The following is a 115,343-nucleotide window of genomic DNA, read 5'->3' as shown; positions in this document are numbered from 1 at the left end:
AACACAAAGATGGATGGATCTATATTGGAAATGAAATGGAGGGTGCCAGACCCGCTACAGATGAAGAGATAAATATTCATCAGCGTACCGTGTATTTACCTGATGTTGTATCACATGCGGTAAGTTCATAAATGTAAAGTGGTTGCATCTCATAGCGAAATGCAACCACATATTTTAAGCAAAAGACATTCTCTTTATTTTTGATATGAATTTCTCTTCAATGAGATAGTAGGAAATTGTCGCCATCATAAGGTTGAACACACCTACAACTATCCAAACTTGGTAGTTTTCCATTCCAAAAAAAACACTCGGATATTTTACAAAAAACAATATTATTGGTATTTGCATAAGATAAAAAGAGTAACTTATCTTACCTAGCCAAACAAACGGCCGCGCAAATAGACTTAATTCAATCTTTGAACAAGCAAAAACAAAAACCAAAGAAGCGGTTGCTAGTACTGTAGCGAAATTCCTTTTCATGAATCCGTAATTGCCTATTGGAGATACAAAAAAAAGAATCAACAAAGAAAAACAAATTAACAATATTTTGTGTTTTTTTAATGTTAATTTAAAGCCATTTATATACATAACACCAAGAGCCATTCCGATAACAAACTCAGGAAGTCTATGTATTGGGCTTATGTAAAAATATGGCATATTATCTGAGCCACTAAACACCATGACAAAGGGAATGATTAGCGATGTTGTAACATATGCTATCAATAAAGATAGTTTAGGGTTCTTTTTAACTAATGGAAGTATTAATGGAAATACCATATAGAAAAAAAGCTCTGTGGAGACCGACCAAGACCCCCCGAAGTGCCAAGAAGAAAATGAATCCGGTATCCATGATTGCATCCCTGTAAAGTACAATACAAGAGATGGTATTAATTTTTCGTTTTCAATATCAAATAAAAAAGGCAGCGACACTATCCCCATAAAAACATATGCTGGATATATTCTTGATATTCTTGCTTTTATATAATCACTTCGTATGCCATTTCTGGCAGACCAAGCCATAACGAAACCCGACAAAACGAAAAAAAATGACATACCAACTGCACCATTATTAATTATTCTTGTAATAAAATGAGGTACATCAAGAGGGTACCTAATTTGGCAGTGAAAAATAAAAACATAAAAGGCTGCAATAAATCTAAAAATAGTCAATCCGTGTAATTGATTATCATTCATGCAATTTTTTTTTGAAAAATTATCCAAATTTATCACCGTGTATGTTTTTTCAAGGAGTGTGCTATTGTCGCAAGGAGCGTGATTTTATTTAAGATTTATCTAGATTACTAGCCTGATGCTAAATTTATTGATAATCACAGTTAAAAGCGCCTGTGTTATCCGGATAGCCCGATATCCATATCACCCAGCATTTCTCGCAAATCCTCGCTAACCCGTTCCAGATTCAGCGTAAATGAGATATGCCGCGCCTTACCGTCGTTAAAAAACTCGGAACGGGTTTTGTTGATGTTGGTAATCACGTACATACCGTAGATGTTGCCCGTCCCTTCGATCAGCGGCCAGGCTTTTCCTGTGTAGGCCATCGTTTGCAGCATGTTCAACGAGACATCGCCGCCGGTTATTTCTGGGTACAGTTCACCGGCCAGCGTGATTTTATCTTCCCCTGCGCCGATGTACTGATAACGCGGGGATTTGCCGACGCGGTCATTTTTAGCATGTCGCCAACTGCTGTCATGGCTTAGGGTTTGGTACGGCGCAGTCTGCCGCATGAAAACGAACATACCCAGAATCATCATCATGATAAAAGCCCTATACGTGATCGGTTAGTTGTGAGCGCTGGCGACGCTGCTTACGGCGTTCAATGTCGTCTATTTCCCGCCGCAGTCTGGCGACGAGTTTGTCTTCATCAAGGCTGCGTGCATCCTGAATCGTGATATTGATTTCATATTTGTCTGTGTTGGCCATACCGGCAGACATCGCCGTTTTCATCTGTGCTGCAGGTGAATTGATAGCTGGGACGTCTGCCCCAGCAGGTTGCACGGTGAACGGCAGGACAGACGCGGCCAGCACGCCGGCGGTTTGCTTCACCCGCTCCAGTAGGGGGATTTTTGGCTGTGCAGGCATAACCTGTGATTCACGGTAGCCGTTCGCCAGCATGACGGTAGGCGGTACGTTTTTAAAAACGATATCACCCAGCTTGTTCGGGTCTTTCTTGTCTTCGGTCTTTGCTGTGCTGCCTGTTTTTTCTGTTTTGGGATTGCTCCCCGTCAAGTCCTGCAACGCCCCAGTTTGTTTAGGCTTATTGCCTTCGCCTGCCGGTGGTTTTGCTGCCTCGCCGGTTTTAATCACCGCATCGGCTTCTTTGGGGGGCTGCGGTTTCCATTCCTGCGCCACCATTTTCTTTTGTTTCTTATCCCATACGTACATAACCGGCTTTTTAGGTTCATAGCCTTTTTCCGGCATTGCGCCGTTCATGGCGTTCGATGCTGAGATGGCGGCATTTGCCGCTTTAGGGATAACGCCCAGCTTTTCAAGTATCCAGCCAATCCCTTCGGCAACTTTCAGGATAACTGTCACTACGCCACCAATCGCCATTCCAACGACTTCACCAAACACTTTCCCAGCTTCCGTGCATTGTTTCAGTGATTCAGATGAGGCGTTGACCGGTTCAAACAGTTTTTTGAACCAGTCCCATACGCCACTAATAGCCTGTCCGATCCCGTCAAAAATCGGTGATAACGCTGAGAAAGATTGTTTAACCGGCTCAAGACCCGCCGTCAGGCCACTGAAAAAACCGCTGAAAAACGCTTTGATCGGCTCCCAGTATTTGTAAATCAATACACCGGCCGCAACGATTGCCGCGCCGATAATGCCGATAGGACTGAGCAACAGCATGAAGCCCGTACGCAGGATGTTAAATACCGCCATACCTGAACCGCTCAGTGCAGAAAATCCAGATGTCGCCAGCATCCGCACGCCATTACCTAACGCCGATAGCGCTGCGCCTGGCTGAGTGAATACCATCAACAACGCACGACCAGCGCCTTGGGCGATGTTGCCGATTCCACCGATGCCGCTGCGTATACTGGTAAGGATACCCCCCCACGCGCGAGTGCTGGACAGGCTACCCGTCATAACGCCGCTAAGCCTGCTGAACATACTTGTAACAGTGCCAATACCCTTACCACCGCTTAACAGGGATAGGCCAAGTTGCAGTTTGGAAAATGGCCCCATCAATATGCCTGCGGCCAGAGAAACGGTGCCGATGGCGGCGGTGAGCGCCAATGCGCCGCCCACAACCACAAGCAGTGTTTGAGCCAGTTCAGGGTTAGCTGTTACCCACTCACGGACGCTATTCACTAACGCCGTCGCACTCTGAGCCAGCGAGCGCAAAACGCCGGAGTCATTTTCAAAGATGGCAAAACGTAGCCCACTCAGTGCGCCACCCAGCTTGTCGATATCCCCCGACAGGTTATCGCGTAACGTGCTGCCCATGCGTTCGGCCGTTCCGCTGACATCGCTGAACTGGTCTTGGGTATTGGCAAGCGCTGACAGGAAGTTAGGGATCTGATCGATAGAAAGGTCTTCTATCGGGGTACCGAATAATGCAATGGCTGCATTCGCCCGCGCGGCTGGGTCTTTAATCTTCAATAGCCCCTGTGCAGTTTGCTGCATCGCGTTACGCGCCTGTGCTCCGCCGCTGGCAATGGCAGATGACGCGCGCTGTGCATTCAGTCCGATGGCGTCATACGCCTCTACACTGGCTTTGGACATGTCAGAGCCGCGAATTGAAAATTCTTTGATGGCGTCGCCGGTCTTATCCAGCGCAAACTTTCCTTGTTGCGCCATGCTGACCAGCAGCGTCATGGCTTCAGAACCGCTGTAGCCCATGTTCCTGAAATGCGTTGAATACTCATGCAATATCTCAGGCAGCTCACCACGCATCTGGGTAGACACACGTTGCATTCCTGCCGCCATCAAATCGAATGCTTCATCGCTACTGCGAGCCAGGCCATTTTTCATCATGATGGCGGCAATCTGGATATGTTCCGCCGTATCGCCGCCGAGCACGGATTGCATATCTAACGCTTTGCGCGAGATCCGGTCTAACTCAGCTTCACCGACCTCACCTAATGCGCCTAGCGAGCTACGCACCGCAGATACAGTGTCAGCGATCTGAGCGAGGTCATTGCTCACGCCGGCGCTATTAATCCCTTTAATGATTTTCGAATACTGTGCCCCCATTGCAGGGGTTTCGGCATTTTGTGCAGCAATCACCGCCCCGCTTTTATCTGATTGCAGATTAGGGGCCATCATTCTGGCGCCGACATACGCACCGGCTGCACTGGCACCGATTGCCATTGCCCCTGTGCTACGCAGGTTACTCGCCGTCTGCTGCATCCGATCATAGCGTGCGCGTGCCTGCGTCACTGCCGCTAACCGCCGTTGCTGTTCCGCTAACATACGGTTATAGCGTGCGGTTTGATCGCTAATCTGGTCTGTTGCCCTGCGGCTGCGGTCGAGTATCACGCCGTGCCGTGCCAGCTCTGCGCGCAGTTGTTTTAACTGTTCGGTTTCGTTGGTCTGAGCCGTTGATAATTGCCTGATCAGCTCACGTTGCCGTTTTAGTGCCGCGTTTTGTTCGTCCGTTCGCGCACTGGCGGCACCGAATTCGGCACGCATCGCGGCGGCTTTGGCTTTAGCTTGTTCCAGTTCACGGGTTGTTTTAGCGGATGCAGCACTCAGACGGTCAAAGCTGCTGGCCTGCCGTCCTAATCCGTTGAGGGTGTTTTGTGTTGCTCTGATTTGGTCAGCCAGCGCCGCCGTGCCGCTGCGTGCAGCACTGACGGGCCGAGCCATATTATTGATCGCGCTGAACGCCACGCGAATATTGAGATTGCGATCTGTCATTCCGAGTTTCCGCTTCTAACGGCCGCTCGGCTGCGCCATGCCAGCAGTTCATCTACTGGCATGGCATCCATCGCCGACGGCAACCAATGGAAAATTGCTGCGATGTCGGCCATCACCTCTTCAACACGGTTAAACGGGCAATGAATTACGCCGTTACCGCGCCCGTCTCGTTCGCTGGGGAAGAGGGTTGCAAAAAAGTGGCCACCGCATTGGATAGCTGGCAAAAGTCCCAAGTATCCATCACAGTCAGTTCTTCTTTCGTTAGCGCCGGACTGGTGACGCGCGGGAGCAACGTCAGCAGGCTATCAACATCGGACGTCATCACATCGTAGACCTTCAGCCCACGCAGCGATCCGGCCTGCTTCAATGCGCCAGTGATCGTGACTTCTTTCACATCACCGCCTTTACGTGTGATCGGGTTTTGCAGAATGACGACGTTATTTTGTTTCTCAGTCATGGTAGGAGTTTCCTGTTATAGCCCAACGTTAGCGCGGTGTTTTTCCAGCATATCGACACCGGCCACTTTATAAATCATGTTCAGCACATCCACTTCCATGACCTCTTCACCGCTGATCGTCAGCTTGAAGTAGGTATTTTTCAGTGTGTATTTATGCGCCGTATCTTCACCCACTTTGGCAGAGCCTGGGTCAAGCTCGGTAAACCGGCCGCGCGTCTGGATTTCACACGGCACCGCTTCGCCCGTCGCTTCATCCTGATAAGAACCCGCAAAGCGCGTTTGCATACCGTCCGCAGTGGAGACGCCCCACTTTTTCAACAAGCCAGCGTCCAGCCCGCCGAGGGTGATTTCCATATCCAGCGCGCCCGCATCAAAACCGAAGTCAATCGCGACAAAGCCAGGCATGCCACCCGCCTGATAGTCTTCTGTCTTGCGCGTGAGCTTAGGCGGTGTCACTTCCGGCACCTGACCGAAATAGTTGTCACCGTCGATAAACAGATTGAAGTATTTAAGTTTCTTTGGCAGAGACATGATTTACCCCTTACCCGCTGAACGTATTGGCGAACGTCGCGAAGTATTCGTCAGTAAACTCCTGCACCAGATCCAAATGCTCCAATGGCGGAACGGGTGTGTAGTTGTACTTGATGGTTAATTTTCCGGTGCGTAGCGTTTCGCCGGTGTTGGTTTCTTTGTCATACCAACAATTCGCACCCAGTAGACGGCCAGCAGTGACCAGCGCCGTTAACTTGCGGTTGATACCGTCAACAATATCCTTTGCCAGTGAGGGCGTAAGCGGCTTATCAATGTAGAAGAAATGCGCTTCTGCGATGGTGTCTGCGAGGATTTGCGCCGTACGGGTGTAGCTTTCAAACAGGTAGGTTTCACGGTCACAGGTGCGTGATCCCCAAAAGCGAAAGCCGTTCTGCTTAATCAGCGTGGTGATGCCGTTGCTGTTCAGTTCGTCGGCGTCGGTATCGGTTCCCTGTAGCGTGAAATACACATCTTTGCTCAGTCCCAGCACACCGTTTACGGCAACGTTGGATAACACCTTGTGCCAGCCCGTCTCCGCATCAATTTTGGCACGCAGGCCAACCGCGAACGCTGGCGCAGGGACGGTCACATTTTCCCCTTTTGCGGTGTCGTAGGCGATAAAGTCAGGCCAGATCACCATAAGTTCACGTTGGGAGAAGTTTTCACGGTACGTTTTCGCGTCCGCGATAGTTGCGCAGTCATGCGCACTGACATAGGCGAACGCGTTTAGCTTTTCAGCCATTACGGCCAACTGTGCGGCAACGGCTTGAGTGTCCAGCTCAGGCACTGCCAGTACACGCGGACGAACACCAATACGCGCCTCTGCCGACAGCAGCGCATACAGCCCCGTATAGCGCCCGCTGGCATCGGAACCGCCGATCACTAACTGATCTTGCGTCGGTTTAGGTTCATTGCCTTCTGCGAGCGCGTTCGCCGCATCTGCCACACGGATCACTACCGTTTGAGGACTGGCCTGATCGGAAATGCATTTCAGCGTGGTGTGTAGCGTGCCTGTTTTACCCGCTTTGCCCAATACGCTAGCAACGCGGGTTAAAGCGGCAAGCCGTTACCGGTCATCACCATTACGCGCAGTAGCGGGGACAGTCACAGCTTCCGCGTTGCTGACCGCGATGCATACACCGGTGTTACGGCGTACTGGCTGGATCTGAATTTTGGCAAAACCAAAACGACAAAGGTAAAAAATAAACGTAAAACCAGTACGCCAGCTAAAAAGAAAGAACCCGCATCCAGCAGTAAAGAGGGGAATTATCTGAAGGGAACGGAAGGTAATGTTTATGTTATGCGTTCGACGTTTAAAACCGAGCAAGCTGCAAAACGCGCGGCGGCGGCAAAATGGTCGAAATTACAGCGTGGTGCAGCGGAATTCAGTATGACGTTAGCGCGAGGCCGTGCCGACTTATATCCGGAATTACACGCCCGCATGTTTGGGTTTAAAACAGTTATCGATAATGCAGACTGGATAATTACGCGCTGCGTACATGAAATTAGCCAATCAGGATTTACTACATCGCTGGAATTTGAAGTGAAAATAACGGATTGGGCGGCAGACGATAATGATGATTAATGCAACGCCTGTGTATAATGACAGTAACACCAGCCGTTTGAGGGGTTGTCATGGCGATCAAATGTCCAAAGTGCCGCGCAACTGCAAAAACACGTACCAGCGTAGAGCTCAGCCCATTGGTTCGACGTAGCTATCACCAGTGTCAAAATATGATGTGCGGTTACTGCTTTACCAGCATGACACACATTGATGAATCACTGAACGAAACGAAACCCGCACCTGGCGCATATGTCCCCACCAATATCTTTCCCCGCAGCCACAAAGGGGAAAACCAATTGGATTTAGCGTTGTAGATTATTCAATCCTACTTAACAAAAGCGGTTAAATTCTTGGCCGCTTTTTTCATGCCTAAAATCAGTGCTGCCACTCTGCTGCCATTTTGCTGCCACTTGCCTTTTTTCAGGCATAAAAAAACCACCTTTCGGTGGTTGAATTTTATTATGTAACTTCTTGTTTTTATTGAAGTTAAATCAATGGTGCCCGGGGCGGGACTTGAACCCGCACAGCGCGAACGCCGAGGGATTTTAAATCCCTTGTGTCTACCGATTTCACCACCCGGGCTTAAATATTGGAGGCGCGTTCCGGAGTCGAACCGGACTAGACGGATTTGCAATCCGCTACATAACCGCTTTGTTAACGCGCCAAAATATTCAGGTCTTAGTGACCAACATCCGCTATTGCCGATGTTTTAAATTGGAGCGGGAAACGAGACTCGAACTCGCGACCCCGACCTTGGCAAGGTCGTGCTCTACCAACTGAGCTATTCCCGCAACACAGAACTCGCTGATTATCTTAACTTCTTACAAACCAGCGTTGCTGTTGATGCGGTGCATTCTACTGACATGACGCAGTGAGTCAATAAAATTATCAAGCGACCACGTTCGTTTGCTGGTTTTTACGGCGCTTCGATCAAGGTTCAAGCAGATCGTGGCGTGCAGCGTTCAAATATTGAAACATGGACCAGAAAGTCAGTACCGCCGCGATATACAACGCCACCACGCCAACACCTTCGACAATGTGTTCTGGTCGCCATAGCAGAGCAAAAAGCGCCATCATCTGAGCCGTGGTTTTCACCTTTCCTATCCACGACACGGCAACGCTGCTTCTCTTGCCAATTTCAGCCATCCACTCGCGCAAGGCTGAAATGATGATTTCCCGTGCGATCATTGTCGCTGCCGGCAGCGTAATCCACCAGGAATGATAGTATTCCGCAACCAACACCAGTGCGACAGCCACCATCACTTTATCCGCAACAGGATCGAGGAAGGCACCAAAACGCGTGGTCTGTTTCCAGCGGCGGGCAAGGAAACCATCAAACCAATCCGTCACGGCAGCAAACACGAAAATCAACGCGCAGAGCAGCGGTGCCCAGACGAATGGAAGATAAAACGCCAGCACGAAAAACGGAATAAGAGCAACACGAAACAGGGTAAGCAACGTCGGTATATTAAATTGCATAGCGCTTAGGTAACTATCTGGCTGGAGTGGATACTAAGAGTATGTTGCAACATTGTCCCTAGTGTTTCAATGCATGGAAGATTTTTTCTGCCAATGCATTCGAAATTCCAGGAACATTTGCAATCTCCTCAATACTGGCATTCATCAAAGGTTGCAGCCCTCCCATGTATTTCAGCAGGGTTTGACGACGTTTAGGGCCGACACCTTCGATAAGCTCCAGCGTACTGGTATTTCTTACTTTTGCTCTCTTCTTACGATGTCCGCCAATTGCATGATCATGCGAATCATCGCGAATATGCTGGATAACGTGCAATGCGGGAGAATCAGGCGGTAGTGCCATACCCTCGCCCGTCGACTCAAAAAACAGCGTTTCCAGTCCGGCTTTACGATCGCTGCCTTTCGCGACACCAAGTAACAGCGGCTTGTTTTTATCCCATGATACTTGCAACGAGTCAAACACGGCCTGAGCCTGACCGAGCTGCCCTTTCCCGCCATCGATAACAATGACATCCGGTATTTTGCTGTCATCCAGCGCTTTACCATACCGACGTCGGAGGACTTGCGCCATGGCGGCATAATCATCGCCTGGCGTAATGCCACTGATATTATAGCGGCGATATTCCGAACGTAACGGACCGTTGGTATCAAATACTACACAGGATGCCACCGTCTGTTCCCCCATAGTATGACTGATGTCAAAACACTCCATTCGACGGATTTCTGGCAACTGCAAGACTTTGGCTAACGCAGCCAAGCGCTGGTGAATGGTGGACTGTTGAGACAGTTTTGTGACCAGCGCCGTGGCAGCATTTGTCCGCGCCAGTTTTAAATAACGAGCACGATCGCCACGGGGTTTCGTCTGAATCTGTACTTTTCTTCCCGCGACTGCCGTTAGAGACTCCGTCAGCAAATCTTTATCGGGCAGAGTGAAGTCGAGCAAAATTTCTGTAGGAAGCGTTCGGCCTAGGCTCCCTTGCAAATAGAATTGCCCGACAAACGTCTGCACGACTTCCCCCAATTCCGTACCGCCAGGTACTTTGGGGAAATAGCTGCGGCTGCCAAGCACTTTTCCCTGTCGGATGAACAGGACATAAACACAGGCCATGCCAGCATCAAAAGCAACACTGATAACATCCAGATCGTCACCGTCACCAGAAACAAATTGTTTTTCCGTCACCCGCCGGACCGCCTGGATCTGATCGCGAATCCGGGCTGCATCTTCAAAATGCAGATCGCGACTGGCCGCTTCCATCCGGGAAATGAGTTGATTCAATACTTGCTGATCTTTGCCAGACAAAAACAGGCGAACATAGTCAACCTGCTGTTGATAATCCTCTTCGCTCACCAAACCGCTAACGCAAGGCCCGAGGCAGCGGCCAATTTGATATTGCAGGCAGGGGCGAGATCGATTGCGATAGACGCTATTTTCACACTGGCGCACCGGAAACAGTTTTTGCAGCAATATTAGCGTTTCACGTACGGCATTGCCGTTAGGAAACGGGCCAAAATATTCGCCTTTTGCATGCTTAGCGCCGCGGTGAACAGCCAGACGTGGATGAGCATCACCGCTCAGGAAAATCATGGGATAGGATTTATCGTCGCGCAACAAGACGTTATAACGCGGCTGATAAAGCTTGATGTAGTTGTGTTCCAGCAGTAAGGCTTCAGTTTCTGTGTGCGTGATCGTGACATCAATATGCTTGATGCTTTTGACTAATGCCTCGGTTTTACGGCTGGCGACATGACTGCGGAAATAACTGGCAAGTCGTTTTTTTAAGTCTTTTGCCTTACCGACGTAGATGACCGTATTACTGGCGTCATACATCCGGTAGACACCGGGCTGGCTCGTTACCGTTTTTAAAAATGCCGACGCATCGAAACTCTCACTCACTACTTAACAATGTCTCCGCGGTAAAAAGCCCATGCTTGATAGCCAGATGGGTCAGCTCTACGTCGCCGTTGATATTCAGCTTGCTGAACATACGGTAGCGATAGCTGTTCACTGTTTTAGGGCTAAGATTGAGCTGATCTGAAATTTCAGTCACTTTCTGTCCCTTCGTTATCATTAGCATAATCTGTAATTCGCGTTCAGACAAACACTCAAGCGGCGCATCCGTCTGCGGCTCCAACTGACTTAATGCCATCTGTTGAGCAATATCAGAAGCAATATACCGTTTACCTGCATGTACTGCGCGAATGGCGGAGATCACTTCCTGAGGGGCAGCAGCTTTACTCACATATCCCGCGGCACCGGCCTGCATCACTTTAGCGGGCAACGGATTCTCAGTATAAATAGTGAGCATGATGACTTTTATATCTGGCGTAAAACGCAGGATCTTGCGCGTTGCTTCAAGCCCACCGATGCCCGGCATGCTCATGTCCATCAGGACAACGTCCACATCATTGCTTCGGCACCACTTAACTGCATCTTCACCGCAGCATGCCTCACCAACCACTTTCAGACCTTTGATATCGTCAAGAATGCGTCGTATCCCTGCCCGCACCAGTTCATGGTCATCAACAAGAAAAACGCTAATCAAAGAATAATTCTCCAAAAAAGGGAGTAACACTTACATAAAAAATTGCTTGCAGGTGATACTACGTTGGTTTCAAAAAATAATGAACACAGATTTATATGAATATCTATTTTAAAATATGCCGAGAAGGAATAAAGCGCATTCCCGATCATAACAATATATCGTTAACCTGATGGTGAATGTTGATCACACTCTTAACATTTCAAATACGCCACGCAGTATAAACACTCCGCTGGCACAAAATGTATAAAAAACAATGCAAATCAAATGGCATGCAATTGGCTTTACATCTTGAATGTCAATAAAAAGTCACTATTGTAATCAGGATAGTGATTGGAAATTTTATCATCGTCAGCCACTGTATTATACAAATAATATATTCAGTGAAAAACGTCCATAGTGAACATCATATGTATTAAACGAAACACATCTATAGCCTTTACCACAAAAAAACATCTAAAATATAGACGCTATTTTAATAAGTTAAATGCATAAAAAACAGTCACTAAAATGGCTTTATCCGCGAATAATATCAATCCACAATATGCTTTATGTTATACTCCCGTCCATCTGGTTCTGTCTGTAGCGTCAGCGGTAACGCCCGCAGCAGGCGAAGGAAAACATCTTTTTCTTGTTGAGGAGAAAACATGAGCAACGCAGATTTTTCTACTGCCGCATCCGTTGAAACACTAGCCCATGAGGTTACCTGCCTAAAAGCTATGGTTACGCTGTTATTAAAAGCAATCGGCCAGGCGGATGCTGGTAAAGTTATCATCAATATGGAAAGATATATTGCACAATTGGAAGATACTGAGCAAGCGGCTATTTTTGATAATACGATTAAACAGATCAAAACCAGCTACCGTAAATAGCACGATTTGCCACACCGTCATCTCAATAATTTTAGCTGACGGTGTGGTAATATTAGTATTTCCGTTTTCGATTAAAAATAGAGACTCCAGTCTATTTACTTCCGACGCTGATGAGTTTCAAAAGTAGCGCCTCTTCTTTATTTTTATATTGTGTTAATTCCATCACCAACGTTTTATCCAATAACTGTTTTCTGGCAAGTGCTTTTCTCTCATCAACCAGTTCCCTCAGTTCGGTGAAGCATTCATTTATCTTGTACTCTTTCGAGCTTTCAGTACAAATTATCTCATGGATTGCCTGGCTCAGTTCAGATAACGAGATAACCGATTTCGGATCCTGGTGACTTTTTTCTATGACAGCCAGTAATTTTTCGAACCCCATATGAACCTCCGGAATCAAGCAGAAACTTGCTGATGGCTAACCTGGAAACTCCAGCTCTCCTGGCAGATGTAGACACAATCATGCGCATGCTCGTTGTTATATAACGTCAAAGTGGAGTGCTCCACTCCGGTAAGCGTTTCTATCCTCACAGTGAGTTTATCCCGTAGCATCATCTTATTGATATACATCGGCTCTGAAACAGAGGCTACATGTGCCTGAAAGACTCGCCTTGCCAGATATTTGTCCCATTGTACACCTTACAATTTTGTCGATACTTACAGCATGCCTCACTGACGCCGATTAAGATGAGGTGTTCTTTTTATTATTGCACAATAGTAGATCATATATGGGCGTCCCGTGGTGTACAAGTACTGACGTGATAAGGTTTGCTGTCATATATCCGGCGTCTTTTAGGGAAAATTTGTCCGCGCCATGATGTCATCCGCACCCTGTTTCCTTATTACTTGGCCGGTATTTTCTACCTAGATCTACTTCAGGTTATTATAGGGTTGGTTTACCGTTTTCTCATCAGTGCCTGCAAACTCAGGAAATCTTTTACTTTGTGCCGAACTAAATCATTACTTCATCACAAATGCCTTGTCCATATTGAAATCAACCGGTTCAGACAGCAACCGCCAGACAATACGTGTTAACTTATTTGCCAGCGCCACAGTGGCTTTCATTTTTCCCCGTCGCTCAGTGACATGATTAAGCCATCTTCCAAGACGGTCATCCCGCTTTTGGGCACAGCGCATGATCGCTCTGGTGCCATGAATGATCCCGCCAAATCATCTACTTTAGCGATCTTTCGACATACTGATTACATTCCTCTGAGGAGATCGCTATACGGAAAGCATCATTCGCTAAGGCCTGCGCTCATCAGCACTGAATAAGCTGTTGCGAACCACTTTATTAACCCCTAACGTGAGCATTATTCTTCACTCTTTGGGTATTCATTGTTTTGATTGACGAGGGAAAATGGAACGCTTGTTTGTCTACGGGACGCTGCGCCCAGGCCACGAAAATGCCTATATTCTGGAAAACATCGGTGGAGACTGGCTGCCGGGTTACGTGACAGGCACGTTTTATGAGCGTGGCTGGGGCGCTGCCGCAGATTTTCCGGGGATCGTGCTGGATGATCACGGGTCGCGCATCAACGGTTATCTATTTTTATCTGATAATCTCGAAGCGCACTGGCCAATGTTGGATGAATTTGAAGACGGCTACGATCGCGTTGAGGTTGTGGTTACTACAGCGGAAGACCAGCAGGTTACGGCATGGGTTTATCAGTTACAGCCACAGACAGGCCAGTAGCGTTTAGGGTATATAAATCAAATACGCCCATCGCCCTGCCACAGCCAAATTGAAAAATCCCGCTTATGGCAACCTAAGCGGGACGCGAACATCACAACCTCAATGTTGCTTGTTTCCAAACGCCCTAAACAACCGTTATTCATTGCCCCATTGATTCAGGAATGTCGCGATTTCATCAATACGAAACTCGTCAATACCGGCTTCACTGGCCATCTCTTTCTGCGCCTCTTCACTGATTTCTTCATTATTCATTAAGCGGGTAATCAGCAGTTGGAAATAGCGCGCCAGAGCGTCACGTTCTGACTCGCTCACCGGCTTTTCAGATTCCGTCGCATACTCATCCGTGATGTCATAAAATTTAAGTGGTATTTCATTGCTCATACGTCGTCCCCAAGGGTTAAGGTCTATATCTATTGATATTAGCACCTTACCATAAATCATGCAGTTAATGACATCTAACCACATGAATCTAAAACATAAAACAGGTTATTTAATACCGACTACAACCACACCGACTCGAACCATACACCAGGTCATGAAGATGGCTCATGTCTATTGAAATTAAATCACTTTTACTCACTCGATGAGTCTGGCATAAATTGTGCAATACTATAAACAAGATGAAACCTGCAAAATTATAAAACCTGAAAACCTTGGCAAAGCAAGCAATAATTTCAGGTTTTATATCAAGAATTAGGATGCGAGATCGCAATGAATAAGAATTTTACCTTTACGATTAAGAACACGTGTTTCGATGAAAATTATAACCCCTCCGAAAACACGCGTATTACGACCAACTTTGCGAATTTGGCGAGAGGAAAAAATCGCCAGGAGAACTTGCGCAACGCCTTAACGATGATTGACAATCGCTTCAATTCCCTAGCAAGTTGGGATAACCCCAAAGGGGATCGCTATTCTGTCGAACTTGATATCATTTCCGTTGAGGTTGATATAGAAGGCAATGGCGATAGCTTCCCCGTCATTGAAATACTGAAAACCAATATTGTCGATAAAAAAACTAACGAGCGCATTGAAGGTATTGTAGGAAATAACTTCTCCTCCTACGTGCGAGATTATGATTTTAGCGTATTGCTGGCAGATCATAATAAGAATCACCCCGGATTTAGCACCCCAAATAGCTTTGGCGAGTTGCATGGGAATCTATTTAAATGTTTCGTTAATTCAAAGAGTTATAAAGAGGTTTTTAGTAAAGCACCGGTTATATGCCTAAGTGTTTCAAGTAAAAACACCTACCATCGGACTGGAAATCAGCATCCCGTATTAGGTGTCGAATATCAGCAAGATGAATATTCATTGACCGATCAATACTTCCATAAAATGGGGTTGCAGGCTCGTTATTTTATGCCGCCAAATAGTGTCGCGCCTTTGGCTTTCTATTTTTCTGGTGATTTATTGAGTGATTATACGAATCTTGAGCTGATCAGTACCATCAGCACGATGGAGACTTTTCAAAAGATTTACCGACCTGAGATTTACAATGCGAATTCTGCAGCAGGTCTGTGCTATCAGCCAAGCCTGAATCATCAGGATCATTCATTCACTCAAATTGTTTATGATCGAGAAGAACGTAGCCTGTTGGCTATCGAGCAGGGAAAGTTTACTGAGAAAAACTTCATCAAACCATACCAAGCTATTCTTGAGCAATGGTCTGCTAATTACGTTCTTTGATTCACCAAACAAAAGGTCACCGATTATTATGAAAATATTGTTACCCACTTCAACTGCTGGCAGCTTACCGAAACCCTCTTGGCTCGCGCAGCCTGAAACACTTTGGTCACCCTGGAAATTGCAAGGTGAGGAACTGGTTGAGGGCAAACAAGACGCTCTACGTTTGAGCCTGGCAGATCAACAACAGGCAGGTATTGATATTGTCAGTGATGGCGAGCAAACGCGTCAACATTTTGTCACGACGTTTATTGAACACCTCAGCGGTGTTGATTTCGAGAAACGTGAGATCGTTAAAATTCGTAATCGCTATGACGCGAGTGTACCAACAGTCATTGGTGCGGTGGTGCGCCAGAAGCCCGTTTTTGTTGAAGACGCCAAGTTCTTACGTCAGCAAACCACGCAACCAATTAAATGGGCTCTGCCGGGTCCAATGACGATGATCGATACGCTCTATGATAGCCACTATAAAAGTCGCGAAAAACTCGCCTGGGAATTCGCCAAAATTCTTAATCAAGAAGCCAAAGAGTTAGAAGCTGCGGGTGTCGATATTATCCAGTTTGATGAGCCCGCATTTAATGTTTTCTTTGATGAGGTGAATGATTGGGGAATTGCCGCTTTAGAAAGAGCCGTTGAAGGGCTTAAGTGTGAAACTGCGGTGCATATTTGCTATGGCTATGGCATCAAAGCTAATACCGATTGGAAAAAGACGCTGGGATCCGAGTGGCGGCAATATGAAGAAATTTTTCCTAAACTGCAAAAATCGGCTATCGATATCATTTCACTGGAATGTCAGAACTCCCGTGTTCCAATGGATCTTATTGAACTCATTCGCGGTAAAAAAGTGATGGTAGGCGCCATTGACGTGGCAACCAATATCATTGAGACACCAGAGGAAGTCGCCGATACGTTACGAAAAGCGCTTCAATTTGTGGATGCCGACAAACTCTATCCGTCTACCAACTGTGGTATGGCCCCCTTATCTCGTCACGTCGCAAAAGGCAAACTCAATGCGTTAAGTGCGGGTGCGAAAATCGTCCGAAAAGAACTCTTGGCTAAATAACGTCGCCAAGTAGTAAATCACTTGAAGCGAGTTCAGTCCGAATTGAGCGATACATAAGCCTTAATGAAAAGCCCGTAAGGGCTTTTCATCATATACGCATCGGCAAAAACGTTAATTACCACATTAAATCATCAGGCACTTTAAAATCAGCATATGGATCGTCTTCATCCTGCTCTTCCTGACTCAGCGCACTATTTAATACAATACTGTTCGCATCTCGCTGCGCAATTTTATCGGCTACGCTCGCAGGGATAATAACGTATTGATTCTCACCGCTGCTATCAACCACCAAACGAGCGATGGCGAGACGACCGCTAATTAGCTGAGCTTGAGTCAGCTTATCCACCGTTATTTTCTTAATTAAATTATTATCGGTGAAGTTAAAATCAATATCGCCTTTTGAAATATTGATTCTATTCATTTCAATAAGTTGCTTCACCTGAGCTTTATACTCTTTAGATAAAACCGCTTGTTTTTGTTGTTCGCTTAGCTGTTTATCACGCTCAAGCTGTGCTTTTTTATTTTCTTCCACAGCCTCTCTTGCCTCACGAGCCTGAACCCGTGATTTTTTCGCCGTTCTTTGAACTTTGGCCATTCTTTTGCTGGTCACTAATCCAGCTTTTAGCATCTGCTCTTGTAAGGTGAGCTTTGTCATCTTCGTTCCTAAACCCGTGGAATAATTCACAGGATTATACCTGTAATTTTTGAGGCTGCGCCAGATTGCAGGACCCGAACGCGGTGCGGCTTGAGCTTGAAGGCTATCAGAAGCGATGCCGAAATTCTGCTTATGCATGACGCAGGATTTCGGCACGGGGTCAACCCAAATGATTTCAGACCTTGAGCAGTTTCACCGTGGCATCCACGTCTATCTCATCTTCCGAGAAGATTAACGTTGTACCCTGAAAGGTGGTGATCGCCAGTTTTTTCAGCGAGCGCATTTCATCGGGCTTAGTGGCTGCTTTCGGCTTGATGCTATTCATCAATATTCCTACTGACAGCACCGTATTGTCTTTATCAATGTGCGTATCAGCAGGTACTTCTTCGCTGTAAACCACATAAGATCTGATCGACGTGAGCTTGATACGCTCACCGGCGATATAGATGTATTTGCTTTCCGGTAGGACTTTCACAGCATACGCTGACAGCCCCTTGTTATTCGTGGTGGGCTCGAAAGTGACCGCCGCATCTTTCTTAATCAGATCGGGGTTGGCGACCTTAATCACATGAAAATAACGGTTCTCACCGTTTTCATCTTTGATAAATCCAAAGCCCTTATCTTTAAACCAAGTTGTGATCGTTCCGTTCATCGCCATTACCGCCTACGTAATCGTTTATCTACTCAGTTTTTGCAGCGCGCAGTGTAAAGCACAATGCCTGCGCAGACTACGTCTTTGGGTTAAGTCTGGACGATAAATTTCTGGTCTGTGAAAAAACATTCCCGATGCCCATACCCCCAGCACCGGGAAATATCCATTTAGCTGATATCACCACCATTAGTGGCAATCACTTTCTGATACCAGTGGAACGATTTCTTCTTATAGCGGTTGCCGCTGCCGGAGATTGTGTCATCCAGATCGACGTAGATGAAGCCGTAGCGTTTGCTCATCTCGCCGGTAGACATGCTGACCAGATCGATGCAGCCCCACGGGGTATATCCCATCAGTTCGACACCGTCGGCAATCGCGTCTGCCATTGCTTCGATGTGCTGACGCAAATAGTTGATGCGATAGTCATCGGCGATGTAACGATCTTCATCCGGCTTATCCACCGCACCCAACCCGTTTTCGACGATAAACAGCGGTTTTTCGTAGCGGTCATACAGCTGGTTGAGCGCAATTCGCAGCCCTACCGGATCAATTTCCCAGCCCCATTCGCTGGCTTCCAGGAACGGATTGCGCGCCCCGCCCAGCAGGTTGCCGTGGGCTGCTGCCGCATCCGGGTCAGTTTTGTAGGTGGTAGAAGACATGTAATAACTGAAGCCGATATAGTCGACGGTGTGCTGCTTAATCAGCTCCAGATCCCCCGGTTGAATATCCAGCGTGACGCCCAGCGACTGCCACAGGCTTTTCGCGTAGTAGGGATATTTCCCGCCCGCCTGCACGTCCGCGCAGTAAAAGTTAAATGACTGAGTCTCTTTCAGCGCCGCCAACTGATTGATGGGGTTACAGTCATAGGCGTAGTTAGTGGCAAACAGAATCATGCAGCCAATCTGGATCTGCGGATTGGTCTCATGCGCAATTTTCACCGCCAGACTGCTGGCGACAAACTGGTTATGCCACGCCTGAAATTTCGCCTGTGGCTCCAGTGCGCCGGTTTGTACCGTCAGCCCCTGACTCATGATTGGGAAGTGGGCAGCACTATTGATCTCGTTAAAGGTCATCCAGTACTTCACTTTGTGGCCGAAGCGCTCCAGCACCGTGCGTGCAAAGCGCTCGAAGTGACCGATTAACTCGCGGTTTTTCCAGCCGCCGAAGACGGTGGCAAGGTGCAGCGGCATCTCATAGTGAGAGATCGTAATTACGGGCTCAATGCCGTGGGCGATGCAGGTATCAATCACCTGTTCGTAGTGACTCAGCCCCGCTTCATTGGGCTGCTGCTCAACGCCGTTCGGGTAGATGCGCGTCCAGGCAATAGAAAAGCGATAGCATTTGAAGCCCATCTCGGCAAACAGCGCAATATCCTCACGAAAGCGATGATAGTGGTCGATGCCTTTATGGTTAGGATAGGTGTAACTCTGTTCATCCAGCGTGAAGTCAAACGCGTCGGAAGCAACGATGTTTAAACGCGCTTTACCACCGGGAATAGCATCCACAATCGACAACCCTTTGCCGTCGATATTGTAGGCCCCTTCGACCTGATTCGCTGCGGTTGCCCCGCCCCACATAAAGCCGTGCGGAAATCTTTCGCTCATGGCACTTATCCTTTCTCAATGCTGATTCGTTATCGATAATCGCGCGTCCGCCTGATATTGATTGGATTTAGCGCACGCCGAATGGCAGAAATTCTAGAGGAAAAAAGAGGGCATGAACAGAAATAAGAAACCGGTTGCATATCCGATATATGCGGGTCCGCCAGCATAGGGGCATTCGCCACGGACAGCGAATTACGCTTTATTTTTTCACCTTCGGAGGCACCTTTCGCGTGGCTGGCTTACTCGTTTTATCCTGCATCTGGCCTCTTCGGTGCGTGGTTTCAACGAGCTTCCTGAACGTCGGACATTCCATATGCGATGGCGCAGAACAGTCGGCGACGTGCCGCAGCGTGTCACGCAATACCTTCAACTCCTGAATTTGCCGATCGATGTCGTCGGCTTTCTGATGCAGCGCGGCGCGGGGCAAGTCCGGCATCCCATCCTTGTTAAACATGCCAGCGATTTCTTGCAGTGAGAACCCCGCCGATTTCCCCATCGTAATCAACCTAAGTTGCAGCAGCACGTCGGCAGGAAACTGCCGCCGGAGCCCATTCCGAGACACCGACGCAATCAGCCCAATCTCCTCGTAATAACGCAGCGCCGAAGGCTTGATCCCACTCTTCTCCGCGATTTCGCCTATATCCAGAAATTTCATGCTTGACCTCAAGTCGACTTTAATTCGTAGCATGCTCTGGAACCCACATTCTGACAAGGATAAAAAATGACAATTAACCAACCGGACGAACCAGATCAGGCCAAACCGGGGATCACCCTCACACTGGCGCTCGCAATACTGTCAGCCTCGCTGGGGACAAGCATTGCCAATATTGCCCTTCCGACGCTGACAGCGGTATTTTCAGCGCCCTTCGCGCAGGTGCAGGCCGTGGTGATCGCCTATCTTGCAGCCATGGCACTTTCAGTTGTGATCGCGGGTCGCCTTGGCGATCGCTATGGGCTGAAGCCCGTGTTCATCACTGGTCTTGGGCTCTTCGCCATCGCTTCGCTACTATGCGCCATTGCCCCCCAACTGTGGCAACTTATCGCGGCAAGAGCATTTCAGGGGATCAGTGCGGCCTTTCTGATGACGCTCGGCATGGCACTGCTGAGGCAGACAGCTGGGGAGAAGCATGCCGGGCGAGCAATGGGGATAGTGGGAACAGTATCCGCACTGGGTACTGCGCTTGGCCCTTCTGTTGGGGGATTCCTGCTTGCAATAGCGGGATGGCGTAGCCTGTTCTGGATACAGATCCCACTGGTCACGATCGTTCTGTTCATGGCCTTTACTCTACTGCCAGCCACGCCGGTGAAGGAAAAAGCGTCGCTCTCAGGGGGATTGTCGTTATGGAACACTACGCTGTTGCCGAATCTCACAATCAATGCGGCCGTCACTGCCGTTATTATGACGACGTTAATCGTTGGCCCCTACTATCTTGGCCTGGGTCTTGGACTGAAGGAAACGCTGGTGGGACTGGTGATGGCCATTGGCCCTGCCGTTGCGACCTTTAGCGGGATTCCATCAGGGCGATTGGTTGATACCTGGGGGTTTAGACGGGCTCTCACCGCTGGGCTCTCTCTCGTGGTTACCGGCACCTTTATGCTGGCGATCCTGCCCAATCTGCTCGGCGTCACGGGATACATTCTTGCCATTATTGTCCTGACGCCGGGCTACCAGCTCTTTCAGGCGGCCAACAACACCGCCACCCTTGCCGAGGTTCCCGGAAACCAGCGCGGTACCATTTCTGGCCTGCTCAACCTGTCGCGCAATATTGGGTTGATCGCCGGTGCCTCGATCATGGGGCAGGTTTTCGCTTTAGGGGTCGGCACGGAAGATTTTACCCATGCTGCACCCGCTGCCCTCGCGAATGGCATGCAGCTCACCTTCTTTCTGGCTGGCGGTATGGTGCTTGTCGCCATCGCATTTACCCGACTACCAAAGTGGAAACAGGCCACCCGATAACAGATCAGACATGCACCTTTTGAATTCGGGGCGACAGCGCCCCTTTCCCGGTATAAATCACCGCTGATTTATGAGCATCATTCATAACGTCTATCCAGTCGCGCACGATTATCACGGGGCGTAATCCCAGTAAGATAATCCAAAGAATATAAAACCAAATGGACAGATATGACTCAAATTCAGACGCGCCCAGAAAAAACGTCAGGGCTATTTTTTATTGCCATTCTCAGTGCACTGATGGCGTTTACCTCTTTATCGACAGACATTTATTTACCGGCTATGCCCATCATGGCGAAGGATTTGCAGGGGAATGCAGAGCTAACCATCACTGGCTTTTTAATCGGCTTTTGCATCGCACAGCTGATTTGGGGACCGTTAAGCGATCATCTGGGCCGCCGAATACCGCTGTTTATTGGTATGGTTCTGTTTATCATCGGCTCCGTCGGCTGCGCCCTGTCTACAGATATGCCGCAGATCGTTTTTTGGCGTATCTTTCAGGCGCTGGGAGCATGTACAGGCCCGATGCTGGCTCGTGCGATGATTCGCGACCTCTTTAGCCGTACTCGCGCAGCGCAAATGCTCTCAACGCTCATGATCGTGATGGCGATTGCGCCGATTGCCGGGCCGCTACTCGGCGGGCAATTGATCAACGTGACATCATGGCACGCCATTTTTTGGCTGCTGACGGTGATTGGCATCGCTATGCTGATTTCATTACGCTGGCTGCCCGAAACGCTTCCCGCAGACAGGCGAGTGAAAGCGTCGTTGCCCAGCGCCTTTCGCAACTATTACGCGCTGCTGACGAACGCGAACTTCATGCGTTTCACCTTATGCCTGACGTTCTATTATGTTGCCGCCTACGCCTTTATTACCGGTTCGGCCTTTGTCTACATCACCTACTTCGGTATCGATCCACAGCATTACGGCTGGCTATTTGCGCTGAATATCGTCGGTGTTATGGGCATGAGCGTGGTAAACCGTCATCTGGTTCAGCGCTACTCGCTAGAAAGACTGCTTAAATTTGCCGTGCTGATCGCAGCCGCCGCATCGTTCATTCTGGCTATAGGTACGAAACTGCATATCGGGGGAATAATTCTGATTGTGGTCTCGGTGTTCGTGTTCTTTTCGATGAACGGCATCATCGCCGCAACGTCAACAGCCGCCGCACTTGATGCGGTGCCAAACATGGCCGGTTCTGCGTCAGCATTAATAGGGGCGCTACAGTACGGCAGCGGCATTATCTCCTCCTTGCTGCTTGCGCTACTGAGCGATGGGACGCCGTGGACAATGGCGTGGATCATCGCCTTGTTTACCGCAGCCAGCGCGGTAATCGCACTCACCACACCAGTCACGAAGACAGCCAGTTAGCGAGTAACACATTAAACTTGTCCATCATCGGAACGATAAGGAACCTGACACCAGAGAACCGATGGAGAAAGCCACTCGTTATTGAATGCGATCAGGAAAGAAAAACGACCGAAACGGTCACCCACTGGTTAGATACGCTCCAAACCGGCTGATTTGGACGAGTAATGAATTAGAAACAATGCGACTACATTCACGCTGGAGCAATACTGTAGACGTATTTCATCCGGTGCTAATTCCTGGTGCCATCTTTATAAATTGTCCATCGAATAGCTGATCGAACATGAACGTCGCTACTTCTTCCCGCGATAACATCATGGTGTGTTTGGTCTTACCATAAAGCCCCACGTTGAGGTAACTCGACGCAGGATTATTATTAAGAAAAGCGACGCGGACCAACGTCCAATCTAATTCCGAGGCGCGGATTGTTTTTGCGAGAGCAATAATGTCCTGATAAGCGCTCGCCATCATTATTTTGATCAACCATGCAGGCAACCGAATTCTCCAGTCCGAACCGTCGTCTGGGTCAGCCGCCGTTCCGGTCGATATAGCAATCAGGCGGGTGACATTTTCCTGTTTCATCACCGTAATAATGGATTGCATCGCTTGGGTAATCGGTAACGCTTTAGGGTGCTTGAATGCGGTTGGGCCAAGCGCGGACAACACAGCATCTGCGCCCTGAATAGCGTCTTTTAACGCTTCTTTGTCCGTGAATTCACCGCGAATAACGCGGACGTTTGAATCTTCAAATAAAGAACCTGTGCGCGCAAATATCGTCAGTTCAATTCCACGTTTAAGGCCTTCGGCGATTAAATAACGCCCTGTCTTCCCCGTCGCGCCGAACAATGTCACTTTCATGTTGCACCTTTATGTATTTATCAAAATGAATAACCAAGATGTGAAATGTCAAAAAACAAGGCTGCCATCGGCAGGTAAGCGAGTCAGTAATAACCGACGGCTTACCAGACTCAGACGCTTCAGTGCGCGCTCCCCTGTCCGCTGAACGTCAGGTGTTGCCACGCGATAACGCCGCCATAGGGCGAAGAAGTGTCGTGCGCTGTATTTTGGGTGGCAAATGAAACGAGCAAAAAGACCAGCCCCAGTCCTGCGGGTAATGCGCCGCTAGGTTTGCGCACGCCAATATGCGCAATAGCCGAAAGAAGCAGATGAAAGAACATGCCCGCATAGGCCAGATCGCTGAGCGGCACGCTAATGCGGGAGAGGATGGTAGCGACAGCGAGGAGCTTCACTGTGGTGAGGATCGGCACAAGATAACCGGGATAACCAAAGTTAATTATCGTCTGGCGGACCCACTCTCTTTTGGTGAGGTATATCGTCGCGGAGGCGATATACAGCAGTGACAACAGTGCGGTACTGACCCAGTAAATGTAGTGTGCTTGCATGACATTTCCTTAAGCGTGTTTACCAATGTTGGCGCAGAATGTCTGCTAACATGAATTACCGCAAGTAGGATGAAATAATGATGGTTAGTATGGAAAACAAGACTAATGGCACCCCTGAGATCAACATGCACGAGGAAATGCGCCGGGCATTTGGGCTGCTGGCAGGCAAGTGGAAACTAGAAATTATGTGGTTGCTCAATCAACGGATTTATCGCTTCGGAGAACTCCGAAAAGCAATTCCCGGCATTACTCAACACATGCTGACGGCCCAACTGCGCGAGCTGGAAACGGATGGTCTGGTATCTCGCACCGTTTTCGCGGAAGTGCCTCCACGTGTCGAGTATGAAATTACGCCGAAAGCACGCGGGCTTGGGCCAACGATGCAAGCATTAACAGCGTGGTGGATGGAATACGGCCAAACGGTGCCCGTCAAATCTGCTGCGCGGGGACGCACAGCCAGGCCAAAATCGCAGGGAAAGTAATAATTTTAGCGCCCTTTACTGCTGGCGAGAGGCTGTCTTGACCAGCTCAGACAATACGGTGGTTGCCTCGTCTAAGCGCTCAGGGACGAGTTTGTAGAACACCCAGTTTTTGATGCGTTTCGATGTGACAATCCCGGCTTTCGAAAGATATTGCAGATGACCGGTGACGGTCGGCTGGCTCAGGCCGATCTTCTCAGTGATAAACCCAACACACACTCCGTCCTTAACCAGATCCCCGTCCTGCTGTTTCGGGAAGTGTGCACGGGGATCCGCCAGCCATTCCAGAATGATAAGCCGCTGTTCATTGCCGAGCGCTCGCAGCAAGTCGGCCGTTGTCGTTGCCTGCTTGTTCATATAGCCAAATACCTATATAATCATTTCCATATACAGTTGATAGGAGAATACTATGACAAGCAAACACCAAAGGGCAACCGACTCTGTAACGCTGAAGGACATTTACGCCGCCTCTCAGCAGATCAAAGCAACAATACGCAGAACACCGCTAGACCACTCGCAGGAATTATCCGCTCTTGTTGGTGCAGAAATTCGACTCAAAATGGAAAATCTTCAGCAGACCGGTAGCTTTAAGCTGCGTGGCGCGGCAAACGTTCTTGCCAATCTGGATGCAGAACAGCGCCGCGTTGGCGTCATCGCCCCAACGGCAGGAAACCACGGGTTAGGGCTCGCCTATGCCGGGCAGGTCGCGGGCATCCCCGTAACCATCTTTTTACCACGCGCGGCAGATCCCATGAAGGTCGCAGCCATGAAAGGCTGTGGTGCGCGTATTACGTTCTTTGATGACATCGAAGACGCGCGGCAGGCGGCGATAGTGGCTGCACAACAGTCTGGTGCCACCTTCGTTTCGGCCTACGATAACCCACATATGATTGCGGGTGGTGGCACCGTCGGTCTTGAGATTATGGAAGACTGGATGGATGCGGAGATCATCCTGGTGAATATCGGCGGCGGCGGACTGGTCTCAGGGATTGCGACAGCAGCCAAGGCAATCAACCCCGCTATCGAAGTGTGGGGCATACAGAGTGAAGCGAGCCCAACGTTCGCTCGCTGGAAAGAAGCGGGTGAAGCGATTCCCGTCGATCTGGCCCCCTCCATCGCCGAGGGTGTGAGTGGCTATATAGAGCCCAGCGCGATGACCTGGCCGCTGGTTCGTGATCGCGTCGATCGCGTGTTCACCGTCTCTGAAGACGAAATCAAAGCCGCGATGCTGTCAATGCTCGATCTGCATCGCCACGTTGTCGAGCCTTCAGGGGTACCTGCCGTCGCGGGAGCCATTCGCTACGCGAAGGAGATTGGCGGACGCAAAACCGCCTGCGTCGTCACCGGCAGGAATATTTCGAGTTCACGCTATCTCACGCTACTTAATGAGGCGACAGCCGACGTAAACCGGTAGAACAAGCACCTCTTTGCTGGGTAACCTGCGGAGGCGTTACAGCATAAATTCGTAATGCGAGCCGTCCGGTAGTTCAACATCAAGACGTAGCTTACTGCCAGTCGCTTCGACATAGCGTTTAAGCGTGGAAAGTTTCAGATCGCGACCGGGTTTCTCCATTACCGCCACGGTCGGCTGTTTTAACCCAAGCACCTGCGCCATTTCTACTTGCGTTTTTTGCACCCTCTCACGCAGTTCGGCGAGATGAATGTTGAGCAGCATCTCTGTCGCTATAGCGTGAGCATCGACCACGACCTCTGGCTTTTCATCCGCAAGAAGCTGTTCCAGTGTTCTGCCCATAGCATTACTCCCTCTTCTCTGATTTTTTCAGATAATTTGTTAACTCCCGCTCAGCAAACGGGAGCATCTCATCGTAAAAGCGCTTTTCATTACCGGACTTATTGCCCGCGCAGAGCAGGATCCCTGTACGATGTGGGTCGAAGGCAAAAAATGCCCGTATCGGCGTTCCTCGGCTCTGAATACGCAGCTCTTTCATGTTGCTATAGCGAGAACCTTTAACCGTATCGGCATAAGGTCTGGATAACATTGGACCTTTTTCCCGCAACACGATAAGTGCTGCAAGCACGCAAGCTCGATCCCTATCGTTTAAGGCGCTGAACCAGCTATCAAACACGTCCGTCGTTTCAATTCTCCACACAAATCCCCCTTATAAATATAGATCAAACCCTATATAGATGAAAGGCTATAATTCAGATTATGAAGCGACAGCAGAAGATATGCACAGGCCAGTGAGAGAAATCGGAAGGTGAATTCCAATACTTCTATGCAGATGAAATAGCATTGCCAGCACCGTGCGAGCAAGGTCGCACGGTGCGGTGATATTTAGATTGGAGAGAGCAATTGATTAAGCGTCAAATGGCCGTTCAAGCATTGTTTTGTCTGGCCTGACGGCGAGAGCGGCAAATTTCGGCATGGTTCTTATCAGCCCACTGAATCAACAACTGCATGGGTTGCAAAAAGGAGTGCCCTAATGGCGTCAGCGTGTATTCCACGCGCGGGGGAACTTCCGCATAGATCGTCCGATGTATGAACCCATCAGCTTCGAGTCGTTTTAGCGTGCGTGACAGCATCTGACGCGAAATATCGTCGATATGGCGATGTAATTCATTAAAACGCAGCGTCTGTTGCGCCAGCGCTTCTAGTATTAACAAACTCCACCGATCGCCGATGCGATCCAGCACATCACGGATCGGGCATGGATTATCAAACGCGAAATCGTCGGGGTTTTCCGCTGGCGATGTTTTTTGGCTAACCGCGTCATTGGTGAGGGTGTCATTAGTCATTGTTGTGTGACCTGGTTGCATACCGGTGACTTCTTGTGGAGAGAAAGTCGGGAATGTACCATCCAGATTCTCTATAGTCTATTTTTGTTACTTAGTCCCAAAAAAAGAAAATAAGGAGTCTACATGTCACATATCGCACTCATTGGCGCCTCAGGCGATGCCGGTTCACGCATTCTTAAAGAATTATCGGACCGTGGGCATACAGTCACCGCCATCGCACGCTCGCCAGAAAAAATTGCTTCACTGCCGAACGTTACCGCCAAGCAGGGTGACGCACTGGACAAAGATGCTCTCGTCGCATTATTCAAAGGACATGACGTCGTGGTCAGCGCCGTTAAATTTGGTTCGTCCGATCCAGCTACCCTGATTGCAGCCGTTAAAGCCGCAGGCGTGAAACGCTATCTGGTCGTCGGCGGCGCGGGGAGCCTTGAAATTGCGCCCGGCCAGCGCCTGATCGATCAGCCAAATTTTCCTGATGCTTATCGTCCTGAAGCCTCTCGCGGCGCAGCCTTCCTCGACTTGTTAAAACAGGAAAACAATCTTGATTGGTCGTTCCTCTCGCCGTCCGCCGAATTTGTTCCGGGTCAACGCACAGGCACCTTCCGCCTCGGCAAAGACGCGCTGCTGAGTAACGATAAAGGCAGCAGTATCTCTTTCGAAGACTATGCCGTTGCGCTGGTTGATGAAATTGAAAACCCAGCACACACTCGTCAGCGCTTTACCGTCGGCTATTAAGCCTTGACGGCGATCCGTACATTGATTCCTTCCCTCAGAAATGTGCGGATCTCGCGTTATACCCTAAATAAGTAGAGATAGAACAGAACGGTATCAGCGAGCCGCGTGAGTTTGTTATGGTGTTGACTTAACTCGCTCTCTTTTCATGCATAAGGAGATTTTGAATGGCTACGTCCCCAACCTATGTGCCGCCAAAAGTCTGGCAGCCCGCCTCTTCCGGCGGTGCCTTCGCCAATATTAACCGCCCAATCGCTGGCCCAACGCACGAAAAAGCGCTGCCCGTTGGCAAGCATCCACTTCAGCTTTACTCGCTGGCAACGCCAAATGGCGTGAAAGTGACAATCATGCTGGAAGAGCTGCTGGCGCTAGGCCATTCGGGAGCAGAGTACGATGCCTGGCTGATTAAGATAGGTGATGGAGATCAGTTCTCCAGCGGGTTTGTCGACGTCAACCCGAACTCCAAGATCCCCGCCTTGCTTGACCAAAGCGGCGAAAAACCGGTTCGCGTGTTCGAGTCCGGTTCCATTCTGGTGTATCTGGCCGAGAAGTTTGGTGCGCTGCTGTCGAACGACCTCGCAACGCGTACGGAAACCCTGAACTGGCTCTTCTGGCAGATGGGTTCCGCTCCTTACGTTGGCGGTGGATTCGGCCATTTCTACGCTTACGCGCCGGAAAAATTTGAATACCCGATCAACCGCTTCACGATGGAAACCAAGCGTCAGTTGGATGTGCTCAACCGTCGACTGGCAGAGAACCGCTATCTGGCCGGCGACAGCTATACGATTGCCGATATTGCGGTTTGGCCGTGGTACGGGGGGCTGGTACAAAATGCGCTTTACTCAGCCGGAGAGTTCCTGTCCGTACACGAATATACGCATGTGATTCGTTGGGCTGACGAGATTGCCGCCCGTCCGGCGGTGATCCGTGGCCGCAAGGTCAACCGCACCTGGGGTGAAGAGTCTGAGCAGGTCGCCGAGCGCCATCAGGCATCTGATTTGGATTAATCTTCTGCCGCCAGATCAATGCTGGTCGTATTCAACGACTAAAAAAATCGGCCTCTGCCCTCTCCCGTCAAGGAGGAGGCAAAGGCCGAATGTGGTAATACGCGCGCTTGACTAATTAGCGGCGTACTTTCACTTTATTCAGTACCGTCTGAATCGCCGTCGACAATTCGTTGATCTCAAATTTCGCGACGTAAGCATCTGCGCCAACATTGCGTACGTGATCTTCGTTCGCGCTACCGGACAGTGAAGAGTGGATCACCACCGGGATATTCTTCAGGAACTCTTCACGCTTGATGTTTCTTGTCAGCGTAAAGCCGTCCATTTCCGGCATTTCCAAATCGGTCAGGACAAGCGAGATCTTGTCCGAGATAGGTCGGCCTTCTGACTGTGCTTCTTGCGCAATTTGTCGAATCTTGTTCCAGGCATCCTGTCCGGTGATGTGCATACTAAACGGAATGCCCATCTGGGTTAGCCCCTGCTCAAGCAGCGAACGAGCGACTTTGGAATCTTCCGCCACAATCGCAATCGCACCTGGCGTATAGGGGTAAGTTTTCTCTTCTGCGTTCTTGAGCTTGGTTTCGCGATCGCCGGGAATGATATCAAACAGAATCTGTTCAACATCCAGCACCAGCGCCAGACGGTTGCTGTCTTTGTCGTTATCAAGACGCGCGATACTTGTGATATAAGAGCTGCTCACGCCCGCTTCAGCGGCCAGAACCTGACTCCATTCCAGACGAACGATATCGTCGACTGATTCCACGGCGAATGCCTGCGTACTACGTGCATATTCCGTGATAAGAAGAATGTTCAGGCCAGTTTCCGATGAACTACCAACCACGGCAGGCAGATCGATAACGGGAATGATTTGTCCACGAATGTTGACCATACCCAGCATCGGCGATTTCATGCCAGCCGCTTTGGTCAGCGTAGGCATCGGCACAATTTCACGCAGTTTAAACACGTTGATGCCAAACAGCTCCGATTTGCCACCTTCAGGTGATTTGCCCAGCTGGAATAATAAGAGTTCAAATTTATTAGCAGAGGTGAGGTTTGTTCTCTCATCGATTTCTTTTTGAAAATTATCCATGCTTTCCTCAGTGCGAGTCATTGTCATTATAGGTATACCGTAACAAGGCAACATTCGAGATGTGAGCAAACAGGAACCAACATCCGACCGCTCCACTGTACGTGATAGCCGTGTTCTTCAATCTTATCCAGCGTCAAACGTAAATATTTGTTAAGTGTGTCAACCTCATCATCCAACGATGGCAATCATCGGACCAGTAGACGGATATCAGCCCTCTTCAGTATAACAGTCGGCTAGCATCCTTAAGGTGCAGATAACATTCCCTGAATCATTAATATCGGCAGAATTTGCCAACACCTTATCCCAAATCGTGACAGAAATGTTGCCTGAGAAGAAAATCTTGCGTAGCTCTAGACGCCACCGTCAAAAAACACGCATGCAGTTTACTTATGAGTAATACCTAATCATCCCGGTCGAGAATTGATGCTTGAAGTGCAGAATAAATAATGGCGTAGAACCAAACCAAAGTAGCCAAGGAAACTACAGGGTTTTTCTGACAAAGAACAGCACCCACATAGCGCACTCACGCTCCGCATGAAAAAGGTAAAATAACCGCGAACGCAAAAACACTAAGTAGGTGTGGCGATATGATTAAGTTGATAACCTTAGGTAGGATCAATCACCTTCCAACGGCTACCATCGGACATATACATCAGGTGCTGGCCCTTGCTTATCTCCGTAACACCGCCATTTACATGAATCGATGTACTGTAACCCGCTTGATGGCTCACAAATATTGATTTCCATTTAAGCGAGTCAGGCTGCGGGAAATAAATATTTGATGCCCAACGGCCATCTTGAGAACGAATAGCGACTAAATCGACTTTTTCTAATGCACCCGAAATGGTTGCCGCAGCCAACTGGCATTAACAATCGATACTTCTGGTGCATCGGGAGAGGCTATCGCTCCAAGATTTTTTATAGTATTGGTACAAGCATTATCGGTACCCGAAGTTTGTACCACATAAGGATTATTACAGTTCCCGTAAGTATAAGTGCTCTGTTCTGCCTCCGTTTTGTCATCGCCTAGTGGGGCCAGAAAGATAGAACGTTGAACCCCCATCACATAACAGGAAGAAAGTTGTTCATTCCCTTCTGAAACTACACTCACCGCTTTTCCATCCTTTTGCATCCCAGATAGCGTAATTAAAGGCATGGGTGTTATCCCCCCTATTTTGTAAGCCAATATACCCGTCATTTCCTTGTTTAAAATGAAATTGATTTGCCCAATAGTAGTGGGAATCTATTCCTCCATCGTTAATTACCTGCTGAAAAAAAGATAATTTATTAAATTCTGCGTTTTCAGGCCATGAATGTTCTATCGCAACAACCCCTCCAATTACAACGGCATGGCTTAATTGGCTAAACAAAAAAAGAAAACAAAAAAACAAAAAAACAAAAAAACAATATATTTTAATTTCACAACCGCTCTTTAATTAAATATAAAATAACGCGGTGAAAATAAATTTATTTTCACCGCCGAAATAATATTGACGTAATTAAATAACATTAAATTTAGTTACCCTACAAAATCATCTTTATGATAAATAATACAATATGTAAAAGTTATCAATTAATAAATCAAGTAAAGTGGGGCGTCCTTGCACTGTCATTTTTTCCATTTTTATACATCATCATCCTGCATCATACCTACACAGTAATATCCTGATAAATATTTCCTTTCCGCAATAACACTCAGGTAATGAATTAGGGTAATTAAGTGCAGTCAACACACATAAAATTTGAAATTATAACAATTAGGAGTGAAATTAATAAATTATTAATCACTCTGTATTAACTTCATTAGCCTGCACTAACAAAACGCTGGCAATACTCCCCAGAAATTTTTTGTTCAGGATTACTACTGGTGGTCAAATCTACATAAGTGTATGACGAAGGGTTGTCACGATTGAAGTCCCATATACCAAGGAAGCCTAGTGATTGCTCTTTAGCGAAAGTTGCCAACATGGTGGCATCAGCCAATTTAAATATGCTCAAGTCGTCATTTAGCCCAACCATTGGCGTAATAGCAACCTTGCTGTATCCTCCATTGATAGAGATATTTTTCAGTTGAGCGCAGATACTTTTCGCAGCATCGATTGCCGCTTGCCCCATATTATGGGCATATTGAGGATCGTCATAATCCATTGCCATGGCATTTACTATGAAATCCAACTTAGCATTGGCGGCCTGTTGAACAATCGCCAACCTTTCAGTGGTGAGACCAGTCGGCATGGTTGGTAATGTAAAAGAAAGTTTGATCTTCGGATTATTCTTTTGAACCGTGCCAAGTGCTTCAAGAATATTATTAATATTATAAAGTCCGTTCTCTAAATCAAAATCCAAACCAACAGCATGGTATTCATCAATAGCCTGCTGATAGGTGCTAATGAGTTCCTGTACACTGAATACTGTTGATATATCTGAGTTAGCGGCACCGCCAAATGAGATGACGACATCTTGATTTTAAGCATTTAAATCATTTGCTAAAGGTACCGCCCAGTTTAAAGGCATCTTATCGTTTGCAGCCCAACAGGCCTGACGTGAAGGGGATAGTGTAATAAATCCAAATATTAACCCACTAACTCCCCACTCAACTGCTTGTTTAGAATACAGTGGATTAGGACGCCCATCTGGGTAATTTTGCCAATCAGACCATAGCGCATCAATAGTAACATCGATATAAGGGGTGAATAATGTAGTCATAGCGTAACCTCTATTCTTTGATAATATTTCAGGGAGCTAATTATTTTCAGCATTATATAGTAATTTCAACCATCACATTTCTTAAACTAGAAATACAATTTAATTCCATCCTGAGTTCTTAATTTGTCACGAAATAACAAAAAAAATCCCGCAAAGATAAAATAGCTTTTATATAAAATTTTCATAATAATTATTATTGTCATAAAAATATCCCTGAGAGGAATAATGAATGTGTCGTTTTACCCTCTTTTGTATAGCTTTTTCTGATTATCAGATTCTTTAAAGGACATGACAGCAAAATAAGATCATTCAAATTTGTCACGTATCGACGTTTACCGCCAGTTGACCGGAATAATCAGCAGGGAAAGAAACCGTAGCGTCTGATGAAAAACTGGCACTATTCGAGGTGTCAAAACAAGCGAAATTATTTCATACTACACGATATTAGCCTCGAAATGCCTAACCATCTCGGCCGAAAATTTACGGTGAAATACCGAATAGTTATTTAGACCAGAGCAAATTAAAATCGCTCATTTACCATCCGAGCCAGAATAGCCCCCCCTAACCAATTAGAATTTCAGGAAAAAATATTTTCGTTGGCACATAGGGAACAACAAATCTGTGAGAAGCAGATTCTAGCGGAGCTAGCAGCAGTCTTTTAGGACGGGAACGAAGCTCAGAGGTAGGCGGGGTAACAAAGCCAGCGTATAACGTCTATGCAATTTGCAGCATAACGGAGTGACTGCTTTAGGGCGGTGGCTTAACGCCACGCACCCTAAATTCAGCTGACAAAACAGGAACAAAATTATGGGTAATTCCCTAGGTTGGCAAATTAATTTGTAACAATTTTTTAAAAATTACTCTATCTTAACATTTTTATGGATTGCCCTGTTCATGAAGAGATTATAAGTGACATCATAGAGTAACAATAGTTAGACTTAGGTATAGGTTGATACTATACTTTTGCGGATCCATCTACGTAATGGATAATTTCTCGCTTTTTATTGAGGCCGTTACATGTCTGTATTTTTCTCTGATAATGAAATTATCAATAACACGATAAAAAGCTATCTTGGCCGAAAATTAAAGCAGTATGGCGACCTGAAATACGCTTACATGATCATGAACAAAAAAAATCCGTCTCAGGTTGTGATCATCTCAAATTACCCGAAAGAATGGATTAATACCTATAAAGAAAATAACTATCAGCATATCGACCCGGTTATTTTGATGGCAATAAATAAAGTCTCGCCGTTCTCGTGGGAGGACAAAATCGTTATTAACTCTAAGCTAAAGCTCTCCAGGATTTTTAATCTGTCAAAAGAGTACGATATTGTTAATGGTTATACCTTTGTCTTGCATGACAACAATAATAATCTGGCGGCGTTATCTATTATGTTTGAAGAAAATACGCCAACAGATATGGAAAATATTGTTGAGGAAAACAAAGACAAACTGCAAATGCTGCTCATTACCATTCATGAGAAAATCACTACACTTTACAAAGAGATGACGCAAAGCTCTCAGAGCAAAAAACAAGGCGATAAAGAAATTTTCTCCCAGCGTGAAAATGAAATTCTCTACTGGGCAAGTATGGGAAAAACCTACCCAGAAATTGCGCTGATTCTGGATATCAAAATCAGTACAGTGAAATTCCATATCGGTAATGTGGTAAAAAAACTCGGTGTCCTGAATGCTAAACACGCCATCAGACTCGGCGTGGAATTACAGCTCATCAAACCTGAACCGTTATAATCGCCATCACGTCTATTCCACCTTATATCGACTCCTTATAATAGGAGGATAGTGGGTAGACACTTGCACTGTTGTTGCGCGTTCCACAACTCGCGATAACCGATGCACGATGACAATCACCGTCTTGTCCTGCATTAGTCGGTCAACCGCACGCTGTACGGCTAACTCGCTTTCGGTATCCAACGCCGCCGTCGGTTCGTCCAGAATCACAATCCGCGCTTCCTTTAATAATGCCCGTGCTATCGAAATACGCTGCTGGTAAAAATTAACGGGCACGTCTATCTGGCAAAAACGCTCGCGGTGAACGAACTGGCGCAAAGCGATCCGTTCAAAACGCTCGATCGCTACGCCCAGCAGCAGAATGAGTCGATCGGCAAATACGGCCTTGCGATGGTTTCCACGTCAGCAGGCGAAAAGGTGCTGCTCGCCAGCAGTTTGGACGTGTTCAATATGAGTCTCGGATCTGTGGAAGAAATTCAGGATTTGTCCTGTGCGCTGGCGAAATAGCCGCTGACCGCGCCAGGCGGCGCTCGCCGTGCGCTGAGGTCCCATCGTAATCAATTCGCTATAACTTATAACGTTTTGTTCATTGCGTTGCCAGCCGACCTCCGCCTAAAAAGTGGGAAAAATCGATACGGTAGGTAGCCGCAATATGCATCTGGATTTACGGCAATTACGCAATTTTCTTGCGCTGGCCGAACATGGGAGTTTTGTACAGGCCGCTGAGGCCGTCTGCCTGTCGCAATCGGCATTCAGCCGCAGCATTCAGGCGCTGGAACAAACGATGGGGCATCCGCTTATCGATCGCCAGAGCCGCCGCTTTGCGCTGACGTGGCAGGGCAATACGCTGCTGCCGTTTGCACAGCGTATGCAGGAGCTGTCCTGGGAACTGATGACCGACATGCGGCAGATCAGCGAGGCACAGGAAGGCGAACTGACGTTTGGCTGCGGCCCGGCACCGTCTACCACGCTGATCCCCAAGGCGGTAGCGCATTTCCACGCCCTTCGTCCGCGAGCCAGAGTCACCTACAGCGTGGATAACTGGCAATCCCTGCGTGAACGACTGCTAGCCGATGAGTGGCCTTTTATCGTTGCCGATACCTGGCAGGCCGAAATGGAAACCAACCTTCATGTCCAGCCATTAAGCCAGCAGCGCTGCTTTTTTATCTGCCACTCTTCACACCCGCTGGTACAGCAGGCAAACGTCACGCCGGACGATCTCCTGCGCTTTCCGCTCGCCTCCCCTTTTATGCCCGTCGGCATGCGCAAGGTACTGGCCGCCTTAACGCGCCAGCCCGATTATCGGCCACAGATTCAGTGTGACCATATCTATTCTGTTTTCAGCATCCTGCGGCATACGCAGGCCATCAGCTTTGCCAGCGAGGATGGCTTTGCGCTGGGTCGATTAAGTCATCAACTGGTAGAAATTCCACTGACAGGCACGCCGCCGGAATGGGCAAATATGCAAACCCGCTTCGGTATTGTCACCTGTTTGCAGAGAACGCTACCACCGCTGGCCGAGCTGATGATCGAAAGCATATTGGCACAGGACAGGCTGCGCTCACCGGCTCCGGCACTACCGACCCTGTGAGCGCATTCGTGATTATTTCGCAGGATTACCGCTGGCGTCATACACTGCCCAGTTCGATTCCAGCCCTTTGGCTTTCAGCGCCCGGTCAACAAACTGGCCGGCAAACCAGTCGCTGGCCGAGAACGTGCTGCGAATCAACCCGGCGGCTTTCGCCCGCTCAATGCTGTCCTGCAAGCTGCTGAGCAGGAACGGATCGAGACGCGGCGAGCTTTGGAAAGGGAGATCCTCCGCTTTCAATTCTTCCTGAAAAATCGTCTGCGGAATCTGACTCTGCTCGGCCATGAGCGCAGTGTATTCCGGCAGGTGCTGTGCATCGCCGATCCACTGCGCATTGTCCACCAGCACATTCACCAGTTGCTGCGTCGTGCCCGGGTAGCGGTCGATAAAGTCCTGCGTCGCCAACACCGCGGCCTGCGTGGTATTCGGCCAGCCCAGCGCCCGGCTGGTGGTCACAATATTGATGCCCTGCTTACGCAACGCCAGCAGAGAGACGCCGCCCCACACCGCATCCACGCGTCTGGCCGCCAGTGCGGCCTTGCCTGCCGTCCAGTCCAGATTAATGACTCGCACATCGCGCTCGTTTAGCCCGACGCTTTTAATCGCGCGCTCAAACGACAGCTGATCGGCCGTTCCCTTGTAGACCGCAATCCGCTTGCCGCGTAAATCTTCAATGCGTTGAATACCCGATTCCGGCGTCGCCGCCAGATAAGAATTCGAGCCGCGCGACCCCACCAGCACCCGCGTTGGCAGACTACCCGCACGGCCGATAATAGCCGCCAGATCGCCCAGATACACCACATCCAGCTGCTTGTTTGCCAGCGCCTCATTCACCGCTGGGCCCGCTCCTTTAAAGAACGACCAGCGAATGTTGATACCCTGCGGCTCAAATTCCTTCTCCAACTGTTGGCGAATATGCGCCAACCCCAGCGGCCCGCGAATAAAGGGTTTGCTGCCTGCACTCTGATCCGGCAAACCAATACGAATCTCCGTCGGCTTCTGTGCCTCCTGCGGGGCAGCGTCGTTTGCCTGAACGGTGGAAACGAGCGCGGCGCCCATCAGCAAGGCCGTACTTAATACCTTCATCCCCCAGCGCCAGCGGGAAGATGCCGTTATCGGCGAGGCGGTCATCAACAGGGTGGCGTGCTGCATACGGTTTTTCCTTAATAATTCGTTTCATCTACCATGAAACTAGCGAACCGTCGGCGTCAGTCTTAAATAACATTTACAGGTTTGTTCAGCGGAAAAAAGCATAAATCAGGGCTGGCGGGCTTGGGCTACGCGTATGCATTTATTGCACGACGACCATCGCTTTATTGCATTGGCGTTCAACCTTGAAACCTGTTTTTTATTCCCTATTCATCCAGCTGCGATGGTTTTCGGGAATAAAATGAATAAGTCGATACTGCTGAAAAAAAACGCGATCGTCTGGCCTGCACTGCCGGTAGCGCGGGTCTATTCTCTTGTCGTGTCAATAGGGGTGCCGCTTGTAGTACCACTAATTGTGCCGCTGGCGCTGCTGGCGTTGTGGTATATCAGCACCCATTACGGCTGGATGCCTTCCCAGATTCTCCCGGCTCCCGACATCGTCGCTAAAACCGCCGTCGAACTTTGGCACAACGATCTCCTGCCGCAGCTCTTTATCAGCCTGCAACGGCTAGCTAGCGGCCTGCTGGCTGGCGTACTGGCGGGGACGCTACTTGGTGCGCTGATGGGAGCCTCACGCCGTGCCGAACACCTGCTGCACCCGACGGTCTACGCGCTGGCACAAATTCCAACGCTGGGTTGGATACCGCTGTTTATGGTGCTGTTCGGCATCGATGACGGCCTGAAGCTCGCCGTCATCATCAAGGCCGTGATTATCCCCGTGACACTGCATACGCAAACAGGCGTGCGTAACGTGCCGCATGCACTACAGGAAGTCGCTCGCACTCTGCGCCTGCCGTGGTATCAGCGCCTCATCAAATTGACGCTGCCCGCCGCGCTACCCACTTGGTTAACCGGCTTACGGCTGGCGCTCTCGCAGGCGTGGGTGTCGCTGATCGTGGTCGAACTGCTGGCATCATCGCAGGGCATTGGCTACCTGCTGGTATGGGGACGCCAGCTGTTTCAGTTGGATATTGTGTTTGTCTGTATCGCCGTCATTGGGCTGGCAGGGCTGACGATGGAGTGGGCAATCAATCAACTGGAACGCCGTCTGGTTTTCTGGCCACATCCGCCGCTCAGCCGCTTAACCGCCGCACCGTCTCGTCGCTTATCGGCGTTGGTTTTGCCTTTTCTGCTTCTGCTGCTCTGGCAACAGGCCAGCCGTTTCGGCTGGATCGATCCGCTACTGCTGCCACCGCCCGCCGACGTGTGGCACATGCTGTTGCAAGGCGTGCGTGACGGCTCGCTCACCGAGGCGATGCAGGCCAGTCTGACCCGCGCGCTCGCCGGTGCGGTATGCGGGATTGTCGCGGGCCTCGTGTGCGGCGTGCTGCTGGGGCTGAATGCCACCAGCGACGCGCTCTTCACGCCTACGGTCGCGACGCTGCGTCAGATCGCGCTGTTTGCCTGGCTGCCGCTGCTGACCGCCTGGGTCGGCAACGATGAAACCGGGAAAATCACGTTTGTCGCGCTGGCCTCGTTCTTCCCCATGCTGGTGGCCAGCCATCGCGGTATCCGCCAGCGCTCACAGGCTTTACAGGAAGTTGCACAGGTGTTGCAACTGCGTTTATCAACTCGCTTGCGGGTGCTGATCCTGCCAGGGGCCGCGCCCGCGATCTTCGCCGGTTTACGTCTGTCGCTGATTTACGCCTGGCTTGGCACCATCGGTGCTGAATATTTCATGTCATCCGGCACCGGGATCGGCAGCCTGATGATCAACGCCCAACAGCTACTGGATATGCCCCTGATTATCAGCGGCATACTGTTGATTGGATTAACGGGCGCGGTGCTCGACCGCGTCGGATTAGGTCTGGAACAGCGGATGACGCGCTGGCGTTCCGCAGGAGAAATCGCATGACGTCCACAACCCTTGAGGTATCACCGCCAGTCGTACAGTTCGATCGGCTGCGTAAACAGTTTCGTGTACAGGGCGAGTCGTTGACGGTAATCGATGATTTTTCACTGTCGATTCACAGCGGTGAGCTGGTGGCGATTGTCGGCAGCAGCGGTTGCGGCAAATCCACGCTGCTGCGCATGTTGGTTGGGCTGGACAACGACTATCAGGGACGCGTGCTGGTCGAAGGGAAAACCGTGCGCGGCATCGGGCGTGAGCGTGGCATGGTGTTTCAGGAACCACGCCTGTTTCCGTGGCTGACGGTGCGGCAAAACATCGCACTTGGACTGGCGAATGAAGCCATCGATAACAAAGAGCAGAAGCGCCTGATCGACCACTTTATTCAACTCGTCCATTTGCAGGATTTTGCCGATGCCCTACCCGCCCAGCTTTCCGGCGGCATGGCGCAGCGTGTGGCTATCGCTCGCGGACTCGTCGCCAATCCACGCATCCTGATGCTGGATGAACCTTTTGGCGCGCTGGATGCGTTGACCCGCCAGCAGATGCAGCAGGAGCTGCGCCGCATTCATCAGGCGGAAGGCACGACCACGCTGCTGGTCACGCACGACGTCGAGGAAGCCGTCTATCTCGCCGATCGCGTCGTCGTGCTGGCACCGCGACCGGGCCGTATCCGCCAGATTGCGACCATTTCGCTGCCGCATCCGCGCCAGCGTGACAGTCAGGCCTTTCACCAGCAGTGCAGCGACCTGCTCGCACTGTTGACGCAGCCTGCCGACACGGCTGCCGACCTCTCTTCTCTGAACACGTAAACACTGGAGCACCATTATGGGACACCCTTCCGTCTACCCGACCAGCACAACGATTTACAACCCGGAAAAAGCCTGGGGCGGCTACACCGTCTTTCAGGCGCTGGAACGTGGCGCGGTGCTAGTGGATATGAACGGCACCGAACTGCGCCTGTGGGAAGGCCTGCACGGCTTCCCCAACAAAATCCTGCCCGGCGGCTACATCCTCGGGCACAGCGGCGAACGTGATTCACGCTACGGCATGCAGGACATGGTCGATCTGATTCAGGTCGACTGGGACGGTAACGTCGTCTGGAAATTCAACGGCTATGAATACATTACCGATCCTGACCTTCCGCCAGAATGGATGGCACGCGTCCACCATGACTACCAGCGCAGCGGCAATCCGGTCGGCTATTACGCGCCGGGTCAGGAACCGCAGTCGATTGGCGGCAACACATTATTGCTGGCGCATACCAACCTGCATAATGAACGGATCAGCGACAAACTGCTGCTCGACGACACCATCATCGAAGTGGACTGGGAGGGCAACATTTTGTGGGAATGGCGTTGCAGCGACCATTTCGATGAACTGGGCTTTGATGACGACGCAAAAACCGCGCTGTACAACAATCCCAACCTGCGCAAAAGCGGCGGTGGGATGGGCGACTGGATGCACATCAACTCCATGTCGGCACTCGGTCCCAATCCGTGGTTCGATCAAGGCGATACCCGTTTCCACCCAGATAACATCATCTGGGACGCGCGCGAATCCAACATCATTGCCATCATCGACAAGCAGAGCGGTAATATCGTCTGGCAGCTTGGCCCCAACTACAACACGCCTGAGCTCAAACATATCGGCTGGATTATCGGCCAGCACCACGCGCATATGATCCCCGCAGGCTTACCGGGCGCGGGCAATATTCTGGTGTTTGATAACGGCGGCTGGGCTGGCTACGGCGCGCCCAACCCGGCATCGGCTGACGGGGTAAAAAACGCCTGGCGTGACTATTCCCGCGTGCTGGAAATCAACCCAGTCACGCTGGATATTGTCTGGCGCTATTCGCCCTACGAAGCGGGCATTCCGCACCCGACTGACGCCTTCCGTTTTTACAGCCCGTACATCAGTAACATCCAGCGCCTGCCGAACGGCAATACGCTGATTAACGAAGGGGCCAATGGTCGGTTGTTTGAAGTCACCGCCGATCATGAAATTGTCTGGGAGTTTATTTCCCCCTATTGGGGCAAGACGGTGAACACCAATATGCTGTACCGCGCCTACCGCGTCCCCTATGAATGGGTGCCGCAGCTGTCGCGCCCACAGGAAACTCCGGTGATTGCCCCTGATAATACTCAACTACGCCAGCCCGGAGCCGCCGCGCCCGGCTTCGCCAGCGTGATTCGTATTGACGGTACGCGCCCTTATAAAAAGAGCGGCGATGCCCTGTGTGTCGCGACCGACAGCGAAGACCTCAAGCGCAGTCCGAAGCTCTTTGCCGTCAACCGTGAGCGTTTTGCGCCACTCACCGCCGACCGTTGGCCTGAACTGGCAGCGCAACGTGGCCCGCAGTTGCTGCTGGTCGGCGCGGAGCGCTGCGTCCACTGCAAAAGCCTCTATCGCCAGTTAGAAGTGATTCTGGATAACGAGGAATACCGTCAATTACCAAGTCATTATCTGGACGCCGATCATCACATTGCCCTAGCGGAGAAATTGGCGGTGAGAACGCTGCCAACTCTGCTCTGGCTCGAAAACGGTGAAGAACAAGCACGTCTGAGCGGCGCCCAACAGCCCGAACGCCTGCGCCAGTGGCTGACCACGCAACAGAGCTAACCCTCACACCTTAACGCGATCTCGCTCCCAGTGAGATCGCGTCTATCTGTTCTCTGCCTCTTACACAAATGCCTCAACCTGCAGTGGGTTATATCCGGCTTAAAAAATTATGCAGCGGTGGACGTGGCCGCCGAGTGAGCGGCATGGACGCCGCGAAAGTCAGTGCCGCGTCGGACAAAAACGTCAACGACGTTTTTGAACAGCACTTGTGCTGGCCCAAAGGGCGAGGTCCATTTATGGGGCGAGTAATCGCGTCACTGGCGGCTCGACTAGCGGTCATGTCCATCGATGGCACCGCGCAGCGGCATAATTTAGCCGGAAGCCAGGGTTCTCAGGGCGACGGCAATTGAGCGCCCTGAGTCGGGCGCGTGTTCGATATCACAAATGAGTAGCGGCAGTGCAGCGCACGAAACGACCTCTGAATCTTCATGGGAATGTGGCTAAGAGGTAGCCATACAGCTCGATATACTGGAATTAGCACAGGATATCGGGCTATTATTTGAGCGCTGGCAGGTACCGCTGCCGCAAAAAAGAGCGATACTGTTTTACATCGCACGAAGCGGCAACACCTCAAGGCCAGCAGAGTTTATTGAGGCCGTCGCGCAGTCTCTGTCAACGGATCGGGAGGCGATCATGACCATCGCACAGCAGCTTGAGAAAATCGGGTTTGAAAAAGGCATACAGCAGGGGATACAGCGCGGCATGGAGCAGGGAATACAACATGGCATAGAGCAAGGTATGAAAGCCAGTGCTCGAAATATCGCTCGTCAGCTTCTACTTAGCGGCATGGAACCTGCTCAGGTTTGTCAGATTACTCAGTTGAGCGCGGCGGAACTGGCACAGCTTGTTGATTCATCGAATGAGTAGGCTCTAAAGATACATCACGCTTTCCTACGATTTATCCTTCCCCCTCTTTTTCATCATCGACGCGGTCAGCTAAGGCTGCGTCGCGGCGCCAATTTATACGCTCTGGATCACATTTCCTTTGCATCACGTAGTTGTAATTTGTTATGTTATTACATATCGATTTACACTAACCCTATACGTTAGCCATGATTAACTGGAACAGACATACAGACGCCATTCTTCAGGTAGAGAACCTGAGCCTGTCTATTGGTGGTGCAACCAAGGTCAGCGATATCAGCTTTACGCTGTTCGCGGGTGAACGTGTCTGTTTACTCGGTGCATCCGGTTCCGGTAAATCCCTCACCGCCAAAGCTGTCATCGGCACACCGCCGTCAGGCTGCCAGATTAGCGGCAGTATTCGGGTGAATGGCGAAGCGGTCAGCCAGTTGAAAGCGCTGGCGCGCCCGCAGGCCAGCCGCGTCTCTGCCGTGTTCCAGGACTCCGCAACGGCGCTTAATCCCCTCATGCCGTTGGGAAAACAGCTGTCTCTGGCGTTGAAAACCCCTTCTTCCATTGAGCTTTCTGCACTGCTGGCTGCCATGAAGCTGGATGATATTCCCAACCTCCTGCAACGCTATCCTGCCGAACTGTCCGGCGGCCAGCGCCAGCGCATTTGTATTACCCTCGCCCTACTCGGCAAGACACGCCTGCTGGTGGCGGACGAACCGACAACCGCGCTCGATGTCATTACCCAGAAGCAGGTATTGCAGGTCTTACAGGAACGTAGCGCACAGCCGGATGCTCCCGCCCTGCTGTTTATTACGCATGATATCGCCGTTGCCGCCCAACTCTGCCAGCGTGGCCTGGTGATGGAAAACGGGCGAGTCATTGAATCCGGCAGTATGCAGCAACTACTGAATGCACCACAGCAGCCGTATACCCGCAGTCTGGTCGCTGCCGCACGTCGCGCTGACACGCTTTTATCTGACAATCTTTTTCCTGACACGGTGTTACCCACCGCTGTTGCCGGAGCGCTTGCCGGATGAACCACCACCTGCATGCGGTTCCCTCACCGTTTTTAAGCCTTGAGCACGTCAGCCGCTATCGCCAGACGTCACGTTTGCCGTGGCAAAAGGCCGATCCTGCCAGTGCCATTTTTCACGACCTGTCGCTGAACCTGCAACAGCACGAACGCGTCGGGCTGGTCGGTGCCTCCGGCTGTGGTAAATCCACGCTGCTAAAAACCCTGCTCGCACTCGAAGCGCCAGAAAGTGGTGCGGTGTACTGCGACGGCAACCTGATTAAACCCGGTTCGGTACGTTCACTGCTCTGGTATCGCCGACGCGTTCAGTACATTCCGCAGGATCCGGCAGGCTCGTTCGCGCCACGTCAGCGCGTCGCCGATCTCCTCACCGAGCCGCTGAAGCGACTCCGTCCCGATGAAAACCGTCACGCTAATGGAAACCATTCTGCCCGCTTGGGCGAAGTCATGGATCAGGTAGGACTGAGCGTCACGCTTCTGAATAAGGTCGCCGGGCAGCTTTCCGGGGGACAGGCACAGCGTGTCACGCTGGCGCGAGCGCTGATTGTTCGACCCGAATTTTTACTGGCAGACGAGCCTGTCAGCGGTCTGGATTTACCGCTGCGTGAACAAATTAAAAACCTGCTTCAGCAGGTCACCGAACAAAACAAAATGGGCTTGCTGATGGTCTCGCACGATATATCCATGCTCGCCGGGCTGTGCGACAGAATGCTGGTCATGGACGGCGGACGCATTATTGAAGATCGCCCCACGACAGAGGTGCTGGCTTCACCGCAGCAGGCGCACACCGCTCATCTGTTGCAGGCCGTCCCCACGCTATCGACGTCAGGCTATTAGCTCGCTGAAAACGCGCTTTTTACAATAAAATATCGCATCAATAACACATTCCCCCGTAACGGGCTTTTTATAACGGATCATGACATGTCAGACCTTACCGCCAACCGCGCACCACGGCCTTATCCCCCGTTGCTTCTGGGTAGCCAGCTTGTTTTCAATATTGGCTTTTATGCCGTCGTACCGTTTCTGGCGATTTTCCTTCGCGACGACATGCTGCTTTCCGGCTGGGCTATCGGGCTGGTGATTGGCTTACGCACCTTTTCTCAACAGGGCATGTTTTTAGTCGGCGGCGCGCTGGCTGACCGATTCGGCGCGCGCGTGATCATCCTGTGTGGCTGTGTCGTACGTATCAGCGGCTATCTCCTGCTGGCGTTAGGCGACTCGCTATGGCCGATCATCCTTGGTGCCTGCCTGACCGGTGTCGGCGGTGCCCTGTTCTCTCCCGCCATCGAAGCGCTGATGGCACAGGCCGGTACGCAAAGTGAAAAAGAGGGAAAACGCAGCCGCTCTGAATGGTTCGCTCTGTTTGCCATTTGCGGCGAGTTAGGCGCAGTGCTGGGGCCGTTGCTCGGCTCAGTGCTGGCCGGATACGGATTCCAGCGCGTGGCGCTTGCGGGCGCGGGCGTGTTTGTTATCGCGCTCATCGTCCTGTTTTTCAGCCTGCCGCCGACGCAGCGCAATCAGAACGAATTACAGATTGCCCCGTGGTGGGAAACGTTCCGCCAGCGCCGCTTTGTCGCGTTCATCATTGCTTACAGCGCTTACCTGTTCAGCTACAACCAGCTCTATCTGGCACTGCCGGTTGAACTGCATCGCTCCGGCAGCAGCGAGAAAGATCTCGGCCCGCTGTTTGTGTTGGCTTCCCTGCTGGTGATTGGGTTACAGCTCCCGCTGGCGCGTTTTGCCCGCCGAGTTGGCGCGGCGCGCATGCTGCCACTGGGCTTTGCGCTGCTAGCTGCATCGTTCTTTAGCGTCGCGCTGTTTGCTTCCAGCACGCCGCCTGACGGATGGCAGCGCCTGCTTCCGGCTATCTCATTAATTACGCTGCTGACGCTGGGGCAGATGTTAATCGTCCCCGTCGGGATGGACCTCATCCCACGCTTTGCCAACAACAAAAATCTGGGCGCGCACTATGGCGCACTGGCGTCGATGGGCGGCATCGCGGTACTGGTCGGCAACTTTATACTCGGCGGCCAGCTCGACCGCGCGCTAACGCCGTCGCCACAGGCCGCCATTCCGTGGGTGCTGCTCGCCGCCGTGCCGCTGTGCAGTTCGCTGGCCATGATGGTCATCTGCCGCCCGTTTAAATCCGCTTCAACCGTGAATGAATAAGGACAGACTGATGAATATGCGCAATTTCCTGTGGCCCGTTTCCGGCTTGCTATCAGCCACGCTGCTGCTTTCAGGCTGCTTCAATGAGCCCGAGGAAAACCACAGCTCACATCATGACGGTCGAATCAAACTGGCGATGCTTCAGCCTCCGCGCTCCGGCCTGACGCCGCTGAGTGATGATGCCTTTAAGCTGTCGCGCTGGAGCACGGCAGAAACGCTGGTGGTGCTCGACAAACTCGGCGAAGCCCAGCCTGCACTGGCGACAAAATGGCAGCAGATCGATGATAAATCCTGGCGTTTTGAACTGCGGCCAAACGTCCATTTTCACGATAACACCACCTTAAACGCCGCCACCGTAGTGAATGCGCTCACCGTGGCGTCCACGGCTGCCCCCAAACCGCGCATTCTGGACGGCGTGCAGTTAACGGTAAAAGCCGATGGCGATAACGCCGTCATTGTCTCCACCGCTAAAGCGGATCCACTGCTGCCACAGCGCTTATCCAGCCCGCAATTGGCGATTCTCTCCACCACGGCATACGGTAAAAATGGCATAGTCAATCCGATCAGCACCGGAAGCGGCCCGTTCGTTCTGCGTACCGTCACCGGCACCAGCAGCGCGGTATTGGATCGATTCGACGGTTATTGGGGTGAGAAAGCACAGGCCAGCGGTATCGATGTCAGCTTTGTGTCCGACGGCGCGGCGCGCGCTGCTGCATTACGTACCGGCACGGCAGACATTGTCGAAGCCGTTCCGGTTTCTCAGGCACCGCTGCTGGATCAATCGCTGGTGCATGAAGTCCCCATGCCACGCACCAATACGCTGTATCTGAATACGCGCCATGGCGTGATGCAAGATCCCGCCATGCGTGCTGCCGTGCGCGATGCGATCAATCGCCAGCAGCTGGTGGACAACGTCTATGAGAAACGTGCCGATATCGCGCAGGGTCTGTTAGGTCCCGCGCTGCCGTGGGCTGCGGAACTGCGTCAGCCGGTAACTAACCCAGTCAAAGCCGGTACGCCTGCGGGTGCAACCATCACGCTGGCAACGTTCAGCGATCGCGCCGAACTGCCTGAAGTCGCAGTCTATCTGGCACAGCAGCTCACCGCCGCTGGATTTACGGTGAAACAGGTGGTGCGTGAGTATGCACAGATCGAGTCCGACGCGCTGGCAGGCAAGTTTGATGCCTTTATTTTATCCCGCGCCACCGTACTGGATTCCGGCGATCCTGTGGCTTATCTGTACAGCGACTTCGCCTGTGAAGGGTCGTTCAATATCGCTCAGCTGTGCCGCCCAGAGATCGATCAGGCGCTGCAAAAAGCGGCCGCGATTCCTGCGGGCGTTGCACGCCGTCAGGCCATCATGCAGGCAGAAAACCTGATCCTGGCCAGCGATGCCGCGATCCCAATGCTGCATGAGCGTGTAATTCAAGGTGAAAGCGCACAGGTCAAAGACGCACTACGCGACCCGCGTGAACGCACGCTGATTAACGCCGCCACACATATTGTCACCGGCGCCAAGTAACGGATAGCGCACCCGCAACCAGAAAGATGACGAGTTTATGAGCGAATCGCTGTATTGCCGCACCTGTGCGACCATCAACCAGACGCAACGCCCACGATACGGCGTGCTAATCCCGCTGTTTTCGCGGCTGCTGACGCTGGCGGGCATCGTGGTGCTGATTGGCATGTTGCCGTGGCTATCTGGTCAGGATCCGGCGCTGGCGCTGCTGCGTGCCCGTTCCGGCGAGCAGGAAGCGACGGCGGAAACGCTAAACGCGATTCGTCACTCTCTTGGGCTGGATCAAGGCCCGTTGCAGCTGCTGTTGAACTGGCTGACGGGCCTATTGCATGGCGATGCGGGTAACTCCTGGGTTTCTGGTCGGCCGGTCCTTCCGGGGATGTTGCAGGCAGCGGGCGTCTCGCTCACGCTGATGGCGTCTTCGGCGCTGGTGGCATTCACACTGGCTGCCGTGCTGTGCGCCCCTACCTTTCAGCAAGGGTTACGCGGTCAGGTTCATCGTTCAGGCGGCCTGTTTGCCGCCTTGTTTACCGCACTGCCCGAATTCCTGCTGGCGTCATTTCTGCTGATCGTCGGCGCCATCTGGCTACAGTGGTTCCCACCCTATGGCTGGCTAGGCCTGCACTACGCGGTACTGCCGTCGCTGGCGCTCGGTATTCCAGCAGGCGGTTACCTTGGCCGGATTATTGCCGACGCGCTATCCGCCACTTTCAGCGAAAACTGGCTCACCACCTGGAGCGTGTCGGGCGTGAGCCGCCGTCATATCGCACTGGCAGTGCTAAAGCGCACATTGCCCAGCGTGATGCCGCTGGTCGGGCTGGTTCTGGTTTCGTTAACCGGCGGTGCTATCGCCGTCGAAAAAGTGTTCGCGATTCCCGGTCTGGGACGTGCAACGCTGGGGGCGGCAGCCGCGCAGGATCTGCCCGCTTTGCAGGTCGGCGTGCTGATTCTCTTACTCATCGCCTCGCTGGCTGGCATCGCAGCAAGCGGCGTGCGACTGCTGATTCTCGGACGCGCACTGCGGAGCGGCGCTATGCCGGTGCCGGAAGAACACGATAACCCAGCATCTCGTCATGCTATCTGGCTGCCGATTATCTGCGTGCTGCTGCTGGCGCTTCTGCTGCTGGCTGGCCTGCTGCGCGATCCCTATACCTCCGCCTTTCTGCGCCTGCAACCGCCGTCGTTCCTGCTGCCTTTTGGCGCGGACGCGATGGGGCGCGATTTATTGGCGCGCGTCGCACACGGCACACTACATACCTGTCTGCTGGCGCTGGCGGTGTCGCTGGCCTGTCTGGCGATCGGCCTGTTGATTGGACTGTTTCCGCGTCTGTTCAGCGGCCCCATCGAAGTGACTAACGCCCTGCCGCCAGTGATTGCCGGGCTGCTGGTTGCTGCGGTCAATGGTCCGACGGCAACGGGCGCGGCGATTGCCGTCATTGCCGTCAGTTGGGCTCCGCTCGCGGCCCACACGGCAGCACTGGTCGCCGAAATCAATGCGCGTCCTTATATTCGGATGCTGCCAATTCTCGGCGTCGGTCCAATACGGCGCAGCCTGTTCTATATTCTGCCCGCGCTGATTGGTCCGCTTTTCCGTCACGCTATGCTGAAACTGCCAGGCATCGCGCTGGCGCTGGCATCGCTCGGCTTTTTAGGCCTAGGCGCGTCACCACCGACGCCAGAATGGGGACGCGTTCTAGCCGAAGGTATGCCGTATATCGAACGTGCCTTCTGGGGCGTGCTGGCACCGGCGGCCGCACTCGGCGTGCTGTCGATACTGGCCGTGAGCGCAGCGAACCTCTCCGGTCGCCACAAACACTAATCTGTCGAGAGACACCGCCTAAGCGTCCGTCTCTCTCCACGTTCACAGCCCTGCCAGATTTCACGATGGCGGGGCTGTGCATCTTCAGTTACGCTGTGAGCTAACAGCAGAGCGTGATTAAAGGAGAGAATATGCACAACAGCGGATCCCACGTCAGTCTTACCGTCACTCAGACTCTGGATAAACTGGAAGCGCTGTATGATGACGCCGTCTCAGCGCTGCGCGACGCCATCGGTGACTTCATCAATGATGGCACACTACCTGATGCCACCGCGCGTGCAGCAGGACTATTTGCCTACCCAGCCTTACGCGTCAGTTGGAGTGGCAATTCGACCGGTCATCCCCGCCATCGCGCCTATGGGCGTTTTACTCATCCCGGCAGTTACTCCACTACCGTTACCCGTCCGGCATTTTTGCGTGCTTATCTGGCAGAACAGCTGGCGCTGCTGGAAGGAGATTATGACGTCACCATCGAGGTTAGCCCATCACAGCAGGAAATTCCCTTCCCCTACGTGCTCGACGGTTCCGACCTGATTCTTGACCGTTCCATGAGCGCGGGCATCGCCAAGCATTTCCCTACGACAGAACTGTCGCAGATTGGGGACGAGACGGCAGATGGGCTGTTTCACGCTACCACCACATCGCCGCTGTCGCACTTCGACGCGCTGCGTACCGATTTCTCGCTGGCGCGACTTCGCCACTATACCGGCACGCCGGTAGAACATATTCAGCCGTTCATTCTCTTCACCAACTACACCCGCTATGTCGATGAGTTTGTGCGCTGGGCCTGTGCGCAGATTGCCGATCCCGATAGCCCGTATGAGGCGCTGTCCTGCGCGGGCGGGATTTATATCACCGCGGATACGCCCAACCCCGAGCAGACGGTGTCCGATCTGGCCTGGAAGAACCACCAGATGCCTGCCTATCATCTGATTCCCCGTCAGGGTAAAGGGATTACGATGGTCAACATCGGCGTCGGGCCATCCAACGCTAAAACCATCTGCGATCACCTCGCCGTCATGCGTCCGCATGCCTGGCTGATGATCGGCCACTGCGGCGGCCTGCGCGAAAGCCAGTCCATCGGCGATTACGTGCTGGCGCACGCTTACCTGCGTGACGATCACGTACTCGACGCCGTGCTGCCGCCGGATATCCCGATTCCCAGCATCGCCGAGGTGCAGCGTGCGCTGTACGACGCGACCAAGATGGTCAGCGGGATGCCGGGGGAAGAAGTTAAACAGCGCCTGCGTACTGGCACGGTTGTGACCACCGATGACCGCAACTGGGAGCTACGCTATGCAGCCTCTGCCCTGCGGTTTAACCTCAGTCGCGCCGTCGCGGTAGATATGGAAAGTGCGACGATTGCCGCACAGGGGTATCGCTTCCGCGTACCTTACGGCACGCTGCTGTGCGTCTCGGATAAGCCGTTGCATGGTGAAATCAAGCTGCCGGGACAGGCGAACCGTTTCTATGAAGGGGCGATTTCGGAGCATTTGCAGATTGGCATCTGTGCCATCGATCTGCTGCGGGCGGAAAGCGACAAGCTGCACTCACGTAAACTGCGCACCTTTAACGAGCCGCCGTTCCGTTAATCGAAAGGCTCTCATTCGAATGGCCTATCCCTCTGAAAAGCGCCACATCCGTGGCGCCTTCCTGACATAGGAAATTGAGACTAATTAATCTCAGGATGCTGCTCGGTCAGCCGTTTTCTTTTCTTCTCCAGTTCGGCAATTTGCTCATCGATTTCTTCTATTTTCTGCTCGATATTGTCGTACTGTTCCTGCAACAGCTCTTTGGCTTCCGTCCGATCCGATGCCGCTGGCGTTGCGCCTTTCAGCGGCTGGTTAGCGGTTTCCCGCATCGACATCCCCGTAATCAGGCCGATCAGTCCAATCACCATCAGGTAATACGCCGGCATATATAAGTTACCGGTAGACTCCACCAGCCACGCCGCCGCCGTTGGCGTAAAGCCCGCAACCAGTACGGAAACGTTAAATGACGTCGCCAGCGCGCTATAACGAATGTGCGTGGGGAACAGCGCAGGAAGCGTTGACGCCATCACCCCCGTGAAGGAATTCAGCAGTACGGCCAGCATCAGCAATCCGCAGAAGATCAGCCCAATCACATCGCTGTTAATCAAGATAAAGCTGGGCACCGACAGCAACAGCAGCCCAATACTGCCGCAAATAATAAACGGTTTACGCCCATAGCGATCGCTCATCAACCCCATCACTGGCTGCACAAACAGCATCCCGATCATGACGGCGATAATAATCATCACCCCATGATCTTCCGAGTAATTCAGGCTGTGTGAGAGGTAACTCGGCATATAGGTCAGCAGCATGTAATAGGTGACATTGGTGGTAATCACCATCCCGATACAGATCAACAAACCTTTCCATTGTTTGGTCACAATTTCACGCAGGGAGATCTTCGGCGGGGATTGGATGCTGTCTTTGGATTCTTTATCAATTTTGTCAACGTGCTGTTGGAACGTTGGCGTTTCTTCCAGCGCATGGCGCAAATAAATCCCGATTAATCCGAGCGGTGCAGCAATAAAGAACGGAATACGCCATCCCCAGTCCAGAAAACTCTCTTCTCCCACGATGGAAGAAATGAGTACCACGACGCCCGCGCCCATCACGAACCCAGCAATAGAGCCGAAATCCAGCCAGCTACCTAAAAAGCCGCGTCGTCTGTCTGGGGAATATTCAGCAACGAAAATCGCCGCGCCGGTATATTCTCCCCCGACGGAGAACCCCTGCGCCAGTTTCGCCAACAGGAGTAATATCGGTGCCCAAATACCAATCGATTCATAGGACGGAATCAAGCCGATACAGAATGTACTCACCGACATGATAATAATGGTGATCGACAGGACTTTCTGGCGACCAAATTTATCCCCCATCGCGCCAAAGAATATCCCACCGAGCGGCCGAACCAAAAAGGGAACCGAGAACGTCGCCAGCGCGGCAATCATTTGTACGCCGGGATCGGCGCCGGGGAAAAAGACCTGTCCGAGTGCATATGCCACAAAACCATATACGCCAAAATCAAACCATTCCATCGCATTACCCAATGCGGCGGCGGTAATGGCTTTTTTGAGTCTGGCATTATCAATAATGGTAATGTCCTGAATTTTCATCGGTTCAATTTTTTTCTTTTTTAATCTCATCCTTTTTTCCTTTGCTTAAAAAGCGACCCTTTATTAAAAATACAACGATCTTTTTCCTGCACAGGGAACCACCCGACTGCGCGCTGAGAAATTAACCGCTTATTGGCCGCAATATTCATTACACGTTGATACTGCTGGATGAAGTATAGAAGAATTTGGACAAAAGCTCGGATTCAGGCACCGCATGCGGAAATAACGCACAGGAATATAATCAAAGGAAAATAACGGTAAATAGTTATGACAACATCATCACATTAATGTCAGCGAGGTATTTTTACTTACGTGAAGCAATCATTTTCGGGTTACGGTTAAAATAGCGCGTAAATGCCAGGCTGAAATTAGCGGGATGTCGATAGCCAACTTGCCAGGCAGTCTGCGCCACCTGAAATCCCTGTTCCAGTAACTGATGCGCCCGTTCCATCCGCATCCGTAATAACATCTGACCCGGCGTAGTCGCAAAGCAGCGATGAAACCCAAGCTTGAGTCTGGATTCGCTCATTCCTGCCTGTGCCGCAATACAGGCGAGCGTCAGCGGTTCAGCCAAATGCTCGCGCATCCAGCAGCATACCTGCTCTATTTGCTGCCGTTCCTGTGGATGAATAGCACCACGCCTCTCTTCCGGTTGTAGAAAGTGACGATACTGCGCCAGCAGGCTTAAGACGTGGATATGGCGATTTAGCAGCTCGGCGTCAGCGCACAGCGCATTGACATGAACCTGACTGGCCGCAGATAGGGGCGTAAACGCACGCAGCGCTACCCCATCGTCACTGAATAGCTGTTCCGCACAGTTCGCGCCAAAATAGCGAGTCACCGCCGTTTTTCCCACCAGCAGCCGTAGCTGATCGACCTGCTGTTGAGCCTGATAATGGCGTTCGCCCACGCTGGTGCCAAACGTTGTGACAGTGACATGCTGTTGGCGAAACCAGATCGATGAGCCGCCACAATCGTAATAAGCAGACTCCCCTGCCAGCGCAAACGTCATGACCAGCATCGGTTGCGAATGCGGGTTCTGTGTTTCTTCCACCAAGTCGCGGCGCGGGCGATATTGTGAACGAGCCAGCGACAGATCTGCATCAATACAGCTGAAATCCGACCAACATTCGCCGATAACGCCCGGCAGTGTTCGACGCGAATCAGAACGATTCACCTCCCCCGCACGACATCGATCGCCTGATGATAATCCCTCTCGCCCCTGCTGCTGCCTTTGCGCCATCTTCCCCCCGCCGTTTCGCATATGAAAAACGCCGTCTTGCATAACAATGAACATAATAACGATTCTCATTTATAGATAGCATATTCCCTATCGACTGACCATCAATGAGAAAGACCGTTTATGAATCCATTAGAGACGTTATGGCAGCTTGCCGCCAGCAGCGTGAAGGCTGACGCCTTACATCTGGCGCTGGAACAGCAGATTTTCGACCGGTTGGAAGAGGTCACCACACCGGAACAGCTGGCAGAAGCGCTGGACTGGCAGCCGGAGAAAACCGGGTTTCTGCTTGAGATCCTGTGGAGCATGCAGCTATTGACGCGCCATCATGACGGCTATCGTACCGCCCCCACCTGCGCTGCCGTGCTCTGCCGCAGCAGTTCACGCTTTCTGGGCGACGCCTGGCGTTTTCGCCTGACCAGCCTGCGTCAGTTTGGTCAGGGACTCGGCGATGGCATGCCTCAGCCGCTGCAAACGCAGTTGAGCGAGTTACCGCGCGATGCAGCATGGGCCAACGCGGCAGAACAGCAGATCGCACAGGAGCAGCGGGCAGTGACGGCCGAGCGTGCAGAACAGCTTATCTCCAGTCTGCCGGACTTCCCGCAAATCAGACACGTTCTCGATCTGGGCGGCGGTCCCGGCTGGGTGGCGATTACGCTGGCGCTGCGTCACGCTCAGCTCTCCGGCACGGTGTATGACCTGCCGCAGACCGCCGCCGTGGCCCAACGCAATATCGACGACGCCGGGTTATCTGCTCGTCTGTCGGCGCAAAGCGGCGCGTTTCCCAGCGAAAAATACGATCTGATTTGGAGCTCTTCTTTCCTGCATTTTGTCGAAGACATTCCCGCCATGCTGAGCACGCTCCACGATGCGCTGACATCGGAGGGCACGCTGATTCTGGCACAGGCGGAGATTGCTGAAGCACCGGAGGATGCCGCACCGGTTCTGCCGTTTTATCTGCCGATGCAAATGAGTGGACGCCACGTCACGCGGGAAGGCCAACTGACGCAGTGGTTACTGGCTGCGGGCTTTACCTCTGTCGAAACTCATCGTCATCAGGCATTCCCCATGGCACCGCTGAATGTGCTGATCGCCCGTAAACACCGATAACAACGCATGCTTTATCGGAATGCAAAAAGCCAGTCAGCAAAAGCTGACTGGCAAATAAAACCTTCAATAACACTATCTGCTTTATGATTCCCTACTTTCACACTCTCCCTGACGTGCTGGCGGCAATACTATTTTCATTATCAGAAACGGGTCCAGTCAGACGCACTAGGGGCAGATGCTTTGGAAGAGACTGGAAGCATAGCAACAAGCGAGAGTGTCTGCGTGACGGGCTTCGGCGTGGAGCGTTCATCATTGACTATTTTGAACACCGAGACTTCTCGGACAAGCTGATCCGCTTGCTCCTTGAGACTCTGCGCCGCCGCCGCTGACTCTTCCACCAACGCGGCATTCTGCTGCGTTGTCTGATCCATTTGGCTAACTGCGATACCAACCTGTTCTACCCCCGTCGACTGCTCAGCACTTGCGGAGCTAATCTCTGATACGGTATCGCTCAACTGGCGGATGGACATCACGACCTGCTGCATCGTTTCTCCCGCTTTATTCACCAGCACAGAGCCGAGTTCGACACGCTCAACGCTTGCGGTAATAAGATTTTTGATCTCTTTAGCGGCTTCTGCACTACGCTGCGCCAGATTGCGCACTTCTCCCGCGACAACGGCAAAACCGCGCCCTTGTTCACCAGCCCGGGCAGCCTCAACGGCGGCGTTAAGCGCCAAAATATTTGTTTGGAACGCAATGCTGTCGATGACATTGATAATATCCGCAATGCTGCGCGAACTCTCATTAATGGACTTCATGGTGTCCACCACGTCATTGACAACATTCCCCCCCTGAAGCGCAACGGTACTCGCATTTTGCGCCAGCACGTTAGCCTGACGGGCATTGTCGGCATTATTTTTTACCGTCATCCCTAATTGCGTCATGGTTGAAGACGTTTCTTCAAGTGCGCTCGCCTGTTCTTCAGTCCGCGATGATAAATCCGCGTTACCCTGAGCAATCTGCATGCTGGCAGTCGCAACACTCTCCGCATTATTTCTGACGCCAATAACCATCCGCGTCAGCGCAGCCTGCATCTCTTTCATTTCTTCCAGCAGCAGACCCATTTCATCACGGCTATTCACATCAATTGAGCCACTCAGATCGCCTGCGCTGATACGTTTCGCAGAGGAAAGTGCAACAGATAAAGGTGCAGTGACGCTGCGGGTTAATATCCAGGCGGTAAGGCATCCTAAAACGGTTGAGAAGACTGATAGCACCAACATCCACAACAGCGCATTAGTAATATACGTTCTCGTCACCTGTTTGGCATGATCAACAAACGAGACCTGTAGCCCGGTAAATTCACTCAGTTTGGCAAAATAAACGGCCTGAATTTTTGCTATATCACCAAAGACCAATTCTGTTGCCAGCGCATCTTCATCTTCCATCGCATAGCCAATCGCTTTATTAATGCTCAGGCTATACTGTTTTCTGATATCGATAAGCTGATTAAATAACTCCCGTGCCTGTTCCGAATTGACCATACCATCAAGCTTTTTATATATTTCACTTGCCGTATCAGTCGTTTTTACTATGGTCGCCTTTAACTCCTTTTTTTCTTGCGTTCTATCTGCGGGGAGGAGAATAATATCACGCAGCGTGCGAACATTGGTGTTCAACACATCCTGAATATCGCGCAGCATATCGACCTTAACCATTCTATCTTCAGTCACCTCATCAAACTCAGCGCCAATATTTTTCATAAAATAATAGCTAATGGATGACAAAGTCAGTGTCAATACAATTAACAAGCCAAACCCCAGAAAAAGCCGATTGCCAATTTTTATATTTTTAAAAAAAATCATGTTAGCACCAGAATATTACATTTTAAAAATCGTTACCCGATCACGATTGATGATATATTCAACCGCCGTCTGTTTAACGAAAAAAATCATAGACGGTAAAGCGAACAATTATCGCACCAGGCGCCCTGGCTTCTCTAAATCTCTTATTTTCTGATGCATGTAACAGAATACTGGCATAAGAAATCCATTTGGCCATATATTGTTATATCTCACATTGCATGTGTGTTGGCGATGCTTACTGAAACGGTTTACTTGATAAATTAATTTAGCCCTCCTTTTTATTCCATGCTGAAAATAACATTATTCATTGCTTAGTTAAAAGAAAACTATCATTCAAAGAAAACCAATACATTTAAATCCCCCCCTCACCAACCCAACCCGAGTTAGTGTTACGCTTAATTAATTGTGAATACATAGATAAAAAGAATGCCAATCCAAGGCCTGCCATGTTCTATAACTCTACACTATCACAAATGTAAGATCGATCGGAAATAACGATCATTAGGCCATTCAATTCTCTTTATTCGATCGTTTTTTTCTATCAAAAAATAATAATGGGAAAAATCTTACTCTTTTTAATTAACTATACTTATAAGTTAGAATGCTAATAATCAAAATCAAGTAACAACATCTTCTATATCATTGCATGTCGAGGCACTCAACACAGCGTAACATGACTGAATTAATTAGATTTAAAGCATAATGGCAAGCTCCCGCGTATCGCAGGAGAGGAGAGTAAAAAAAACCAGTCAGTGAGGGCTGACTGGCTTTCGGGAAGAACATAATGGGATGCTGCGTGTTTCCGTCTCGTTTTTCACTCTACCGCATATTCCTTCATTTTATTTTCGTCAGGCATCATACCATTGAGCTTCTTAAGCACTTCCTTCGCTTCTTTCAACACACGGGCGCATTGCTCGCGCGTGATGGTAAGCGGTGGCTCTATCCTGACCGACTTGGCATTATTTAGGGTTCCTGCGACCAGAATGTTACGCTGAAACAGCTCTTTCGCGAAGGCATACCCGATCTCATTTTTCCTGAACTCAATAGCCTGTAACAGCCCCATTCCCCGCGCTTCGATAATCAGTTGAGGATATTCGGCCGCCAGTTGCTGTAAGCCCTGTAACAAAAACGCCCCTTGTATTGCTGCCTGTCCCGGTAGATTCTTCGTCAGCAGTTCATTGACTGTCGCCAGCGCCGCCGCGCAGGCGAGCGGGTTACCGCCGAACGTCGTGGTGTGCAGGAACGGGTTTTCAAACAACACGGAGAAGACCTCTTCCGTCGCCACCGTGGCACCGATCGGCATCACGCCGCCGCCCAACGCCTTCGCCAGACACAGGATGTCGGGCTGCACGCCATAATGCTCACAGGCAAACATCTTGCCCGTGCGCCCCATACCTGTTTGTACCTCATCCAGAATCAGCAATGCCCCAACCTCATCGCATAATGCTCTGACAGCAGGAAAGTAATTTTCCGGTGGCACAATCACGCCGCCTTCTCCCTGAATGGGTTCAAGGATGATGGCTGCAACGTCATCGCCGGTCTTCTGGCATTGCCGAACCTGCTTGCGCATAGCGTTGATGTCGCCAAAAGCAACATGATGGAAACCAGGTAACAGCGGCATGAAAGGGCGACGAAACGCGGGTTTGGCGGTGGCGGAGAGCGCGCCCAGCGATTTCCCGTGGAATGCGCCTGTCGCGGCGATAAAGGTATATTTACCGCGCGGTGACTGGTACGCCTTCGCCAGCTTCAGCGCAGCTTCAACCGATTCTGTTCCGCTATTGCAGAAGAAACTGTATTTCAGATTGCCCGGCGTCAGCGCCGCCATCGTTTTCGCCAACAGCCCCCGCAGCGGATCAAGCAGTTCCTGGCTGTGCAGTGGTTGTTTGGCGAGTTGGCGCTCAACAGCAGCAATAACGTTAGGGTTGCGGTGCCCGACGTTAAAAATGCCGTAACCACCGAGGCAGTCCAGATATTCATTCCCTTGGGTATCAATCAGCGTATTCGGGCCGCTGGCGCGCCATTCGACTGCGCCGTAGTCGCCGCCGGTAGTGACAGATTTTCGGTACTCCAGAAAACCTGGGTTGACGTATTCGCGAAAACAACTCAAAACTTCTCGATTCAGTGCCGCCATGTCATCGTGGGATAGCGTGTCACTATGAATCCAATGCAGTGCCTGCTGAGTACACTCTAGCGGGTTAAGGTGGGCGTTTGATCTGGACAAAATGCATTCCTTAAAAACGGACATCACGCGATGCCACTTTAATTAATGCATATAACACGCCAGTCGACTAACTTAAACCAACATAAAACATAAAAAACCGACACAAATAAAAAAACAGTAGGCGATTTTAAAAAATTAATAATTATTGAAATTAAAAACCAATTGAAAGATTAAATGCCAGTGTGAAGCACACCAAAGCATCATGAGATGCCCCGCTTGTGCCCAGCGAGCCCTCTTTTGGGGCACGCCAAGGCTGAATAAATATGCTATCTCATTACCCGCGTTCTCTTGCAGAGCAAGCAGAACTCCTGCGACAAAGCAAATAGCCTCAAGTGCCGGACCATGATGTGACGCACAATGCGTGTAATCTTCCAGACCGTACATCAACATATCTTTGCCGTAGCCGGACAGTTTCTGCCCACCGTGCGGCATTGGTTCAGCCAATCAGCTGCACCTCATCATCGAATGACGTAATGGAGGCTAAGACGTGTTACCCGGCGCGTTCTTCGTCTGCGTAGCGGCCTGTCTCGCTTTCTCCGCCAGCGCCTCAATTTCTTCCTTAGTGAGTTGATCCGACGCCTCATGCACCTTTGCCAGCCCTTCGCTGACCGTCACCTCTTTAGGATCCTGCGTTGAGTCCTTCGTGGTCATCTCTGTATCTCCTGATTAAATAATAAGCCAGCAAAGATAAGTGTAGTCGATGACGAAAATCCGCCAATCTGAAGAAGATTTAACTCTGCTTTCCGGTTCGTCATATGTGATAATAATTATCAATTACATTAAATTTGTACCCTAAATAATTCAAGTTGCGTGAAGGCGGCAAGAGAGGGAATCCCGATGAGCTTACATAAGTAAGTGATTCGGGTGACTGACAAACCTGCCAGAGGCTGGTTTGAACGCTGCTTGCAGCGGCCCCAATGGGGCGAGGGACACGCAAGTGTGCCGAGTAATGCGGCCAACGCACGAGCTGCTTGAAATATGACGGGTATATTACTCAGGGCCTTACCCCGTCGATATCAACGGACAGGATCGCTATGGATAGCGCCGTGGCAAGGAAAAGGGGTTCTGTTGCCGCAGAGTCGGCGGGAAGGTCACCTGACGGGACGTTGGCATGTCAGAGTCTGAACTCAGAATGCTGTTCAACCACTATGCAGAACGGTTGGAACGCTATCTCAATCATAAACTGCGCGACCCTCAGGCAGCGGCAGATCTGGTGCAAGAGAGTTTTTTACGGTTGGCACAACGGCTGGAACAGCAAGATGATGTAGACGACAAGAAGGCGTATCTCTATAAGACAGCAAATAATTTGCTGCTTGATCATGTCCGTCACCAGCAGCGCTGGCAGATGGCGACGTCCGTTGACGACGTAGAAACGACACTGGAATACCTGCCGGATGCCGCTCCCCAACTCGATCAAACGGCCATCGCGCAACAGGAGCTGGAGCGTCTGGCAAAGGTACTGGCGACGCTGCCGGAACGCACACAGCTGATATTTCATCTGCATCGGTTTGAACACATGACGCAGGCGCAAATTGCTCAGCAGTTGGAGATTTCCCTCAGCACCGTTGAGAAGCATCTTGCCATGACGCTGAACGCGATGATGACGATCCGCGCCTCGTGAAACGCGTCGCCCATCGTGAAATAATCACAAATTATTTACGGGTTTATTGCCGTCAAACGTCTACGTATTTAGAGACCCTACATATTCCAGGCCTACAACATGAACGATTATCCTCCTGAAATCCAACAGCAGGCAGCACGCTGGGCCATCCGTTTGGCCGAAGCGCCGCTGGACGATGAACAGGAACTGACATTCCAACATTGGCTGGCACAGGATCCGCGCCATCACCACGCGCTGGAACAGGCAGGGATGCTCTGGCATGGGCTTGGGTCGCTCAGCGCCGAGCAACGGCAGGTGCTGCAACCACAGCCGCCAGCAACCTTTCTCATCAGGCGCGTTAACCGCGCAACACAGTGGAAAATCGCCGCCTTGCTGCTACTGGGCTTCAGTCTCGGTGCGACGTGGATTTCCGACGGCATCCTCATGCTGCGCTCGGATTATCATGCGGCACATCAGGTCAAACACGTTACGCTGCCGGACGGCAGTGAGGTTGATATGGATGCAGGCAGCGCCATTTCGCTCGCCTATACGCCACAAGAACGGCGCGTCACGCTGCTGCAAGGCTCGGCCTGGTTCACCGTCGCACCGATGACGACACAGGAAAAACGGCCTTTCCTAGTCGATGCGGCATCGGGCACCACACAGGCGCTAGGCACGCAGTTCATCGTGCAAAATTCATCACAGACCACGACCGTCGGCGTGGTGGAGCACAGCGTTCAGGTAACGGCAAACGGGCAAGCGCTGCGGCTTGATGAGCAACAGGCGGCACGCTATACCGAACAAGGGATGACTCGCCTCCCCGGTTGGAATAGTCGCGAGCGCGGTGACTGGCGGCGCGGCCTGCTAATTTTTGATCAACAGCCGCTGGCTATCGTGATTGCACGTATCAATCAGTACCGCGCGGGTACGATCGTCATCCCCACATCAGCGTTGCATCAGCGCCAGGTCAGCGGCATTTTTTCGCTGAACGAGCTGGATGGCGCATTGCAAACCATCGCTACCGAACTGGGTGCCAAAACCGTTTCACTCCCCGGCGTCACGGTTCTGTACTGATCCTTTCTCCCACCAGCCTTCCCCACTCCTGCCATGCTGCTCAGGAATGGTAATCACGCATAATTTCCCCTTACGTTCACAAGGCAGCAACGCACCGGAGAAAAAAATTTAAATATTTTTTACGGGTTCTGTCATCTCAGCCGTCTTCATATTTAGGTAATGATTTTTATTATCATTTTCATTAAGAAAAAGAGGGCTAATTATCCCTTTGTTTATTAATGCTTATTGATGATTTAACGGATGGCAGACCAGGCGAAAAATGTTTAAAAGAACACAACAGCAAGACAGCCGCTTATTACAACGTAATCCACTTTCTCTTGCCGTCGGCATCGCACTGTCGTTGTCTGGCTCGCTCCACTATGCGCAAGCAGAAACGCAGGCAGCCAGCGTTCAGGAAGCGGCTCGTCAAAGCTCCGCCTTTTCCATCAGTGCGCAGCCGTTGAGCAGCGCGTTGCTGCGTTTCGCCGAACAGGCGGGGCTACAGGTCTTTTTTGCCGACGTTAAACTGGAAAACATGCAGGCAGCCGCGCTTCAAGGGCGTTTCACACCAGAGCAAGGATTACGTCAGTTGATCGGTGCCAACCCAGTCGATTTTCAGATCGGCAGCAATGGCGTCATTACCCTGCGCCCTCGTTCAGTCAACGTCGATACGGCAAAAATAGACGACGTGATGACAGTTCGCGCATTTACCGTCGCCAATCCGGGCGACTGGATCTATGAACAGCCGCGCGCCATCAGCGTCATTTCACGCGAGCAGATGGATAACCGCCCTTCCCGCCACGCCGCTGATATGCTGGAGCAGTCCGCTGGCGTTTACTCCAGCGTCAGCCAGCAGGACCCTTCGCTATCGGTCAACATTCGCGGAATACAGGACTTCGGTCGCGTGAATATGAACATTGACGGCGTGCGGCAGAATTTTCAAAAAACTGGCTACGGTCAGCGCAACGGACAGATGTATATCGATTCGGAGTTGCTCTCCGGCGCGACGATTGAAAAAGGCGCGACAAACGTGATGGGCAGCGCGGGAACATTGGGCGGCGTCGCCACATTTAATACCGTCAACGCCCACGATTTTCTCGCCCCGGGTAAAGAGCTGGGTGGAAAGCTGCACGCCAGCACCGGCGACAACGGAACACATTTTATCGGCAGCGGCATACTCGCACTGGGTAACGAACGCGGCGACATTCTGGTCGGTGCCAGCGAGCGCCATCTGGGCAATTACTGGCCGGGCAATGATGGCAACCTCGGTAATATCCGTATCCCTGGCAATTCAAGTAATTACGAAGCGTGGGCCAATAACTTAAAGCATCAGAAAGTGACCAGCGCGGCCTACACCATGCGCTCGCGGCTGGCGAAAATCGGCTGGAACCTGCCTGCTAACCAGCGCTTCCAGCTCAGCTATATGCAAACGCAAACCTCTTCTGAAAACGCCGGAACGTTGTCCAACCTTTCCAATACTGAACTGGGTTGGAAGGCCAGCGGGCACAGCGAGATTATGGCGCGCAGTACCGCGCTGGATTACAGCCTGAAGCCAGACAACCAGCGCTGGCTGGATTTTAAGGCCAAGATTTATTACGCCGATACCAATAACGACACCAATAACTATGCCCTCTCTAATACCAGCGCGTATCACGAGAGCACGCGGTTACGCACCTACGGGGCACAAGCGCAAAACACCTCAACGCTGTGGCAGCAGGGCGCGCACGATCTGAAAGCCGACTACGGGCTAGACTTCTATTACGACAAGATCACCACGGACAGCACCAATAGCACAGCCAGTAACGCCACTCCGGAAGGAAACCGTGCAATGGCCAGTCTGTTCGCGAATCTGAATTACGCGTACGACGAATGGATAACGCTGCAAGGCGGCCTACGTTACGATCGCTATCGGTTACGCGGCACCACCAGCATCAGCTATCGGGAAATCCCCTATACCGTCACCAATCCCTGCACTGCACGGTCGATCGCGCTCTGCCCGCCGTTCGTGACCACCACGCAGGATTGGAATGTCGATGACGAACACGGCAAGCTGTCCCCCACGCTGTTTGCTGGCGTCCGCCCCGGCGTTGAATGGCTACAGCTGTACACCAGCTATGGCCTATCCTGGCGACCACCATCAGTCAGCGAAACCTTTGCCAACGGCACCTACAGCGCAGGCAACTATTACCTCTATCCGAACCCCAACCTTAAGCCGGAGCGTTCCCGCGCCTGGGAGGTCGGGTTCAATATTCAGAAACCAGAATTGTTCACTGACGGCGACAGGCTGGTCACCAAGGTGTCCTATTTCGACACTAGGATAAACAACTACATCAGCCTGAACGGCGCGCGCAATAAGCCGGGCTATAACGGCTATTCCCTCAGTAATTCCGTGTTCCAAAACAATCTGGCGAAGAGTCGATTTCGCGGCATGGAATACCAGCTTAATTACGACGCGGGCTTTTTATATGTCGATGCCACCTACACCCACATGATCGGCAATAACGATTTCTGTGCGCCGGTGGCCTGGATGGGCGGCGTCACAACCGTCGGTGGTTCCCGAGGCAACTACTACTCCACGCCTGTCGATACCACAGCCAGCGATGCCTCTTGCCAGAAAACGCTGTTATTCAGCAACGCCGCCTATCTGCCGGGCGACCGCGGTTCCGTCACGCTGGGGACGCGCGTCTTCGACCGCAAGCTGGATATGGGGGTCACGATGCGTTTTGCTCCCGGCTATCAGGATGCTGCCGCACCGGCCAATTCCGCCTATTTAGCCGACTGGCCCAAATATGAAGTTTACGATCTGTACGCCAGCTATCGTCTGACCGACAGCCTGACGGTGCGCGGTTCCGTCGAGAATATCGCTAACCGTACTTACGTCGTGAGCTATGGCGAATCACTGGGTTACACGCCAAGCCGAGGAAGAACGGTGCAGGCTGGCGTGGAGTACAGATTCTAATTTCTCTGTTTCCCCACGCGGGAGGCAGGAAAACAAAGGGGATGGGAGGGCTCATCCTCTTTTACGACAGACACGGATGACCGTGCCTGTAGATCGCTAGTTAATGAGGAATCTATTATGAGTTTTGCAATTACCTACGATGCCTACTATGCCAATTACAGCATTGCCAGCTACCTGACTGAATGGTCGGCAGCGTTTGGTGACGTTAATCATACCGCGGGTAACACACAAGTCGGTGGCAATAATACTGGGGGCTTTTACGGCGGCGACACCTTTATAGACGGTACTCAATATGCGATCACGAGTACGCAGAACGATTTCTCCGCGCTCATTGCAGGCGGCGATCTGACCTATAGCCTCTTCTCCCCTCCTGCCCACACGCTGTGGGGTCAGTTGGACAGCCTGTCATTCGGTAATGTCCTGCAAGGCGGCACCACGGCTGGTACCACGTATTCTCTTGCTGAACCGGAAGTGACCTTCAGCGGGCTGGATCTCTCCACTGATATTGCCAACCAGACCGTTAGCGATCGCGGCGTGGTGCATGACGTGATTTACGGTCTGATGAGCGGACAGGTTCAGCCGCTGCTGACTGCGCTGACCAATGCGGGTATCGATATTAACGCGAGCCTGGATAGCCTGAGCTTCGCCACGGCGACCGCCGATGCCGCACTTTCTGCCGATACCGTGGTTGACGTAGTTGGCGTCGCCGAAACGGCCGATCTGCTGGCGGCATAAGAAAACGGCTAAAAGATGACGCTTTTAGCCGTTTGAGTGAACACCGTCGCGGTACGGAGAGAGTATATACCCTAAATATTTCGCGTTGCACGGATGCAGCGTGAAGTATGGCGGGCACGGCACCGCGACGGTCTAGTGAGTGTAATAACCGTTGGCAAACCGCGTCAATAGCGGTACGGCTAACCGCCTCCCTCTTCCACCTTGTGGGGATACCACGGTGAGAACGATGGCACTTTATTGAAGAAGGAACATCCCATGCCCACATCCCATCCGGCTTCATCAGGCCGGGAGATTATTGACGCGCTGGCCGCCTACCGTCAGGGATTTTGGGGAATTGGCCTGTTCAGCGCCGTCATCAACCTGCTGATGCTGGCACCGGCGATTTATATGCTCCAGGTTTATGACCGCGTACTGCCGTCCAGCAGCACCATGACGCTGGCGATGCTGACGATCATTATGCTGGGCCTGTTTTTACTGATGGGATTGCTAGAGTGGATACGCAGCGCCGTGGTGATCCGCCTCGGGACGCAGATGGACATGCGCCTGAATCAGCGCATCTACAATGCAGCGTTTGAAAGCAATCTCAAGAATGGAACGGCGGGAGCCGGACAAGCCTTAAACGACCTTACCGCCCTGCGCCAGTTCGCCACCGGAAACGCGCTGTTCGCCTTCTTTGATGCGCCGTGGTTTCCGGTCTATCTTCTGGTGATCTTCTTACTTCATCCTTGGCTGGGCGTGATGGCGCTGGCGGGGGCAATCATCCTGATAGTGCTGGCCTGGCTGAATCAAAAACTCACTCGCGAACCCTTGGCCTTAGCCGCACAAAACACCGTTCAGGCGACGCAACAGGCCAACGCTAACCTGCGTAACGCTGATGCCATCGAAGCGATGGGAATGCTGCCCGCCATGCGCGAACGCTGGCTGACGCAGCACAAATCTTTTCTCTATTATCAGAATGTTGCCAGCGAAAAGAGCGCCAACATTACTTCACTGACGAAAAGCACCCGATTGGCGCTTCAGTCGCTGATGCTGGGTCTGGGCGCACTGCTGGCCGTCAAGGGCGATATCACACCCGGCATGATGATTGCGGGCTCCATTCTGGTGGGTCGCGTACTCAGCCCGATCGATCAGATCATTGGCGTCTGGAAACAGTGGATGCAGGCACGTCTCGCCTGGCAGCGTGTCAATCTCTTACTCGATAATCACCCGGCGCGTCCCGCTGGCATGGCGCTGCCCGCACCTGAAGGCAAACTTCAGGTGGAACAGCTCAGCGCCAACGCACCCAACACGCGTACCCCCATACTCGCCAATATCACGTTTGAACTGGCTCCCGGCGATGTACTCGGCGTGTTAGGGCCTTCGGGCTCAGGTAAATCCACCCTTGCCCGTCTGTTGGTTGCCGCCATGCCCGCCCTCGGTGGCAAAGTCAGGCTGGACGGCGCAGACATGCACCAGTGGGACAAAGCCGATTTGGGTCGCTTCGTCGGCTATCTGCCGCAGGATGTTCAGCTTTTCAGCGGGACGATTGCCGAAAACATCGCCCGCTTCACTCAGCCAGATGCAGAAAAGATCGTTTCCGCCGCCGTCACAGCGGGCGTTCACGAGATGATTCTGCGGCTGCCGCAGGGCTACGATACGCTGCTGGGTGAAGGCGGTGCCGGGCTGTCCGGTGGTCAGAAGCAACGTGTCGCCCTGGCCAGAACTATTTACAACCAGCCGCGCCTGATTGTGATGGACGAACCGAATGCCAGCCTGGATGACGACGGCGAGAAAGCCTTATTGGCCGCGATTGCCGCCCAACAGGAAGCCAAAAGCACACAGGTGCTGATCACGCACAAACCCGCACTACTTTCCTGCGCCAACAAGCTGTTAGTCCTACGCGCCGGACAAATCCAGTATTTCGGTGCAACAGAGCAGGTGCTGAAAGAACTACAGCGCGCCAAGCCCGCCAAGGCTCCTATCGCCACATCACCCAGCGTGAAACCTGCGCCAGTTAAGACAGCCGACGCCGCAAATGCCTTTATCCCAAAGGAACCGAGTTCAGCCGGGCTAAGTATGGTGTACAGCGCACCGGCGTCTCGCCGCGCCGTACCGGATAAATGAAATTCAGCCCACTGATAGCAAACGTCTGTCGTCAGAACAGCATCACGGAAAGAAGAGGATAACCATGTCCGCGTTACGCGAAGTCACATCACAGCCGACAACGCCCCTCCCTCAGGTGGCGGATAACGTCGCGGCGATGCCGTTACACACCGACGCCGGACGCTATTTGAAGTACGGCCTCTGGCTGGTTCTGGCAGGCTTTGGTGGCCTGCTCCTCTGGGCCGGCATGGCACCGCTGGATAAAGGAGTCGCCGTATCCGGCCGGGTCGTCGTCGCGGATAACCGCAAAACCGTGCAGCCCGTCAGTAGCGGACGCATTGCCTCGCTCACCGTACGGGATGGTGACCACGTGCAGGCAGGGCAAATCCTTGCCACGCTGGACCAAACGCCCGCTCAGGCGCAACGCGATAATCTCGTCACGCAGCTTCAGGAAGCGCACGCGGGCGAAGCACGTCTGCTGGCGGAACGCGACGATCTCAGTACGATCGCCTTCCCTGCTCCCACAGAGCAACACAGCACCATCACGCAACAAATTCAGATCGCCCAGCAGCAGCTCTTCATCAGCCGTCGCGCTGCGCTACAACAGGAACGCGCGGCGATGCAGGCCGCCATCATCGGGGCAAAAGCGCAGTCGCAGGGATCACAAGCGCTGTTGGCCAGCAGCCAGACGCAATTCCAGATTATCAGTGAACAGCTACGCGGGTTGCGTCCGCTGGCGCAAGAAGGCTATATCGCCCGTAATCGCCTGCTGGACGTCGAACGGCAGGCCGCCCAGTTAGCGGGCGCGATGGCGCAGGAACGGAATAATCAGATACAGCTCCAGCAGCAGGTCGTCGAGCTGGAGCAAAAGATCCAGCAGCGCCAGAACGAATATCAGAAAGAGGTGCGCGCCCAGCTCGCCGATACCCAACGTTCCATTCAGGATCTCACCCAGCGGCTGAAAACGGCGGAGTATGAACTTCAGCACACGCACATTCGCGCCCCTGCCAGCGGCACGGTAGTCGGGCTGGCGCTGCACACCGAAGGCGGCGTGGTGAATAGCGGGCAGATGCTGATGGAGATTGTTCCTGATGGGCAACCGCTATTGATTGACGCACAGCTGCCTATCGAACTGGTAGACAGAGTCAGCAACGGGCTACCCGTCGAGCTGCTGTTTTCTGCGTTCAACCAAAGCACCACGCCGCGTATTTCCGGCGTTGTCGCGCTGATCGGCGCCGATCAGTTAGTCGAACAACAGACAGGAAAACCTTATTACACCTTACGCATTCACGTCGATGAACAGGGTAAGCAGCAACTCGCCGGGCTGGACGTTCGTCCCGGCATGCCAGTGGAAGCCTTCATTCGTACTGGTGAACGCTCCCTGCTCAACTACCTGTTCAAACCGCTTTCTGACCGCCTGCATCTGGCGCTGACCGAGGAGTAATCATGCTGCGCTTTTCATCCGTTTATCGCGCGGCGATCCGCTCCAGTTATGCCGTCCCGCTTTTTCTCACGCTGATCTACAGCGCACCGAGTCAGGCACTGGGATTAATGGAAGCCTGGCAGCAGGCGCTGACGCACGATCCGGCTTTTCAGGCCGCCGTGCATGCGCGTAATGCCGACAGCGAAGAGAAGAACATCGGGCGCGCCGGACTGCTGCCAAAAGTCACCTATGACTACAACCAGTCCCGTAACGATTCCACGGTGACGGCGGGTGGTCAGCAGTCGGAGCGTGATTACACCAGCCGCGCTTCCAGCTTTTCCCTGCAACAGCCGTTGATCGACTACGCGGCGTGGTCGCGCTATCAACAGGGTGAAGCCAGCGCCGTGCTGGCAGATGAACAGCTGCGCGATGCCAGCCAGCAGCTATTGGTTCGCCTGTTTCAGGCCTACACCAACGTGCTGTTTAGCCGCGAGCAGATCGCGCTGGTTCAGGCACAGCAGCGCGCATACCGCGAGCAATATCAACTGAATCAACGTCTCTTCCAGCAGGGAGAAGGCACTCGCACCGATATGCTGGAAACCGAAGCGCGCGTCAACCTGACGGAAGCGCAGCTCATTGAAGCACAGGACAATCTGGATATCAGCCTGCGCGAACTGGAAACGCTGCTGGGGATGCCCGTTGGCGTGGATCAGCTTGCGACGCTAACGCCACGCTTTACGCCGCAGGCGCTTCAGCCTGCTGGCTATCAGCACTGGCAATCGCTGGCGCTCCGCCACAACGCGCAGCTATTGGCGCTAAACCAATCGCTGGCCGTGGCGAAATACGGCATTGAGCGTAACCGGGCGGGTCACCTGCCGCAGGTCACGCTGGTTGCCAGCACGCGCAATACGCAGTCGGATACCGAAAACAGCTACAACCAGAAATACGATACGCGGTCGATTGGTATTCGCGTCAGCGTACCGATTTTTGCTGGCGGCGGTGTCTCTGCCGCGACGCGTCAGGCACAAGAGCGCTATCAGCAAACCGCGCGGGAAAAGGACGAACAGACGGCGACAATCCAGACGGAATTGCGTCGCCAGTTTAATCTGGTCACCAGCAGTCAGGCGAAAATTCGCGCCTATGAGCTGACGGAAAAGTCGGCGCTGGCGCTGGTCACCGCTACACAGAAGAGCGTTCAGGGCGGGGAGCGCGTAAATCTTGACGTGCTGAATGCCGAACAGCAGCTCTACGGCGCACGGCGCGATCTGACCGAAGCGCGTTATACGTGGCTGACGGCCTGGCTACAGCTGCGTTACTACGCCGGTACGCTCGATGAACAGACGCTGCGTCAGCTCGCGACCTATTTCGTACACCTCTAAGAACGTGAATTCAGAACACAAACGCTGATGTGCGGCTATATCCTATTTAGGAAGGAAAATAAGCCGCATCCATATATTCTAAAATATTTATAAAAAAAATATATTAATAACCAATCGCACTATAAAGTGCGACCCTCTTCGCATCCAATGTAAAAACAGCAGGAAATCCGTCAGCTATACCCTAAATAATTCGAGTTTCAGGAAGGCGGCAAGCGAGGGAATCCCGATGAGCTTACTTGAGTAAGTGATTCGGGTGACTGAACGCAGCCAACGCACGTGCAACTTGAAGTATGACGGGTATATATTTCTGATGTGAATAACAACAGCATGGCGACTATTTTTATTTTTCGACCATGACTCGGCGGTCTGACGTTGACTTCATTACCAAAAAGGGATTCATTTTATTATTTTTTAAACTAATCATTTAAAAACAATACAATATGCAAAAATACCTCGTTGGAGGTAGAAAAAGAGACGTTAGGATATGGTTTTTTGCGATTAACGTTAACGAGAACAAAAAGTAAAAGAATATAAAGCACAACAAAATAAGAACAAGAATTTAATCAGTTTTGAAAATCGCCTGTCATTCATTAACAACCACCTCGAGAGACATGCGTTCGAATCATTAATAAATTAAAATTACACTTAAAAAACTAAATAAATCAAAAATACGCAATTATTGAGAGCGAGATCTTTTATTTTCAGGAAATAGCGCAAAGATAAAAATTAATAGATTTAGATCAAGAAAATAAATAACAACCCGTCCATATAGTACCCGCAGTAAAAACTCACTTATTTTAATTCTAACTAATCAGTTCATTATATTGAGCAATGCAATGGGGCTACTATGGATTTCATCATTCAATTAGTCATTGTCCTGATCTGCCTTTTTTACGGGGCAAGAAAAGGCGGGATCGCGCTGGGTTTATTAGGCGGGATTGGACTTGTTATTCTGGTCTTTATTTTTAAACTACAACCGGGTAAACCGCCCGTTGACGTCATGCTGGTCATCATTGCCGTGGTGGCTGCGTCGGCAACGCTTCAGGCATCGGGCGGGCTGGATGTGATGCTGCAAATCGCAGAGCGTATGCTGCGGCGTAACCCGAAATACGTTTCGATTATCGCGCCGTTCGTCACCTGTATTCTGACTATCCTGTGCGGTACCGGCCACGTGGTGTATACCATTCTGCCGATTATTTATGATGTCGCTATCAAGAATAATATCCGTCCTGAAAGACCGATGGCCGCCAGCTCGATCGGCGCTCAGATGGGGATTATCGCCAGTCCGGTCTCTGTTGCGGTGGTGTCGCTGGTTGCCATGTTGGCTAATTTCACCTTCCAGGGTAAACATCTGGGATTTCTCGATCTGCTGTCGATTACTATTCCCTCTACCCTGCTGGGTATTCTGGCAATTGGGATTTTCAGTTGGTTCCGCGGCAAGGATCTGGACAAAGATGAAGACTTTCAGGCATTCATCGCCGATCCAGAAAACAAACAGTATGTATATGGCGATACCGCCACGCTGCTCGACAGAAAACTGCCGCGCAGTAACTGGATCGCCATGTGGATCTTTCTGGCAACCATCGCGGCGGTAGCGATTCTGGGTGCCGTTGAAGAGCTGCGTCCAGTCTTTGCCGGTAAGCCGCTGTCGATGGTGCTGGTCATCCAGATGTTTATGCTGCTTTCCGGTGCCATCATCATTATCGCGACCAAAACCAATCCATCATCAATCTCGAAGAATGAAGTGTTCCGTTCGGGGATGATTGCCATCGTCGCGGTATACGGTATCGCCTGGATGGCGGAAACCATGTTCGGCGCGCATCTGGAAGAGATCAAAAGCACACTCGGCTCAATGGTGAAGGTCTACCCGTGGGCTTACGCCATTATCCTGCTGATTGTGTCCAAGTTCGTTAACTCGCAGGCAGCGGCGCTGGCGGCGATTGTGCCCGTTGCGCTAGCCATCGGGGTGGATCCAGCGTATATCGTGGCGTCTGCACCAGCCTGTTATGGTTACTACATTCTGCCGACCTACCCAAGCGATCTGGCGGCTATCCAGTTTGACCGTTCCGGTACCACTAAAATCGGTCGTTTCGTTATCAACCACAGCTTCATTCTGCCGGGCCTGATTGGCGTGAGCACATCCTGCGTCTTTGGGTGGGTGTTTGCCGCGATGTACGGCTTCCTGTAAGTCATTATCTGCATTCAACCGCTCAGCAGAACGTGGCGGTAGATGCCAAAGTAAGAAAAAGAAACGGGCGCATTGATGATTCAATGCGCCCGCTTTCATTATCGCTATTTACATTATGACGAGGATTATCCCCGCTGGGCTGGCTGCGTGCTTATCCCCTTGAGCTCACGTTCGTAGGCCTGCGCTTTTTTCTCATCGAACTGGTGCTCCCACTTGGCGATGACCAACACTGCCAGCGCATTTCCTACCACGTTCAGCGCGGTACGCGCCATGTCTAGGATACGATCAACGCCCGCAATAAACGCCAGACCTTCCAACGGAATACCGACGCTGCCCAGCGTCGCCAGCAGTACGACAAACGACACGCCCGGTACACCGGCAATGCCTTTGGACGTCAGCATTAGCGTCAACACCAGCACGATTTCCTGCCCAATCGACAGCTCGATGCCGTAGAGCTGTGCGATGAAGATCGCCGCAATACTTTGGTACAGCGTAGAGCCATCGAGGTTAAAGGAGTAACCGGTCGGCACCACGAAGCTGGTGATCGACTTCGGTGCACCATAGGCTTCCATTTTTTCAATGATGCGCGGCAGCACGGTTTCGGAACTGGCAGTGGAGTACGCGAGGATCAACTCGTCCTTCAGGATACGGATCAAGAGGGTGATACGCAGCTTACACAGGCGTGCGACGATACCGAGCACCACCAGCCCGAAGAAGAAAATCGCGGCATAAACCAGCATAACCAGCTTGGCTAACGGCCACAGCGACGCAAAACCGAAGTTGGCAACCGTGACGGAAATCAGCGCAAACACCCCAATTGGCGCATAGCGCATGATCATGTGCGTCACCTTGAACATGGTTTCCGACACGCCGCGGAAGACGTTCAGCAGCGGTTCGCGGTGATCTTTCGGCAACGAAGATAGCCCCAGACCAAATAGCACCGAGAAGAAAATAATCGGCAGCATTTCACCGTGAGCCATCGCCGCGAAGATATTCGGCGGAATCAGCGACAGCACCGTCCCCACCAGACTGTGCGAACCGCTCTGCACCTGCTCGGTGGTCTTTTGATACTGCGAGATATCCACGGCGGTCAGCGTCGACATGTCAATGCCGTGGCCTGGCTGGAAGATGTTCGCCAGCGTGATGCCAAGGATAATCGCCACCGTCGTGATGATTTCAAAATAGAGGATGGTTTTGAAGCCGATGCGTCCGAGCTTTTTGGCATCCCCTACGCCCGCAATCCCGACAATCAGCGTGGCGATCACAATCGGGACAACAATCATTTTAATCAGGCGGATAAAGATGTCGCCCGCAGGGCTAAGAATATTGCTGATGAGCCACTGGCGGCTTTCTTGCTGTTCATGCAGCACGGCACCGAGTGCAATACCCAGAACCAACGCGATAAGGATTTGCCAGGCAAGGCTGACTTTTTGTGTTTTCATCGTCATTTTCCGTTTTAAACTCCCCGCCATCACAAACATGGCGCTAGCGCGACTCCGGCGCAATGCGAACCGAAAAAATCAACGTGGAGGTGACTGACTAGTGAGAAGGATGTCTGATGGATTAACCCGCCATACCTCAAGCCGCTTATACGTTGTTCAAAACGCACACGTTTTGTCCTGCAACTCGCATTATTTAGGGTAAACTTGCTATTGTGACACCAAAATTGTTAGCATAATTATTCAATAAAAACGCACAAGTATTTGTATCACCTAACAAAAATACAGACATAAGTTATTGTTATAATAGGGATGTTACTATTCCGGCACATTCAGATCAAGCAGATTATCGGCACGATAAACCCTATTTATGCTGAATCAAGTACAGAAAACGGCGGGTAACGCGATACAAAAAATCGCGACGAAATCGAAAGGTAAAGACCTGCCCAGAGGGAAAGAATCAGCCCGTAGTTTTACAGCTACGGGATTTTTCATCATATCCTCCAACCGCTAAATTTTACTTATATAAGGATATATTGTCGCATTTTCTCAAAAAACAATATCTTCACACCATAATTAGTAGAATGAAAATCACTAGTCAAGCAAAAATATTGAAATATCGCCAATTATTCGGGTAAACTCCCTGTATACAGGGAGAGGAATAGCCTAATAAAAGGGATGTAATATGCAATTATCAGAATATTTAAAATACAAAATGGAATCTGAAAGAGTTCTTGCCACTCATCTGGACAGTATGGCAGATAAAATTAAAGATAATACAATAAAAATTGGTGATGATTTACACAGTGGTATAGAAAGAGCAACATGGTATTCATCCTGTTTTATAGAAAAATATAATTCTGACTGTCAGCAACTAAAATCTGAAAATGAAAGAATGTATTTGGCTATTAAACAGATATACAAGAGAAAAGATGTAATAATAGATATGCTAATAGAGTATCTTAAAATACTTTTAAAAGATACTGAAGAAAGAGAGCAAGAATTAATAGCTAAAGCCATATTAGGCGTATCAGTTGCATCAGAGTTCGCAACAAGCCGAGCAGTAAAAATGTCAGTCGCTTATCTGCTTGCAAAGCATATTGCAACTTCGTTGAATTTTTCACTATCCATTCGCAGAACGATTAATAAATACTCGCTGATAGGGCTGAGTGCTCTCACATTTCATGGGAAAGTTCAGAAGGCGGCAATGTCTGCACGACACCTGCATGACGTATGTCCGGAGCTATACTGGTCTCTCTATGCTATGCAGGTTGAGATGTTATACTTCGTATTTGAAGAGCGCCTGTCTCCCTACGTGCCCAAAAATCCCTATGACAAGATCGATATCACAGAAGCAATAAACGGAATTCTAAAAAAATGAGCTTACAAAAAATAATTTCTTATGCCGTTAAAGAGTTTATTAACACCTATACCACAATGGCATTAATGATTGTTTTGGGGGTTTTATTCTACGAATTCATCCCCGACCATTGGGGTAAGTTGACTATTCTTTCGATTGTTATTATTGTTTATGTAGACATAAAATTCTTTTCAAAAAAATCAGGCCGAAAATAATTCGGCCTTTAATATAATTTTAGTAGGCTACATTCTGCCAAAGCATGTAAGCGCTTGTTCTTGCAATAACATGCTCCCATTCAATAGAAGCAAACTTGAATGATACGCTTTCCTGTGGCTGAACTTCATTATGTGTCAGTGAATTAGGGTAGAAAAAGCGAATGTTGCTGATAAGTGCATCCCGAAGCTTCATCTTAAAATAAAGTTCATTTCCACCAGACTGCGCCGTTCGGTAGAACGAAAAAATGCACTCCAGCTTTTCCTTATCATTAATTGCCTGAGCGAACAATGGCGTGGCTTTATCAATTGGCTTTCGGATTTCTACAGGAAGCATGGAAATATTCTCTTCCCGACTAATGTTGTTCACCAACTCATAAACAAAAATTTCATTCTCATGTGCCGATTGATACTTATTGCCAATAGAGTCCAGAGATGAACATCCTGCTGATATCAGTCCCTGTTTTTCCCCGGTAACGCTAAGATAAATAAGATTGGACATTATGTCTCCATACAAAGAAATTCCATTCTACGGTTCAGAGCCGTAGTTCCTATTGCATGGATATAATACTCTCTCAGGTAAGGTTTTAAAACACACCCCCTAGCAGGATAGTTGTCACGACTTAACATTTAACCAGTTGGGGCGTTAAGGCTTGATTGTGCCGTGCTATAGTGAAAAACGTAAACAAGCGATCTTGAGTAAATTGCTGCCTCCTTTAAACATGACTATTGCTGAAGTGGCAAGAAGTGAAAGGATTGGCCTGCAAACGTTCTATAATTGGCGCGATAAAGCCAAACAAGAAGGTCGTCCTGTGCCCGGAAATAAATCCACCCCAGAGCATTGGTCGGCAGAAGCAAAGCTTGCCACCGTGATTGAAACGACGAGTTTAAATGAAGCTGAACTCAGCGAATATTGTCGTGAAAAAGACTTGTATGTCGAACAAGTAAAGACCCGCCCAGTCAGAAAAAATGCTGGCTGGGCATCGGGTTAGGAAACGGTTATGTCAGTCAGATTTGGTAATCAATCACCGCTTCATCGTTATCCGAGAACACCTTATCCTTAATGTCATCCAGCGACAGCTCTGTATTACACAGCTGAATAAATTTCCAGGCATAGTTACGCTGTAACTGACCCTTTTTTAGCCCTAGCCAGACTGTGTTAGCTTCAAACAGATGCTCAGCATTCAGCCGCGCCAGCCCTTTATCACGCACAGGGTCATATGACATATCGGCCACAATTCCAACGCCAAGCCCCAGCTCAACATAAGTTTTAATCACATCCGAATCCTGCGCGCTCAGCGTAATATCCGGCGACATACCCACCGCCTGAAACGCACGATCCAGACGCGAGCGACCGGTAATTCCCTGACGATAGGTAATCAGCGGCTCCGCATTCAGCATCTCCAGCGTAATAACCGGTTCCTGCGTCAGCGGATGGTGCTCCGGCACAATCACCGAATGGTGCCAGCGATAGTAGGAAAACGCCGCCAGCGAGGGAGCGTTAATCAACTGCTCACTGGCAATGCCGATATCGGCCTCACCGGAATGGAGCATCGCCACGATTTCATCCGGCGTGCCCTGATTCAGCACCAGACGCACCTGTGGATACAGCGAGCGGAAGGCTTTAATCACCGGCGGCAGGCTGTAACGCGCCTGCGTATGCGTGGTCGCGATCACCAACTGACCGGTGTCGTTATTGGTGAAGACATTCGCCAGCCGCCGGATATTGCTGGCGTCATTCAGAATGCGCTCTGCCACCACCAGCAGCTCTTTTCCCGGTTCGGTCATGCCTAACAGGCGTTTGCCGCGACGGATGAAGATTTCAATCCCCAGCTCTTCTTCCAGCTCGCGGATGTGACGACTCACGCCGGATTGAGAGGTAAACAGCGTATTCGCCACCTCGGTCAGGTTGTAATTGCACCGTGCTGATTCACGAATAATCTTCAGTTGCTGAAAGTTCACCTTTCACTCCCTTGTTCTTTATTACAGATAGCAATATTGATGCAAGTAATGAGAGCCAGAACAAATAAGCAAATGGAGTTGATTATATTTTTTTATACTAACGGTATGTCTGTCGCGCAACCTTATCTAACAAGGAATAGATATAAATAGTAGAATCAAATAGTTAGATGAAGTCACTTTTGTTACGCACGCACCGTTAATCAACCATTTCGCTATGATTTATGCCTTTCCGGTCTATTTATCTCCGCGCTTTTATTCCCTTTTTCCCGTATTTCTGCTCAGTCTAAATAGGACGCACGACTTCAAGCTGACGTGCTATACCCCAAATAATTCGAGTTTCAGGCAGGCGGCAACAGAGGGACAAATTCGTCGGGAACGAATTTGTCCAGCCAACGGCTGGCCTTCGGTGAGAGACAGGACGTCTCTCATTTCATCCCGATGAGCTTACACAAGTAAGTGATTCGGGTGAGTGACAAATCTGCCAAAGGCAGATTTGAACGCTGTTTGCAGCGGCCCCAACGGGGCGAGGTCCACGAAAGTGGGCCGAGTAGCGTAGCCAACGCACATGCAACTTGAAGTATTACGGGTATATCGCTGCTATGATGACGGTCAGAATCAGAGACAAGGTGGCAGCATGCAGGGTGTACCGGAACAGTTTACCGATGAGAGAGACTATGCCCAGTTCCGGCACTTACCGGCGCTGCCCGGCATTGAGCTTTATCACGCGCACATCTGCCGTTATGCCTTTGAGCCGCACACGCATGAAGCGTTTGGCATCGGCACCATCGATGACGGTGCGGAGCGATTCCGCTATCGTGGTGCCAAGCATATTGCGCCTGTCGATTCGTTAGTGTTGATGAACCCTGATGAGCTACATACGGGGGAATCCGCGACGGAAGACGGCTGGCGCTATCGCATGATCTACATTCCACCCGATGTGTTGGAGAACGTCTCCGGCGAGAAAGGCTGGTGGTTTACCGACGTCGTGCGCCACGATCCGGCAACCGCACGCCAGTTGGCGATGACGCTGGCCGCGCTGTGGCAGACGACCGACCCATTGGCAAGTGAAAGCCTGCTGCTGTCGCTGATTGCGCTTTTCCGGCCTCACGCGCGTATTGCACAGCGTCAGATTATTGAACCGTTCCATCGCTTTGATGTGGTGAAGGCTTACTTACGGGAAAACTTCGCCCACACGATTACCTTAAAAGAGCTAGCGGCGCTGGTTTCCCTGAGTCCATATCATTTCCTGCGCCAGTTCAAAGCCCAGTTTCATGTCACGCCGCACCAGATGCTGATGGCGATTCGACTGTATGAGGCCAAGCAGTTGCTGACGCACGGTATGGCGGCCGCCCATGTCGCCGTCGCCGTCGGGTTAACCGATCAGGCGCATCTGACTCGCACCTTTGCCCAGCGCTATGGCGTCACGCCCATTCGCTACCAAAAGCAGGTGTATCCTACCCAGCGCTAGCCGTCGCCGATGATAAACAGCAATATCCTACAATAATTCATCGCCGACCCTCCCTAGACTGGCGCGATGCACTATTGTGAAAAAACGGGTTTATTATGCTGATTGGTGTTTTATTTGCGCTTGCCGCTGGGCTGATGTGGGGGCTGATTTTCGTTGGGCCAGTGCTCGTACCGGACTACTCTGCCGCCTTGCAGTCTACCGGACGCTATCTGGCTTTTGGATTGATTGCCTTACCGCTGGCGTGGCTCGACCGCCGTCGTCTGCGCCAGTTAACCCGCAACGACTGGCTGGAGGCTACGAAGCTCACGATTATCGGTAATCTGCTGTATTACTTCCTGCTCGCCAGCGCGATTCAGCGTACGGGCGCACCGATCTCGACGATGATTATCGGCACCCTGCCCGTGGTGATTTCTGTCACCGCGAATGTGTTGTATAGCAAGCACGATGGCCGCGTAGCCTGGCGTCGGCTACTGCCGTCGCTGCTGCTGATTGCGGCGGGGTTGGTCTGCGTCAATATTGCAGAGCTAAAGGGAAGCACGGCCACATTCGATTTATGGCGTTATGCCAGCGGCATTGCGATGGCTTTCCTCGCCGTGGTTTGCTGGACCTGGTATCCACTACGCAACGCCCGCTGGCTGCGCGACCACAAAGGCAATACGCCGACCACCTGGGCCACGGCGCAAGGGCTGGTTACGCTACCGCTGGCGCTGTTGGGGTATATCGTGGTGTGCGGCCATCTGGCGCTAACGGATAGCACCTTTACACAGCCGTTCGGCCCACGGCCTGAGGTTTTCATCCCACTGATGCTGGCGATTGGGCTGTTTTGTTCGTGGATCGGTACGCTGTTCTGGAATGAAGCCAGCCAGCGTCTGCCGACGGTGCTGGTGGGGCCGTTAATTGTGTTTGAAACGCTGGCGGGGCTGGCCTATGCCTTCATCATCCGGCAATCCTGGCCGCCTCTGTTGACGCTCTGTGGCATCACCTGCCTGATTGTCGGGGTGATCTACGCCATGCGGGTGAAACCGGAACCAGTGATTGTGGAAGTCCCGATGCCTGTTTCACGAACAGAGTAAACGCACGCCTGACATGCTGTGGAAATAAGCCGGTCTTTATGTCCGGCTTGCCAGCTTCTGAAACAGCTCGGTCAGTTGCGCTTCATCCCTCGCGCCCTGATGCTGATCGATCACTTTGCCGTTCGCATCGATAATAAATGAAGTCGGCGTACCGCTGACCTGATAGCGCTCTTTGGTAATGCCTAACTGATCGCGCACCACCGGATAGGTCACCTTATGGTGCGCCAACATTGAGGTGACATCCACGCCGTCAGGATCGGTGTTAACCGCCACCACCACCACTTTATCGCCATATTCCTGACTCAGTTTCTCCAGCGCGCCCATTTCGATCATGCAGCCACCACAGCCCGACGACCAGAAATTCAGGTACACGCTTTTCCCCTGCCAGCGTGATAGATCCACCTGCTGCCCTGACAGATCGTAGGCCGCCAGCGCCGGTGCCTGCGCGCCGACGCTAACCTGTTCTTCCTTACAGCCGCTCAGTGCCGCTGCGCCCAGCAGACACAGCGCGGTAATCGCGTTACGCCATTTCATGATGATTCACCTCTTCACCAAAATACTTGCCGTGTTGCAGGCGGATAATGCGGTCAGCAAACCGACCTAACTCAGGATTGTGCGTCACCATCACAATGGTGCGCCCCTGCCGATGCAGATCTTTCAGCAGATCCAGCACCCGCTGTTCATTCTCTTCATCCAGATTCCCCGTCGGTTCATCGGCGAAAATCACCGGAGGCTCATTCACCAGCGCACGAGCGATACACACGCGCTGCTGCTCACCGCCGGAAAGCTGGCTCGGTAAGTGATCGACGCGATGCGCCAGCCCAACCTGTTCCAGCACGCGCTGCGCCGCCGCTTCATCCACCACGCTATGGTAGTGCTGCGCCAACATTACGTTTTCCAGCGCGGTCAAAAACGGAATCAGGTGGAACTGCTGGAATACCAGCCCAATCTTATCGGCACGGAACTGGCGTCGCCCTTCTTCATCCAGCCCAGCGGCATCGACGCCGTCCAGCAATACCTGCCCTTCACTCACCGTATCCAGACAGGTGAGAATATTCATCAGCGTGGTTTTACCCGAACCGGACGCGCCCATGATGGCGACAAACTCGCCGCGCGCGATACGGATATTGATGTTCTCCAGCGCGGTAACCTGACCAAAGCGTTTATAGAGCTGGCGAGTTTCAATCACCGCCTCCGCTGCCTGAGCCCCTTCATGCGCGTTCACCTCTACAGACATCGAGCTACTCTCCTTTCAAGACTTTGGCTGGTTCGACGTAGATCGCCCGCCGAGTGGGAACCACCGCCGCAACGGCAGCAACCAATAACGATAGCACCAGCGTGAGCGGGAACACCGGTAACCGCAGCGAGATCGTCGCGTTGAATACCGCCATCCCCAGCACCTGAGCCAGCAGATACCCCAGCAGCGAACCGCACACCACGGCCGCCAGTGCGATGATGCCGGTTTCCGCCAGCATCTGCCGGATGATGTCTCGTCCGCTCGCGCCCAGCGCCTTCTGTAGCGCAAATTCGCGGGCACGTTCACCGACAATTGCCATCAGCGTCGTGTTTACACACAGGGAAGACAGCACGAGGATCACCGCCGATACTAGCCCCATCAGCCCTTTGATTTTATTCAGCACCTGACCTTCCGACGCCGACACCTTCAGGATCGGGCGGATCTCCAACTGCGGATACTGCTGCTGGAGCTGTGCGGCAAAGCGATCGACCTGCCCCAGATCGTTACTGACGCTCAACAGGGCATTACTGATCGCACCTTCTTTATCCAGCCACTTTTGCGCCAGCTCCAGATTCACGATCAGCATGTTGTCTGTCGCATCGCCAGATTCCACGATGCCTTTGATCTGCAACCGCTGCTTGCCGCCGTCGCCCACCAGCGTGATGCTGTCGCCGACTTTAACGTTCAACCGCTCCGCCAGCTTCACGCCGATCATGGCATTACGGTCATCGAAGCTGACGCCAATCCAGTTACCCGTGACCTGCCAGTACGGTGCCAGCTGCCGCAGCGATTCAAACCACACGCCCATCAGCACCACTTTCTCCAGTTCCGTACGCGCCATGCCGTACAGATAAGGGCTGGACGCATTGATCAACCCAGCGGGTGCGTTGTCGATAATCAGTTGAAACGTGCTTTGTGGAATCGTATTGCCCCGCGCTGGCCCGATGTAAAAATTCGCGCCGAAGGTGCGTAGTTCCTGGCTCATCTTGGCGTTGATATCGAAATAGACGGCGGACATCGCCGTCACAATCGCCGCCCCGACCATCAGCGCAGCGAACACGACGCTGACGCGCTGCATACGCAGTCGCAGTGCGCGAAGCACCAGCCGCCAGAACATGCTGTTCATCCAGCCATTAGCGCCCATACAGCACCTCCACTGGATACAGTTTGGCGATCCGGCGCGCCGGGAACCACGTTCCGATGATGGCGATCAGCATCGAGATCACCAGCACACAGGGGATAACGATCCAGGCAAAACTCAACGGTACGCCAAACAGCATCAGGCCAATGGCTTTCGCCAGCCCCCAGCCTGCAACACAGCCCGCGACACCACCGGCCAGACCGCTCAGCGCGGCTTCGAGATAAAACAGCAGCATGATCTGCCACTGGCGCGCGCCCAGTGCTTTCATCAGCCCGATCTCTTTGGCTCGTTCCATAATGGTGCTCGTCATCAGCGAGGCAATCCCCATCGCTGCCGCCACCAGCGCGGCGAAGGTCACCACTGCCAGAAGCAATTGGATCTTGTCGATCACCACGCCTTCCGACGCGGCGACCTGCCAGATAGGACGGACCACCGAGCCAGAAATCGCTTCTTCCAACTGGTGCGCAATCGAAGAGACATACGCGGTGCAGTACCAGAGGTCATACTCTTCGGCATTCAGCGCTTCCAGATTTTCCCGCGCCCGCCGCGACAGTTCATTTTCCGGCACGGTCAGTGCTGACACACGGATGGCCTGAATTTTACCAGCCAGTCCCAGCAGCGATTGCACTGTTGCCAGCGGCATCACCAGACGGCTTTCTTCATCACCGCCGCTGCTCAGAATGCCGCTAACCTCTACCGTTGCGTCCCCTTTTGCGCCGTGCAAGGCGAGTTTATCCCCGACTTTCCAGCCCGTTTGCGCCGCCAGCTGTTTTCCTACCAGCGTCTGCGCCATATTTTCCGTCGTCATCGGTTCCTGCGGCCACTGCCCCGCCACCTGCCAGTAGGGGCTAACGGTCATTTGTCCCGAGCGATAGTCTTCCTCATCCGGCACCGCAACAGGCTGAGAAAAGAAGGTACCCAGCACGGCAACCGGCTGCCCCTTGATCTCGACATCACCGCTCAGCAGCGGTGCAAAGCCGACAATGTTATTGCGCCAGAAGATATCTTTGATGTTAGGCAGCTCGGCCTCATCAAGGAAATCCTGCCCTTCCAGCGGATTACTGCGTTCGCCAAACAGCGCGGGTAGCGCCGCTTGCCCTGCTGGTTCAATCAAAATATTCGCGCCGTAGGACTTCAGCTCACGCGCCATTTTGTCGCCGATGTCGATAGACACCGCCAACAGCGCAGAGATCAACCCCGCCGCCAAAAATACGGTCAGCACCGCCAGCGATTTACGCCGAATATTTCTGCGCCAGGACTGACGTAACAGTCGCCACAGCATGATTATTCCTCCTCAGCCTGCTCGCCAGCCGCCGCTTTGGCAGTGGCAAATTTCGCGGGACTTTCGCGGAAGCGGTTGTAGTTGGCCTCCGACGAGAAGAAGTACGTTTTACCGCCGTAGCGATATTTATGTTCCGCGTTCACGTTGGTCAGTTTGGAGCCATCAACCGGATCGATAACGTCCATCGACACCACCGTCGAGAAGTAATTCGTGCCTGCCGCCAGTGACGCTCGCCCAATCACCAGCTCATTATCGTCGTTGCTCCAGCCTTCAATCGGCACCGGATTACAGCCGCCCGCCTTCCCGATAGAAGGAATGAAAATATGCACGCCGCAGGCGACACAAATCACCTGATTGCCTTCCATCACGTAGCCCTGATCGCCGCACAGCAGGCAGGCGTCAAACACCACGCCAAGACGCAGGCGATCGGGATAGCGGTTAATGATGAAAAAGCGCACGGCCTTGCCGTCATCGGCAATCCACACGAAGCGATGCAGCTTGCCATCTCGCACTTGCTCAATCGGAATATGTACTTTGCCATCGGCCGCCAGCGTCACGGGCTGTGCTTCCGACAGACGAGGCGGCTGCGACGCGACCTTGTCCCAATAAAGCTGGGCCAACGCCACCACCAGCATCGCGGTGACCGTCGACAGCAGCGTGCGGCGCAGCGTGCGATAGCCTGCTGTCGCTTTACGCTTCTCAATCGCCTCATGCGTGACCAGCATCTGGCGACGCGCATGCCGCAGCGGCCAAACCAGCCCGGCAGCCAACGCCGCCATGAACAATGCGCTGAGGTAATTTAATAAATATGCGCTGTTGGTGACGTGCGCCACATAGCTCAGACGCGGCTTGGTGAGCCCCAGCGCCTGTAATTTCATCAACAGCAGCAGCAGATTGCCGCTTATCGGCAACAGCAGAAGCGCAACCAATAGCGCCAGAAGCGGCCAGCGCAGTAAACGAATGCGGCGCACAATCATGCCGCACAGCGCGGCACAGAACACCAGCCAGCCAAACGCCAGCAGCACGGCGCTGAAATTCAGCAGCAGATCGGTATTCACTACATGGGTGGTTGTCAGCGCGGTCAGATTGGGATCGTTGCCCCAATGCACCGCCGCTCCCGCTACCAACAGCGCCTGCCACAGATAGCCAAGACGCGGGTGGGAAAAACACTGACAGACCAGAAACAGGATCAAGGCAAGCGCTTGAAGCGCCGTAAACCCCAGTAGAAACGCTTGCCCGTTAGGAAAATGTACGCCAATAAACGTCCCGGAAAACAGCGCCAGCAGCGTGATCCACCCCAGCGATTTGACTGTCGGCGTGGAACGATGGCTCCAGTTCAGCCCCAGCAATAGCGCTATCGGCAGGAAGGATTGGAGGGTCGTGATAAAAAAATTCATATATACCCGTCACCTTTCAAGTTGCAGGCGCGTCGGTTGAGCGCGATGCCGGGTGGCATCAGCACGCTGGCCGGAAAATCACGCCTCTACGGGCAACAACGGTGTGCCCGCAGAAACGTGAACATGGCCGCGACAGAACATCGCGGACAGAAGACCTTATTCTAAGCCGACGTATTTGAAGTCAAAGCTGACATCAAACGGTTTCCACCAGCGGCCTACGCCCGTTTCACCATCGGTGTGACGGTGCATACCGGCTTTTGATGGCGGATCGATGTGGTAAGTCACTTTATAGTTACCCACGCCCATCATTTTGATGTTCGCGCCGTAGTGCGGGCCATCGCTGGCAACCATCGGCATGAAGGTACCTTCCTGCTTCGCACCGGTATCAGTGTTGGTCAGGGTGTAAGCGATGGTCAGGAACGGCATCCACTCACCGGCACCGAAGCCATTCTTGTTACCTTCAGCGGCGTGGATATCGGCTTCCAGATGGATGTCCGCTTTCGCAGCAGGCAGGCCCATCCCACGCGGTTCCATGTCGATAGGTTGCAGATAAACAGCGGCAATTTCCATTTCGTTCATGGAAACCGGCTCACCCGCTGGATATTCTTTAAACGCCAGCGCGGCAGGTGCAGTGAAAATACCGGCAATAACGGCACCCGCAATCAGACTTTTTTGCATATTCATCAAACCCATCCTCATCTCAGTCGTCCCTCTTCGCTTAATTCGCTAAGCGATTGGGGTTGTTATGGTTATTTTCTGCTCTTATTGCTTTCAGTATTCGTGAACGCCGGAAGTTTTCTTTATCAGATGGCAGACGCCCTGCGCCGCATCACCCACAGGGCGATTAGCGCCGCGACCACCAGCACACCCTGTGGAATCAGCGTCTCCACATAAGGATAAATCCCCAACCCGCTGATTTCCGGCACGCCGGTCAGCAACGTTGGTTCAAACAGTTTGCCTTCGATCAGTTCCAACACGCCTTTACCCGCGAACACAAACGCCATCAGGTACATAAAGCAGCCGGTAAACATGAAGAACGGCTTCAGTGGCAGTTTGACAATGGTGTAGCGCATCACGAAGTAGGCGATCAGCAGGATCACACAGCCGATAGCAAACCCAGCCAGAATGGAGAGGTGCCCCGCCATGTTGCTGGCATCACCGACCAGTGCGTAATAGAACAACACCGTCTCTGCGCCTTCGCGATACACGGCCAGAAAGCTGGTGAGCCACAGACCGATCATGGAGCCGCTGCTTAGCGAATGGGACAGCTTACCTTCCAGATAGGCTTTCCAGTGCCGCGCTTCCACTTTGGATAACAGCCAGTAGCTCATGAAGAACAGCATCACCACAGCGATCAGCATCGTAATGCCTTCCAGCAGCTCACGACTGGCACCGGAATTGGTGAACACGAGTTGGAAAATGACGGCGGTAATCACGCTACACAGCAGCGCGACGTAAACTGACTGGCGAATCAGCGGCAGCTTGTCCTGCTGATTGTTTTTCACCAGATAGGCCACGATCGCCGCCACAATCAGCAAGGCTTCCAGACCTTCACGCACAATAATCAGTAGGCTGTAGATCAACAGGCTCCAGTGGGTTTCGCCGCCGTCGCCCAGCATGGCCACGGCCTTCGCCAGTTCCTGCTGCAACACGTCGGCCTGCCCTTGCAGCTGCTCCGCAGGCTGTTTGGCGTTCATCAGGCTGACCAGACGGGTGAAATAGCCTTCCAGCGTCGATTTGAACGCCGCATCGCGAGAACCAATTTTGTTCTCCATTCCGGTCGCTTCAAACAGATCGAAATAGGCATCCTGCACTGCCATGATGGCAGGATTAATCTGACCCTGACGGTATTGTGCGATCGCAGCGGTAATCGCCAGATTGATATCGTCGGAAACTTTCGCCCAGTTCGCATCCGGCACCGCACCGGTATCCGCGTTCGCGGCAGATGTCGCCGTCACCTGCTGGCTGTCACGCGTTGTTGGCAACCCTGGCAAGGCATCTTCGATATCCTGCAACAGCGTGGTGACCCGATAGGCGACATCCGTCAGTTGATCGGGTTGGCTAGCTAGCGTAATCAGCGCGGAGAATTGTTGATTAATGGAAGCCGCTTGCTGCGCTGAGCGATTCTGCCTGACCGACATCTCCATTTCAGAGTTTTTAAAGCCCTGATAGTGCGCCTGCTGCACGCTCTGGCTGGCCTTTTTGTAATCGCCGGCCTGATATTCCGTCACGGCTAGCGCGAGCTGGTCATCGATGATTTTGAAACTCTGCTGCCAGTACGGCGCAATGTCAGTGTTGTCATAGGCACCGTGCTGCTCCTGTGCGACCAGTTTGTGCCCTTCCGACAGCACGGGCAGAACAGCATCCAATTCGCCCTTCAGCCAGGATATTTTTGCCTGTACCTCGGCCTGCGGCTTGCCCTCGCCAATCATGCGACGAATTTCACCGAAGGTCGCTTCTAGCTGATAGCTTTTTTGTGCGGAAATGTTGATACGGATGGGGCCTTCGAGGTTTTCAAACACCTCAAAATAGGCCATCTGAACTTCAGTGCGAGCATCATCCGGCTTTTGCTGCTCATAGAGCTGAGCCGTTTTATTCAGCCTGGTTTCGATATCTTGAATAAATGAGGCGTAATCGGTCGCGGCAACTGCCACTGAACAACTAAACAGCCAACACAACAACAGAAGCGTTTTTTGCCAGATAGACATAAGCATATGATGAAGCACAAATGATATTTATTCTTATTATCACTTTGACGCGTCCATCTGTCTTGATTTACGTCACGAAAACATAAGCAATAAGGATTTTTATTTGTAACAAAAAATTTCAAACTTAATTTAACGCCATAAATCTCACTTTATTTTTATAACCCACAGAAAAACACGGTTTTTGAACGCAAAATCGACAAAAAAATGCCAATATATTAATGCAAAAAATATGCCAATATTTTAATTAATCATTCTTACACTAGACCCTACAGCCTTAAAATGGCTTTTCTTTACATTAACGCAATCAGATTTACAGAGGGGAATGCCATTTTCCCTCTGTAATCCAATGTATTACACACGTTGACATTAATGCTTTTCACCGACATGTTAGGGGGACTCTCCTAGCGTTCAGATAGCAACTGGATACCAAGGGAAACCAGCAACCGCCTTTCCGCTCAGTTTATCACCTGCTACAGATCAGAATTTTTTCCATCCCTCACCATTGCGACCCTGTGTCGATAGCAGCGGCGTGGTACTATGCCCGACAGCATGATGGATGGGGTCAGCGATAGCCGGACGAGAAAAAGTCGTTGTCGGATCATAATCTGAGTCCAGATCGAACACGTCCACCACGGCAGACAGTTCGCTGGTTTGTTCGTCCAGACGAGCAGCCGCTTCCGCCGACTGCATCACCAGCGTCGCGTTCTGCTGCGTGACGCTGTCCATTTCGTGCACCGCCTGGCTAATCTGCGTAATACCACGTGTTTGTTCATCCGTTGCCGCCGCAATTTCACCAATCAAATCGTTCACATGCGAAATGGAGGCAATAATGGCCGTCATCGCTTCTCCAGATTGTCGAACCTGCCCTGCGCCAGTTTCTACCCGAGAAACCGATTCTGCAATCAGTGCCTCAATCTCTTTCGCCGCCTGCGCACTACGCTGCGCCAACGTGCGAACCTCACCAGCCACCACGGCAAATCCTCGACCTTGCTCTCCCGCACGCGCCGCTTCAACCGCCGCATTCAGCGCCAGAATATTAGTCTGGAACGCGATGCTGTTAATCACCGAGGTGATATCGGAGATTTGTCGAGAACTGGCGCTGATGCCATCCATTGTCGTCATTACATTGCTGCTGATATTCCCGCCTTTTTGCGCCATATCCGCCGCATCCTTCGCCAGCTTACGTACCTGATGTACATGATCGGTCGTTTGCCGCACCGTGGAGCTAATTTCTTCCATACTGGCAGCAGTCTGCTGTAGTGCTGCGGCCTGCTGTTCCGTGCGGCTGGAAAGGTTATCGTTGCCATCCTTAATGCTCGACGTCCCATTGTTAATTTCCGTCGTGCTCTGCCGGATGACGGTTACCGTATCACGCAAACTTTTCTGCAATCGCTTAATGTCGGGGATCAACCGTCCCGCACAGTTCCTACCAAACTCAGCCAATTCACAGCCTAAGCGACCCGCTGTGAGTTGTGCCAAGTGGGATTTCAGCACTGAAATCGGAATAACCAGATAGTTTCTCAAATAGTATTCAGTGAAAATCAACACCATGATGCCAAGTACCATCACGCTAATCAGCGCATTGCGATTTTGAGTGTTGTGTTCATTCACGCTTGGAATCAATGAAGAGGCGGTGATGCCATCCGAATAGCGTTTAACATTCTCCCCAAACGTCAGACTGATCGGAGGATAAGCTGAGCGAAAAATTTGTCGGAATGCTTCGGGATCGCTGCGTTGCAGCGCCGCATTCATGGGATCGATAGAGGAAGATATCAGTGTATTCCAAATGTTTTTCACTGCATCAACCGTTGCTTGATCAACACCAACATGCTCCGCTTTCTGGAATTTCTCTAACGAATCCTTGGTATTTTTGATCGCGCTCTGAGCCATTTCCAACGTCTGCCTGGCATTTTCTGGCTCATTTCGCTGCAAGTAATCCATGGTTCTTTCCATACGTGTTACGGCTCGAAAATATTGATCTGCACCATAAATCAAATAAGAATACGTTTTTCTCTGAGTCTCACTTTTATCAAGCAAATTCGTAGCCTGATAAAGTGAGTAAAGACTAAATCCTGATGCCACTCCCCATATCACTAATAGGGAAGTCACTATGATCAGAACCATTATTTTTATGCTGATATTTCTTAGAAATTCCATAATGTACTCCGTGACGTTAACAAATATTTTCCGCCCATAAATTCTGCCGGAAAAGTATTTACTTTCTACCCATGACGGTGTCGCCCGTTATACTGCGCCCTTGTTTCTCACGCTCTAACAGACGTTTTGGGATTCCCTGACCTGTCACCCACTACGTGGGAAATAATAAAAAATCAATAAAAAATAATGCGTTATCTTCCCTGGGGTACCCATCACCATAGTGTTAAACGGCCGATAAGCGTCACTGCCACAGTCAAATCGGTGGCATGTAGAGTTAATATCGTCAAAAACAGTATAGGCATTAACAGATAAAGAGGGTGAATACGCTACCACGTTATTTTCCAAACAAAACTCCTATGTAAAAAAATCGCCTCACTCAACACCTTAAGATGCTTTATCCCACGCTGCGTATGACCACGATCAGTAAATTAAATTTCTTTATCGGCGATTATTAAAATTAACCCACTGCATCAATGCCCTCACAGGAATGCAGTTCTTAACGATCCAAGATTCGGCTTTGGAGAATAGACATGCAGAAAGTGCTTACCGTCTGCCCGTATTGCGGGTCAGGCTGCAAAATTAACCTGCTGGTGGAGAACGGCAAAGTGGTTGGTGCGGAAGGGGCGAATGGCGTCACCAACGAAGGTGAGCTGTGCCTGAAAGGTTACTACGGCTGGGATTTTCTCAACGATACAAAAATTCTGACACCGCGTTTAAAACAACCGCTGATTCGACGCCAGAAAGGCGCGCCCTTTGAGGCCGTATCCTGGGATGAAGCGATTAGCTTCGCCAGTTCCCGACTGAAAGCCATTAAAGAGAAGCACGGTGCCGAGTCGATTATGCACACCGGCTCATCACGCGGCCCCGGTAATGAAACCAATTATGTGATGCAGAAATTCGCTCGAGCAGTAACCGGGAATAATAACGTCGATTGCTGCGCACGACTTTGCCATGGCCCCTCGGTTGCCGGGCTACAGGTTACGTTAGGCAACGGCGCAATGAGTAACTCCATCTGCGAAATTGAAAAGACTGACTGCATCCTGATTTTTGGCTACAACGCTGCAGATTCTCACCCCATCGTAGCCCGTCGGATCCTGAAAGCCAAAGCGCGTGGCGCAAAAATCATTGTGTGCGATCCGCGCCATATTGAAACCGCACGCATTGCCGATCTGTGGCTACCGTTGAAAAATGGCTCCAACATGGCATTGGTCAATGCTTTCGCGAACGTGCTGATTAACGAAGGCCACTACGATAAGGCTTACGTCGCCCGCCATACCGAAGGCTTCGAGGAATTCAGCCAGACCGTCGCAAAATACACGCCAGAGTATGTTGCCGACATTACGGGTTTATCACCGAAACTGATTCGAGACGCGATGCGGATCTATGCCGCTGCGCCATCCGCCACCATTCTATGGGGAATGGGCGTAACACAGTGGGGTCAAGGCGTTGATGTGGTCAAAGGTCTGTCCGGCCTGGCACTGCTGACCGGTAATCTGGGGCGCCCGAACGTTGGCGTCGGGCCAGTGCGTGGGCAAAACAATGTACAGGGTGCCTGCGATATGGGTGCGCTGCCCAATATGTTTCCCGGTTATCAAAACGTCACGGATAAAGCGGTGCTGGCGAAATTTGCCGATGCCTGGGGCGTACCTGAACTCTCCGACAAAATTGGCTACTCGCTGACTGATCTCCCGCACAAGATAAAAGAAGGGAAGATCCGAGCTAATTACGTAATGGGCGAAGATCCGCTGCAAACCGAGCCGGATCTGTCGATGCTGCGCGATGCCTTCAACGAACTGGAGTTGCTGATCGTACAGGACATTTTCATGACCAAGACCGCCGCTATTGCCGATGTGATTTTACCTGCGACGTCCTGGGGCGAGCATGAAGGCGTCTATACCGCCGCCGACCGGGGATTCCAGCGCTTTTATAAAGCGGTAGAGCCACAGGGCGATGTCAAACCCGACTGGGAAATCATCAGCCTGATGGCAACAGCGCTCGGCTACCCGATGCACTATAACAACACGCAGGAGATCTGGGACGAGCTACGCCAGCTCTGCCCGCTGTATTACGGTGCGACCTACGAGAAAATGGCGGGGCTGGGCTATGTGCCGTGGCCGTGCCCGACAGAAGACAGCCCCGGCACGCCGTGGCTGTACGCAGGCAACCACTTCGATCGTCCCGGAGGGAAAGGCCTGCTGCTCACCGCCGAATGGCGGCCACCGATGGAGTTGGTGGATGAAAATTATCCGCTGGTCTTGTGCACCGTGCGCGAAGTTGGCCATTACTCCTGCCGTTCCATGACGGGCAACTGCACCGCGCTGCAAACGCTGGCGGATGAACCGGGCTACGTGCAGGTGAGCCCCTATGACGCCGAGCGTTTAGGCATCCACGACCAGCAGTTGGCCCGGATCTCGTCACGGCGTGGCAAGGTGATCTCTCGCGTTGCCGTCAGCGAGCGCATCAATAAAGGTGCCGTCTATATGACCTACCAGTGGTGGATTGGAGCCTGCAATGAACTGACGCTGGATCACCTCGATCCGGTATCCAAAACACCGGAGTACAAACACTGCGCTGTGAAGCTGGAAGCCATTGACGATCAGCAGGCAGCAGAGAACTATGTACAGCAGGAATACAGCCACCTGAAAGATCGGCTACGCAGCACCGCAGAAAACGTCAGTTAATCTCACTTACCTAAGTCGCCGCGGGCCTAAGCCGTCAGATAAAATTCGTGGCGGCTTAGAAAATACGGATGATTTAGACACCGTTTAACCTTCCTCGCCGATAATGCCTTTATTTCCACCCTATCTTGTAAAATTTCATTAATGAGAACGGATAAATTTCCGTTAATCGGTAATAAACTTCTACGCACAACTTAAATTTTCACATCTCTGTTTATCTTTTAAAATTATGTTGGCTATCACCGCCCTCCCCTCTGCCCAATTGTTTTTTATTCCAATTTAGCGCAATTTGCGTTTCATTTTACAATGATTTAATTTGTTTTTAACAAAAGAGCCCCCTGTAGCGGTAGTTATCAATTCGATTAAAGTAATTGCTAAACAATCGGTTAGATGAAAACCAGTGGGGATAAAAGGAATATTATTATTGCTCGTATAGAGGTCTTTTATGTTACCGATTACTGTTGCCTTATCGCTTCCTCATTATCTGTCATTTATTATTCGCATCAACCCCGGAAGCTAACTCCCGTCTTTCATTCGTATTCCCCTGAACGTCGCTGACGTCGGGAAATAACCTGATTTCATCCCTTTCGATATGCGGTTATAAAAAACTGCACGGCTTTTAGCCCCCCAAATTCGCCGGAAGAAAGGCAGTAAGTTATTCAGAATATAATAAAAAACAGGAGATTCACTGTGCTCACTATTCTCGGCTTCTCGATGGTCATCTGCTTTATGTACCTGATCATGACCAAGCGAATGTCTGCGCTTATCGCGCTGATTCTTGTCCCTACACTGTTTGCACTAGCGGCAGGTTTCTATCAGGGGCTAGGCGCGATGATGCTGGACGGCATCAAAACGCTCGCTCCAACGGGCGTTATGCTGACGTTTTCTATTCTCTACTTCGGTATCATGATCGATGCAGGCCTGTTCGATCCGCTGGTTCGCTTCATTCTCCGTCTGGTTAAAGGCGATCCGCTGAAAGTGTTGGTCGGCACCGCCGTGTTAACCTTAATGGTCGCGCTGGACGGCGACAGTACAACGACCTATATGATCGCGATTGCCGCATTCCTGCCGCTCTATCAGCGGTTGGGGATGAACGTGCTCGGATTGACCTGTCTGGTGAACATCGCCAGCGGCGTGATGAACCTTTCTCCGTGGGGCGGCCCGACGGCGCGCGCCGCCGCCGCATTGCGCGTTGATGCACTGGACGTTTTCCTCCCCATGCTCCCGGCGATTATTTTAGCCAGCCTGACGCTGGTCGGCGTGGCCGTTTTTCTGGGTCTACAGGAACGCAAACGGCTAGGCATCATTGATGTCAGCAGCTTCCAGAATGCCTCGATCAATCTAGGCAACGGCAGCGACGAAGAAAGCGACGCCAACCGCCGTCCTAAAATGTTCTGGCCTAACTTTATTCTGACCACCCTGCTTCTGGTGTTTCTGGTGATTGGCCTTCTGCCCATTCAGGTGCTGTTTATGGTCGGCTTCGCTATCGCCGTCATGCTCAACTATCCCAAGCTGGAGGAGCAAAAAGCGCGGATCGGCTCACATGCCGCTAACGTGCTAGCAGTAACATCACTTATTTTCGCCGCTGGGATTTTCACCGGCATTTTATCCGGTACAGGCATGGTAGATGCCATGGCGAAGAGCTTGTTGCAGGTGATACCAGAAAGTTTCGGCCCATATCTTGCGGTGTTCACCGCGCTCATTAGCCTGCCGTTTACTTTTTTGATGTCCAACGACGCGTTCTATTTCGGAATCTTACCGGTTATCGCCCAGACGGCGGTCAATTATGGTATTACCCCAGAGGAGATCGCCCGTGCGTCGATTGTCGGCCAGCCGTTCCACCTGCTTAGCCCGCTGGTACCGTCGCTCTACCTGCTGGTCAGTCTGGCAAAAGTGGACATCGGCGATCACCAACGCTTTGCAATCAAATGGGCGATTTTTGTCAGCCTATCGCTGCTGGTCGGTGGTATTGTCTTCGGCGCATTTCCGTTCTATCACCAGTAAAACAGGATTGCTCCGGTCAGGCCGGAGCAGGCTTTGCTGGCAGGCAAGCCTTGCTGACAAGAACATAAAGATTCCTCGTAACACCCTAACCGACATAGCAGGATAGCGATGGCTTTAACTCCCCTACAGACAAGGATTGTCAGACAGATTGTCGCCTACATTCGCCGCGAACAGCTGCCGCCCGGCGCTCACCTGGTCGAATCGTCGCTGGCGCAGGTACTGAACGCCTCGCGCACGCCGGTCAAGGTCGCGCTGCTGTATCTGACGGAAAAAGGCATGCTGCATTACCACCGCAATCGGGGGTTTTATCTTGACTGCCATGCCGATGAATTAGGGCATCTGGTCACCGAGTTAGCCGCCAGCAGTGAAGAGCCGCTCTACCGGAAGATTGTTGATATGCGCCTTTCCCGCCGATTGCCGGAACAGTTTTCAGAAGTGGATCTGATGCGTGAATGTCAGGTGTCCCGCTCCGTATTGCGTAATGTTCTGACGCGTATTCAACAGGAAGGTTGGCTGGAGTTCCGCACTGGGCAAGGCTGGCGAACCACGCCGATTATCGATTCTGTCACGGCCTATGAGGAAAGTTTTACTTTCCGCCTGCTGGTCGAGCCGGTCAGTCTGCTGTCGCCGCAGTTTCGTATCGATCAGCACACACTCAGCGCCTGTCGTAAGCAGCAGGAAGACATTCTCAATGGGGGTTACCTGACGCTCACGCCGCATGAAATGTTCGATGCCAATACGCACTTTCATGAAACGCTGCTTGCCTGTAGCGGCAACCGCTTCGCCCACCATAGTTTGCAACGAATCAATCAATTACGGCGTCTGGTGGAATATCGCCAAGGGAGTCCAGCCTTCAACCCCAAGCGATTGGAACAGATTGCAGAGCATCTGGCGATTCTGGATTTCCTGCAACGGGGAGAGATCGAAACAGCGGCAGAGTGGATGAAAAAACATCTGGAAAAAGCGTGTCACGATAAAGTGAGCATCGATCTTTTTCGGTGAAATAACCAACAGCGAGGCCTCAAATCATCAGTAACATATGTTTAAAAAATAAAAAACACCATTTTAAACACCCTAAACGCCCAAGCAGTTACAAATAGAAACACATAGAGCAATAATTAAACTTTAAATCAACAACACAAAAAAGAAGCATAGATTACAAAAACAAAGTCACGATTTAAATAATTAAAAAATTAATCTACTCATGAAATGGCATGTATATAAACTTTTCGTTAATTGTTCTTTTATTTTTACTTAATCTTTAAGTAATTCACCATCTGTTTTATTGATGTATCGCCACCTATCATTAGCAACACTACTTCAACACCTTGACTCATCTGCCTTTACCAGCAAAAAACCAAATTAACCCATTGTTTAATAATGAATTAATAAAAATATCACGATTTACGCGATCTGCGCATCACATCCCTATTTATCATTACAAGTGACATGGACATGCATTTTTCGCATGACAAAGATCACAATTACATAACAATCCGCAGAAAAAAAATGTAAAAAGCAAGAATCGTTGTAATATCGGCGGGCAGACACAACACCCCAATAACAGGTTCGGGTGAGGGATTGGTGTATTCAGGGAAAGCACCAACCATCACGCGGCAATAATATTGTGTTGTCTGAATCAATTCATCAACATGAGGTTTATATGCAAAGGCAGAAGTTACTTGTACAGATAGTCTTGGCTATCGTCCTGGGAATATTAATCGGCTGGGCTTGCCATCAATATCTTGACGGCAGTCGAGCAAAAGAAGTTGCATCATATTTCAACATGGTTACCGATGTCTTCCTGCGCCTGATTAAAATGATCATCGCGCCACTGGTCTTCGCTACGCTGGTTTCCGGCCTGGCAAGCATGGGAGGAAACTCTTCTGCCGTTGGCCGTATCGGTATGAAAGCGATGATCTGGTTTGTCAGCGCCTCGTTCATTTCCCTGCTTATCGGTATGGTCTTCGCCAACCTGTTCCAACCCGGCGCAGGCATGAATCTCGAAGTCCCCGTACAGCATGTTGCGACAGGCCTGAACACAGACAGCTTTACGCTTAAGAGCTTCATCAGCCATATCTTCCCGAAAAGTATCGTAGAAGCAATGGCGAACAATGAGATCCTGCAAATTCTGGTGTTCTCTCTGTTCTTCGGCTCCGCGCTTGCCTATGTAAAAGGCAATAACAAGCACGCGACCACGATCATTTCCATGATCGAAGAACTGACCAAAGTGATGTTCCGCGTGACCGACTACGTGATGGCGCTGGCCCCTATTGCTGTCTTTGCCGCAATCGCTTCCGCGATTACCACGCAAGGTCTGGGTCTGCTTTACGACTTCGGTAAACTGATCGGTGAGTTCTACCTCGGTCTGGCCGTACTGTGGGGCGTTCTGTTCCTGGTTGGCTACCTGTTCCTGGGCAAAGGCATCGTTAGACTGGCGAAACTGATTCGTGAACCGACCATGCTGGCTTTCGCCACGGCGAGCAGTGAATCTGCTTATCCGAAAACCATGGAAGCGCTGACCAAATTCGGCGTGCCGAAAAAAGTCACCAGCTTTGTGCTGCCGCTCGGTTACTCGTTCAACCTCGACGGTTCTATGATGTACCAGTCCTTTGCGATTCTGTTTATCGCACAGGCTTACAACATCGACCTGAGCGTTACTGAACAAATCCTGATCCTGCTGACGCTGATGATCACCAGTAAAGGGATGGCGGGCGTAGCGCGTGCCTCTATCGTGGTGGTTGCCGCAACGCTGCCAATGTTCAGCCTGCCGGAAGCCGGTATCCTGCTGATTATCGGTATCGACCAGTTCCTGGATATGGGCCGTACTGCAACTAACGTCATCGGTAACAGTATCTCTACCGCCGTTGTGGCCAGTCTGGAAAAAGACGTCCACGATGATGATGAGGAAGAGGCTGCCGACGAAGTCGTCGCCTATAAGGAACCTCAGCAGGCTACGCAAAATAGCTAATGCTGAGTAAGTGAATATGTCATCTATAGCGGCCTTCGGGCCGCTATTTTTTTATCTCTCGTTGCACTGCCAACGCTGTCGCGACGCTTATAACCCAGATGCTGATGACAACCCTTTCATGTAGCGCCAGAATTTCTCAGAAGCCACGTTCAACCGCGCATCGAGGCGATACAGATAAACGCCCATGCGGATCACGGCATTTTCCATGCTCAGGATCGTCAGCTCTTTGTTTTTCAGCTCTTCCTGAATGGAATAGTCCGGCAGCCAGGCGATACCATAACCTTTCTTCGTCATACGTTTGAGCAAGTCGCTCATGGAAGAGACGAAATTGACCGTAAACTTATCGCTGTCAACGCTGGATAAGTAACGGCTGACCTGGCGCCCCATGTAGCTCGTCTCGGTATAGTTGAGTAGCGGCACCGATGAGGCACTGACATCAAACAGCGGCTTCCCTGTGCTATCACACGCGCAGACCGGATAAAGCCGGGACTCCAGTATCTTCTCGTGCATGAAGGGCTCTCCCATCAGATCCTCATTATAAAATGAGAAAATGAAGTCACTGCGCCCTTCTTTGAGATTCAGCACCGTCTCATCGACATCGATCGATTCGACATAGAAGATTTTTTCCTGCGGATCCGGCACGTCTTTTAACAGCTCCGGCATGATGAACACCGACAGCGAATGTGCCGCGGCGATGGTGATCTTATTCTTGTAATTGTCCCCGCCGTGCAGCTTATTGAGCTGATACTCCAAATCGTCCAGCGTATTGCGGATATAGGCGTGGAACACGCGCCCCTGCTCGGTTAACTGTAGCGGCAACGCGCTACGGTCGAAAATATCAAACCCAACCGCCGCTTCCAGCGCCTGAATTCGCCGACTGAATGAGGATTGAGAAATATTCCGCTTCTCGGCTGCCAGCGTAAAACTCCGGTGTTCTTCCAGCACGATAAAATCATAGAGCCACTTGGTTTCGATATTATTCAGCATCGTCCCTCACTCAAAACGCTCAGCGCCATGTTTTCGCTCCCTATGCCAACGTTCTGCATCGCCAACAAAGATGCTTCCCACTGCATGTCGTTAAACCCAGTAAAAGCATAGAGATGCCAATAGTTATGCAAATCATACATAGCAGATGGGAATTTAGCAATTCACATTGCCAGGCAGTGTGAGATTATCCTTTTAATTTCATAATGCTACAGGGTTAACAGCATGAACAGTCTCGTGGGAATTCTTGGCGGTATGGGGCCGGGTGCAACCGTCGATGCGATGCAAAAACTGATCAAAAATACGCCAGCCTATCGGGACCAAGACCATATTCCGATGATTGCGGTTTCTATTCCTGATATCCCTGACAGAACACAATGCATTCTCCAGCACAGCGCGTCACCGCTGGATAAAATGCTGCAATATATGAAAATTCTCGAAAATGCGGGCGCTGAATGCATCATTATCCCGTGCAATACCGCGCACTATTGGTTTAATGACTTAAAACAGCAGTGCCGTGCGGAAATGATCAGCATTATTGATGTGACCTGTCAGGCGATTAAGCATGCCAACACCACACGCGTCGGCCTATTGGCGACGACGGCGACGGTCAAAGCGAGAATTTATCAGGACAACCTGATTACCGATAATATTGATTGCTACACGCCGGATGATGCAGACCAACACCAGGTAATGGAAAGCATCTACGCGTATAAATCCGGTGATATTGTCGGCGCCTATAGCCTGTTATCACCGGTAAAAGATCGCCTGTTGCAGGCTGGCGTTGAGAAAATTATTCTGGGTTGTACCGAGCTTCCCTTGATTCTGGAGCAGGAAGTCAGAACATCACCGCAACACTATGTCGATGCAACCGAAGAATTAATTAAGAAAACAGTCGAGTGGTATTTTACTCACAATACGAGAAATAATATTGCCGCTTAATTTTTTGAACGAACCTATTATATTGCGTTGAAAATGAACCAATAACTATGCCACTCGGCATTAACAAATTCGCCGAGTGGCATAGTGTGATAGACTCAGTATTTAATGCATTTCACTTCACAATAAAATACTGCGCATACTGGAACGTCATTCAATATACGTTCAACGATTACGATGGGAATTTGAGAGCACTATTTTGCGCTCCCGCATTAGACACCACCCAGGATTTCGCCGCTGACGTGGTCATCAAACTGTATGAATAGTTAGATGACGCCGTCCATTTCGCCGCAGGCGATTTGCTCGCCACCGCAGCCGGTGAACTACCATTATCCGTAAAGGTTGAACCATTGCCTTTATCGTCCACCATTCCTTTCTTTTCCGCGCCAGTACCAAATACGTTACGCTCAGAAATTACATTGGCATTCTGCGCCACCGTAAAGGCCAGGTTGAATTTATTGACGTAGTTGTTGAAGACGTGGAAATAACCATAACGCATCAGGCCGGGCGCACGCACCTGGATATTTTCGTAATAGTTATGACAAATAGTCAAACGTGGATAGCCATTGTAAGCGCTGTTATTGTCATCAGCCGGATGACCGAAGATGCAACCATATTTATGGTTTGAGAATAAGCAATTACTGATCGTGATGTAATCCGCCTTCTCGCCGATATAAATCAGTTTATCGAGGCTACCATCATTATCGCTCCACGTATGCCCAGGCCATGAACAGTGATCCACCCAATATCCCTTACCGTAGTTCAAATACAGCTGGATATCGTCATTATCTTTGATGGCAACATCATGTTTAAAAACCAGATTCTGGAAAATGACGTTAGATGAATTGCTCTCAGCACGCAGGTGGATATTGGTCAGTACATTAGCGCCACCGAAAGAACCGACGATAGTTTTATTGCTGCCAAATACCACCTTGGTCAAGGCCGACGTTTTCAGCGATGATCCCAGCACCACAATAGTTTTTGCGGAACCGCTCACTGCTGATTTAAAATCGGCCAAAGAATTTACCGTAACGACTTTACCGCCCGTGCCTCCAGTTACATTTGCCGCTTTTGCAAAACCAATAATCCCAGTAAGATTCGTTGTTGGATAAGCCATAAATTTTCCTTTTTACAATGAGTGAATAATAATGTCTTCCAACGTATTATTTAATCAAAAACAAATAACACGCCTCCGACAATTAAAAATTGTATATAAAGGATCTCATTACGCTTATTAAGCGAGTTTAATAAAAAAGCAACCTTGCAAATAATTCAACCTTCAATTAATACGCTGCCATCTTTTAGTAAAAATGGCAGCGCTACGATTATCACATTATTATCATTACCAGCCTTTTACCGCACCACCATTAAAAATACGGTTCGCAGCCTGTTCAACTTCATCAGCCTGATAGGCTTGAATAAACTTTTTGACGTTTTCCGCCTCTTTATTATTTTCACGCGTCACAATGATATTCACATACGGTGATTCTTTATCTTCAATAAAAATACCGTCTTTCGTTGGCGTTAAGCCCGTTTGCTGAATATAGGTCGTACTAATAATGGCTACCGTCACTTGCGTGATCGTCTAACAAACGTGGAAACTGCGCTCGTTCGATTTCCATAATACGCAGGTTGTGCGTGTTGGTGGTGATATCCAGTACCGTCGGCAGTAAACTGGTATCAGGTTTCAAAGTAGTTAATCCGGTTTTTTCCAATAATAACAGCGCTCGCCCCAGATTCGTGGGTCGAAAGATATTCGCATCCAGATCGCTTTTATCCGTCGCTTCATTCAGCAAAAGCGAACCGCTAAAGCCAACCAACTCAACATCCAGACCATACTTTTCTTTCGCCACTTTCTTCGCAACGTCAGCGACATCCTGTTCCGCACCGTTAATCACACCGATTTTAATGTGATTGGCAGAGTTACTTGCATTATCACATGAGATCAATGCCATCGCCAGAGAGGACGAACAAGGGCGGATCTTTATGACTGTCCCTAGCGGGGCACAATACGCGCTTTACTCATCATCAAGCATTTTTCTAAACGACGCTTGATTCTTTATTTTTTTGAAACCAATATGTTCGTAAAAATGGTGTGCTTCTATTCTGCTCTCGCCTGAGTTGAGTCGTATACCCGTAGCACCCATGTCTTTAGCCCAATTTTCTGTTTGTTTCATCAACGCTTTCCCAATACCTTCTCTTTGTACATAGTTCCTTACGGGTCAGCGCTAAATAGCTGGTTGACTGGTGACGAAAGTAAATAAATCAGGTGGTGTTCAGCCTCTTGAATTGGATAATCATAATGCAATACGTCTTCATTCAAAAAATGAATAGCTGATACATCTTTTAATACAGCCTGTCGAATATTCATATTACTTCCCCAGAAAGAGCATCCGTTTATTGGCATCCAGTTAGGGTTTCAAAAAAAACCATCGTCATCGCCCTTAATTAAGATTTAACGCCGTCGATTATTCACCGATCACTTTATAACGCTGGCTTGCCGCATCAAAACGGTATTCCAGCAGAATATCTCCTCCGCCGTGGGAATAGCAGTTCAGCGTGATGCTGCGATTATCTGTACCGTTTTCAATATTCATATACACCGGGGTCATGAAGAAGCCAAACTGGCATTGTTGAAAATCAGGTTTGAGAATTTGATCGACATTGCCATTCTTCTTATTAATCGCTTTGATCCCTTCAACAACCATTCCCGCATCGCTGTTCTGATACATCCCAACGAAACTGTGAGTCGCCGTTTGCCCCCAGAAAGGAATATCAACCTGCCCTTCTAGCTTTGCGGACTGCTCGCTATCGTCAAAAGATGCCACACGCCGTAAGCTAACATCATAACGAGTTTTCCCGTTTGACCATTCGCCGCGGAGCTCTTCCCCTGTCTCTGTCAATTTAAACGGACAGCGTGCCATATCGAGCCCAGACTGAACGCCCTGAATGATATATTTATCATAATCCTGTGGCGTATGGATTTCGCAGAGCTCAAGAGACGTTTCCGAGATCCGCCCATACAGAGGGATCGGTGCTCTGTATTTATCGTAAAAGTAGCTACCCAGAAGGTTCTTCTCCTGGTCAATACTGTATTTCTGCAATGAAAAATGTATCGGATAAGACCCAATATGGCCTTCATAATTGCTAACTACATACCAGCCAGCATGCGCTTCCCATACTGCCATCCACAATCCACAGGCAATTAAGGTTGATACCGCTACTCTCATACATTCACCTTGTCTACCCGTCATACTTCAAGCTGCTTATACGTTGGTTTATCTGCAACTCGCGTTGTGTTTTTAGTGTGTCAATCATGAAGCCGAAGCGTTCAAAAACGGCTTAACGTATCAGGCTAATCATGGTAGCAGCAGGGGCAGATTTCTACCTCAGACACCGTCATGGCTGTTGTGCCTTCGCAATCCCATTCAACACGAACGGGCTGCGCTTCTCGCCCTGAGTGATGTAAATATTTCTCGACTGGGTTTTCCGTCATCCCAGTAATCACCTCCGTGGCGATGAGCTCATCACCAACAAAAACGCGGGCCGTTGCCTGTGAGGCTTCTCGCGTTTCACCGGATTGCCGATACAAATAGTTAACTGTCAGTTTAATGCTAGGCATAACGCTTCTTAACAGGGAAAGACAAGGAAAACAGTGTATCGCGTTACTCCGCACTTGTAGAGCACATACGTGGTAAGCGGCCTCGCAGAATCATACTAATGCCATGATAGTCCTCCATTTTTCCAAAATGGAGCGATTTGGTCACATAAATTCGCACCATTGGTAATCAAAAAGTTAAATCTTATTCCTTTTGGATATTAATGAAGCAAAAAAAATAGCCGATATCCTTTGCGATAGGGTATTTTTTAATGCAACTGCATTTTGCATAAATCGTGTTTGGCATAAATACTGTTTTACATTAACCGTGTTCTGAATGAACCATTTCGTTAACGTCATAGCGTTGAATAACAGGAAATTATACTCAGCAGATTGATGCCTCTTTTAAGGAAGATAATTAACCTGCTTGTGTTGGCGGCCTGAATTTCAATGATTGCGACATCAACGCATATGGTTTTAACACACTGAAGTAACTCACTGGTAAACCCATTACCAGCATTAAATAGATATAAGAAGGAGTTATACTGTGGTGATTCCAGATATTCAAATAGTGAGTTCAACAACTCCGGCGACAATGCCGCCTATTGGCGCGGCTGCCAACCCGACGGTCGTTGCAGCCATCAGTCCGGGGAATAAAACAGACACATCAACAAACTCCGACTCTGAAGATATGCAGGGCTCAAACGAGAGCACCAAAGTTACACTGTCTTCCCAGAAGAAACGTGCCTCAACTGAGAACGATACCCCTCCGGCTGAACAGATCAAAGCGCAGCAGAAAGCCGCTGCCGAATACTCTCTGGCGACAACGGGCATTCCGTTGTACAACGGCAAGCTCATTTCTGTGATTAAGTACCCGGATGGCAATTCTGAAATGTTTGATGCCTTTACGGGGCAGAGAATCACGCAAGAAGATCTGGCACTCATAAGTGCGCTTCATGGTTCCGATGGAGAACAGGTATTACATTTCGAGAGTAAAACGTCCTATAGCAATTTATCTGCGGCCGAAGTTTATCAGCAGATTCAGGAAATGCTACATGGTTCAGACAATCCAGAAGAGCTGGCTTAATGGGAAGAACGATGCCAAGACAAATGAATATATCGCCCTGACATTAAAGAGAAATATAAGGTTATGTTAATGCTATAACATGGCTACTCAATAGAAATTTGGCCTATTAACGGCTAGCAATGAGTGTTTCTGAAAACTCAGCTAGTCTTGTCAGGCCATATTCCCACGGGCCAAATCCTGCTTCTGCATTAATATGTCCAGCCTCACCCACATCAATAAGTTCACTATTCCATGCATGCGCCCAATATTGGGCGCGAGTAAAACTCATTAGCGGGTCGTTATGGCTGGCAAATGTCAGCGTCGGCACCGACAACGGCGCAGCCTGAATACGATCGTCAATCTCAAAGCGCATGGGCTCAGCAGGTGCCACCAGCATCACACCGACGATACCTTCCTGACCTTGTTGCACAACATGACAGGAAGCCAACGCACCAAAGCTGTGGCCGATCAGAATCACGGGCTGTGTACAGACGCTAAGCTCACGACGGATCGCCAACACCCAGCGATCCAGATCGGCCTGATACCATTCCCGCTGGCGTATACGATGCCAGTGAGGGAAACGCCGTTCCCAATGGCTTTGCCAGTGTTCGTCATCGCTGTCCCGCAATCCCGGCACCAGCACCATCGTTAGCTGCTGGCTCACTTCCGTTAGCCGCCGATCGATTTCTGTTGTCTGCATCCGCCCTTAACACTCCTGTCAGTTACCCGTGCCCCTTCTGTCTGGTATATCAGCCACCGATTACTTTAACAATCTGGCCTTGCAGCTTTTCCCTTTGATTTTACCTTTCTGGAGTTGCTGCAACGCGCGCTTAGCGCTGGCTTTACGGATAGCGACATAAGCATGCATCGGGAACATATCAATTTTCCCCACTTCCGCTGCCGTTAATCCTGCATCACCAGTTAACGCCCCGAGGATATCGCCAGGACGAATTTTGGCTTTTCTGCCACCATCAATGCACAGCGTCATCATCTCAGGTTCGAGCGCAACCTCGCCACTGCGGCCAATCTCATCCGCCGGTGTCCATTTAATGCGCATACCGAGATAGTCTTCAATCAGATTCGCGCGGTTCATTTCCTGTGGTGTACACAGGCTCACCGCCAGACCCTTCGTACCCGCGCGGCCCGTTCTGCCAATGCGGTGAACGTGAACTTCAGGGTCGAAAGCCAGCTCAAAATTCACCACCAGCTCCAGCTCTTTGATATCGAGGCCGCGAGCCGCAACATCGGTTGCCACCAGCACACGGCAGCTGCGGTTAGCAAAACGCACCAGAACCTGATCGCGATCGCGCTGCTCCAGATCGCCATGCAGCGCGGATACGCTAATCCCACGCATGTCCAGCGCATCAAATACGCTCTGGCAATCACGTTTCGTATTACAGAACACCACGCAGGACGCAGGCTGGTGATGGCCCAAAATGGCAATCAACAGCGGCAGGCGCTGCTCTTTCGTCGTCTCATAGAAACGTTGTTCAATAGCTGGCTCTTCTACACCGTCTGCAACCTCGAAACGTTGCGGCTGACGCTGAACGCGTGCGCTGATCTGCTCGATCTCTTCCGGATAGGTAGCAGAAAATAGCAGAGTTTGACGATCGGTCGGCGTATAGGAAATCACATCATCAATCGCGTCAGTAAAGCCCATGTCCAACATGCGATCCGCTTCATCCAGCACCAGCACTTTCAGGCTATCCAGAGACAGCGACTGCTTGCGTAAATGGTCCTGAATACGACCCGGCGTCCCGACGACAATATGCGGGGCGTGAACCAGCGAATCGAGCTGCTGGCCCATCGGCTGACCGCCGCACAGTGTCAGAATTTTAATATTTTGCGCAAAACGCGCCAGACGACGCAGCTCTTTGCTGACCTGATCGGCCAACTCACGCGTCGGGCACAGCACCAGCGCCTGCGTGGTAAAGTCGCTCACGACAATGCGATCCAGCAGCCCAATGCCAAATGCCGCCGTTTTGCCGCTACCGGTTTTCGCCTTGGCCCGCACGTCTGCGCCGCTCAGAACGGCTGGCAGCGTCGCCGCCTGGACTGGCGTCATGTCGGTATAACCCAGTGCATTAAGGTTGGATAACTGCTCTGCGGGCAGCGCGAGGGAAGAAAAAGAGGTTGTACTCACAGTGATTACTCTACCAAGGACGAGATAACGAAAGGTGACGCCGAGCTAAAGAGCGGCGCAGATATGCCGCAATCATAGCAGAGTTCGTCATCGTTGACCGATTTACCTCCCGTTCTGCGACTAAAACCGCGAGGCGAATCCTTTGCTCATCAGAAAGCCTTGTCCTTCAGGAGATAAAAGGTAGTTCGCCAGCAGCCGCGCTTCACGCCGGGCAGGGTTCATAACGGCCAGCATGTACTCAGCATCAATACGATAGAGATCGGGTAAATGAACCACATGCAGATCCGGTTGATTGAGCAGTAACGGCAGATAGCTGGCGTAGCCAACGTGCATATCGCTCTGCCCAGTCCGAATCAGGTAACTTCCCGCAGTCATACCTGCTGGGATGGCATGGTCAAGCGCTCCACCCACCAGCGGTTTCGCTTTGTCGCGCAGTTGATTTCCCCATCCCCGATGCAGACGTTCGATGCGATCAAAGAGTTGAAATGCATAATCCCCACCGGGATCGCTGCCGGGCGTTGAGGTTGACAGCACAAAACGCGGGTCACGCAGCGCCATCAGCCAGGATTGCGTGGTCAGTTCCGGTACGTTACGCATCACAATACACAGGTGGTTGCGCGTAAACACGGTGGTTTCCTCCGCCAGTCCCAGCGCTTTCAAACGTAAAGGGTGCGCGCAATTCGCCGAGGCGAAAATATCCACCGCATCGCCGTGCATCATTTTTTCACTCAGCAGCCCCGCCGGGCCGAAAGTCGGCGTCACGTCCACCGCATAACGTTCGCTGAACGTCGCCAGCAGCGGAGCGAATGCAAGGCGCAGGCTGCCAGCCGCATACAGGCGAAGGGGATCGGTCATAGTGGCTCCGTCATGGTCAATATCGGTATCAGCGCATAATACGGCTGCGGCGCGATGTCCACGCAGACCTGCCGCATCGGAATGCCGTATAACCGCGACAGGTTATCCTCCGTCACAACCTCATCACAGCGGCCATAAAGATAGTGCTGATTATCCATCAGCAGCAGTGCTCGATCGGCAATGGCCAGCGCGTGAGAGGGATCGTGCGTGGTCAGAAGAATGCTCAAGCGCTGCGTTTTAGCCAGATGCTTCAATAACCGCAGTACCTGCGCCTGATTTTGCACATCAAGCGCTGCCGTCGGTTCGTCCAGAATCAACACCTGACACTCCGAGGCCAACGCACGCGCGATGAGCACGAGCTGTCGTTGCCCACCGGACAACGCACTAAATTCACATTCAGCAAGGGATGCGATTCCCAGCATGGTCAGTGCATTCTGAGCCACGGTGATGTCATGCGCAGAAGGCATGGCAAACAGCCGGACACTCGCCGCACGCCCCATCAACACCATATCCAGAACGCTATAAGAAAACGGCGGCGTAAATATCTGCGGCACAAAACCAATGTGCCCATCGCGCTGGATCGTCCCGGAAAGCGGCGATAAATGCCCCATCAGCGTATTCAGCAGCGTCGTTTTCCCTCTGCCGTTCGCGCCCAGAATCGCCGTAATTTCCCCTTCCTGACAGCGCAAATTCAGCGGTGAAAAAAAGCCCTGTCCCCGCGGGTAGCCGTACACCAGTTCTTCTGTCGATAACCTGATGATAGACATGCTAGCGTCCTCTTCCCTGTCGCTGTGTTTTATACAACAGCACGGCAAAAAGCGGTGCGCCAAGTAGCGCGGTCAGAATGCCCAGCGGAATCTCCGCCTCAGTGAGATTGCGCGCCAGATCGTCCACCAGCACCATAAATCCCCCACCCAGCCACAGCGATACCGGTAGCAAGCGACGATGATCGGCCCCCACTAGCATGCGTGCGACATGAGGAATCACCAGCCCAATCCAGCCAATACTGCCGCTGACCGCCACCTGAGCGGCGACTATCGCAGCACACAAGCTCAAAATCAGCCAGCGCAGGGGCTGTACGGCAACCCCCAGCGCACGCGCATCCTGCTCGCCCATCGACAACACGTTGATGTGCCAACGCAGCCGCAGCAGTAGTCCACCCGCAAGGGCTAATGGCACCGCCATGGTTATCAGCGAGTTCCAGTGTGCGGTGGCAAAACTGCCTAACAGCCAGAAAACGATGCTCGGCAGCTTCTCTTCGGTATCCGCCAGATATTGCATCAGACTGACCAGCGCGCCAAAGAAGCCGCTGAGGATGACGCCCGCCAGAATCAGGATCAGCACGTTCTGTTTGCAGAAGGCGGCGGCCATCATGAAAATCAGCAAGAGCGCCAGCATGCCGAACGTAAACGCAGACAGCAGCAAAAGCAGCGGCGTCCAGCTTAATAGAATCGCCAGCGTGCCGCCGAAGGCCGCGCCTGCAGACACACCGATAATATGCGGATCGACCAGCGGGTTACGGAAAACGCCTTGCAGCGTAGCCCCGCTCAGTGCAAGCGCCGCACCCGCACACCAGGCTAATAACACGCGGGGTAAACGTACGCTCCACACCACTTGCCGCTCGATATCCCCCAGCAACGGTTTTTTTCCGAACAGCAGATCGTTGCCAGACAGCGGCTCGACAAGGATCTGGATGATGCGCCACGGGGATAAGCTAAAACGCCCTATCCCCAGTGAGCACACGGCAATCAACAGCGTAGACACCACCACCGTCAGCAGCGTGATCCGATAGGTGCGATAACTCATTGTGCCGCAGAGGCGTCCGCACGGTAGTCCATACGGTAGAAGCGTTGGTAATACGCATCGGCAGCTTGTTGCATATCGATATCGGAGAAGCGTTCAGGGTACAGCTTTTTCGCCATCCACAGTTCGCCAATCGCTAACGCCTCTGGCATCGGGTAACCCCAGGCTTTGGCGTATTCCGGCATCAGATACACGCGATGCTGTTTCACCGCCTCAATCGCCTGCCAGGCCGGATCGTTAACGATCTGCGCCACGACATCCGGATAGCGATCCTGCACGAAAATTACCTCTGGATTCCAGGCGAGCACATTTTCAATCGATACCTGTTTAAAGCCTTTTATCGATGCCGCCGCCACATTCAGTGCCCCTGCATGCGACATCATCAGGCCGGTATATTTCCCTGAGCCGTAGGTTGTCAGGTCTGGGTTAGCCATATACACGCGGATTCGCTTTTCTTCTGGGATAGACTCCAGACGCGCACTCACGTTTTGCCGCTGTGTAAACGTATAGTCGATCAGCGCTTCCGCCTGTTTTTGACGCTCAACGACGTCACCAATCAGCCGAATCCCTGCCTTAAGCCCTTCGTTATATGCCGTGTTTTCATCACTCATCGTAGGATTGATTTTGTCGGCTTCTCCCGGCTGATCCTGACGCAGCGAGATCGCCACGACCGGAATGCCTGTCCGCTCAATCTGCGCAATCATTTCCGGCGGCGCATAGTTAGCGACAAAAACCACCTGCGGCGACAGCTTTAGCAGGCTTTCAATATTGACCTGCGTGAGATCGCCCGGCATTGGCAAATCCACCAGACGCGGAGCCAGCCGCACATAATGCTCGCCCAGCTGTTTCTTCCAACTGGAAAGCCCCCCCACGACGCTCTCTTGTGCATCCAATTGCACCAGCAGATTTAAGGTTTGATGCTGTAACACCACCACGCGGTTAACGTGGTCGGGAATCGTTACATTACGCCCCAGTTGATCGGTCACCTGACGCGCTGCCCAAGCGTTAGAAAACACCAAAAACAGCCCAGCAACCCACAGCGTGTAGCCAAATTTCTTTATCATGTTGGTATCCTGATTTTCGCTATATATAAAATGATACAGCGTTAGCGACAAAGAAAATACTGATCTCGCTCATAATAATATTTGGATACCGATTTGGGGGTAGATAAACCCAGACTGGGTTTTCTGCTTGAGTTTTCCGCTAAATAATCAGCGGCGATTTATTCTTCAAAATATTAGTCAGATAAACTGAATTATTACGTTAAAAAAATCATATTTATTCTCACTATTAATCGCGTAGAGTGCTCCTATTACTGATCTATATACCCTTGCTGTGCAGGGTACATATGCTAAATATTTGTCTGAATATAAGGATAAATACCCTATGAAGAAGATTGGCTTTTTATCATTCGGCCACTGGGCCCCATCGCCGCAGTCTGGCACACGTTCAGCGGCTGACGCACTACTGCAATCTATCGACCTTGCCGTTGCGGCTGAAGAGCTGGGTGCTGACGGCGCTTATTTCAGGGTGCACCACTTTGCCCGCCAACTGGGTTCGCCTTTCCCACTGCTGTCCGCGATTGGGGCAAAAACCAAAAGCATTGAGATTGGTACTGGCGTCATCGACATGCGCTACGAAAATCCGCTGTACATGGCTGAAAACGCCAGCGCCGCCGATCTAATCTCTGGCGGACGCTTGCAGCTCGGCATCAGCCGTGGCTCGCCTGAACAGGTGATCGATGGCTGGCGCTACTTTGGCTACCAGCCAACAGAAGGGGAATCGGAAGCAGACATGGCGCGGCGTCATACCGAAGTACTATTGGATGTACTGCGTGGCGAGGGGTTTGCAAAACCGAATCCACAGCCTATGTTCCCGAATCCACCGGGCCTTTTGCGTCTGGAGCCTTATTCTGATGGGTTACGCGAACGAATCTGGTGGGGTGCAGGATCGAATGCCACGGCAGTATGGGCAGCGAAGCTGGGCATGAACCTGCAAAGCTCCACGCTAAAGGATGATGAAACAGGCGAGCCTTTTCATATCCAGCAGGCACAGCAAATTCGTGCCTATCGAGCTGCCTGGGCTGAGGCGGGACATACGCGCACGCCACGCGTCTCCGTCAGCCGTAGTATTTTTGCATTGATGGATCACCGCGATCGTGCCTATTTCGGCGGAAGCAGTAACGATAGCGACAAGGTGGGTTTTCTGGATGAAAACACGCGCGCGATTTTCGGCCGCAGCTATGCCGCCGAACCAGAAGCGCTCATCCAACAGTTAAAACAGGATGAAGCGATTGCCGAAGCGGATACGCTATTACTAACAGTGCCGAACCAACTGGGCGTGGATTACAATGCGCATGTGATTGAATCAATTCTGAAGCATGTCGCGCCTGCGATGGGATGGCGGGATTAGGTCTACTGCCTAACAATGAAAGCCTATTCAGCAGGCGTAAAACCGACGATAACAGCGTCAAGAATCGGGGAGATTGAGGGGTTATTTTTACTCGTATCTCCCCGTTTTTTTCAGCCTGTGAAACGGCTCGACGCTTTTTAATGCTATTTTGAAAATATAGTTTCTGGACCTCTTGAATTCCCCCCCTCACTGGGCGTAGATTTAGCGCCGATCCCGTCATAACTGGTGTGACTCTGGTGATGACAACGGGAAAGATTACCCTTCGGTGACATCACCGGCAGCGTAATTATTTCCTTCCATAATAAAACGCACAATCGGGATCGTTGCTGGCGTGGTTTCTGCTGGAGAATAAATCGGTGAAGTATTTTTTTATGGGTATCTCATTCTGTTTAGTCGTTTGGGTGAGTACCTTTATGCTGATGGTAGAATAACCTGTCATTTGCCCGGCAAAGATTTATTCATTGAAGGGCACACACAGATAAAGATAAAAAAGGCTGATGGTATTTATACCCTCAGCCTATTTTTATGCCTGCCGATCTATGTTCAGCCGACGATTATTCAGCCGATAATTCGTATTGCCTTTGCCATTCTCTACAGATTGAATCCGTTCATTATCACGCCGAACACCCCGCCGATTGTCAGCCAGGGGCCAAAGGCCAGCGGTTTAGCCGTATCCTCTTTACGCAACCCGCGCCAGATGAGAGTAACGGCCAGCCCGCTCAGCGCCGCCACCAGAACCAGATTCGGCAATGCCTGCCAGCCCAGCCAAGCCCCCAGCGCAGCCAGCAACTTAAAATCACCGTACCCCAGCGCTTCTTTGCCCGTTGCGTATTTGAATGCCCAATAAAGTAGCCACAGAGACAAATAACCGGCCATCGCGCCGACTACGGCATCGTTTAATGAGACAAATGTCCCCGACAGATTAAACAGCAACCCCATCCACAGAAGCGACAGCGTAAGCACATCCGGCAGCAGCAGCGTTTTTATATCAATAACCGTCAGCACCAACAGGAAGGACAGCAGAATCAACGCCCCCCACAGCGCCATACCGGGCAACCAGAGCAAACCTGCCGCCAGAAAAGCCAGCATGGTGATGACTTCCACTAACGGATATTGCACAGAGACCGATTGATGGCAGCAGCGGGAGCGGCCGCGCAGCCACAGCCAGCTGAATAGCGGGATATTATCTTTTACCGCAATAGCCTGCTGGCAGTGCGGGCAAGACGAAGGCGGCCACCACAGGTTGTAGCGCGTATCAGGATCGGAATCGGCCACGCCCGTTTCAAGCTCGATGTCCTGCCGCCAGCGGCGCTCCAGCATAATCGGCAAGCGGTAAATCACCACGTTCAGAAAACTGCCAACAATCAACCCCAGCACGCCCAGCGCCCCAAACCACCACGCCGGAAACAGCTGTGCGAATTCCCTTAAATCGTCCACGTTAGTCCCTGATTGTTGATAAAGAAACGGTATGAATGAGCGGTTTATTTTTGCGCTCGACTACGCGGCACCAGCGGCGCTGACCGCTATTACAGCAAGCGCCCCTGAAAATTCAGCGTTCTGGCACCCTGTTCATCGGCTTTACCGGTGGTTGCCAGCAGTTTTTTCATCGTCGCGGGTAAGTCATTTCCGCTGCTAAGCTGCCCTGTAAAACGATATTCGCCTTTCGGGGTGACGCTGCCTTTGCCAGACAATTGCAGATGTGAGGAGGTCTGCCGCAGGCTCGCTTCTAACGCGCCTTGCTGGCAGCGTAACGTGGCCTGCGGCGTAGCGAGTACCAGTCCACCCAGCGGCGTCTTCACCCGCGCCCCTGGCCAGGTTACGTTGGCATCCAGCGATTGGCAGCCCGAACGGTCTACCGTCGCCTCTTGTAGATTTAGCTGCACGTTTCCTTCGGCCCCGATTGGCACAATAAAACGCATGTGGCTGAATAAATAGCCTGCCGGTACAGAAAGCTGCCATTGATAAAACTGCGGCTGCTGCCAGCCGCGAATGATCCCTCGGCCTGCAATGCCTTCTGGGTTTTTAAACGCAATATCCAACGCGGGCATAAAATCCGAGAACGTGATGTTCCAGTGCACATCATCCAGCATGAACGTGCGCCAGCTAAACCGTTGCAGACTCCCCTGCCATAACGTTCCGGCGGCCTCTGCGACCACCATTCCAGCGGGCAGCGGCACAGCAGTAAGCAGACGGGCAGGCGCATAGCTCGCCAGGAACAGCCCATAGGCCAGAACCAAAGCGACACCAGTGCCGATGCCGGACTTAAGCTTCATCCGTCCGTTCCAGCATCAGTCTGGTGACATCTACGATTCCTGGGCTTTGCTCGACGGCATTTACATCCAGCGATATCACTTTCACGCCATTTTTCTGTTCCAGTTCGCCAAGCCAACGCAGCAGACTATTAAAATCACTCTGCCCCAGCGTCACCGATGCCTGACTGCCCTGCGGCTGCAAACGTACGACGGTCAGCCCGTAACGCTTGGTACTTTGCGAAATCAAAATCGGCAGACTGACGTCGCGCTGACTATTGTCCCCCTGCGCCTGATTTCCCTGCGGAATTGATGAGGCCTGTTTCTGCATCCAGTTGACCGTCTGCTGCTCGCGGGAAATCGTGCGCTCCCACAGATCTTCCCGCTCCTGCCACGGTTGGAGGATAGCGTAATACACCACACAGAGCAGAAGCACAGCCGCGCACACGACCATAAGCTGACGCTCGCGCTGGCTCATCGCCTGCCAGCGTTGCCGTAATTCATTCATTGCTGGCTCCTTAATGTTAAGCGACCTTCAACCCGATCGTTCTCCTGCCGCATCTCTCCCGCCTGTACCTGATAATAAGCGGCAGCCTGCTGCTGAAATTGCTCGAGTTCCTGATATGACGTGCCCTGCAACGCCAGCCGGAATTCACCCGCAGCGCCGTCGTAAGACAGCGACTGAATTTTGATCGCGCTATTCTGTGTCATGAGCTGCTGCAAGGGGGTCAATTGATCCAGCAGTGCTTTCCCTGCGCCCCCGGCTGCCGTACGTTGCAGGTGCTGCTGCATCTGCGCGCGCGGGTTAACGACATTCGTCTCTGAAGGGAAAATCTGCCGATAGACACGCACGCTTTCCTGCCGCCAATGTTCGGCCTGTTGATAAAGCTGATAGTGCGCCCAGCCAGCATCCGCCACGACAAGCAGGAGGTAACAGGCAAACGCAATCCCGACACCGCGCCACGGCAGCAGGGTGTTTTGCCAAGCCTTATCCGGCGCATAGTCTCCTTGTCGCAGATCGACCGAGGCAGGTAAGTGCGCCGTTGCCGCCAGCGTGAAGAGATCCGTTTCCGGCTGCGCCTTCCATTCGCCCTCTTCCTGCCATTCGTACTGTGACAACTCACCGCCGACTGATGCAGCGCTGTAGCTGTATATTGCTGGCAGCGGCATAGACGCTTTCAGCAGGTCGCCGCACCAGGAAGATTCCGCCGCCATCGCATGGCCCGTCGGCTGGCGAAACAGCCACATGTCATCATGCTGCAACGCGCTCCAGCCATCCTGATGTTTCGGCAATACACGGGCGTCAGGCAATAACGTATCGACGCTGAGGCCCAGCGCATCACACTGTGCCAGCCAACGCTGCATCCGGTTTTTTTCCACCACGGCAACCGTGCCGTCGTCGCCATAAATTTCCAGCACGGCAAAATGCAGCTTTTCAATTTCCGTCGCCAGTTGGTCTTCCAGCATAAACGGCACGACTTGCGTCAGCTGACGCCTCGCCTGTCGGGGCAACGTCAGGGCATAAAACGTTACGTCAGTGGCTGGTACCAGAACACGGGTAAACGTCACTGACGGGTAGGCCACCAACGCCGGACGAACCTGCTCTATGCTACCGCGCCCCTGACTCAGTAAACTTTCCCCATTGGATGAACGCACCTGCCATTCGATCTCTCCCTGCTCTTCTACCGGAAGACGAACAATGAGGCACGGATGTCGAGCGACCGTTCCTCGATGTAA

103 protein-coding genes, 3 tRNA genes and 6 pseudogenes (1 of these 112 running past the window's edge) are annotated in these 115,343 nt (G+C 51.4%); 47 read left to right on the top strand and 65 right to left on the bottom strand.

The annotated features are described in order from the left end of the window. Positions 1 to 174 precede the first annotated feature (174 nt). The 7 genes and pseudogenes from JFY74_07935 to JFY74_07905 all read right to left on the bottom strand — a co-directional run bounded on the left by JFY74_07935 (position 175) and on the right by JFY74_07905 (position 6,926). Positions 175 to 1,194 carry an acyltransferase gene (locus tag JFY74_07935; protein ID QQG29946.1) on the bottom strand — a complete coding sequence of 340 codons (1,020 nt, stop codon included), beginning with the start codon at positions 1,192 to 1,194 and terminating at the stop codon, positions 175 to 177. A gap of 155 nt (positions 1,195 to 1,349) precedes the next feature. Then, on the bottom strand, positions 1,350 to 1,772 hold the full coding sequence (locus tag JFY74_07930) for a phage tail protein (GenBank protein QQG29945.1): 423 nt from the start codon (positions 1,770 to 1,772) through the stop codon (positions 1,350 to 1,352). Positions 1,773 to 1,782: 10 nt separating this feature from the next. After that, positions 1,783 to 4,884 (bottom strand): phage tail tape measure protein, encoded by a 3,102-nt coding sequence (locus JFY74_07925; GenBank protein ID QQG29944.1) that lies wholly within the window; start codon positions 4,882 to 4,884, stop codon positions 1,783 to 1,785. Continuing rightward, complete coding sequence (locus JFY74_07920; protein ID QQG29943.1) at positions 4,881 to 4,997, bottom strand: GpE family phage tail protein; 117 nt, start codon at positions 4,995 to 4,997, stop codon at positions 4,881 to 4,883. The genes JFY74_07925 and JFY74_07920 overlap by 4 nt, the downstream gene beginning before the upstream one ends. 32 nt (positions 4,998 to 5,029) lie before the next feature. After that, complete coding sequence (locus tag JFY74_07915) at positions 5,030 to 5,341, bottom strand: phage tail assembly protein (GenBank protein QQG29942.1); 312 nt, start codon at positions 5,339 to 5,341, stop codon at positions 5,030 to 5,032. Between the two features lie 15 nt (positions 5,342 to 5,356). Beyond that, positions 5,357 to 5,872: a phage major tail tube protein gene (locus tag JFY74_07910; GenBank protein QQG29941.1), complete on the bottom strand. Its 516-nt coding sequence runs from the start codon at positions 5,870 to 5,872 to the stop codon at positions 5,357 to 5,359. Positions 5,873 to 5,882: 10 nt separating this feature from the next. Next, a pseudogene (locus JFY74_07905) lies at positions 5,883 to 6,926 on the bottom strand (phage tail sheath subtilisin-like domain-containing protein). Between JFY74_07905 and JFY74_07900 the strand changes: the two are divergent. Next, positions 6,927 to 7,457 (top strand): annotated as a pseudogene (locus tag JFY74_07900) (phage late control D family protein). It begins immediately after the preceding pseudogene. 50 nt (positions 7,458 to 7,507) lie between these two features. After that, the gene (locus JFY74_07895) at positions 7,508 to 7,750 is read left to right on the top strand and encodes an ogr/Delta-like zinc finger family protein (GenBank protein ID QQG29940.1); all 243 of its coding nucleotides are present in this window, start codon (positions 7,508 to 7,510) and stop codon (positions 7,748 to 7,750) included. Positions 7,751 to 7,931: 181 nt separating this feature from the next. Here JFY74_07895 and JFY74_07890 read toward each other — a convergent pair. The 6 genes from JFY74_07890 to uvrY form a co-directional block, all read right to left on the bottom strand. Beyond that, positions 7,932 to 8,018: transfer RNA gene (locus JFY74_07890), tRNA-Leu, on the bottom strand. A gap of 8 nt (positions 8,019 to 8,026) precedes the next feature. Then, positions 8,027 to 8,100 (bottom strand) — tRNA-Cys (locus JFY74_07885). A gap of 51 nt (positions 8,101 to 8,151) precedes the next feature. Further along, a tRNA-Gly gene (locus JFY74_07880) sits at positions 8,152 to 8,227 on the bottom strand. 139 nt (positions 8,228 to 8,366) lie between these two features. Next, on the bottom strand, positions 8,367 to 8,915 hold the full coding sequence (pgsA, locus tag JFY74_07875) for a CDP-diacylglycerol--glycerol-3-phosphate 3-phosphatidyltransferase (GenBank protein QQG29939.1): 549 nt from the start codon (positions 8,913 to 8,915) through the stop codon (positions 8,367 to 8,369). Positions 8,916 to 8,973: 58 nt separating this feature from the next. Beyond that, the gene (uvrC, locus tag JFY74_07870; GenBank protein ID QQG29938.1) at positions 8,974 to 10,806 is read right to left on the bottom strand and encodes an excinuclease ABC subunit UvrC; all 1,833 of its coding nucleotides are present in this window, start codon (positions 10,804 to 10,806) and stop codon (positions 8,974 to 8,976) included. Then, a complete protein-coding gene (uvrY, locus tag JFY74_07865) occupies positions 10,799 to 11,455 on the bottom strand; it encodes a UvrY/SirA/GacA family response regulator transcription factor (protein ID QQG29937.1) in 657 nt (218 codons plus the stop codon). Before uvrY ends, uvrC begins: the two co-directional genes overlap by 8 nt. A 644-nt stretch (positions 11,456 to 12,099) precedes the next feature. Here uvrY and JFY74_07860 point away from each other — a divergent pair. Then, the gene (locus JFY74_07860) at positions 12,100 to 12,324 is read left to right on the top strand and encodes a DUF2594 family protein (GenBank protein QQG29936.1); all 225 of its coding nucleotides are present in this window, start codon (positions 12,100 to 12,102) and stop codon (positions 12,322 to 12,324) included. 91 nt (positions 12,325 to 12,415) lie between these two features. Here JFY74_07860 and JFY74_07855 read toward each other — a convergent pair whose 3' ends face one another. Then, positions 12,416 to 12,703 carry a hypothetical protein gene (locus tag JFY74_07855; GenBank protein ID QQG29935.1) on the bottom strand — a complete coding sequence of 96 codons (288 nt, stop codon included), beginning with the start codon at positions 12,701 to 12,703 and terminating at the stop codon, positions 12,416 to 12,418. 978 nt (positions 12,704 to 13,681) lie between these two features. On the opposite strand from JFY74_07855, the gene JFY74_07850 reads away from it, so the two are divergent. Next, positions 13,682 to 14,017, top strand: coding sequence for a gamma-glutamylcyclotransferase (locus tag JFY74_07850; protein QQG29934.1), 336 nt, complete (start codon positions 13,682 to 13,684; stop codon positions 14,015 to 14,017). 135 nt (positions 14,018 to 14,152) lie between these two features. Here the strand turns inward: JFY74_07850 and JFY74_07845 are convergent, their stop codons facing one another. Then, positions 14,153 to 14,398 (bottom strand): YmjA family protein, encoded by a 246-nt coding sequence (locus tag JFY74_07845; GenBank protein ID QQG29933.1) that lies wholly within the window; start codon positions 14,396 to 14,398, stop codon positions 14,153 to 14,155. Between the two features lie 330 nt (positions 14,399 to 14,728). On the opposite strand from JFY74_07845, the gene JFY74_07840 reads away from it, so the two are divergent. Further along, positions 14,729 to 15,706 (top strand): DUF1852 domain-containing protein, encoded by a 978-nt coding sequence (locus tag JFY74_07840; GenBank protein ID QQG29932.1) that lies wholly within the window; start codon positions 14,729 to 14,731, stop codon positions 15,704 to 15,706. Positions 15,707 to 15,734: 28 nt separating this feature from the next. After that, positions 15,735 to 16,766, top strand: a complete 1,032-nt coding sequence (locus tag JFY74_07835) for a methionine synthase (GenBank protein QQG29931.1) — start codon at positions 15,735 to 15,737, stop codon at positions 16,764 to 16,766. Positions 16,767 to 16,881: 115 nt separating this feature from the next. On the opposite strand, the gene JFY74_07830 is transcribed toward JFY74_07835, so the two are convergent. The 4 genes from JFY74_07830 to JFY74_07815 all read right to left on the bottom strand — a co-directional run bounded on the left by JFY74_07830 (position 16,882) and on the right by JFY74_07815 (position 20,332). Beyond that, the gene (locus tag JFY74_07830) at positions 16,882 to 17,421 is read right to left on the bottom strand and encodes a DUF2058 domain-containing protein (GenBank protein QQG30480.1); all 540 of its coding nucleotides are present in this window, start codon (positions 17,419 to 17,421) and stop codon (positions 16,882 to 16,884) included. A gap of 175 nt (positions 17,422 to 17,596) precedes the next feature. After that, a complete protein-coding gene (locus JFY74_07825) occupies positions 17,597 to 18,079 on the bottom strand; it encodes a cold shock domain-containing protein (protein QQG29930.1) in 483 nt (160 codons plus the stop codon). Between the two features lie 161 nt (positions 18,080 to 18,240). Continuing rightward, on the bottom strand, positions 18,241 to 19,677 hold the full coding sequence (locus tag JFY74_07820) for a family 1 glycosylhydrolase (protein QQG29929.1): 1,437 nt from the start codon (positions 19,675 to 19,677) through the stop codon (positions 18,241 to 18,243). A gap of 199 nt (positions 19,678 to 19,876) precedes the next feature. Next, positions 19,877 to 20,332, bottom strand: coding sequence for a helix-turn-helix domain-containing protein (locus JFY74_07815; GenBank protein ID QQG29928.1), 456 nt, complete (start codon positions 20,330 to 20,332; stop codon positions 19,877 to 19,879). A 66-nt stretch (positions 20,333 to 20,398) separates the two neighbouring features. Between JFY74_07815 and JFY74_07810 the strand changes: the two genes are divergently transcribed. Both JFY74_07810 and JFY74_07805 read left to right on the top strand, forming a co-directional pair. Beyond that, the gene (locus JFY74_07810) at positions 20,399 to 21,634 is read left to right on the top strand and encodes an MFS transporter (protein ID QQG29927.1); all 1,236 of its coding nucleotides are present in this window, start codon (positions 20,399 to 20,401) and stop codon (positions 21,632 to 21,634) included. Positions 21,635 to 21,802: 168 nt separating this feature from the next. Then, positions 21,803 to 23,002: a multidrug effflux MFS transporter gene (locus JFY74_07805; protein QQG29926.1), complete on the top strand. Its 1,200-nt coding sequence runs from the start codon at positions 21,803 to 21,805 to the stop codon at positions 23,000 to 23,002. Between the two features lie 219 nt (positions 23,003 to 23,221). Here JFY74_07805 and JFY74_07800 read toward each other — a convergent pair whose 3' ends face one another. Together JFY74_07800 and JFY74_07795 are read right to left on the bottom strand one after the other, a co-directional pair. Continuing rightward, positions 23,222 to 23,857 carry an NAD(P)H-binding protein gene (locus tag JFY74_07800; GenBank protein ID QQG29925.1) on the bottom strand — a complete coding sequence of 212 codons (636 nt, stop codon included), beginning with the start codon at positions 23,855 to 23,857 and terminating at the stop codon, positions 23,222 to 23,224. A 119-nt stretch (positions 23,858 to 23,976) separates the two neighbouring features. Then, entirely contained in the window at positions 23,977 to 24,402 is a 426-nt protein-coding gene (locus tag JFY74_07795; GenBank protein QQG29924.1) for a DoxX family protein, read from the bottom strand. 77 nt (positions 24,403 to 24,479) lie between these two features. Here JFY74_07795 and JFY74_07790 point away from each other — a divergent pair, with 77 nt between their 5' ends. Beyond that, positions 24,480 to 24,884, top strand: coding sequence for a helix-turn-helix transcriptional regulator (locus JFY74_07790; protein QQG29923.1), 405 nt, complete (start codon positions 24,480 to 24,482; stop codon positions 24,882 to 24,884). Positions 24,885 to 24,899: 15 nt separating this feature from the next. Here the strand turns inward: JFY74_07790 and JFY74_07785 are convergent, their stop codons facing one another. After that, positions 24,900 to 25,238 (bottom strand): helix-turn-helix transcriptional regulator, encoded by a 339-nt coding sequence (locus tag JFY74_07785; GenBank protein QQG29922.1) that lies wholly within the window; start codon positions 25,236 to 25,238, stop codon positions 24,900 to 24,902. Positions 25,239 to 25,290: 52 nt separating this feature from the next. Here JFY74_07785 and JFY74_07780 point away from each other — a divergent pair, with 52 nt between their 5' ends. Beyond that, positions 25,291 to 26,295 carry a threonine/serine dehydratase gene (locus JFY74_07780; protein QQG29921.1) on the top strand — a complete coding sequence of 335 codons (1,005 nt, stop codon included), beginning with the start codon at positions 25,291 to 25,293 and terminating at the stop codon, positions 26,293 to 26,295. A 36-nt stretch (positions 26,296 to 26,331) separates the two neighbouring features. Here JFY74_07780 and JFY74_07775 read toward each other — a convergent pair whose 3' ends face one another. From JFY74_07775 to JFY74_07765, 3 genes are all read right to left on the bottom strand, one after another. After that, positions 26,332 to 26,634: a helix-turn-helix transcriptional regulator gene (locus JFY74_07775; protein ID QQG29920.1), complete on the bottom strand. Its 303-nt coding sequence runs from the start codon at positions 26,632 to 26,634 to the stop codon at positions 26,332 to 26,334. A 4-nt stretch (positions 26,635 to 26,638) separates the two neighbouring features. Next, positions 26,639 to 26,992, bottom strand: a complete 354-nt coding sequence (locus tag JFY74_07770; GenBank protein ID QQG29919.1) for a type II toxin-antitoxin system RelE/ParE family toxin — start codon at positions 26,990 to 26,992, stop codon at positions 26,639 to 26,641. A gap of 226 nt (positions 26,993 to 27,218) precedes the next feature. Beyond that, the gene (locus JFY74_07765) at positions 27,219 to 27,659 is read right to left on the bottom strand and encodes a helix-turn-helix transcriptional regulator (protein QQG29918.1); all 441 of its coding nucleotides are present in this window, start codon (positions 27,657 to 27,659) and stop codon (positions 27,219 to 27,221) included. Positions 27,660 to 27,761: 102 nt separating this feature from the next. Here JFY74_07765 and JFY74_07760 point away from each other — a divergent pair, with 102 nt between their 5' ends. Next, on the top strand, positions 27,762 to 28,373 hold the full coding sequence (locus tag JFY74_07760) for an NAD(P)-dependent oxidoreductase (GenBank protein ID QQG29917.1): 612 nt from the start codon (positions 27,762 to 27,764) through the stop codon (positions 28,371 to 28,373). A 164-nt stretch (positions 28,374 to 28,537) separates the two neighbouring features. After that, the gene (yghU, locus tag JFY74_07755) at positions 28,538 to 29,377 is read left to right on the top strand and encodes a glutathione-dependent disulfide-bond oxidoreductase (GenBank protein QQG29916.1); all 840 of its coding nucleotides are present in this window, start codon (positions 28,538 to 28,540) and stop codon (positions 29,375 to 29,377) included. Between the two features lie 115 nt (positions 29,378 to 29,492). Here the strand turns inward: yghU and JFY74_07750 are convergent, their stop codons facing one another. The 4 genes from JFY74_07750 to JFY74_07735 all read right to left on the bottom strand — a co-directional run bounded on the left by JFY74_07750 (position 29,493) and on the right by JFY74_07735 (position 33,170). Further along, a complete protein-coding gene (locus JFY74_07750; protein ID QQG29915.1) occupies positions 29,493 to 30,464 on the bottom strand; it encodes a chemotaxis protein CheV in 972 nt (323 codons plus the stop codon). Positions 30,465 to 31,293: 829 nt separating this feature from the next. After that, positions 31,294 to 31,620: a hypothetical protein gene (locus tag JFY74_07745; protein ID QQG29914.1), complete on the bottom strand. Its 327-nt coding sequence runs from the start codon at positions 31,618 to 31,620 to the stop codon at positions 31,294 to 31,296. A gap of 647 nt (positions 31,621 to 32,267) precedes the next feature. Beyond that, on the bottom strand, positions 32,268 to 32,810 hold the full coding sequence (locus JFY74_07740) for a hypothetical protein (GenBank protein QQG29913.1): 543 nt from the start codon (positions 32,808 to 32,810) through the stop codon (positions 32,268 to 32,270). A gap of 120 nt (positions 32,811 to 32,930) precedes the next feature. Next, a complete protein-coding gene (locus tag JFY74_07735; protein ID QQG29912.1) occupies positions 32,931 to 33,170 on the bottom strand; it encodes a hypothetical protein in 240 nt (79 codons plus the stop codon). A 1,017-nt stretch (positions 33,171 to 34,187) separates the two neighbouring features. Between JFY74_07735 and JFY74_07730 the strand changes: the two genes are divergently transcribed. Beyond that, a complete protein-coding gene (locus tag JFY74_07730) occupies positions 34,188 to 34,925 on the top strand; it encodes a LuxR family transcriptional regulator (GenBank protein QQG29911.1) in 738 nt (245 codons plus the stop codon). Positions 34,926 to 35,018: 93 nt separating this feature from the next. Here JFY74_07730 and JFY74_07725 read toward each other — a convergent pair. Beyond that, positions 35,019 to 35,183 (bottom strand): annotated as a pseudogene (locus JFY74_07725) (ATP-binding cassette domain-containing protein). On the opposite strand from JFY74_07725, the pseudogene JFY74_07720 reads away from it, so the two are divergent. Together JFY74_07720 and JFY74_07715 are read left to right on the top strand one after the other, a co-directional pair. After that, a pseudogene (locus JFY74_07720) lies at positions 35,175 to 35,432 on the top strand (CDP-diacylglycerol diphosphatase). The pseudogenes JFY74_07725 and JFY74_07720 overlap by 9 nt on opposite strands. Positions 35,433 to 35,577: 145 nt before the next feature. Then, the gene (locus tag JFY74_07715; protein QQG29910.1) at positions 35,578 to 36,516 is read left to right on the top strand and encodes a LysR family transcriptional regulator; all 939 of its coding nucleotides are present in this window, start codon (positions 35,578 to 35,580) and stop codon (positions 36,514 to 36,516) included. A gap of 12 nt (positions 36,517 to 36,528) precedes the next feature. Here JFY74_07715 and JFY74_07710 read toward each other — a convergent pair whose 3' ends face one another. Then, positions 36,529 to 37,665 (bottom strand): ABC transporter substrate-binding protein, encoded by a 1,137-nt coding sequence (locus tag JFY74_07710; protein QQG29909.1) that lies wholly within the window; start codon positions 37,663 to 37,665, stop codon positions 36,529 to 36,531. Positions 37,666 to 37,903: 238 nt separating this feature from the next. On the opposite strand from JFY74_07710, the gene JFY74_07705 reads away from it, so the two are divergent. The 11 genes and pseudogenes from JFY74_07705 (at position 37,904) to JFY74_07655 (ending at position 51,120) form a co-directional block, all read left to right on the top strand. Continuing rightward, positions 37,904 to 39,517: an ABC transporter permease gene (locus tag JFY74_07705; GenBank protein QQG29908.1), complete on the top strand. Its 1,614-nt coding sequence runs from the start codon at positions 37,904 to 37,906 to the stop codon at positions 39,515 to 39,517. Continuing rightward, positions 39,514 to 40,323, top strand: coding sequence for an ABC transporter ATP-binding protein (locus tag JFY74_07700; GenBank protein ID QQG29907.1), 810 nt, complete (start codon positions 39,514 to 39,516; stop codon positions 40,321 to 40,323). The genes JFY74_07705 and JFY74_07700 overlap by 4 nt, the downstream gene beginning before the upstream one ends. A gap of 16 nt (positions 40,324 to 40,339) precedes the next feature. Continuing rightward, positions 40,340 to 42,133, top strand: coding sequence for an aryl-sulfate sulfotransferase (locus JFY74_07695; GenBank protein ID QQG29906.1), 1,794 nt, complete (start codon positions 40,340 to 40,342; stop codon positions 42,131 to 42,133). Between the two features lie 143 nt (positions 42,134 to 42,276). After that, complete coding sequence (locus JFY74_07690; protein ID QQG29905.1) at positions 42,277 to 42,483, top strand: hypothetical protein; 207 nt, start codon at positions 42,277 to 42,279, stop codon at positions 42,481 to 42,483. Between the two features lie 112 nt (positions 42,484 to 42,595). Then, a pseudogene (locus JFY74_07685) lies at positions 42,596 to 43,000 on the top strand (transposase). Between the two features lie 185 nt (positions 43,001 to 43,185). Beyond that, positions 43,186 to 44,025, top strand: coding sequence for an ABC transporter ATP-binding protein (locus JFY74_07680; GenBank protein ID QQG29904.1), 840 nt, complete (start codon positions 43,186 to 43,188; stop codon positions 44,023 to 44,025). Continuing rightward, positions 44,022 to 44,858 carry an ABC transporter ATP-binding protein gene (locus JFY74_07675; GenBank protein ID QQG29903.1) on the top strand — a complete coding sequence of 279 codons (837 nt, stop codon included), beginning with the start codon at positions 44,022 to 44,024 and terminating at the stop codon, positions 44,856 to 44,858. Before JFY74_07680 ends, JFY74_07675 begins: the two co-directional genes overlap by 4 nt. Positions 44,859 to 44,942: 84 nt before the next feature. After that, on the top strand, positions 44,943 to 46,190 hold the full coding sequence (locus tag JFY74_07670) for an MFS transporter (protein ID QQG29902.1): 1,248 nt from the start codon (positions 44,943 to 44,945) through the stop codon (positions 46,188 to 46,190). 10 nt (positions 46,191 to 46,200) lie between these two features. Next, positions 46,201 to 47,712, top strand: coding sequence for an ABC transporter substrate-binding protein (locus tag JFY74_07665; GenBank protein QQG29901.1), 1,512 nt, complete (start codon positions 46,201 to 46,203; stop codon positions 47,710 to 47,712). 37 nt (positions 47,713 to 47,749) lie between these two features. Continuing rightward, positions 47,750 to 49,528, top strand: coding sequence for an ABC transporter permease subunit (locus JFY74_07660; GenBank protein ID QQG29900.1), 1,779 nt, complete (start codon positions 47,750 to 47,752; stop codon positions 49,526 to 49,528). 131 nt (positions 49,529 to 49,659) lie between these two features. Further along, positions 49,660 to 51,120, top strand: a complete 1,461-nt coding sequence (locus tag JFY74_07655; GenBank protein QQG29899.1) for an AMP nucleosidase — start codon at positions 49,660 to 49,662, stop codon at positions 51,118 to 51,120. A gap of 80 nt (positions 51,121 to 51,200) precedes the next feature. Here JFY74_07655 and proP read toward each other — a convergent pair whose 3' ends face one another. Next, a complete protein-coding gene (gene proP, locus JFY74_07650; protein QQG29898.1) occupies positions 51,201 to 52,703 on the bottom strand; it encodes a glycine betaine/L-proline transporter ProP in 1,503 nt (500 codons plus the stop codon). Between the two features lie 274 nt (positions 52,704 to 52,977). Continuing rightward, positions 52,978 to 53,970: a helix-turn-helix transcriptional regulator gene (locus tag JFY74_07645; GenBank protein ID QQG29897.1), complete on the bottom strand. Its 993-nt coding sequence runs from the start codon at positions 53,968 to 53,970 to the stop codon at positions 52,978 to 52,980. A 66-nt stretch (positions 53,971 to 54,036) separates the two neighbouring features. Between JFY74_07645 and JFY74_07640 the strand changes: the two genes are divergently transcribed. Beyond that, positions 54,037 to 55,023, top strand: a complete 987-nt coding sequence (locus tag JFY74_07640) for a class I SAM-dependent methyltransferase (GenBank protein QQG29896.1) — start codon at positions 54,037 to 54,039, stop codon at positions 55,021 to 55,023. Positions 55,024 to 55,163: 140 nt separating this feature from the next. Here the strand turns inward: JFY74_07640 and JFY74_07635 are convergent, their stop codons facing one another. The 4 genes from JFY74_07635 to JFY74_07620 form a co-directional block, all read right to left on the bottom strand. Then, positions 55,164 to 56,828: an MCP four helix bundle domain-containing protein gene (locus tag JFY74_07635; GenBank protein ID QQG29895.1), complete on the bottom strand. Its 1,665-nt coding sequence runs from the start codon at positions 56,826 to 56,828 to the stop codon at positions 55,164 to 55,166. 814 nt (positions 56,829 to 57,642) lie between these two features. Continuing rightward, entirely contained in the window at positions 57,643 to 59,049 is a 1,407-nt protein-coding gene (gene ygjG / locus JFY74_07630; GenBank protein ID QQG29894.1) for a putrescine aminotransferase, read from the bottom strand. A 135-nt stretch (positions 59,050 to 59,184) separates the two neighbouring features. Next, the gene (locus JFY74_07625; GenBank protein QQG30608.1) at positions 59,185 to 59,493 is read right to left on the bottom strand and encodes a hypothetical protein; all 309 of its coding nucleotides are present in this window, start codon (positions 59,491 to 59,493) and stop codon (positions 59,185 to 59,187) included. Between the two features lie 36 nt (positions 59,494 to 59,529). Then, positions 59,530 to 59,700 carry a hypothetical protein gene (locus tag JFY74_07620; GenBank protein QQG29893.1) on the bottom strand — a complete coding sequence of 57 codons (171 nt, stop codon included), beginning with the start codon at positions 59,698 to 59,700 and terminating at the stop codon, positions 59,530 to 59,532. Between the two features lie 460 nt (positions 59,701 to 60,160). On the opposite strand from JFY74_07620, the gene JFY74_07615 reads away from it, so the two are divergent. From JFY74_07615 to JFY74_07580, 8 genes are all read left to right on the top strand, one after another. Then, the gene (locus JFY74_07615; protein ID QQG29892.1) at positions 60,161 to 60,670 is read left to right on the top strand and encodes a sigma-70 family RNA polymerase sigma factor; all 510 of its coding nucleotides are present in this window, start codon (positions 60,161 to 60,163) and stop codon (positions 60,668 to 60,670) included. A gap of 99 nt (positions 60,671 to 60,769) precedes the next feature. Further along, the gene (locus JFY74_07610) at positions 60,770 to 61,723 is read left to right on the top strand and encodes a FecR domain-containing protein (GenBank protein ID QQG29891.1); all 954 of its coding nucleotides are present in this window, start codon (positions 60,770 to 60,772) and stop codon (positions 61,721 to 61,723) included. A 259-nt stretch (positions 61,724 to 61,982) separates the two neighbouring features. Further along, positions 61,983 to 64,661 carry a TonB-dependent hemoglobin/transferrin/lactoferrin family receptor gene (locus JFY74_07605; protein QQG29890.1) on the top strand — a complete coding sequence of 893 codons (2,679 nt, stop codon included), beginning with the start codon at positions 61,983 to 61,985 and terminating at the stop codon, positions 64,659 to 64,661. A 117-nt stretch (positions 64,662 to 64,778) separates the two neighbouring features. After that, positions 64,779 to 65,396 carry a heme acquisition protein HasA gene (locus JFY74_07600; protein QQG29889.1) on the top strand — a complete coding sequence of 206 codons (618 nt, stop codon included), beginning with the start codon at positions 64,779 to 64,781 and terminating at the stop codon, positions 65,394 to 65,396. A 255-nt stretch (positions 65,397 to 65,651) separates the two neighbouring features. Beyond that, entirely contained in the window at positions 65,652 to 67,499 is a 1,848-nt protein-coding gene (locus JFY74_07595; protein ID QQG29888.1) for a type I secretion system permease/ATPase, read from the top strand. A 64-nt stretch (positions 67,500 to 67,563) separates the two neighbouring features. Then, positions 67,564 to 68,922, top strand: coding sequence for an HlyD family type I secretion periplasmic adaptor subunit (locus tag JFY74_07590; protein QQG29887.1), 1,359 nt, complete (start codon positions 67,564 to 67,566; stop codon positions 68,920 to 68,922). Positions 68,923 to 68,924: 2 nt separating this feature from the next. Beyond that, the gene (locus tag JFY74_07585) at positions 68,925 to 70,280 is read left to right on the top strand and encodes a TolC family outer membrane protein (protein ID QQG29886.1); all 1,356 of its coding nucleotides are present in this window, start codon (positions 68,925 to 68,927) and stop codon (positions 70,278 to 70,280) included. 847 nt (positions 70,281 to 71,127) lie between these two features. Then, on the top strand, positions 71,128 to 72,468 hold the full coding sequence (locus JFY74_07580; protein QQG29885.1) for an anaerobic C4-dicarboxylate transporter: 1,341 nt from the start codon (positions 71,128 to 71,130) through the stop codon (positions 72,466 to 72,468). 125 nt (positions 72,469 to 72,593) lie between these two features. On the opposite strand, the gene gltP is transcribed toward JFY74_07580, so the two are convergent. After that, positions 72,594 to 73,910 (bottom strand): glutamate/aspartate:proton symporter GltP, encoded by a 1,317-nt coding sequence (gltP, locus tag JFY74_07575; protein QQG29884.1) that lies wholly within the window; start codon positions 73,908 to 73,910, stop codon positions 72,594 to 72,596. Between the two features lie 682 nt (positions 73,911 to 74,592). Here gltP and JFY74_07570 point away from each other — a divergent pair. Continuing rightward, complete coding sequence (locus JFY74_07570; GenBank protein ID QQG29883.1) at positions 74,593 to 75,288, top strand: hypothetical protein; 696 nt, start codon at positions 74,593 to 74,595, stop codon at positions 75,286 to 75,288. Between the two features lie 213 nt (positions 75,289 to 75,501). Here JFY74_07570 and JFY74_07565 read toward each other — a convergent pair whose 3' ends face one another. Then, complete coding sequence (locus tag JFY74_07565; GenBank protein ID QQG29882.1) at positions 75,502 to 75,981, bottom strand: Hcp family type VI secretion system effector; 480 nt, start codon at positions 75,979 to 75,981, stop codon at positions 75,502 to 75,504. 193 nt (positions 75,982 to 76,174) lie between these two features. Between JFY74_07565 and JFY74_07560 the strand changes: the two genes are divergently transcribed. Then, positions 76,175 to 76,471: a hypothetical protein gene (locus JFY74_07560; protein ID QQG29881.1), complete on the top strand. Its 297-nt coding sequence runs from the start codon at positions 76,175 to 76,177 to the stop codon at positions 76,469 to 76,471. Positions 76,472 to 76,487: 16 nt separating this feature from the next. Here JFY74_07560 and cbl read toward each other — a convergent pair whose 3' ends face one another. After that, positions 76,488 to 77,441: an HTH-type transcriptional regulator Cbl gene (gene cbl / locus JFY74_07555; protein ID QQG29880.1), complete on the bottom strand. Its 954-nt coding sequence runs from the start codon at positions 77,439 to 77,441 to the stop codon at positions 76,488 to 76,490. 634 nt (positions 77,442 to 78,075) lie between these two features. Between cbl and JFY74_07550 the strand changes: the two genes are divergently transcribed. Together JFY74_07550 and JFY74_07545 are read left to right on the top strand one after the other, a co-directional pair. Next, positions 78,076 to 78,909, top strand: a complete 834-nt coding sequence (locus JFY74_07550; GenBank protein ID QQG30479.1) for an AraC family transcriptional regulator — start codon at positions 78,076 to 78,078, stop codon at positions 78,907 to 78,909. A gap of 95 nt (positions 78,910 to 79,004) precedes the next feature. Next, on the top strand, positions 79,005 to 79,982 hold the full coding sequence (locus JFY74_07545) for a DMT family transporter (GenBank protein QQG29879.1): 978 nt from the start codon (positions 79,005 to 79,007) through the stop codon (positions 79,980 to 79,982). A gap of 36 nt (positions 79,983 to 80,018) precedes the next feature. Here JFY74_07545 and JFY74_07540 read toward each other — a convergent pair whose 3' ends face one another. From JFY74_07540 to JFY74_07505, 8 genes are all read right to left on the bottom strand, one after another. Further along, the gene (locus JFY74_07540) at positions 80,019 to 80,516 is read right to left on the bottom strand and encodes a TlpA family protein disulfide reductase (protein QQG29878.1); all 498 of its coding nucleotides are present in this window, start codon (positions 80,514 to 80,516) and stop codon (positions 80,019 to 80,021) included. Next, positions 80,503 to 81,219: an ABC transporter ATP-binding protein gene (locus JFY74_07535; protein QQG29877.1), complete on the bottom strand. Its 717-nt coding sequence runs from the start codon at positions 81,217 to 81,219 to the stop codon at positions 80,503 to 80,505. Before JFY74_07535 ends, JFY74_07540 begins: the two co-directional genes overlap by 14 nt. A 4-nt stretch (positions 81,220 to 81,223) precedes the next feature. Further along, positions 81,224 to 82,336 carry an ABC transporter permease gene (locus tag JFY74_07530; GenBank protein ID QQG30478.1) on the bottom strand — a complete coding sequence of 371 codons (1,113 nt, stop codon included), beginning with the start codon at positions 82,334 to 82,336 and terminating at the stop codon, positions 81,224 to 81,226. A gap of 16 nt (positions 82,337 to 82,352) precedes the next feature. Continuing rightward, complete coding sequence (locus JFY74_07525; protein QQG29876.1) at positions 82,353 to 83,642, bottom strand: ABC transporter permease; 1,290 nt, start codon at positions 83,640 to 83,642, stop codon at positions 82,353 to 82,355. 2 nt (positions 83,643 to 83,644) lie between these two features. Then, on the bottom strand, positions 83,645 to 85,039 hold the full coding sequence (locus tag JFY74_07520; protein QQG29875.1) for a DUF2318 domain-containing protein: 1,395 nt from the start codon (positions 85,037 to 85,039) through the stop codon (positions 83,645 to 83,647). Positions 85,040 to 85,195: 156 nt separating this feature from the next. After that, complete coding sequence (locus JFY74_07515) at positions 85,196 to 85,723, bottom strand: iron transporter (GenBank protein ID QQG29874.1); 528 nt, start codon at positions 85,721 to 85,723, stop codon at positions 85,196 to 85,198. Positions 85,724 to 85,842: 119 nt separating this feature from the next. Beyond that, a complete protein-coding gene (locus JFY74_07510; GenBank protein ID QQG29873.1) occupies positions 85,843 to 87,747 on the bottom strand; it encodes an FTR1 family iron permease in 1,905 nt (634 codons plus the stop codon). Between the two features lie 477 nt (positions 87,748 to 88,224). Further along, positions 88,225 to 89,904, bottom strand: coding sequence for a Tar ligand binding domain-containing protein (locus JFY74_07505; GenBank protein ID QQG29872.1), 1,680 nt, complete (start codon positions 89,902 to 89,904; stop codon positions 88,225 to 88,227). Between the two features lie 530 nt (positions 89,905 to 90,434). Between JFY74_07505 and fdhF the strand changes: the two genes are divergently transcribed. The 4 genes from fdhF (at position 90,435) to JFY74_07485 (ending at position 97,557) form a co-directional block, all read left to right on the top strand. Next, on the top strand, positions 90,435 to 92,585 hold the full coding sequence (gene fdhF / locus JFY74_07500; GenBank protein QQG29871.1) for a formate dehydrogenase subunit alpha: 2,151 nt from the start codon (positions 90,435 to 90,437) through the stop codon (positions 92,583 to 92,585). Positions 92,586 to 93,272: 687 nt separating this feature from the next. Further along, positions 93,273 to 94,586, top strand: a complete 1,314-nt coding sequence (locus JFY74_07495; protein QQG29870.1) for a CitMHS family transporter — start codon at positions 93,273 to 93,275, stop codon at positions 94,584 to 94,586. A 108-nt stretch (positions 94,587 to 94,694) separates the two neighbouring features. Then, complete coding sequence (locus JFY74_07490; GenBank protein QQG29869.1) at positions 94,695 to 95,588, top strand: GntR family transcriptional regulator; 894 nt, start codon at positions 94,695 to 94,697, stop codon at positions 95,586 to 95,588. Between the two features lie 661 nt (positions 95,589 to 96,249). Further along, positions 96,250 to 97,557: a dicarboxylate/amino acid:cation symporter gene (locus tag JFY74_07485; GenBank protein QQG29868.1), complete on the top strand. Its 1,308-nt coding sequence runs from the start codon at positions 96,250 to 96,252 to the stop codon at positions 97,555 to 97,557. Between the two features lie 87 nt (positions 97,558 to 97,644). On the opposite strand, the gene hypT is transcribed toward JFY74_07485, so the two are convergent. Then, a complete protein-coding gene (gene hypT / locus JFY74_07480; GenBank protein ID QQG29867.1) occupies positions 97,645 to 98,544 on the bottom strand; it encodes a hypochlorite stress DNA-binding transcriptional regulator HypT in 900 nt (299 codons plus the stop codon). Positions 98,545 to 98,766: 222 nt separating this feature from the next. On the opposite strand from hypT, the gene JFY74_07475 reads away from it, so the two are divergent. Continuing rightward, entirely contained in the window at positions 98,767 to 99,483 is a 717-nt protein-coding gene (locus tag JFY74_07475; protein QQG29866.1) for an aspartate/glutamate racemase family protein, read from the top strand. Between the two features lie 169 nt (positions 99,484 to 99,652). On the opposite strand, the gene JFY74_07470 is transcribed toward JFY74_07475, so the two are convergent. The 6 genes and pseudogenes from JFY74_07470 to JFY74_07445 form a co-directional block, all read right to left on the bottom strand. Continuing rightward, positions 99,653 to 100,597: a pectate lyase gene (locus tag JFY74_07470; protein QQG29865.1), complete on the bottom strand. Its 945-nt coding sequence runs from the start codon at positions 100,595 to 100,597 to the stop codon at positions 99,653 to 99,655. A 225-nt stretch (positions 100,598 to 100,822) separates the two neighbouring features. Beyond that, a pseudogene (locus JFY74_07465) lies at positions 100,823 to 101,435 on the bottom strand (lipoprotein NlpA). 63 nt (positions 101,436 to 101,498) lie between these two features. After that, positions 101,499 to 101,660: a hypothetical protein gene (locus JFY74_07460; GenBank protein ID QQG29864.1), complete on the bottom strand. Its 162-nt coding sequence runs from the start codon at positions 101,658 to 101,660 to the stop codon at positions 101,499 to 101,501. 35 nt (positions 101,661 to 101,695) lie between these two features. Next, the gene (locus tag JFY74_07455; GenBank protein QQG29863.1) at positions 101,696 to 101,851 is read right to left on the bottom strand and encodes a hypothetical protein; all 156 of its coding nucleotides are present in this window, start codon (positions 101,849 to 101,851) and stop codon (positions 101,696 to 101,698) included. A gap of 97 nt (positions 101,852 to 101,948) precedes the next feature. Continuing rightward, a complete protein-coding gene (locus JFY74_07450; GenBank protein QQG29862.1) occupies positions 101,949 to 102,710 on the bottom strand; it encodes a hypothetical protein in 762 nt (253 codons plus the stop codon). A 125-nt stretch (positions 102,711 to 102,835) separates the two neighbouring features. Then, the gene (locus JFY74_07445) at positions 102,836 to 103,102 is read right to left on the bottom strand and encodes a hypothetical protein (protein QQG29861.1); all 267 of its coding nucleotides are present in this window, start codon (positions 103,100 to 103,102) and stop codon (positions 102,836 to 102,838) included. Between the two features lie 523 nt (positions 103,103 to 103,625). Here JFY74_07445 and JFY74_07440 point away from each other — a divergent pair. Further along, positions 103,626 to 104,165, top strand: coding sequence for a hypothetical protein (locus JFY74_07440; protein QQG29860.1), 540 nt, complete (start codon positions 103,626 to 103,628; stop codon positions 104,163 to 104,165). A 106-nt stretch (positions 104,166 to 104,271) separates the two neighbouring features. Here the strand turns inward: JFY74_07440 and JFY74_07435 are convergent, their stop codons facing one another. The 6 genes from JFY74_07435 to JFY74_07410 all read right to left on the bottom strand — a co-directional run bounded on the left by JFY74_07435 (position 104,272) and on the right by JFY74_07410 (position 110,009). Next, complete coding sequence (locus JFY74_07435) at positions 104,272 to 104,844, bottom strand: alpha/beta hydrolase (protein QQG29859.1); 573 nt, start codon at positions 104,842 to 104,844, stop codon at positions 104,272 to 104,274. A 60-nt stretch (positions 104,845 to 104,904) separates the two neighbouring features. Further along, on the bottom strand, positions 104,905 to 106,287 hold the full coding sequence (gene dbpA / locus JFY74_07430) for an ATP-dependent RNA helicase DbpA (protein QQG29858.1): 1,383 nt from the start codon (positions 106,285 to 106,287) through the stop codon (positions 104,905 to 104,907). 120 nt (positions 106,288 to 106,407) lie between these two features. Next, the gene (locus tag JFY74_07425) at positions 106,408 to 107,142 is read right to left on the bottom strand and encodes a molybdate ABC transporter substrate-binding protein (GenBank protein ID QQG29857.1); all 735 of its coding nucleotides are present in this window, start codon (positions 107,140 to 107,142) and stop codon (positions 106,408 to 106,410) included. After that, positions 107,139 to 107,909, bottom strand: a complete 771-nt coding sequence (locus JFY74_07420) for an ABC transporter ATP-binding protein (protein QQG29856.1) — start codon at positions 107,907 to 107,909, stop codon at positions 107,139 to 107,141. The genes JFY74_07425 and JFY74_07420 overlap by 4 nt, the downstream gene beginning before the upstream one ends. 1 nt (position 107,910) lies before the next feature. Continuing rightward, the gene (locus tag JFY74_07415; GenBank protein QQG29855.1) at positions 107,911 to 108,948 is read right to left on the bottom strand and encodes an iron ABC transporter permease; all 1,038 of its coding nucleotides are present in this window, start codon (positions 108,946 to 108,948) and stop codon (positions 107,911 to 107,913) included. After that, positions 108,945 to 110,009, bottom strand: a complete 1,065-nt coding sequence (locus tag JFY74_07410) for an ABC transporter substrate-binding protein (protein QQG29854.1) — start codon at positions 110,007 to 110,009, stop codon at positions 108,945 to 108,947. The genes JFY74_07415 and JFY74_07410 overlap by 4 nt, the downstream gene beginning before the upstream one ends. Before the next feature lie 322 nt (positions 110,010 to 110,331). Between JFY74_07410 and JFY74_07405 the strand changes: the two genes are divergently transcribed. Next, on the top strand, positions 110,332 to 111,357 hold the full coding sequence (locus JFY74_07405; GenBank protein ID QQG29853.1) for an LLM class flavin-dependent oxidoreductase: 1,026 nt from the start codon (positions 110,332 to 110,334) through the stop codon (positions 111,355 to 111,357). A gap of 356 nt (positions 111,358 to 111,713) precedes the next feature. Continuing rightward, positions 111,714 to 111,788, top strand: a complete 75-nt coding sequence (ypdK, locus tag JFY74_07400; GenBank protein ID QQG30477.1) for a membrane protein YpdK — start codon at positions 111,714 to 111,716, stop codon at positions 111,786 to 111,788. A gap of 160 nt (positions 111,789 to 111,948) precedes the next feature. Here the strand turns inward: ypdK and JFY74_07395 are convergent, their stop codons facing one another. The 4 genes from JFY74_07395 to gspL all read right to left on the bottom strand — a co-directional run. After that, positions 111,949 to 112,794 carry a prepilin peptidase gene (locus JFY74_07395; protein ID QQG29852.1) on the bottom strand — a complete coding sequence of 282 codons (846 nt, stop codon included), beginning with the start codon at positions 112,792 to 112,794 and terminating at the stop codon, positions 111,949 to 111,951. Positions 112,795 to 112,883: 89 nt separating this feature from the next. Further along, on the bottom strand, positions 112,884 to 113,630 hold the full coding sequence (locus tag JFY74_07390; GenBank protein QQG29851.1) for a type II secretion system protein N: 747 nt from the start codon (positions 113,628 to 113,630) through the stop codon (positions 112,884 to 112,886). After that, entirely contained in the window at positions 113,620 to 114,114 is a 495-nt protein-coding gene (locus JFY74_07385; protein QQG29850.1) for a type II secretion system protein M, read from the bottom strand. The genes JFY74_07390 and JFY74_07385 overlap by 11 nt, the downstream gene beginning before the upstream one ends. Then, positions 114,111 to 115,343: the 3' portion of a type II secretion system protein GspL gene (gspL, locus tag JFY74_07380; protein QQG29849.1), read on the bottom strand. The gene runs 45 nt beyond the window's last position; only the last 1,233 of its 1,278 coding nucleotides appear in the window; the start codon falls outside the window, past its right edge; the stop codon is at positions 114,111 to 114,113. The genes JFY74_07385 and gspL overlap by 4 nt, the downstream gene beginning before the upstream one ends.

This window comes from Pectobacterium carotovorum, assembly GCA_016415585.1.
GTDB classification, from domain to species: Bacteria; Pseudomonadota; Gammaproteobacteria; order Enterobacterales; family Enterobacteriaceae; genus Pectobacterium; species Pectobacterium carotovorum_K.
Note: the sequence above shows the minus strand (reverse complement) of the source record. Positions and strands in the feature narration are given on the sequence as shown.

Bases quoted from the DNA above. Each gene is read 5' to 3' on its own strand.
- JFY74_07935 (QQG29946.1), bottom strand. From the start codon at position 1,194: ATGAATGATAATCAATTACACGGATTGACTATTTTTAGATTTATTGCA.
- JFY74_07930 (QQG29945.1), bottom strand. From the start codon at position 1,772: ATGATGATGATTCTGGGTATGTTCGTTTTCATGCGGCAGACTGCGCCG.
- JFY74_07925 (QQG29944.1), bottom strand. From the start codon at position 4,884: ATGACAGATCGCAATCTCAATATTCGCGTGGCGTTCAGCGCGATCAAT.
- JFY74_07920 (QQG29943.1), bottom strand. From the start codon at position 4,997: ATGGCCGACATCGCAGCAATTTTCCATTGGTTGCCGTCGGCGATGGAT.
- JFY74_07915 (QQG29942.1), bottom strand. From the start codon at position 5,341: ATGACTGAGAAACAAAATAACGTCGTCATTCTGCAAAACCCGATCACA.
- JFY74_07910 (QQG29941.1), bottom strand. From the start codon at position 5,872: ATGTCTCTGCCAAAGAAACTTAAATACTTCAATCTGTTTATCGACGGT.
- JFY74_07895 (QQG29940.1), top strand. From the start codon at position 7,508: ATGGCGATCAAATGTCCAAAGTGCCGCGCAACTGCAAAAACACGTACC.
- pgsA (QQG29939.1), bottom strand. From the start codon at position 8,915: ATGCAATTTAATATACCGACGTTGCTTACCCTGTTTCGTGTTGCTCTT.
- JFY74_07860 (QQG29936.1), top strand. From the start codon at position 12,100: ATGAGCAACGCAGATTTTTCTACTGCCGCATCCGTTGAAACACTAGCC.
- JFY74_07855 (QQG29935.1), bottom strand. From the start codon at position 12,703: ATGGGGTTCGAAAAATTACTGGCTGTCATAGAAAAAAGTCACCAGGAT.
- JFY74_07850 (QQG29934.1), top strand. From the start codon at position 13,682: ATGGAACGCTTGTTTGTCTACGGGACGCTGCGCCCAGGCCACGAAAAT.
- JFY74_07845 (QQG29933.1), bottom strand. From the start codon at position 14,398: ATGAGCAATGAAATACCACTTAAATTTTATGACATCACGGATGAGTAT.
- JFY74_07840 (QQG29932.1), top strand. From the start codon at position 14,729: ATGAATAAGAATTTTACCTTTACGATTAAGAACACGTGTTTCGATGAA.
- JFY74_07835 (QQG29931.1), top strand. From the start codon at position 15,735: ATGAAAATATTGTTACCCACTTCAACTGCTGGCAGCTTACCGAAACCC.
- JFY74_07830 (QQG30480.1), bottom strand. From the start codon at position 17,421: ATGACAAAGCTCACCTTACAAGAGCAGATGCTAAAAGCTGGATTAGTG.
- JFY74_07825 (QQG29930.1), bottom strand. From the start codon at position 18,079: ATGGCGATGAACGGAACGATCACAACTTGGTTTAAAGATAAGGGCTTT.
- JFY74_07820 (QQG29929.1), bottom strand. From the start codon at position 19,677: ATGAGCGAAAGATTTCCGCACGGCTTTATGTGGGGCGGGGCAACCGCA.
- JFY74_07815 (QQG29928.1), bottom strand. From the start codon at position 20,332: ATGAAATTTCTGGATATAGGCGAAATCGCGGAGAAGAGTGGGATCAAG.
- JFY74_07810 (QQG29927.1), top strand. From the start codon at position 20,399: ATGACAATTAACCAACCGGACGAACCAGATCAGGCCAAACCGGGGATC.
- JFY74_07805 (QQG29926.1), top strand. From the start codon at position 21,803: ATGACTCAAATTCAGACGCGCCCAGAAAAAACGTCAGGGCTATTTTTT.
- JFY74_07800 (QQG29925.1), bottom strand. From the start codon at position 23,857: ATGAAAGTGACATTGTTCGGCGCGACGGGGAAGACAGGGCGTTATTTA.
- JFY74_07795 (QQG29924.1), bottom strand. From the start codon at position 24,402: ATGCAAGCACACTACATTTACTGGGTCAGTACCGCACTGTTGTCACTG.
- JFY74_07790 (QQG29923.1), top strand. From the start codon at position 24,480: ATGATGGTTAGTATGGAAAACAAGACTAATGGCACCCCTGAGATCAAC.
- JFY74_07785 (QQG29922.1), bottom strand. From the start codon at position 25,238: ATGAACAAGCAGGCAACGACAACGGCCGACTTGCTGCGAGCGCTCGGC.
- JFY74_07780 (QQG29921.1), top strand. From the start codon at position 25,291: ATGACAAGCAAACACCAAAGGGCAACCGACTCTGTAACGCTGAAGGAC.
- JFY74_07775 (QQG29920.1), bottom strand. From the start codon at position 26,634: ATGGGCAGAACACTGGAACAGCTTCTTGCGGATGAAAAGCCAGAGGTC.
- JFY74_07765 (QQG29918.1), bottom strand. From the start codon at position 27,659: ATGCAACCAGGTCACACAACAATGACTAATGACACCCTCACCAATGAC.
- JFY74_07760 (QQG29917.1), top strand. From the start codon at position 27,762: ATGTCACATATCGCACTCATTGGCGCCTCAGGCGATGCCGGTTCACGC.
- yghU (QQG29916.1), top strand. From the start codon at position 28,538: ATGGCTACGTCCCCAACCTATGTGCCGCCAAAAGTCTGGCAGCCCGCC.
- JFY74_07750 (QQG29915.1), bottom strand. From the start codon at position 30,464: ATGGATAATTTTCAAAAAGAAATCGATGAGAGAACAAACCTCACCTCT.
- JFY74_07745 (QQG29914.1), bottom strand. From the start codon at position 31,620: ATGCCTTTAATTACGCTATCTGGGATGCAAAAGGATGGAAAAGCGGTG.
- JFY74_07735 (QQG29912.1), bottom strand. From the start codon at position 33,170: ATGACTACATTATTCACCCCTTATATCGATGTTACTATTGATGCGCTA.
- JFY74_07730 (QQG29911.1), top strand. From the start codon at position 34,188: ATGTCTGTATTTTTCTCTGATAATGAAATTATCAATAACACGATAAAA.
- JFY74_07715 (QQG29910.1), top strand. From the start codon at position 35,578: ATGCATCTGGATTTACGGCAATTACGCAATTTTCTTGCGCTGGCCGAA.
- JFY74_07710 (QQG29909.1), bottom strand. From the start codon at position 37,665: ATGCAGCACGCCACCCTGTTGATGACCGCCTCGCCGATAACGGCATCT.
- JFY74_07705 (QQG29908.1), top strand. From the start codon at position 37,904: ATGAATAAGTCGATACTGCTGAAAAAAAACGCGATCGTCTGGCCTGCA.
- JFY74_07700 (QQG29907.1), top strand. From the start codon at position 39,514: ATGACGTCCACAACCCTTGAGGTATCACCGCCAGTCGTACAGTTCGAT.
- JFY74_07695 (QQG29906.1), top strand. From the start codon at position 40,340: ATGGGACACCCTTCCGTCTACCCGACCAGCACAACGATTTACAACCCG.
- JFY74_07690 (QQG29905.1), top strand. From the start codon at position 42,277: ATGGACGCCGCGAAAGTCAGTGCCGCGTCGGACAAAAACGTCAACGAC.
- JFY74_07680 (QQG29904.1), top strand. From the start codon at position 43,186: ATGATTAACTGGAACAGACATACAGACGCCATTCTTCAGGTAGAGAAC.
- JFY74_07675 (QQG29903.1), top strand. From the start codon at position 44,022: ATGAACCACCACCTGCATGCGGTTCCCTCACCGTTTTTAAGCCTTGAG.
- JFY74_07670 (QQG29902.1), top strand. From the start codon at position 44,943: ATGTCAGACCTTACCGCCAACCGCGCACCACGGCCTTATCCCCCGTTG.
- JFY74_07665 (QQG29901.1), top strand. From the start codon at position 46,201: ATGAATATGCGCAATTTCCTGTGGCCCGTTTCCGGCTTGCTATCAGCC.
- JFY74_07660 (QQG29900.1), top strand. From the start codon at position 47,750: ATGAGCGAATCGCTGTATTGCCGCACCTGTGCGACCATCAACCAGACG.
- JFY74_07655 (QQG29899.1), top strand. From the start codon at position 49,660: ATGCACAACAGCGGATCCCACGTCAGTCTTACCGTCACTCAGACTCTG.
- proP (QQG29898.1), bottom strand. From the start codon at position 52,703: ATGAGATTAAAAAAGAAAAAAATTGAACCGATGAAAATTCAGGACATT.
- JFY74_07645 (QQG29897.1), bottom strand. From the start codon at position 53,970: ATGTTCATTGTTATGCAAGACGGCGTTTTTCATATGCGAAACGGCGGG.
- JFY74_07640 (QQG29896.1), top strand. From the start codon at position 54,037: ATGAATCCATTAGAGACGTTATGGCAGCTTGCCGCCAGCAGCGTGAAG.
- JFY74_07635 (QQG29895.1), bottom strand. From the start codon at position 56,828: ATGATTTTTTTTAAAAATATAAAAATTGGCAATCGGCTTTTTCTGGGG.
- JFY74_07620 (QQG29893.1), bottom strand. From the start codon at position 59,700: ATGACCACGAAGGACTCAACGCAGGATCCTAAAGAGGTGACGGTCAGC.
- JFY74_07615 (QQG29892.1), top strand. From the start codon at position 60,161: ATGTCAGAGTCTGAACTCAGAATGCTGTTCAACCACTATGCAGAACGG.
- JFY74_07610 (QQG29891.1), top strand. From the start codon at position 60,770: ATGAACGATTATCCTCCTGAAATCCAACAGCAGGCAGCACGCTGGGCC.
- JFY74_07605 (QQG29890.1), top strand. From the start codon at position 61,983: ATGTTTAAAAGAACACAACAGCAAGACAGCCGCTTATTACAACGTAAT.
- JFY74_07600 (QQG29889.1), top strand. From the start codon at position 64,779: ATGAGTTTTGCAATTACCTACGATGCCTACTATGCCAATTACAGCATT.
- JFY74_07595 (QQG29888.1), top strand. From the start codon at position 65,652: ATGCCCACATCCCATCCGGCTTCATCAGGCCGGGAGATTATTGACGCG.
- JFY74_07590 (QQG29887.1), top strand. From the start codon at position 67,564: ATGTCCGCGTTACGCGAAGTCACATCACAGCCGACAACGCCCCTCCCT.
- JFY74_07585 (QQG29886.1), top strand. From the start codon at position 68,925: ATGCTGCGCTTTTCATCCGTTTATCGCGCGGCGATCCGCTCCAGTTAT.
- JFY74_07580 (QQG29885.1), top strand. From the start codon at position 71,128: ATGGATTTCATCATTCAATTAGTCATTGTCCTGATCTGCCTTTTTTAC.
- gltP (QQG29884.1), bottom strand. From the start codon at position 73,910: ATGAAAACACAAAAAGTCAGCCTTGCCTGGCAAATCCTTATCGCGTTG.
- JFY74_07570 (QQG29883.1), top strand. From the start codon at position 74,593: ATGCAATTATCAGAATATTTAAAATACAAAATGGAATCTGAAAGAGTT.
- JFY74_07565 (QQG29882.1), bottom strand. From the start codon at position 75,981: ATGTCCAATCTTATTTATCTTAGCGTTACCGGGGAAAAACAGGGACTG.
- JFY74_07550 (QQG30479.1), top strand. From the start codon at position 78,076: ATGCAGGGTGTACCGGAACAGTTTACCGATGAGAGAGACTATGCCCAG.
- JFY74_07545 (QQG29879.1), top strand. From the start codon at position 79,005: ATGCTGATTGGTGTTTTATTTGCGCTTGCCGCTGGGCTGATGTGGGGG.
- JFY74_07540 (QQG29878.1), bottom strand. From the start codon at position 80,516: ATGAAATGGCGTAACGCGATTACCGCGCTGTGTCTGCTGGGCGCAGCG.
- JFY74_07535 (QQG29877.1), bottom strand. From the start codon at position 81,219: ATGTCTGTAGAGGTGAACGCGCATGAAGGGGCTCAGGCAGCGGAGGCG.
- JFY74_07530 (QQG30478.1), bottom strand. From the start codon at position 82,336: ATGTTCTGGCGGCTGGTGCTTCGCGCACTGCGACTGCGTATGCAGCGC.
- JFY74_07525 (QQG29876.1), bottom strand. From the start codon at position 83,642: ATGCTGTGGCGACTGTTACGTCAGTCCTGGCGCAGAAATATTCGGCGT.
- JFY74_07520 (QQG29875.1), bottom strand. From the start codon at position 85,039: ATGAATTTTTTTATCACGACCCTCCAATCCTTCCTGCCGATAGCGCTA.
- JFY74_07515 (QQG29874.1), bottom strand. From the start codon at position 85,723: ATGAATATGCAAAAAAGTCTGATTGCGGGTGCCGTTATTGCCGGTATT.
- JFY74_07510 (QQG29873.1), bottom strand. From the start codon at position 87,747: ATGTCTATCTGGCAAAAAACGCTTCTGTTGTTGTGTTGGCTGTTTAGT.
- JFY74_07505 (QQG29872.1), bottom strand. From the start codon at position 89,904: ATGGAATTTCTAAGAAATATCAGCATAAAAATAATGGTTCTGATCATA.
- fdhF (QQG29871.1), top strand. From the start codon at position 90,435: ATGCAGAAAGTGCTTACCGTCTGCCCGTATTGCGGGTCAGGCTGCAAA.
- JFY74_07490 (QQG29869.1), top strand. From the start codon at position 94,695: ATGGCTTTAACTCCCCTACAGACAAGGATTGTCAGACAGATTGTCGCC.
- JFY74_07485 (QQG29868.1), top strand. From the start codon at position 96,250: ATGCAAAGGCAGAAGTTACTTGTACAGATAGTCTTGGCTATCGTCCTG.
- hypT (QQG29867.1), bottom strand. From the start codon at position 98,544: ATGCTGAATAATATCGAAACCAAGTGGCTCTATGATTTTATCGTGCTG.
- JFY74_07475 (QQG29866.1), top strand. From the start codon at position 98,767: ATGAACAGTCTCGTGGGAATTCTTGGCGGTATGGGGCCGGGTGCAACC.
- JFY74_07470 (QQG29865.1), bottom strand. From the start codon at position 100,597: ATGGCTTATCCAACAACGAATCTTACTGGGATTATTGGTTTTGCAAAA.
- JFY74_07455 (QQG29863.1), bottom strand. From the start codon at position 101,851: ATGAATATTCGACAGGCTGTATTAAAAGATGTATCAGCTATTCATTTT.
- JFY74_07450 (QQG29862.1), bottom strand. From the start codon at position 102,710: ATGAGAGTAGCGGTATCAACCTTAATTGCCTGTGGATTGTGGATGGCA.
- JFY74_07445 (QQG29861.1), bottom strand. From the start codon at position 103,102: ATGCCTAGCATTAAACTGACAGTTAACTATTTGTATCGGCAATCCGGT.
- JFY74_07435 (QQG29859.1), bottom strand. From the start codon at position 104,844: ATGCAGACAACAGAAATCGATCGGCGGCTAACGGAAGTGAGCCAGCAG.
- JFY74_07425 (QQG29857.1), bottom strand. From the start codon at position 107,142: ATGACCGATCCCCTTCGCCTGTATGCGGCTGGCAGCCTGCGCCTTGCA.
- JFY74_07420 (QQG29856.1), bottom strand. From the start codon at position 107,909: ATGTCTATCATCAGGTTATCGACAGAAGAACTGGTGTACGGCTACCCG.
- JFY74_07415 (QQG29855.1), bottom strand. From the start codon at position 108,948: ATGAGTTATCGCACCTATCGGATCACGCTGCTGACGGTGGTGGTGTCT.
- JFY74_07410 (QQG29854.1), bottom strand. From the start codon at position 110,009: ATGATAAAGAAATTTGGCTACACGCTGTGGGTTGCTGGGCTGTTTTTG.
- JFY74_07405 (QQG29853.1), top strand. From the start codon at position 110,332: ATGAAGAAGATTGGCTTTTTATCATTCGGCCACTGGGCCCCATCGCCG.
- JFY74_07390 (QQG29851.1), bottom strand. From the start codon at position 113,630: ATGAAGCTTAAGTCCGGCATCGGCACTGGTGTCGCTTTGGTTCTGGCC.
- JFY74_07385 (QQG29850.1), bottom strand. From the start codon at position 114,114: ATGAATGAATTACGGCAACGCTGGCAGGCGATGAGCCAGCGCGAGCGT.